Below are 115,343 nucleotides of genomic sequence, written 5' to 3'. Positions count from 1 at the left end.
GCGGCCTGTTGCAGATCGCTGCGCAGCAGGCCATGGACCAGTTGCAGTTCGCGCACCTGCTGCAGGCGCGCGCGCACCGCATCGCGCTGATCGATGCTTTGCCGCATCACCACCACCGCGGCGCCGGCCACCAGCGCAAAGACCGCCAGCGCCACCAGCAGTTCGATCAGGGTGAAGCCCTGCATGCGTTGCGTGCGGCTCATTGCACGCTCCGCAATGTGCTCAGGCTGGCAATCTGCTGCGGCTGTCCGGCGGCACGCACTCGCACCTCGATCCGCACCATGCCAGCGCCTGCCGGCAGCGCCTGGCGTTGCCAGTCCCAACGACGGCCACCCAGCAGGTCATGGCCTTGCGCAGGCGCCACTGCGGCGTTGGCCGGCGCCAGCATCGCCTCGATCGCCTGATTTTCCGCAACCAACGCCGCAAGCATGCGTTCTTCCAGCACCACTGCCGTGCGCGTGCTTTCGCCCGACAGATTCAGCAACCCGACCACCGCCATGCCGAAGATGGCCAATGCGACCATCAGCTCAAGCAGCGAAAATCCGGCGCAGGCGCGCTGGTTATCGACGCGGCGCATCGACCCGCACCACACCGGCGGCATCCACCATCACCTGCAGCTGGTGCTGCCCATCGTCCAGCGCGATGCGTTGCGGCGTGGCCGCACCGGTCGGGTCGAAGCGGACGCTCAACTGCGTACCGCCGCCCGGCAACTGCGCCTGCACGCCCGCAGGCCAGCGCGTGGCGGCGAACGGCGTCTGGTCCAGCGCAACCCAACGTTGCTGCGCCTGGCGACGAAACGTATAGCCGCCCGCGTCGACGCTGACTTCAACCATGCGCAGGCTCAGGATCGCCTCGTCGCGTGCATTGGCCAGCGCGCTGGCCAGCATGTCGGCCTGAGCGTGCAGATCCTGCCGCGTGTCCGGCACGGTCATCACTACCAGGGTGCTGGCAAGCGCGGTGATCACCAGTACCGCCAGCAGCTCGAGCAGTGTGAAGCCACGCATGCGTCCGCGATGGCTGCGTATCGCCGTCCGTTGCGCGCTGGGTGGTGCAGTCAGCACGGCGGCACCTCAGCGCCAGTTGCCGATGTCGGCATTGTCGGCATCGCCGCCTTCGGCGCCGTCGGCACCGAAGGAGTAGACGTCGAAGCCACCGGTTCGTCCCGGGCGTCGGTATTGATACGCGTGGCCCCATGGATCCTCAGGCAACCGGCGGATATAACCGCCCTGCCGATAGCGCTCGGGCCGGGTCAGGCCGCTGGGCGGGCTGAGCAAGGCCTGCAAGCCCTGCTCGGTGGTCGGATAGGTGAGGTTATCCAGTCGGTAGGTTTCCAGCGCCTGTTCCAGCACCGCAACATCCGCGCGCGCCTTTTCGACCATGGCGCGATCCTGGCTGGGCATCACGTTGATCATCACCACGGTGGCCAGCAGGCCGATGATGACGATCACCACCATCAACTCGACCAGGGTGAAACCGCGCACGCCACTGCGCGAGACAGGCGAGCCGGCACGTGCACGACACTGGGTGGACTGCATGGGGATCTCCGAAGAAAGCGGCCGCGCTCAGCCAAGCGCGAGGGTGTTGAACTGCAGGATGGGCAACAGGATCGACAGCACGATCACCGCCACCACCCCGCCGAGCAGCACGATGATGGCCGGCTCCAGCAGGCTCATCGCCGCGCTGGTGAACGATTCGAACTCACGCTCCAGGTAATCGGCGGCGCGCTCCAGCATCGGCGCCAGGCGCCCGCTGTTTTCGCCGCTGGAGGCCATGTACAGCAGCGTCGGCGGAAACACGCCGGCGCGCTTCATCGCCGCGGCCAGACTGCCGCCTTCGCGAATCGCGGTGACCATGCTGTCGGTGGCCAGCCGCAAGGCGCGGTTGTCGACCGTGCGTGCGGCGATCATCAGCCCCTCCATCAGCGGCAGGCCGCTGTTGACCATGATCGCCAAGGTGCGCGCCATGCGTGCGGCGTGGAGGTCGCGGATCAACCGGCCGAGCAAGGGCGCACGCAGGATGGCGCGATCCGCAGCCAGCCGCAGCGCCGGGCGCCGGAGCAGACGCAACGCTGCGATGACCGCAATCACCAGCGCAACCAGTAGCGGAACGCCGGCATGCAGCAGGAAGTTGGACACACCGATCACCGCGCGCGTCAGCCATGGCAAGGCGCGGCCCATCGAGTCGAACTGGTCCACTACCTTGGGTACGACGAAGGTCATCAACACGATCACCACCGCACCGGCCGTCAGCGCCAACGCGGCCGGGTAGACCAGGGCGGACTGCAGCTTGCTGCGCACCTGCGCCTGCCGCTCGAGCAGATCGGCCAGCCGCTCCAGCACCTGCGGCAAGGCACCGGCGCTTTCGCCCGCGGCGACCATGGCGCGATACAGCGGCGGAAATGCGTTGCCCTGGCGGGCCATCGCATCGGACAAGCGGAAGCCTTCGACCACCAGGCCATGGGTCTGGCTGGTGACGCGGCGCACGCCGCGTCGTTCCGATTGCGTACCGATGGTGCGCAAGGCTTCTTCCAGGGGCGCGGTTTCCACCAGCGTCGCAAGCTGGCGCGTGAACAACACCAGATCCTTGCCGCTGAAGCGTGCCGCACGCATGGTGGCGGCAGCGGCAGCGGCGTCGACCCGCACCGGCACCCACTGGCGCTGCTCCAGCTGCGCGCGCGCACTGTGCACGCTGTCGGCGCTGATCACGCCCTGGCGGCTGCGCCCATGCAGATCGAGCACGGTGTAATCAAACCGCGGCATGCGCATCGTCCTGCTGGCGGGTGACGCGCAAGGCTTCTTCCAGCGTGGTGAGCCCTTGCAGCACGGCAGCGCGTGCGGCGTCGCCCAACCGCGGCGCGCGTGCGAAAGCGACCGCTGCCAGCGCATCCTCGTCGGCGTTGTCGCCGATCAATCGGCGCATCGCATCGTCTACCGCGATGGCTTCGTAAACGCCCACGCGCCCGGCATAACCGCTGTGATGGCACACCGCGCAGCCGACCGCGGCGTACACCGTCGCACCGCCACCGTCATCGACCGCAAGCAGCTGCCGTGCGGCTGCATCCAATGGCCGTGGCGCGCGGCACTGCGGGCACAGCCGCCGCACCAGCCGCTGCGCCAGAATCAGGCGCAGGCTCGAGGCCAGCAGAAACGGTTCGATCCCCATATCGCGCAGGCGCGTGACCGCGCCCACCGCATCGTTGGTGTGCACGGTGGACAGCACCAGATGGCCGGTGAGACTGGCCTGCACCGCAATCTGCGCGGTCTCGGCATCGCGGATCTCACCGATCATCACCACGTCCGGGTCCTGGCGGAGGATGGCGCGCAGACCGGCGGCAAAGGTCATGCCCACCCGCGCGTTGACCTGGGTCTGACCGACGCCGTCGATGGCGTATTCCACCGGGTCTTCGACGGTAAGGATATTGCGCGAGCCATCGTTGAGCAGGCTCAGCGCGGCGTACAAGGTGGTGGTCTTGCCCGAGCCGGTGGGACCGGTCACCAGCACGATTCCATTGGGTACCTGCAATGCGCGCTGCACGGTGTGCATCACTGCCGCGGGCATGCCCAGCTGCGTCAACGACAAGGTGCCCTGCTCCTTGTCCAGGATACGCAGCACCACCCGCTCGCTGTTGCGCGTGGGCAGCGTGGACACGCGTACGTCCAGCGCCTTGGCGCCCATCACCAGCGACACACGGCCGTCCTGCGGCACGCGCTTTTCGGCGATATCCAGCCGTGCCATCACCTTGACCCGCGACACCAGCAGCGGCGCGATGCGCCCGGGCAAGGTGGCCGCTTCGCGCATCACCCCATCCACGCGCAGCCGCACGCGCAAGCGCGATTCGTAGGACTCCAGATGCACATCGGAGGCGCCCAGGCGCGCGGCTTCGGCGATGATGCCGTTGATCAGGCGGATGATCGGCGCGTCGTCCTGGCTGTCGAGCAGATCGGCAGTGGGGATATCGTCGATCAACGAATCCAGGCTGCCGTGCAGGTCCAGCGCCTCGACCTGCACGCCCTGCTCCATGCCGGCATCGGCGTAGATCTCCGACACGTGCCGGTCGAACACCGCCGGCACCAAGGTGCGCACCTGCAACGGCATGCCCAGCGCCCGCCGCAACTCGATCAGGGCCTGCACATCGCCGCCTTCGCGTAGGCCGATCTGCGCGGCGCTGTCGCTGCCGAGCAGCACCACGCCGTGGCGCTTGGCGAACGCATAGGAAATGCTGGCGCGCACGGTGTCCATGGCATCAGCGCTGCACGGGACGTGCGCCGGGTGCAGGCGTGGCTGCCGGTGCCGGCGATGGTCCAGCCGGCAACTGCGGCGGCTGCGCGCGCAGGTAATCGCGGACCAACGCATCGAGCGCGGCTTCCGGGTCGCCATCGGCCAACTGGCGATCGCGCAGATAGGTGTAGCGCGGTGCGGTCATGCGCTGCGCATCGGCCGCATCGCGGATGATGGTCGGGCGGATGAACACCATCAGGTTGGTCTTGTCGCGATTGCGCGACTTGTGCCGGAACAGCGCGCCCAGCCCGGGCACATCGCCGAGCAGCGGTACCTTTTCCACGGTCTGCCGGTCGTTCTGATCGAGCAGGCCGCCAAGCGCGACGATGGCGCCGTTTTCCACCACCACGCGGGTTTCGATCTGGCGCTTGTTGAACACCAGCTCCGAGGACTGCGCGCTGACCGGCCCGGCAATTGCCGAGACTTCCTGCTTGATCGCAAGCGTGATGCCGCCGGCGGTATTGATCTGCGGGCGCACCTCAAGCTCCACGCCCACGTCCTGACGCTGGATGGTGCGGAACGGGTTGTCGTTGGCCGCGCCCAGCACTTCGCCGGTGGTGATCGGCACTTCCTGGCCCACCAGGATGCGCGCCTGCTCGTTGTCCAGCGTCATGATCGATGGCGTGGACAGCAGATTGGAGCCGGTATCGCTCTTGACCGCATCGATGATCATGCCGAACACCGCATCGTTGCTTTGCCCCGCCAGGCCGATCAGGCCGCCACTCAGTCCCAGCAACGATTGCGCGGCCACATTGCGCGCCTGTTCCAGCACCGAATCGTCGTCGCCATTATTGCTGCGCGTGCCGGCGGCGGCCGCAGCCAGGGGCACGATGCCCGGCGCTGCACCGCTGTACTGCGTGGCGATCAACGGCACGGTGCCGTTGCGGCCAGCCAGCAGCAGCTGCACGCCCAGGCGCTTGGCCGCAGTGTCGGAAATCTCCACCACGATCGCTTCCACCAGTACCTGCTCGCGATGCACGTCCAGCTGGCGGATCACGTCCATCAAGGCACGCTGGGTTTCCGGGTCGGCATTGATGATCAGGGCGTTGGAGCCGGGGTAGCGCACGATCACCGGGCGCTTGCCGGTAGCCGGTGCGATCACCTGGGTCTGTGCGGTGCCAGCGGCTGCCGCCACATCCACGGCAGTGGAGCGCGTGTCCTGCCCGGCTTGCGCCTCATTGCCCGGCGTCTGCCCGACCAGCTGCTGCAATACCGGCAGCAACTGCTCGGCGCTGGCGTGTTGCAGCCGCACCACGCTGACATCGCCACGGCGCTCGGCGCGCCCGTCCAGATCCATCGCGGTGCGCACCACCCGCTGCACCAGCGCCGGGTCGCCGCGTACGATCAACGAATTGCTGCTGTCCACCGGCAACACCGACAGTACCGCACTGCGCTCGCCGGCCTGGCCAAACAGCGAGGTCAATGTGCGTGCCAGCTCCTGCGCGGAACTATTGCGCAAGGTCACCGTGTCGATGGCCGCGCGATCGGTATCGATCTGCGTCACCAGCCCGCGAATGCGGCGCAGGTTGTCGGCGTAGTCGGCTATCAACAGGCCATTGCCCTGCGGCATCGCCATGATCACGCCGCCGCGCCCGATCAGCGGTTTGAGGATCTCTGCCGCGCTACGCGCATCCACCCGCTGCAGCGTGAACACCTGCGTGGCAAACCCCAGATTGCCGCTGGCGGCACTACCCGGCTGTTGCGCGGCGGTATCGTCGGGAATGATGCGATAGGTCGACGGACCACTGGACACCGCAATCAAGCCGTTGGCGCGCAACACCGCCAGCAGCATGCCGAGCAGGTCGGCTTCGCTCATCGCCTGCGCGCGCGCCACGTTGACCGTGCCCTGCACGCGGGTGTCCACGATGAAGGTGATGCCAGTGGCGCGCGAGACATCCTGGATGAAGGCGCGCAGGTCCACGTCCTGGAGCCGCACTGCTGGCGCATCGGCGGCCTGCAGCGAGACGGCTGGTGTCACGGCGCACACGCACAGCAACGTGGCCGACAACAGCCATATGGGGCGAGCAGCAATCATTGCGGGCGCTTCAAGGTCGTGGTGTGGGTCTGGCCGTCGCGGCGATAGGTCAGCGTGGCCGCCTGGCCATCGCGCAGTTCGTCCTGCAACTCGCGCAGGTGTTCGGCATCGAGCGTGCGGCCGTTGATCTGGGTCAGTACATCGCCTGCCGCCAGGCCGGCCTGGCGCAACAGCGCGCCATCGCCACGCGGCATGATGGTGAAGCCGCTGCCGTCCGCGCTTGCACGCAGCCCGGCGCTGCTCAGCAGCTGTTGCGGGTCGACCGCGGTTGCGCCCGCTACTGCCGTCGCATTGCCCACGTTGGACATCACGCCCGATGCGCCACCTGCGGCTGTGTTCGCTGACGATGGCGTTGTCGCAGGCGCCTGCGGCGCCGCATCGAGCAATGTCAGTCGGCGCACGCCGCTACCGGTCCGCAGCAGCACGTGGTCGGCGGCGACCGCTTGCAACACGACGCCGGGCATCACCGTATCGCCGACGCGGTAGGCGCCCTGCCGGCCATCGCCGAGACTCAGGTAGGCCGCTGCCTGCGCAGCACCCGCACGCACACCGTGCAGCAGCACGCCATCGCTATTGCTGTCGGCAACGCTGCGATAGAACACGTCGCGGCGCAATGCAGACCACTCCGACGCCGTGCCCGCGACCGGCTGTGCGTGACCAACCGGACCGACCGGGGTGATCAGCAACCACAGCAGACGCAGCCCTTGCAGTGCCAGCAACCCGACCAGCGCACAGCCCAGTGCCGTGCGTGCGGCATGCGACGACATGACGGTAGTCAACGAGGGCAAGGCGCGGTTCAAAGCAGACATCCGGCTGAAGGATTGCGATCGGATGACAGAATGCGGCAGCAATGTGTCAGTTCGAAGAAATCGATGACACCAGACGACACACACCGACATGCGGCAAAACGCAAACGCCCGCCATGCCGAAGCACAGCGGGCGTTTGCGATCCGACACGCGCCCGATGGATCAGAAACGCGCTGTCACACTGATGTCATAGCTGATGCCGGGCTGGTAGGTGTATAGATCGACCCGGCTGCTGCCCACGCGCTGGAACTCCTGATACTTGGTCTTGAGCAGATTACGTGCGGCGAAGTTCACCGAGAGCGTATCGCCAGACCACACCAGGCCCTTCTTGATTACCAGATCCAGCGAGGTTCCAGGCTTGTCGATGTAATCTGGCTGACCCGGGCGACCACGCGCAGAAATACGCTCGCCGACGTAGTTGGCGATCAAGGTCGCCTGGCTGTGCGTGCTCTCGCTCTCCACACCGATCTGCAGGTTGGCGATATCGTCCGATTGTCCCTGCAACGCCGAGCCGTCGCGAATGAACAGGTTGGCCTGTACCGGTGCGCTGAAGCCGAACGGCTGCACGGTATCGCCGGCACTGGCGCTCACCTCGGACGTGGTGCGCGTGTAGTTGCCGGACACGAACAGGCGCTTGTCGCCCCACCAATCGGCCGCGACCGGCACGTCCAGATACTTCTTGGCTTCCAGCTCGATGCCGTACAACGTGGCCTTGGGCGCATTGATGAAGCTCTGCACGATGCCGCCACCGGGCGCGTCGTTGACGATGGCTTCGATCGGCTTGTCGATGTTCTTGTAGAACGCGCCGACGGTGACGTACTGGCCCGGCTCGAAGAACCATTCGTAGCGCGCATCCAGATTGACCAGCTCGCTGTCGATCAGGAACGGATTACCGAAGAACTGCCGGTCGATATCCGGGTCCAGATACTGCTGCGGTGCCATTTCGCGGAATTGCGGACGCGCGATCGTCTTGGACGCACCGAAGCGCAGCTGCTGGTTGTCGGCAAAGTTCCAGGTCACCGTGGCCGATGGCAGCGCGTAGCTGTTCTGCAACGGTGCCACGCTGTCCTGGCGTGCGCCGCTGAAGATGTCGTACGGATGCACCGCCTGGGTGGCGTCTTCATAACGCACGCCCACGGTGGCGCGCAGGGTCGGCACGATCTCGCCTTCTGCCTGCAGGTAGGCCGCCTTGACCTTCAAGGTCGCGTCGTAGGCTGCCGCACCGAAACTGCCGGTGGTCTCGCGCAGCCGCAGCAGATCGTTGCTGAGGTTGTAGTCGGAGATCAGGTAATCCACGCGCTGATACTGGTTCAGGAACGGCAACGGGCCATCCAGCGCCAGAAAGCGGAACTCGCGGCTCCACGCGGTGCGGTCGTTGTCCAGATACGCCAACCCGCCCTTGACGGTGAGGTCGTGCTCGATCGGCAGCCGCCAGGTCACGTCCACGCCGCCGCTGGCGACCTTGTCGTCGACCTTGCTGAAGCGTGTGTAGTTCTGCACGCGCGAGGCATCGTGCGCCCAGTAACCGTCGAGCAACTCGTAACGGATGCCGGTTTCGTACGGTACATCGCGGCTGGCATTGGCCACCGCCGCGCGCCACTCGATCCTGAGATCGTCGTATTCGCCGAACGTATGCGAGCCGAGCAGCTGATTGTTGATCAACTGACGCGCATACCACTCGGTGTTGTCGTCGCGCACATCGAATCCGGCCAGCTCGTCGCGGCCGGCGCGGCTGCGCGCCACCTTCAGGCTGTCGTGTACATACAAGGTGGTCCAGCCGATCTTGTGGCGGCCATATTCCCAACCCAGGCCGAGCATGCCGTTGGTGCGCACGTTGTTGCGCGTGGTCGCAAAGTCGTAGCTGGAATTGAATTCCACGCCATCGCCGACGAAGATGCCGTCCTGCTGCTTGCCGGTACGCGTGCGCCATTCGTTGTCGTAGCTGGCCACCGCCAGGATGCCCAGCTTGGCCTCGCCGATGTCCATGCTGTAGCCGGCGCTGCCGCCGACGTTGACGTCCGGGTCGATGCTGTCCTTTTCCTGCAGCACATACAGGTTGGCGTTGTTCATGCTGCGCCCAATGCGGCGGATGTCATCGCGCGAGAAATTGCCCAGGTCCACGCGGCGCCCGCTCGCGATGGCATCGCGCAATGCGCCCGGCTGCTTGCGCGCGCCGTCATCAAAGCCCCACTCGTCATCGCCGGAGCCGTAATAGGTCAGGCCCTTCTCGCCGGTAGTGACGCTATTGGCGCCGCCGCCCACGGTGAGCGACAGGAACGGCTTGTCCGGCACCGTCATCGATTGCAGATCGATCACGCCGCCACCGAATTCGCCGGGATAATCGGCCGAATAGGTTTTTTGCACGGTCACGCTTTGCAGCACGTCGCTGGGAAACAGATCCAGCGGCACCACACGCTGCATCGGCTCGGGGCTGGGCAGCGGCGAGCCGTTGAACAAGGCCGACGAGTAGCGCTCGCCAAGACCGCGTACGTAGACGTATTTGCCGCGCGACAGGCTCAGGCCGGTGACGCGCGTCAGCGCCACCGCGGCGCTGCTGTCGCCGGTGCGCTCCATGTCCTCGCGGGTGACGAACGAGGCCACTTCGGAGGTCTGCAGCATCGGTTCGGGAATGTATTCGCCGCGCACCACGACCTGGTCGAGTTGCTTGGGCGCAATGGCGGCCGCACTGGAACTGCTGCTGCCGCCGGCGGCATCACTGCCGGTCGACTGCGCCATGGCGGCGCCGGACAGCAGCAAGGTGGAAATGGAAAGAGACAGGCCCGTCCGCGAAAGACGGGCGACAGCGAAGGTTCGCATCGTGGGAGCCCTGACAACGGAAAGATGAAGCTGGACGCATCGCACGGCGGCGCGCTGGCCGCCGTGCGATGCCGTGCCTCAGCAGGGGCGATCGGCGGTCAGGCCGCAGCTCCAGCCCTGCCACCAGGTGTCGTTGGCATCACGCACGCCACCGATGTAATTCACCTGCTGGAAGAAACTGCTCACCCCGTTCAGGCCCTGGAACGCCGGCACTGCGGTTTCGTTGGCGCCGTTGACGAAGGTGTTCTGCAAGGTCGACACCCCGTTGGCGACATTGTTGGTACCGGCGGCGAACTGGCTGGCCGCACGCGGGTCGCTGCCGAACGCCGTCGGGCAGGCGAAGAACACCGAGTGGAAGGTGCCTGCGGTGTCGGTATCGGCCATGTTCAAGCACACCAGGCCATCGCCGGTGCCGCCGGCGGGACGGGTGAAGACCGAGTTGTAGAACGCGGCCTGGGTACCCTGATTGAGCATGATCGCCGCACCGGCGCGCGCATTGCCCACGTAGGTGAAGTTGGCCACCTTCGGGCGCGAATACGGCTGGCGACGCAGGCTGCTCCACTCGTTCATGCGGTCGCCGCCTCCGGCGCGCTGTACCACGATGCCGAACTGCAATGCGCCGCTCCAACCTGCATCGGTATCCAGCGAATCGTCGTCGGCGCCGGTGATCACGATATGGCTGCCGTTGACCGTGCCGCCGAACCACTCGATGCCGTCGTCGGAACTGTTGTGGATCTGCACGTAATCCAGACGCGTGCCGCTGCCCACGCCGGCCAGGGTGATGCCCTGCAGCTCGTTGTTGGGCGAGATTTCGAAGCCCGAATACATCACGCGCAAATAGCGCATCGAACCGCTGTTGTCGGTAGCGCTATTGCCGCCATAGAACGCGTTGGTGCCTTCGACCTGCGCCTGGCACTGCGGCGTACCGGACACGGTGGTGCCCGGGCAGTTGTTGATCGCCGCACGGCCCAGCACCACGATGCCACCCCACAGACCGATGGTGTTCGCGTTGACCTGGCCTTCCAGCGCCTGACGCGCGGTAAACACGATCGGCGCACTGGCGCTGCCTTCGGCGAAGATCTGCGAACCGCGATTGACCACGATGTAGTCGCTGCCCGACGAGCCGTACAGGGTCGTGCCCGGCTCGATGGTCAGCACGCCCTGCGCGCTGCCGGCCGCCGGCGCAGTGGCGTCGCCGCCGCGGTCGGTACCGACGTTGACGCGGCCGCTGATCGAATACGCGGTACCGGCGCGCGCGGGCACCACCAGGTTGCCGGTGATGGTCTCCGGCAACTGGCAGGCACGCAGCGTGTTGTTGGCGATGGTGCCGACGTTGGAAAAACCGCTCGGGCAATCCGCGGCCGGGCCGGTCGGCGTCGGTGTCGGAGCCGGCGTTGGTGCAGGCGTGGGCGCCGGGGTCGGTGCCGGTGCGGGCGGAAACGCGCCTTCGCCGGGCGAGGCGACACGGTCTGCACCGCCACCGCAAGCGGACAACGCCAGCGCGGTGCCAAAGGTCATGAGAAGTGTCTTGCTGCTATTGCGAACGGACATGCGGCTGATCTCCAGGTCAAAAGGTCCGGTATGAAGAGGAGTCGTCAAGAATTGGTAGCGTTCCGCTCACTGCAGTGGCGAGCACGTTCAAGATCCCCGTCACCTTTATAGGGGCCGTCTGTTGCATTTGTCTTACCACGACACATTTGACATATAGCTGCCACACGTTGGCATGCACTGTAGCGGGATGAAACTCACCGATATCCCCACCGCCCTGGCCGACTGGATCGTGGCGCAGGCCTTGGCCGGCCAGCCGCCCGAACAAGCACTGCAACCGCTGCTGGATCGTGGCTGGGACGAACAGGACGCCATCGATGCAGTCGAAGCGCTGGTGCGTGCGCACATCCAGCAGCATGCGCAGACACATGGATTGCCGCTGCCGGTTCGCGTGCCGGCGCTGCTGCACGACAGCGATGCCGCGCTGCTGGATCTGGGCGATCGTCAGGTGCGCGTGTTGATGCGCATGCGCTTGCCGCGCGTGATGGTGCTGGGTGGTTTTCTGTCCGATGCCGAATGCGATGCATTGATCGCACTGGCGCAGCCACGCCTTGCGCGCTCACGCACCGTGGACAACGCCAACGGCACGCAGGTGGTGCATGCCGCGCGCACCAGCGACAGCATGTGTCTGCAACTCGGGCAGGATGCGCTCTGTCAACGCATCGAAGCGCGTATCGCCCGCCTGCTCGACTGGCCGGTGGATCACGGCGAAGGCTTGCAGGTTCTGCGCTACAGCACCGGCGCCGAATATCAGCCGCACTACGATTACTTCGACCCCGACGCAGCGGGCACGCCAGTGTTGCTGCAGGCAGGCGGGCAACGCGTCGCCTCGATGGTGATGTACCTCAACACACCCGACCGCGGCGGGGCCACGCGCTTTCCCGATGTGCATCTGGAGATTGCCGCGATCAAGGGCAATGCGGTGTTTTTCAGCTACGACCGCCCGCATCCGATGACACGTAGCCTGCATGCCGGCGCCCCGGTGCTGGCCGGCGAAAAGTGGGTCGCGACCAAATGGCTGCGCGAACGCGCAGCGCGCATGCCCGGCTGACCGGGCAACGCGCTCAAGCAAAGCGCGTGCTCGACGCACCAACCGCCCAGACGGGCGTACAGGGCACGCTGCGCTACCGGCTTCAGCCAGCCGCCGGCGACGTACGTCACATATGTTATAATATTGCATTGGCTGACACATGGGGTGATCAGCTCCTTCGCATCGGTGTCGTTCGATCCATGAAGATCCAGATTCTCGTGGCGGCAGTGGCTGCCATCCTGTTTGCCGCCCAAGCGCGTGCGCAGTCGTCCGATTCGGCGCTGACGCTCGGCAAGGTCGATGTCCACCAACATGGCGAAGGCCAACTCACCGCGCATCAGGTGCTGACCTCGGTGGACGTGCTGGGCGCCGACCAGATCGAAGACAAGAACGTGTCCTATAGCTGGGAGCTGCTCGGGCAGATGCCCGGTATCCAGCTCACCGAAACCCGGCAGGGCGCCGAATCGGGCAAGGTCAGCTTTCGCGCCTTCAACGGCGAGGGTTACCTCAATGCGATCAAGACGCTGATCGACGGCATTCCCAGCAACGTCAACAGCGGCAACCAGCGCTTCATCGACATGCTGTTCCCGCTGGAAATCAGCTACATCGAGGTGGTGCGCGGCACCAATGATCCGCGCTACGGCTTGCACAACATCGGCGGCAACATCAATTTCGGCACGCGTCAGGGCGGCAATTACACCGACGCGCGCCTGACCTACGGCAGCTTCAACACCCGCGATGGGCAGCTGGCCGTGGGCCGCGAACGCGACGGGTTTGCGCAGAACTATTTCGTCGGCGTGCAGGCCTCCGATGGCTACCGTGAGCACGACACCTCCAGCAAATATGCGTTGGGCGGCAAATGGTTCTACGGCAGCCTCGACGACGGCATGCGCATCGGCCTGACCGCACGCGTCTATCACAACCAGGCCGACGAACCCGGCTTCATGACCGCAGCGGAAATGCAGGCAGACCGTCGCAGCTCGGACCTGCGCAACCGCAACGACGGCGACGACCGCGACATGCGCCAGGTTGGCGTCCATATGGACCTGAAGCTGGCGGAAGGACTGTTTTTAGGCACCAGGCTTTACTACAACCGCTATCTGGACGACCGCCAGGTGACCTTCAGCGACCTGCCCACCGGCAACGCGCCCCGCCAGCGCCGCATCTGGGACGAGACCCAGGTCGGCATGCTCAACACGCTGACCTGGCGCAGCAGCGACACGCTCACCCTGGAAGGCGGCGTCAACTACGAACATCAGGACAACGCCTACCGACGCGAGCGCTTCAGCTACGCCGAGCCCACCAATTTCAACGCCGCCCCGGCACGCATCCAGAACGACGACCGCCATACCTTCGACAACTGGGGCGCCTACGTGCAGGCGATCTATCAGCCGATCGAGGCGCTGAAGATCGTGCCGGCCTACCGCGTGGACCGCTTCGATGGCCACACCCAACTGCCCGGCGGCGTGCGCGCACCGCTGCAGCGCTACGGCACCATCGAGCAGCCGAAACTGAGCGTGGTCTACGCCTTCACCCCGACCACCAACGTCTATGCCAACTGGGGCCGCAGCTTCCAGGTGCTGACCGGCTCCACTGCGCCGGCTTACCTCACCGCCGGGCAGCCAGACGTGCGCCCGTCCACCAATACCGGCATGGAGCTGGGCATGAAATTCAGCCCGTTCCATGGGAGCCAGGCGCGCATCGCGGTGTGGCAACAGGACGCGGCCAACGAAGTCTCCAACATGCCCGCCACCGGCACCACCGTCACCCTGGGCAAGACACGCCGGCGTGGCGTGGATGCGCAGATCAATGCGCAGCTGGGCGACAGGTGGACGCTATGGGCATCGCACGCGTATCAGGAAGCGAAGATCGAACGCGACGACCGCGATGCCAGCGTGTCGCTGGTCGGCCGCGAAGTGGCCGCAACGCCGCGTTACATCAGCAACATCGGCGTCGAGTACCGCCCGACCGCTGCGCTGCGCCTGGGTATGCAGGGCCGCGCGCAAGGCGATTACTACCTGGAAGAGCGCAACGTGGCCGGCAAGTACGGCGGCTTCGCCACCCTGGATCTCACCGCCAGATACACCATCAACCCCGCCTGGAGCGTGGATCTGCAGGTCCGCAACGCCACCGGCCGCGAGTACGCCTACGTGTGGTACGACAGCTTCTTCTGGACGCAGGCACAGCCGATGTTTTCGCCAGCGGCAGGGCGCCAGCTCTATCTTGGCTTGAACATGAAGCTGTAACTCGCCCATCCACGGGCTGGGACTGACGCTACATCCGATGATGTACGCAGGGCTGCTACGCGATGCAGCGGCCCTGCGCCGGGTCTGGAACGTCAGACACCGCCGTCGGCTGCCACAACGACCCGGTGCTCGCTGCCGACGCCTCACTCGCCATCGCAAGCCATCGCCCGATAACGGCAATGCCTGCAGGCGTGCGTTCGTACGCGCCTGCGCGCACGCGACTCAACGCCGCGCAAACAGGCGCTGGTCGATCCGCAACATCACAAAACGCAACGGCGTCCACGCCAGGCACAGGCCGGCGACGATACCCAGCGTGTCGGCCAGCGCATCGTAGGGGTCGGCGCTTCGATTGGTCGTCAGTGCGCCTTGCGCGATCTCGATACCGATACCCAACGCCACCAGACCGATGGCCGCAACCGCTTGCGCGCGGCGCGTGGCAAACAACTGCACCGCGCCCCAGCACAACAGCGCGAAGGTCAAAAAGTGCTCGGCCTTGTCGCTGTTGTCCGGCAGCTCCGGAATCTCCGGCGGCGGCCCCAGGCAGACTGCAATCACCGCCACGATCGCAGCGATCCATAACCCCACCCACAACCGCGGCCGATGAAACGGGCGCAGCGTCTGCGTTACAGCCGCCATGTGAGATCGCCGGCCAGAAATGCGGGCGCGATGTCCACATCGCGCGCAAAGCCCATCACCTGAAAGCGCTCGCCCATCTCGCTGGGCAAGGTCAGCCGCTTGATCTGCTCGCGCAGGCGCATGCGCCCTACTTCATCGGTGCGCGTATCGGCCTGCGCCAGCAAGCCATCCAGGCCGTTGCCCAACAGGAAACTGGCCTGCGTGCAGTAACCGGCCAGTTCGAAGCCGGCACCGGTGCCCGCCTCCGCAAGCGCGGTGAAATCCACCGACGCCGTCAGGTCCTGCAGACCGGGCCAGCGATACAGGTCTTCATGCATGCGATGGCGATAGAACGCACGCAAGGTGCCGTCCTCGCGCTGCGCGCGATAGAACTCGCCGCGCGGATATCCGTAGTCGACAAACACCATCGCTCCGCGTTTCAGGCCGCCGGCCACCGCCTGGATCCAGTACGGCAGCTGCGGCAGCAGCTCAGAGCGGTAGCCATCGGCGAATGGCTGCTCCAGATAGCGCTCCAGATGCCGTACCGCCGCGCTCAACAACGCGTCGGCCGGCTGCTCGCCACGCGCAAACTGCTGCTGCGCATCGAGTACCACGGTTTCCTCGTAGACCTCGCCCTCACGTATCGCAAAGCGCGGCGTGGGCAGCGCATCGATCACCTCGTTGGCGAACAGCACGCCATCCCAATCGTCCGGGAACGGGCCATCCAGCCATTCGACCAGATCGAACACCGGCGGAATCAGGCTGCGCCCCAGGCGCTCGCGCTGGCGCTCGCGCAGGTCTGCGCTGGGTTCGAGAATCGCATAGCGCTCGGGCAACGCGTCCAGCTCCAGCAGCCGCTTCAGCGTGACTTCGGCAAATGCGCCGCTGCCGCCGCCCACTTCCAGCATTCGCGCCTGCGGCCCGAGCTGCTGCAGCACCGGCGCCAGCGCACCGGACACGGTGGCCGCAAACAACGGGCCCAGCTCGGGCGCGGTGACGAAGTCGCCGGCCTCGCCGAACTTGCTCGACCCGGCGCTGTAGTAACCAAGACCCGGCGCATACAACGCCAGCTCCATGAAGCGCGAGAACGGAATCGCACCGCCGGCGGCCTGGATTTCGGCGCGCACATGCGCAGCCAGTCGGTCGCTGTGGGCCAGCGCGTCCGAATCGGGAGTGGGGAGGTCGGCGTGCATGCGGGCACCGGTTGCGGGGACAATGCACAGGATAGCCGAGCCCTTTGCAACGCCGAGCGAGTACGCCATGACAGACAGTTCCAAGGTGGTGTTGATCACCGGCGCAGGCCGGCGCATCGGCGCACAGATCGCCGCCACGCTGCACGCCGCCGGCTACCGGGTTGCCCTGCACGCGCATCAGTCCGCCGACGCGCTAGGCGCGCGCGTGGCCGAGCTGTGCGCGCAACGCGCAGGCAGCGCGCAGGCCTTGCACGCGGATCTGCGCCTGCCGCACGCGCCTGCGCAACTGGTGGCCGAGTGCGTCGACGCATTCGGCCGCCTGGATGGCGTGGTCAACAATGCCTCGGCGTTCTATCCCACTGCACTTGGTCACGCCACGCCGGCGCAGTGGGACGAATTGTTCGCGGTCAATGCGCGGGCGCCGTTCTTCATCGCCCAGGCCGCTGCCACGCAATTGCGCCAGCACCGCGGCGCCATCGTCAATCTCACCGACCTGTATGCACAGCAGCCGATGCGCAACCATCCGCTGTACGGCGCCTCCAAGAGCGCGCTGGAGATGCTGACCCGCTCGCTGGCGCTGGAGTTGGCTCCGCAGGTACGCGTCAATGCCGTCGCGCCCGGCGCCATCCTGTGGCCGGAGCAAGGCAAGTCTGCCGACGCCAGGCAGGCGCTGCTCGCCCGCACGCCGTTGGCGCGCATCGGCACGCCGGAAGAGATCGCCGAGGCGGTGCGCTGGTTGCTGGACGACGCCAGCTTCATCACCGGGCAGATCCTGCATGTGGACGGCGGCCGTCAACTCAGTTGAGAGCGGCCAGCCCAATGACCGCGCTCACCCCAGGCGGACGCGGCAAGTGCCCGGTGCGGCACCTAGTGCCTACACTCCGGTGTTCAGTGCGCCGTCCACACGCAGCTGGCGGCTGCTCGCCAGGTTCTGGTCGCGCGAGTGCGCGCGTTGCGTGAGGGTGCATCGTCAGCGATTGCAGACGGATGCGCCTACACCGATCGGCGCGGCTGAGCTGTCAGTTCACCACGGTCGTGCAGCACGGCCAGCCGCGCCGTACACCTGTGCTAGTGCGCAGCACGCAGCGCGGGCGCATCCAGCTCCACCGTCGTAAACGCACTGCCGTATTGCGGATGCGCCTGCCACAGCGTGGCCAAGCTCCGTCCGCTCAGCGGGTCGACGAAGTCCGGCGCGATATCGGCCAGCGGCCTGAGCACGAAGGCATGCTTGAGCTCCGGGCGCGGGATACGCAGGTGGCCCGGCCCCTGGACGATGCAATCGCCGAAGAACACCACGTCCACATCCAGGGTCCGGTCGCTGAAACGCGGCCCGCTGCGATCGCGGCCATGCGCATCTTCCAGCGCATGCAACCAGTGGTCGAGCGCATCCAGGTCCAGGTCGGTCTGCAAGGCCACGGCGTTGTTGACGAAGTCCGGCCCATCGAAGCCCACTGCCGGCGTGCGGTATGCCGGGGAGACGTCGAGCTGGCCAAAGCGCGCGCGCAGGGCGGCGACGGCCAAGCGCAGGTAGTGAGTCGGCTGGACGTTGCTGCCGAGGCTGAGAAGCACGGTGGTCATGCGGTATTCGCGCATGCGGCCGGCGTCAGCGTCAACTGTTGGCGCGCGCCACAGGCCCAGCGGCACAGGCGCAGCGCGCGCGCGCGTGGATCAGGCCACTTCCAGCGCATGCGCTACCGCGCGAAACACACGGCGCATTTCCAGCGGTTTGCGCAGCACGTGCACGGGGATGTCGGGCGGGAAATGCGCACGCTGCAACGGCGCGCCGACATCTTCCAGCACGATCGCCGGCCCCTGGTAGCCCAGCTCCTGCATGCTCAACAACACGCTCACCGCCGACAACAGGATGATGTCGCTGTCGATGATCACCAGATCCGGCATCGCGTGCTGCTGCACCAGTTGCAGCGCAGCGGCGCCATCGGTGGCCAGTTGCGGCTGGTAGCCCTGGCTGGACAGGGCATTGCCCAGCAGCGACAGCCGCGTGGCCTCACCGTCCACCAGCAGGATGCGCTGCCCACGGCCCAGCGCCAGCGGCGGCTCGCTCTCGGCGATCACCGTCGCTGCCGCACGCATCGGCACGATCATGTCAAAGCGCGTGCCCTCGCCCAGTCGGCTGTCGACCTGGATGCTGCCACCGTAGCTTTCCACGATGCGCTTGCACGAGATCAGACCCAACCCGGTGCCATCGGCCTTGGTAGTGAAGAAGGGACTGAACAGGCGCGCGCGCGTTTCATCGGTCATGCCCACGCCGGTGTCGGCCACGCTCATGCGCACGCGCGTGGCGTCGAAGCGATCGGCCGACAGCACCAGGGTGCCGCCGCCCGGCATCGCCTGGATCGCGTTCAAGCCCAGGTTGAGCAGGCATTGCTGTAGTTCGGTGTAGTTGGCTTCGATGGTCAGATCCAAGGCGATCGTGTCCATCTGCAATCGCACGCCATCGGGCAGGCTGCTCCGCAGCAGCATCTGCACCGCCTGAAACAGGTTGGCGATGGACACCTGCTCGCGCGGCTTGTTGGAGCCACGCACGAACGACAGCATCGACTCGGCCATCTCGTGCCCGCGGCGGCCGCATTCGGCCACCACGTTGGCCAGCTGGCGCAGCTGCGGGTCGTCGGTGCGCCCGGCCAGCAGGTCGGGCACGATCAGCAACGGTTGCAGGATGTTGCGCAGGTCGTGGCTCAGTCCGGCCGCCAGCATTGCCAGGCTTTCCAGCCGTTGCGCACGCATCAGCTCGCTCTCCACGCGCTGGCGCTCGAGCTCTGCACGCGCCTCGCGGATGGCGCGCATCACCGCGCTCGGCAACCGCGTGGGGTTGTGCTTGATGATGTAGTCGTTGGCGCCGTCCTGCAGCGCCTTGACCGCCGTCTCCTCACCCATGGTGCCGGAGACGAAGATGAAGGGAGTGGCGCCATTCTGACGCACCAGGCGCAGCGCCTGATGGCCGGAAAACCCGGGCATGCTCAGGTCCGACAGCACGATGTCCGGCGCAAACGCCTCCAGCGCGCTGCGCAGCGACGGCTCGCTGTCCACGCGCTCGAACGCCGCGTCGATGCCGGCATCGAGCAACTGATCGGACAACAGCTCGGCATCTTCCGGCGAATCTTCCACCAGAAGGATCTTCAGCTGCTCCAGTTTGCCACCCTCATGCGGCATGGGTCAGTCCAGCTCCGGTGCCTGATTGATCACCGCCCAGAACGTGCCGAGCGTCTTGACCGCGGTAAAGAACTGATCGACATCCACCGGCTTGACCACATAGGCGTTGACGCCCAGGTCCCAGCTGCGTGCAAGGTCGCTTTCTTCGCGCGAGGACGACAGGATCACCACCGGAAGCCGCTTGAGCGCCTCGTCGCTGCGCACCTGCTTGAGCACTTCCAGCCCATCCAGGCGCGGCATCTTGATGTCCAGCAGCAGCACCGCCGGCAGGCCTTCTTCGCGGTTGGCATAGGCGCCGCGACGCAGCAGGTAATCCATGACTTCAACGCCGTCTTCGACGTGCACGATGGGGTTGGCAAGACGGGCGTCGCGCAGGGCGTCGACCGCCATCTCCGCATCGGCCGGGCTGTCTTCTGCCAGAAGAATGGTACGGATGGCGGTCATACAGTGAACTCTTGGTTGGGCGCTTCAAGCGCAGGGGGAAGCTCGAAATAAAACGTGGCGCCTTCGTCGACGACACCTTCGGCCCAGATACGGCCACCGTGACGCGTCAACACGCGCCGCACGCTGGCCAGACCGATGCCGGTGCCAGCGTATTCGCTGGCCTTGTGCAAGCGCTGGAACACGCCGAACAACTTGCCGCTGTACTCCATGTCGAAGCCCGCGCCGTTGTCGCGCACGCTGAACTGATGGCCGCCGTCGGCCATCGGCGTGTAGGTCACCTCGACCCTGGCCACCTCACGCTTGGCGCTGTACTTGACCGCATTGCCCAGCAGGTTCATCCATAGCTGGCGCATCATATTTTCGTCGGCCACCAATACCGGCAGCGGCGCGATCTGCCAGTCCACACGGTGGCCGGTATTTTCGCTCTGCACGTTGGAATCCAGGATCGCACGCGTCTCGGCCACCAGCGACTGCATGTCCACCGCCTGCAACCGCAGCGCGCTGCGGCCCAGGCGCGAATACACCAGCAGGTCGTCGATGAGCGAGGCCATGCGCCGCGCCGAGGAGCTGATCACTTCCATGTAGTGACGCGACTTTTCGTCGGCCGCGTCGCCCAGATGACGCGCCAGCTTGTCCGAAAAACCGGCCACATGCCGCAATGGCGCGCGCAGGTCGTGCGATACCGAATAGCTGAAGGCTTCCAGCTCGCGGTTGACCTCCGACACCTGCTCCACCTTGCCCTCCATCTGCCGGTTGAGCTCCTGGATGCGCAGTTGCGAGGCCTTCTGCAGACTGATGTCGCTGACCGTCATCAGCACCACGTCTTCGTCGACGGTATCCGGCAATGGCATGCGGCGGGCATTGATCAGCATGGTGCGCAGGACGCCATCGGCGCCGCGCTGCTCGTGCTCGAAGTCCCACAGTTCGCGCCCGCGCAGCAACACGTCGGCCAGGCGCTGGTGGATCTGCTGGTCGTGCCAGACCCCGTCGCCCACATCTTCCAGCGCCATCAATTCGTTGCCGCGCTCCTCCAGACCGTACAACTCGGCAAAGGCGGGGTTGTGCAGCAGGATGCGTTGATTGGCATCCAGCAGCACGATCGGCTCACGCACGGTTTGCAGCACCGAACTGGCACGGCCGTTGGCGCGCAGGTATTCCTGCTCGGCGGCAAGACGGCGGCGGATCTGCCGCTGCAGCAGCCAGATGACGGTTGCCAGCAAGAGCAGCTGCACTGCCAGCGTGGCCCAGCTCAGCATCGCGTAATGCAGGCGTTCGGTGTCTGCACGCCCGTTGCGCAATGCCAGCAACCGGCCCTCGGCACCCTGCAACTCGTCGATCAGCACACGGATGGGGTTGTTCACCGTCATGTCGTCGATCAGCGCACGGATCTGCGCCGGTTCGGTGGTGACCGCAATCCGCTCGGCCAGCAGCAGGCGGCGCTCGATGGTGCTCTGGATGCGCCCCATGCGCACCTGCTGCGGCGGGTTGTCCTTGGTCAGGGCGATCAACCGCTGCACCGCCGCTATCGACTCGCGCCGGCCACGCCGCATGCGTTCCAGCAAGGCCGGGCGCTCCACGCCGTGCGAGCGCATCAACGCGGCCGATTCGGTGTCGCGCATGGCCGCCTCCAGCCGTTGCGCGGTCTCCTGCACTTCCTGGCTATGCGAGACCCACACTGCGGCCTGATTGGCGTTGCGCGCCATCTGCTGCAGCAGCAACGACGGCACCACCACGATCAGGCACACGGCAACCGCCAACGAGGGCAGGCGCCAGCGATCCCATCTGTCTGCTTGGACCGTTGTCTGCATTGCTAGGTCTGTATCCGCTCGCTGCACGTGCCCGGGACGAGTCGGCATTGTCTCCGATCACGCCGCGGGCGAGATTAATGGTTCAGCCATGCCGCAACGGCCATGACATAGCTGAATGGGCATATCATAAGTGCAGCAAAGGTGAAAATGGCGCGAGAAGGCCGCCGTTTGTCGGCGGTGGAGGACCATGGACACCGCTGGCCCAGCGGTCCGCACCAATCGGCCCGCCTTGTTGCAACGAGGCGGGCCACGCCACAGCGCAGCCCCTGCCACGCCCGGTTCCGCCCGATCCTGCGTGCTGCAGGCGCAGGCGCTCGCCGGATGCGATCGCGCATCGATAGGTGGGTGAGAAACGCTCCCTCCGATACCGATGACCTGCTTGCGCACCACCCCGGCGGCCAGGTGCTCTTCGATGATCCGGCACGATCCGGGACCAATCCAACGCATCGCTGCAGCCGAGACCGCCGCGACATTCGTCACCGATAAACAGATAGACGCAGCAGGACAACCCGCGTCGGTCAGCAGGCGGCCGACAGACCAGGCGAACAGAGCTGGACAAGGCATCGCATCAGCGCCTGGCGACATCGCTCAGTAAGCCCGCTTCCAGAGCCGCTCGCATAGGCATGGCGAATCAAACGCGCAAAAAAAAGGCGCACTCGCTAGAGTGCGCCTCGTGCTCGGATCAGCCGCCTCGCCGCAGCTGGCCCGGCATTCGCAGCAGCTGCGCTTACTTCTTCGCAGCGACGACCTTCAGGCCGGTCGACTTGACGCTCTTGACGCCCTCGATGCCCTTGGCCACGGCCACGGCCTTGTCGTGCTCGGCCTGGGTTGCCACCGAGCCGGTCAACGTCACGATGCCGTTCTTGGTCTCGACCTTTACGTCGGTACCCGACACGTTGTCGGTGGCCAGCAGATCGGCCTTCACCTTGGTGGTGATCCAGGTATCGGTGACCGGCTTCTTGGATTCGTTCATGCCAGCGGCATGATCCTTGTGCGCGCCCATGTCCTGCGGGGCGGCGAATGCCTGCGAAGCACCCAGGGTCAGGCCGAGCGACAACGCCAGCGCCAACAGCTTACGTGCATGCATCATGTTCTTCATTCGAATCGCTCCTGTTGAATGTGGCTGCAGCTTGCGGTGGCGGTCGTCGAGCACACGTGACCGCTGCATGCAGGGGTTGTGAACCTCGCGCACACGGGTATGTGCAATACCATGCGGATTCCCTCGTTCGTTGCGATGAACCGTTTTCAATGGCTAAACCGTTCAATCTGGCTGTCGTCGGCTACGGCTATGTCGGTCACACCTTTCATGCGCCGCTGATTGCCAGCACGCCGGGGCTGCGCTTGCACAGCCTGGTCTCGTCCAAAGCGCAGCAGGCGCAGGCCGATTTCCCCGAGGTCGCCGTCGTTGCCGACCTAGACACTGCGCTGGCCGACCCCGCGCTCGATGCGGTGGTCCTTGCCACACCCAATCAGACGCATGCGCCCTTTGCATTGCAGGCGCTGGCTGCAGGCAAACACGTGCTGGTCGATAAACCCTTTGCGCTGGACGCCGCGCAGGCGCGCGCCATGGTCGACGCTGCGGCAGCGGCCGGCCGCGTGATCAGCGTGTTCCAGAACCGACGCTGGGACGCCGACTTTCTCACCGTGCGTCGCCTGATCGACGAAGGCCAACTCGGCGAGGTGGTGGAATTTCATTCGCACTTCGACCGCTATCGGCCGCAGGTGCGCGACCGCTGGCGCGAGAGCGATATCCCCGGCGCAGGCCTGTGGTACGACCTGGGCCCGCATCTGCTCGACCAGGCGTTGCAACTGTTCGGCACGCCGCAGGCAATCGGTGCGGATCTGCAACGCCAGCGCAGCCAGGCGCGCAGCGACGATTATTTCCACGTCACCCTGCACTACCCGCGGCTGCGCGTGATCCTGCATGCCGGCTCGCTGGTCGCCGACAACAGTCTGCGGTTTGCCGTGCATGGCACGCGCGGCAGTTATCTCAAGCACGGCCTGGACACGCAGGAAGACCAGTTGCGCGCCGGGCGTCGCCCGGGCACGGTCGGCTGGGGCGTGGACCCCTTGCCGGGCACGCTCACCCGGGTGGATGAAGAAGGCCGCGTACATACCCACCAACCCGACAACCTGGCCGGCGACTATCGGCAGTGCTATGCGGCCTTCCGCGATGCGTTGGCCGGCACCGGGCCGGCGCCGGTCGCCGGCGCAGACGCCGTGCAACTAATGCACTTGCTGGAACTGGCGCAGCGCAGCGCAGCGACCGGACAGGTGCAATGGCTGGATGGCAAGCGCGCGCCCTGACGACCCGCAGGCATCGACTGCGCGCGCAAAGCGCAGCCGGCGCCTGACAACACGCCGCCACCGAATCGACCGCACGCAATGTACAAGGCGCCGCATCTGTGGCAGCAATGCAGCCCGCTGGCGCAACGCACTGCTTCTACAGGCCCCACGCGCGCCACGCCACGAACGTAGAGCCGTCCTGAAACGACGGCTGCGCGAGCGCGCGACGCGCATTGCGGGCAGCGGTTGGTGACGCCTATGCGCGCGCCCGAGTCGACCGCCTTCAAACCGTTCTGCGACCGCGACGCCTCTCGGCAATCGCGGCCCTCCGAGCGATCCGCCTACGCGTCCTTGCTGCCGATCGTCGGCGCTGCCGCGGTGGTGGTCATCACTGCGTGGCCACCGAACTGGTTGCGCATTGCCGCCAGCAATTTGTCGGTGAACGAGTTCTTGTCGCGCGAACGCAAGCGCTCCATCAGCGACAAGGTGATGATCGGCGCAGACACTTCCAGGTCGATCGCCTCGGCCACTGTCCAGCGGCCTTCGCCAGAATCGGCCACGAAGGGCGCGATACCGTCCATGGCCGGGTTATGCCGCAGCGCATCGGCGGTCAGGTCCAGCAACCACGACCGCACCACGCTGCCGTCGCGCCAGATCTCCGAGACCTGGTGCAGGTCCAGCGCAAAATCGGTCTTGTGCTGCATCAGGGCGAACCCTTCTGCATAGGCCTGCATCATTCCGTACTCGATGCCGTTGTGGACCATCTTGGTGAAGTGGCCGGCACCGCTCGGGCCCACCCGTCCCCAGCCCTTGTCCGGCGCAGGCGCCAGCGTGGCCAGGATCGGATGCAGCGTGGTCACCGCGGCCTCTTCGCCGCCAACCATCAGGCTATAGCCTTCCTTCAAGCCCCAGACGCCACCGCTGGTGCCGCAGTCGACGAATGCGATACCGCTTTCCTGCAACTGCGCCGCGCGGCGTTGCGAATCCTTGTAATACGAATTGCCGCCATCGATGACGATGTCGCCGGCCTGCAGCAACGGCAGCAGTTGCGCCAGCGTGTCATCGACAATTTTGCCCGCCGGCACCATCAGCCACACCACGCGCGGACTCGGCAGCGCGGACACCAGCGCCGCCAGTGCATCGGCAGTGACGATGCCCTTGGCCTGCGCGCTGCTGCGCGCGCTCGCGCCCGGATCGTAGCCATGCACACGATGTCCGCCGTGCACCAGGCGCTCGGCCATGTTGGCGCCCATGCGGCCCAAACCCACCATACCCAGTTCCATAACCACTCCTCAATGCTCTGATCAGTGCAGGGTGCCACGCCTGGCGTACGCCGGCGTGGCGGAATTCTCAATGGATTGTTCCGTGACGGTGCTGGCGCCGCACTGCTGCAGCTGCCAGTCGATCCATCGCCAGTACAAGGTGCTGCGCAGATTGTGCAAGGTCAGGTCGATCGCATAGGGTGTGCGCGGGTTGCGATCGAGCAGGCGCGCGACGTGATACCCGATCGGCTTGGTGCCCTTGGGGTGCACATACACCAGAAAGCCTTGATAGAACGGGTCATCCAGCAACCTCTGCATTTCCTGCAAGCGCGCCTGCTGCTGCGGATCCAGCGTCGCCCGCAATGCCGCGTCGCGCTCGTACAGCAGTCGCTCGAACCGCCGCTTGCCCGGCCCGCGCAGCTGCCTGGAGAGCTCCCATATCTGCCGGTTGAGCGCGTCGTAGTGCGCAAAGCCACCGTGCAGGGCCAACGCCTGCGCTGCCGCATCGCTGACATCCACCACGACGAAGTTTTCGGCCTGGTTATGGATGTCGTCCAGAGACGCCTTGTCGAACACATGCGCAATGAAGCCGGGCGCACCGACGAACGCCTGGCGCCCGAGTTGCGAAGTCTTCACCGCCTTGCCGTCGGCAAAGAACTCGCCGGCATGCGCGCCGAGCAAAATGCTGTCGGTGTCGTGCAAGGTCAGGAACGTGCCGATGGACAGTTCGCCCGGCGTAAACACCTGATCGAACCCGGCATCGCCATACAGTTCGCGCTGCGTGGCGAGCTGGGCCACCTGCCGCCCCACACCACATTCCGAACGCACCTGTCCCCGATAGAACGCGTCCAGCGCCTGCGCATTGCTGCCGCGTGGCTGATAGCCGCGGCCGAAGCTCCTGAATCCACTCCAGCCCTGCGCAGCGGCACCACGCCAGCCGAAACCGATCCAGCCCAGTTGCAGCGCAGAAAACCGGTAATGCGGATTGTCTTGCAACCGGGTGACGGCGCGACGCGTGGCAGCACCAACTTCGAATCCGTAGGCGCATTGGCTGGCCGAATCGTCCAGCAGCGCGTTGAGCGCCACGCCACGCTGTTGCGCATCCCAACCCGCCGGCAGCGTGATCCGCAGATCGCCTGCTGCATGCGCCTGCGCAAGCGAGCCACGCGTGCAGGGCGCGCCGCGCTGGATCACTGGCGCGCCGATCGCCGCACTGTCGATGCTCCAACCCAATCGCCGCAACAGCGCTTCCACGCAATCGGGTGCGGCCGTGCTCACCGTTTGACTGGGCTCGGCAGCGGCCACTTGCAGCAGCTGCAGGCCGCACATCGCCACTGCACAGAACAGCCTCGCCACGCGACGCCACGCGGCGCACGGCGCGCACACGACGCGTGGCGATCGCCGCTGCCATCGGCCGCTAGGTACGCAGAAACTCATCGCTCGGGAAGATGGATCGGCAGCACGGCGCTGCTCCTGAGATACAAGAAAGCCCCGGCATGACCGGGGCTCGTGACAAACGTGGCGTCAGGCTCAGCGACGTTCGCAGACGCGCTCGACCTGGCGATTGCCGTTGGCCTGCTGACGGTTGCCCTGAATCGCGCGACCGGCAAGGGCACCACCTACAACACCCACGCCCGTGGCTACCTTCTTGCCGTTGCCGCCGCCAACCTGGTTGCCAAGCAAGCCGCCGATGGCCGCGCCAGCGAGCGTGCCGCCGAGGCGATTGGGGTCGGTGGAATTCTTTTGCACTTCGACGTTCTTGCAGCGCACGCGTGTGCCATCGTTGAACCTGCGGCCTTCATCTGCCGTCGTGTAACGGTGCTGCGAATAGTTCTGCGCCTGCGCGAAGGTGCTCGTCGCCATCAGAGCGATCAGGGACATACCCATCAGGGAATTGCGCATTTTCATCGTACGTCTCTATCGTCCTCGCCCATTCGGCGAGCCATGGCTGCACTGTCGCCATTCGGTCGAGAACACAACGTGAAGCGCAGCGCCTCTATTCAGGCTTTGGAGCGCTGCGTGAATCGTGCGTCACGGCTGCGTGGCGGGTTCGCTCTGCGGCACGCTGGCCGGTGCCGGCGGTGGGTCCTGCGCTTCGACCGGCAATGGCGCGACGGGCGGTTGCGCAACCGTGGTCGGGACCGGTGCCGGAGTGGCTGATGACGCAGCCGCGCTGGTAGCAGGTGCCGGCGCCGCAGCGGGTGCGGCCGGCGGGTGCGGAGCCGCCGGTGCCGATGCGGGCATCGCGCTCGCAGCGGCAGGCGCCGCTTCGGTCACCTTGGGCAGGTACGAGTTCAGACGTTCGAAGAAACGCTTGTAGAAGGCCGCGTCCTGCACCGTGGTGCTGGACACGCGCACCAGCGAGTCGCCGCTGCTGCCCACCGGCAACGACAACGAACCGAGTACGCCGACACCGACGCTGGCCGATGTCGAGCTCTTCTTCAACGCGTATCTGTCCTGCAGCGCGCTGACGAAGATCTGCGCCTTGCCGCCATCCTGCGTCGCGCAGGAAATCCGTAGATTGAGCTGCTCGCTCTGGTCGGCTTCCTTCAGCTGGAAGTTCTTGCTGCCTTCCACTGCCGCAGCGTCGGCACGCGTCACCGCATAACCCTGGCTCAACAGCACGCGTCGTGCCGCTTCGCAGGCTTGCGGCGACGTGGCCGCCACACTGCGCGAATAGGTGTCGTCGGAGTTGAACGACTCACGCATCAGCATGCTGTCGCCCTTGCTGCCACCACAGCCGGCCAGGGTTGCCAACGCGCCAAGCAGCGCACCGCGCGCGATCAGGGAAGTACACGACATGGGAAGACTCCGGCATCCAAAACCGGCCAAAGCATAGCCGCAACCGATGTGCGCGCGGCGTCGCGTTGCCGGCTCAGGGCACCGGCGGTTCATCCGTTGGCAGTTGCAGGTCGACCTGCAGGCGGCTGCCATCGGCACCGATCCGCTCGGCGCGCAGGTAGTGATGGGCACGCACCGCTGCCAGCGTCACTGGCGCGCGGCAGGGCTCGCCCCACAAGCTCAAGCTGAAGCCCTGCGCCTGCAACCAGCTGGTCAGGCGGTCCCACAGCTGCTGCTCGGCGCACACCATCACATCCAGATCCGCCGGGCCTTGCGGCACCGCCGCAGGCGATTGCTGCCACCGCGCGTAGCTGCCGTGCACCACCACCGGCACGCCGAGCGCCTGCACGGCCTGCAGCAGTTGCTCTGCCTGCTGCACATCCAACCGGGCGCGGGCGTGTTGAAAGATCAGCGCATATTCGTGGCTGCGATTGCTGTCGGTGCCTGCAGGCTCCAATTCAGCGGCAGGATGCGGGTAACACAGCACCCGCTCGTCGTGCAGCGTGAACAGGCTGCCCAGTATCTGGCCCAGATCCCAGGCCTGGGGGATCACGCGCCCGCCCACACGGACATTTTCGACCATGACCACGCCGAACGCGCCCGGACGCAAGTGCCGCCGCAGCGCGTGAAACACCGCGCGCATGCCGGCCAGATAGCCCGCATAGTCTGCGCTGGCATACAGCTGCCCAGCCTCCGCCGCACCATGCCACTGGCAACCGAAATACGGCACGTTGGTCAGACACAGATCGATCGGTGCGGCGGGCGCGGCCTGCACCAGGCTGCCGACCACGATCGGCGCATCCACGGCGTGCCGCTGCAGCCGCGTGCGCGCCAGCCGTGCACGCGCCTGGTCGATCTCCATGCCGTGCGCCGCGCGGCCTTCGAAGGCCGCTGCCAGCAAGGTACTGCCGAATCCGCAGAACGGGTCGAACACCTGCTCGCCCGGCTGGCTGAAATGGCGCACGAACGGCCGCATCTGATTCACCCAGCCACAGTCGCGCCCGTTGAGCGGGTCGCTGGCGCGCAGGTCGTCGGGCAACGCCCAGGCCGCATCGTCGGGCGCCGGCGTCCACCAGCTGCGTTGATCGAGCTCATCCATGGGCAGCGTCCCACAGCACATCGGCATCCGGGTCCCACCCCGCGCACAGCCGGCCATTGGCGAAGAACACCAGCTTGTACAGATCGCCGGTGGCGTGACGGGCGTGCATCGCGGCGTAGTCGGCGCTTTCGAACACCACCTGCATGCCATCCTCGCTACGCATCCGCACATTCCAGAAGTAATAGCCTTCCGTCATGCCATCCAGCTGCCAACGCGACCACCATGGCTGTTGCATGCACGTGGCCAGCAGGTGTTCCACGCCGATGCGGTGCCGCTCGATGTAACGCAGGGTGCCGTTGCTGCGATACGCATCGTCCAGCCGCGACAACTCGCGGAAGATCACCTGACCGGCACCACAGCTGCGCGCCCACTCGATATACCGCGCGATCTCCTCTGCGCTGCATACCCCGCCCCGTTGCACGATGCAGACCAGGCGCAGCGGCAGACGCGCGGCGATGCGACGGGCAGTCCGCACGAACGTGGTGTCATCGCCAATCGGCTCGCCCGCCCGGAAGCGCATGATCGCGTCGTTTTGCGCCTGCAACGGATGGTGACGCGACAATTCGAGCCACGACACCCGGAAATCCACCAGCGCATCGAGCAGACGCTCACCGTGCGTACGCGCCAGGCCCGCACCATTGCTGTACAGCACGCGCTGCTCGACGCACGGACCATCGGGAGTGGTGGACAAGGTGTGCAGCAAGGTCTGCAGCCACTGCGCATCGTCGGTCATTTCCAGACCCGACAGCGAATACGACAATGGCATCGCATGCAGCAGTTGCAGTGCGGCGCGCAACTGCGCGAAATAGTCCGGGCCCGGGCGCAGCATCGCCCCCGCCAGACCGCCCGCGTGCTGGCGCAAATTCTCCGAACAAAACCCGCAGCGCGCCGAACAGGGCCGCACCGAGGCATACGGCGTCAAGGTGACCGGCAATGCAACCCGATAGCGGCGTGGGCCGATCTGCAACGCATGCCAGCGACTGCTGTCGGCCTGCAGCGGCACGCGCCGCTGCAGGTTGGGTACCGTCGCGCGCAACTGCGCCAACAGCGGTGATGCAGGCAGCAAAGGCACAACATCGGTGAGCGCGGGCATGGCCATGCCTGCGTGCCAGCGGTCAGCGCCGGGCGGCGTCGGCACGCGCGCGTACCTGCTGCAACGTCCACTCCTGCTGCATCGCGCCGTTCTCCCACACGGTCACCAATGCATCTTCGCTGTCGGGGCTGGTGGCCGCCTCGTCGAGCAACGCACTGCGGTAACTGCCATCGCGGCGATCGCGCAGCAGGGTCAGCCGACCGCGCTTGCTCTGCTTGCCCTGGTCGGTGATCGGATCCTTGTAGACGTCGACCCACTGCCCGTCCACACGCACCGCCGAGCACTTCAGCGCGAACTTCTGCGTATCGCGGTCCACTTTCTGCAGCAATGCACCACCCATGCCGAAGGCGACGTTGTCGGCGGCATAACCGGCTGCGGTGATGCGCTCCAGAATGGCGCGCAACGATTGCGGATTGATGCCATCTCCCTGGATCACGCGCACGTGGTTGAGCACCTTGTAGCCCTTGCCGTTGAGCTGATGCCCGAAGGCCTCGTCCAGCAACAGCAGACACTGTTCGACCACATCCACCGGGTCGCCGGAGTCGGGGCGGATCACCACCGTCGCGCCGGAGGCGATGATCTCATCGCGCAAGGTGGTGCCCCAGTGCTCGCGAATGGCCCGGTAGATGTCGTAGCTGTCGGACACCACCGCCACGACGGAACCGGGCCGTGCGAATTGCGTGAGCATGTTGCGGTACGCATCCACCTCGCGCTCGCGCCCCCAGCTGGTGATGGTGCTGTGCTCGGCAGCGGGAATCGAAAACCCGGCCACCGGCGTGTGGTAGTGCGCGCGCGCCAGCAACAACGCCGACAAGGTATCGGTGCCGAGGAAATTCACCAGATGCGCCGCGCCGCCGAGCGCCGCCGAGCCAAGACTGGACACGCCACGCGCACCGAAGTCGTGCAGCTTGAAGGGCAGCTGGCCTTCCGGATCGTCGCTGGTGCGCTCCAGGTAATCGCGCACGATCTGCTTCACCTGCCAGCTCACCGTGGCCACCGTCACCGGATACCACACGCGCAGCAACAAGGTTTCCAGATACGACGGCACCCAGAACGCCTTGGCGTCGGTGGATTCGATGGTCATCAACACGTTGTGCGTGGGCACCACCGCGCCTTCGGGCACCGCACGGATACGGATCGGCAACTGCCCGCCAAGGCGGTCGACGATGTCGCGCCAGCCGGCTTCGTTGAACGGCTCGCCGTGCATGGCCAGCAAGGCCTTGGCATCGTCGATGTCGGCGTGCGTCACCGGCCGGTTGATGGCTTCTTTCAGGATCGACTGCAGGCCGAAGAACACGGTCTGGTCGTAGACGCCGCCGCGCGATTCGACATAGAAGAACGAGGCATCGGTGCCGGGCGGATATTGCAGCCAGTGGCTGGCCTTGTAGCTATCGGTGTTGAGCAGCAGGTTATCGAGGTAATGCATGACGGAAGCTCCTTCGCGTCGGAGAAACCAGCGGTCTGTCCGCCGGTGGGAAGTCGTGATTCAAGCAGGACGTGTCGACCTGGCCGCTGCCGGTCGGCAGCGGTACGCAGGCGCTGACGTCGCGCTCAGCCACGACCCAGGAAGAATTCAAGAATATGCAGGTGGTCTTCGTACAGGCGCGGGCCCATCGCCATGACTTCGGCAATTGGAATCCAGCGCGCCTTGTCGGCATCGTCGCCACCGCGCACTGCGGGCAACTCACCGGCCGGAAATTCAAAATGGAATGCATGGGTAATGGTGCGCCCGCGCAGGCTGCGCTCGGGATGGTCGAACACCTGGCGCCCACGCAACGAACCCTTGAGCACCGGCACCGGCACCTTGAGCCGTGTTTCCTCGCGCAGCTCGCGCAGGCAGCTGTCCAGCAGCCCTTCTTCCTGGGCAACGAACCCGCCCGGCAGTGCCCATAGCCCCTTGCCCGGCTCGGCGCGCCGGCGCACCAGCAGCACGTGCCCGGAATGCACCACCACCGCATCGGTGGTCACGAAGGTCGGCGCGTACGGCGCGTCCTTCCAGGCGGCGCGGTACTGCTCGATAAAGCGGTATTCGGCCACCAGTTGCGCGTAGCTCGGCGAATTGCGGCGGAACGCTTCCAGCATCTCGTACACCGGCGCCGGCACATTGCCGCGCAGCATCAGCAACCCGCCATGGAATCCGATGTCGCCGGCTTCGAACAGATAGCGGCGCAACTCGGTGGCCGACAAGGTGGCGGTATGTTGCACATCTTCCAGCGGCCACTGCGGAAACTCACGCAGGTAATAACTGCTGGCGTCCTTGTCCATGCCGATCAGGCCGATTCGCGCATCGAGTGTACCGCCATCGGCGTGCACCGCTTCGGCAACCTGGCGCTGCACTTCGGCAATCCACAGGCTTTCGTTGTAGAGATGATCGCGCAACGGACGCAGGATCAAACGCTCGCGCTCGCCCGGCAACGCGGACTCGATCATCACTGCGCGTTCGGCGACAGTCCAGGGGTTACGAATGGTGCGTGGCGTGTCGGCCGAGCCGATCAGCACAATCAGCTTGCTCGCTTTGCCCAGCGCGTGGCGGGCGACGGCAGCGTGGCCGTTATGAAAGGGCTCGAAGCGCCCGATGAAGACAAGATAGTCGTACTGTGTTGCCATGAGAATCCCTCACGGTTGAGTGGTCAGCCAGCGGTCTATCCGCTGTCTTGATGTAAATGCTACGCCGATGCGCGACGGCGTCAAGCCTGTTTTTTTAATCGCGCGTGGACGCAATGGTCATGCACGCGCACTAGACTTGGCGGCTGGTCACCCCGGATTTGTCAGATGCCACGCCAGTTCTTTCGCGCTGCCTCTCGCCCATTGCTTGCTGTCGTTGCCATGCTGTGCATGTCGCTGCCGGTATGGGCAGGATCTGCGCCGTTGCGGGTGATGTCGTTCAATGTGCGGGTGCCGGTGGACACCGACGGCGACAAGCGCTGGTCGGTACGACGCGCGGCAATGGTCGAGCTGATCAAGCACACCCATCCCGACGTTTTCGGCACCCAGGAACTGGTGCAGGACCAGGCGCACTATCTTGCATCGCAGTTGCCGGCTTACCGCTGGTTCGGCAAGGGACGCCGCGCCGATGGCAGCGACGAGCATATGGGCGTGTTCTACGACAGCCGCGCGTTGTCGGTGGTGGAATCGGGCGATTTCTGGCTGTCCGACACCCCCGACGTGCCCGGCAGCAGCAGCTGGAACACCGACCTGCCGCGCATGGTCACCTGGGCCCTGTTCGAGCGACGCAGCGACAAGCGCCGCTTTTACCTGTTGAACACCCATCTGCCGCACCGTGACCAGGACGAGGCAGCGCGCGAACGAGGTGCGCGCGTGATCCTGTCGCGTATCGCCAGCTTGCCGGCAGACATTCCGGTGGTGCTGACCGGGGATTTCAACAGCGATCCGGATCAGGGCACCTACCGCACGCTCACCGCCACGCTCAAGGACGCACGCGCCAACGTGGCGACGCCGCAAGGCCCCGAAAAGACCTTTCAGGACTTCAGCACCCGCCCGACCCGTCGCATCGACTGGATCCTGTTCCGCGGCCTGACACCTGTGCGCTTCACCACGCTGGACACGCGCCCTGACGGTGTCCTGCCCTCGGACCATTACCCGGTGCTGGCCGAATTCGACTGGCCGCGTTGATCGTGCCGGCAACGTGACACTGTCACGATGCCGGCCCGTCTGACGGCACGCAGGTCAATCGCGTTGCAGCCAGTCGACCAGCGCTTGCAGCATGGTCGACGGCGCAGATTCGTGACGCAGCACGATCGACAGTTGCCGAGGCGCCCAGGCTTCATCCAGGGGCACCGTGACCAGCTGATCGCACACAGATGAGCGTTGCACTGCGGCGTGCGGAAGAATCGCCACGCCCATGCCGTGTGCGAGCATGCGGCACAACGCGTCGATGCCATGCACCTTTGCACGCGTGCGCAACTGCACGTCGGCGCGGTTCATTTGCACGCGCAGGTGCCGTTGCAAGGCGCTGTCGCCGGCCAGGCCCAGCGTGTCCACTCCCGCGAGCTCGCGCAAGCGCAGCGTCGAGGCGCCAGCCAGTGGATGCGTGGCAGCCATCACCAGCACCAAGCGATCCTCGCGGAACGGCAGCACCTGCAGGCCACTGACATCGGCATGGCCCGCGACAACCGCGATATCGGCGCGTTCCTCTCGCACCGCATCGGCGGCGGCGTCGCTGCCCTGCTCGGTCAACGCCAGATCCAGCTGCGGATGGGCGATGAGAAACTCCGCCAGCCGCTCGGGCAGCCATGCCGACAGCGCTGCGGTATTGGCCGCCAGCCGCAGCGTCACCTGCCCGCCGCCACCGTAACCGCCCAGCTCCAGTTGCAACGCCTCGGCCTGCCGCTGCAGCTGCCGTGCGTGCCGCAGCAACACACCACCGGCCGGGGTCAGGCTGACACCGCGGCGCCCGCGTTCCAGCAGGACGGCGCCCGCTTGCAGCTCCAGTGCACGAATCCGCGCGCTGGCAGCCGCCAACGACAACGCCGCGCGTTGCGCACCGGCCGTGATGCTGCCCGCCTCGACCACCGCGATGAACAACCGTAGATCGACAAATTCCAGATGCATGACCGCTCCACTCGCACACGTGTATCCATCGAAGTGCACTGGCCGCCGACGAAACAGGCCGGACGGGCCATGGATCTTTCCACGCTCCGTATCGCCGTGTCTCACCCTTCGGCTCCGCCGAAGCCTGCATCAAACAATCCCGCATTGTCTGTCGCGCAACAAGCCCGGATCCTTGCCTGCATGGAGACATTGCACACCCACTGGCATCTGATCGCAGGTGTTTTCCTGCTGGCCGGCTGGGTCAAGGGCGTGGCCGGAATGGGCTTGCCGACCGTTGCAATGGGACTGCTCGGCCTGTGGCTGACACCTGCCGAGGCAGCGGCCTTGCTGGCACTGCCTTCGCTGGTGACGAATGTGCAGCAAGCCTGGGGGCCAGACACGCTGGCCCTGTTGCGACGTCTGTGGCCATTGCTGGCAACCGTGACACTCGGCACCTGGCTCAGTGTAGGGGTGATGACAGGCGCCGACCCCGCCCTGGTCCGCGCCGGCTTGGGCGCGCTGCTGGCGCTGTACGCCCTGCTTGGGCTGGCCCGCCGACAGTGGACGATGCAGGCGCGTCACGAACCCTGGGTCGGGCCATTGGCCGGACTGGTCACCGGTCTGTTGAGTGGCGCCACCGGCGTGTTCGTGCTGCCATCACTGCCTTACCTCAGCGCATTGCACCTCCCGCGCGAGGTGTTGATCCGGTCGCTGGGCTGGTGTTTCGGCATTGCGACATTGGCGCTGGCCATCGCCCTGGCCTGGCACGGTGCGCTACCCGGCGCGGCGATCGCTCCGTCGCTGTGGGCGCTGCTGCCCACCGCCATCGGCATGTCGCTGGGTGCCTGGGTGCGCAATCGCATTTCTGCAGATATGTTTCGGCGCTTTTTTTTCACCACGTTGCTGGTGCTCGGCCTGCAAGGTATGTGGCAGGCGCTGGCGTAAAGCCACATCGGACGTAATGAGGCATTGCAACGCGCGCGGGCGCGGCAGCCGCTCAGCGGTCAAACCCGCTCGCGCCGCCGCACCGGACATCTAAAGGGTCGGCCAACAAAAACGCCACCGCAGTGCGGTGGCGTTTCCTACTTCAACCCGAGGTTGTCGCCAGCTGCTCGGCAAACAATCAGTCGGCCCAACGTCCCGGCGCTGTCGACTGCGGCAACACCTGCGCCGACAGCGGCTGATCCTGCGCAAGCAGGCCTAGCGCATCGGCCAGAATCGCGGCCGATTCATGCAGCAGCGGATCGGGGCGCTTTTCTGCGGCCTTCTCGCGTGCGGTGTCCTTGACAATGTCGCGCTCATTGCCGGTCAGGCCGTCGTCGCTGTCATCAGCGAGCGGATCCAGCGGCAGGCCCAGCTGCTTGCGCACCTGCTGGCGATCCTTGCGCTGCTGATCCTGCTTCTGACGCTCGGCAACGCGCTCTGCTTCGTTCAAGGAGATGTACTTCTTGGCCTTTTCGTCGCGGAACTGCTTGACGTCCTCTTCCCACCACTGGAACTCCTTGTCGGCCGCGATGCGCGCGGTGTGCAGCGTCTGCAACTTGGGCAGCAGCGGCGCGAAGTTGCCGTACTGGGTGTGCGGTGCGGCAGCGATGCGCGTCCACGGCAGCGCATTGTCGTAGGTGCTTTCGCCGAACTCGGTGGCATCCACACTGGCCGGGAACGCGATATCCGGTACCACGCCCTTGTGCTGGGTGCTGGAACCGCTGACGCGGAAGAACTGCGCAATCGTCAGCTTGACCTGACCATAGCGCTGGCCTTCGGCGGCGGGCCAACGGTCCAGGTCGACGATGTTCTGCACCGTGCCCTTGCCGAAGCTGGTCTCACCGATCACCAGGCCGCGACCGTAATCCTGGATCGCACCGGCAAAGATTTCCGACGCCGAGGCCGAGCCACGGTTGATCAGGACGCCGAGCGGGCCATCCCAGGCCACCTTCGGATTGCTGTCGCCATTGACGGTCACGCGGCCGCCGGATTCGCGCACCTGCACCACCGGACCCTGCTCGATGAACAGGCCGGTGAGCTCGATCGCTTCGTCCAGCGAACCGCCGCCGTTGTTGCGCAGGTCCAGCACCACGCCATCGACCTTGTCGGTCTTGAAGCCGGCCAGCAGCTTGGCGACGTCGCGCGTTGCCGATGCGTAATCGGTCGCGTTACGGCGACGGCCTTCGAAGTCCTGGTAGAAGCCCGGCAGCTTGATGATGCCGATGCGGCGTTCCGGTTCGCTGCCCTTGGCCGGCAGGGTGATCGTCTCGCCCTTGGCAGCCTGTTCGGCCAGACGCACCTTCTGCCGGGTCAGCGTCACCGTGCGGTGCTTGCCGTCGATGCCGGACTCGGCCGGGATGTACTCCAGGCGCACCTGGGTATCCTTGCTGCCGCGAATCTTCGCCACCACATCGTCGATGCGCCAGCCGATCACATCCTCGATCGCGCCGTTCTTGGCCTGGCCCACCCCGACGATGCGATCGCCCGGCTTGAGCGTGCCATCCACCGCGGCCGGACCACCCGGGATCACCTCGCGGATCACCACCATGTCGTCCTGCTTCTGCAGTTGCGCGCCGATGCCTTCCAGCGACAACGACATCTGCTGGTTGAACGTCTCGGCGGTGCGCGGGGTGAAGTAATCGGTATGCGGGTCGACGGCGTTGGTGTAGGCGTTGACGAAGAACTGGAACACGTCCTCGCCCTTGAGCTGCTTCACCGAATCGGCGAGCGCGGCGTAACGCTTGTCCAGCGTCTTGCGGATGTCTTCAGGCTTCTTGCCGGCCAGCTTCAGGCGCAGCCAGTCGTTCATCACCGACTGCCGCCACAGGACGTCCAGCTGCTTGTCGTCCGAGGCCCACGGCACGTCCTTGCGGTCGTACTCGAACTTGTCGCCACCGGTGAAATCGAAGTCCTGCTTGAGCAGGTCGCGCGCGTATTTGACGCGCTGATCGACGCGCTTCTTGTAGATCGCAAACACCTGGAACGCCGGCTCCAGATTGCCGCCGCGCAGCGCATCGCCTACGCCGGACTGCAGCGGCGCAAAGCCGTCGATGTCGGCCTGGGTGAAGAATTGCTTGCCGCCATCCAGCGTTTCCAGGTAGCGCTTGAACACGTCCTTGGACATCGCCTCGTCCAGCGTCCGCGGACGGTAGGCATAGCGGCTGTCGGACAGCAGGCCATAGACCAGTTTGGTCGCCGTCGCCTGTTCGGGCGTGGCGGCAGCCGGCAGCGCAGTGTCGGCGCGTGCGAGCAAGGCCATCGGAGTGGTCAACACCAGCGCCAGCAGGCCGGCCTTCATGGACGCAGAAACGTTGTAGGTCATCGAATGGCTCTCGGCACAAGGCCGACGAAAGAAAGGCGGTGAACGGATCAGACAGCATGACAGTGCCCAAAGTTGCTGGCGTTGTCATCTGCTGGCTGAATCAGCCTAGCGCCGGGTCTGTATCGGATTGTGAACGCGACCGTACCTTGCGCCGGCGCCCGGACCGTGGGATACGACACGGCCCCGTGCGCTGCACGGGCCGGCGATGAAACGATGGCTTAGGTGCCATCCAGCTGACGCCGTCACAATCGCGCGTCATGGGGACCTTGCATCCACGCGCGCGGCTTCGAACGCCTGGTGCCGCTGCCGCAGGACGCATCGAGCGCCCCGCGTTGCTCAGGCAGCGACGCCTGCGCCGGCAGCCTGGCGATCGGCGTGATACGACGAGCGCACCATCGGGCCAGACGCCACGTGGCTGAAACCCAATGCGTTGCCGTAGTCTTCCAGCGCCTTGTATTCCTCAGGCGTCCAGTAGCGCATCACCGGGTGGTGGTGCGGCGTCGGCTGCAGATACTGGCCGATCGTGATCATGTCCACATCGTGCGCACGCAGATCGCGCAAGGTGGCCTGCACCTGCTCCATGGTTTCGCCCAGCCCGAGCATGATGCCGGACTTGGTGGCGATGGAAGGATGCTGCGCCTTGAAGCGTTGCAGCAGGGTCAGCGACCACTGGTAATCCGCACCGGGGCGCACGTTCGGATACAGATCCGGTACGGTTTCGATGTTGTGGTTGAACACGTCCGGCGGACTCAGCGCCAAGATCTCCAGCGCGCGGTCCATGCGGCCCTTGCCGCGGAAATCCGGGGTCAGGATCTCGATGCGGGTGTTGGGCGAGCTGGCACGGATGGCTGCGATGCAGTCCACGAAGTGCTGGGCGCCGCCGTCGCGCAAGTCGTCGCGGTCGACGCTGGTGACCACCACGTACTTCAGGCCCATGTCGGCCACCGTGGTCGCCAGACTGGCCGGCTCGTTGGCATCCGGCGGCTTGGGCCGGCCGTGCGCCACATCGCAGAACGAGCAGCGTCGTGTGCACACCTCGCCCAGGATCATGAAGGTCGCGGTGCCGTGGCTGAAGCACTCGTGGATGTTCGGGCAACTGGCTTCTTCGCACACCGTGACCAAGCGGTTTTCGCGCAGCTTGGCCTTGAGGTTCTGCACTGCGTTGCCGGACGGAATCCGCACGCGGATCCAGGACGGCTTGCGCAGCACCGGCGCGTCGACGAACTGCACCGGCGAGCGGTTGATCTTGTCGCCACCGATCTGCTTGACGCCGGTCTGCAGCGGCGCAGGCGCGGCGCTGTCGCCGGAAACGACCTGCAGGGGGATGGAGCGGGCGATAGGCTGGGTCATGACGATACGGGCGCTCAGGCCGGAAGCGAAAGGTCGGGCATTGCGGAGGCGGGGTGCAGGGTCAGGCCGAATTGGCGCGCCAGCTGATCGAGCAGCACGGCCTTGACGGCCTCCATCCCGGAGGGGCCGCCCAAGTCTAGCACCGAGGTCACCTGCAGGCCTTGATAGCCGCAGGGGTTGATGCGGTGGAAGGGTTCCAGGTCCATCGCCACGTTGAACGACAATCCGTGGAAGGTGCAGCCCCGGCGCACGCGAATGCCGAGTGCGGCGATCTTGGCGCCGCCGACGTACACACCCGGCGCACCTTCGCGGCGTTCGGCCACGATGTTCCACTCGTCCAGCGTATCGATCAGCGCCTGCTCGATCTTGCAGACGTAATCGCGCACGCCGATCTTGAGCCGACGCAGATCCAGCAGCGGATAGACCACCAGCTGGCCGGGGCCGTGATAGGTCACCTGACCGCCACGGTCCACCTGCAGCACCGGAATATCTCCCGGCGCCAGCACGTGCTCCGGCTTGCCGGCTTGGCCCAGCGTGAACACCGGCGCATGCTCGACCACCCACACCTCATCGGCAGTTTGCTCATCGCGTGCATCGGTGAAACGCTGCATTGCACGCCATACCGGAGCGTAATCCTGCTGACCGAGGTCGCGCAGCTGCGCAGGCGCAGTCGCAACCACGGCGGGCTCGGCCGCTACAGCGTCCACTTCACTTCCGGATGGTCGCGCAAAGCCTGATGCGCCGCGTCGAACTGCTCCCGGCTCTCGGCGCGGAAGCCGATCTTGACCGAGACATACTTGCCGTTGGAAGAATGCTTCCAGCTGACGCTTTCCTCCAGCAGCTCCACACCGGTGGCAGCGAGCAGGCGCGGCAATTCGGTTTCCAGGCCGCGCTCGGCCGCACCCATGGCGCTGAGCTCGAAGGTACCGGGAAACTGGAAGCCGTGATCGGGGTTGTCGGTGCTGATATCCATCGCCCCATTATCGGGCCGGTGGAGGGCAAACCCAAGTCTTGTCCTCGGACCCTAGCCGTAGGGGTCAACACGGTTCCCAGAGCCCGCGCGGCGTTCTTGATTACGGCACTCAGCCAAACACTCCTACGTGGAAACGGAAGTCCTGCACAGACCGGCCTCGACTGACAATGCGGTCACGCAAAGGCGCATGTTCACGCGGCGCAGCCGCGGGCGCAGGCACCTTTGCACCATCCCGCCCCTCCTTGTCCACCAGGCCTTCCATGCTCCGACCGCGCGCGTTGTCTGCTGCCTTGCTGCTCTCTCTCACCGGGCTGTCGATGCCGGCCATCGCGGCGGATCAGTGCGATTCCAGCCGGCTGGGTCGCACGCCGCCGGCGGTCAATTTCCGGGTCGACAACGACTTGTTCGGCGGTGAAGACCAGGACCAGGGGTATTCCAACGGTGCGGTATTGACCCTGGTCTCGCCCAACCTAGTCGACTACACCGACGACCCGTGCCTGCCGCGCACCGCACGCTGGGTCAACAGCTATCTGGAGCGGCTGCACCCGGGCGAGTTCGACCAGCAGAACATGGTGTTCTCGATCGGCCAGGCGATCTTTACGCCCACCGATTACACCCGTCGCGACGTGATCCCGGACGACCGTCCGTATGCGGGCATCCTGCTGGCGAGCTTTGGCTACAACGCGCGTAACGACGCGCACCTGCGGACCACGCAGTTGCAGGTGGGCGTGGTTGGCCCGTGGGCATTCGCGCAGGAAGCGCAGGATGCGATCCACGACGCGCTGGGCGACGAGAAATTCCAGGGCTGGGACAACCAGCTGCACAACGAGCCGCTGATCAACCTGGTGCACGAACGCATGCGCCGCTGGCCGGCCGATGCCAGCGGCAATGCCGATGGATTCGGCTGGGACTTCATCTCGCACTGGGGCGGCGCAGTGGGCAACATGGCGACGCACCTGAACGCCGGTGGCGAAGCGCGTTTTGGCTGGAAACTGCCGGACGATTTCGGCAGCACCCCCACCCGCCCGGCGGGCGAAAACACCGCCCCGAGCCGGCTGGGACGTGCCAGCGGCTGGTCGGGCCACTTGTTCGTGACCACCGACGCACGCTGGGTGATCCGCGACATCACCCTGGATGGCAACACCTTCCGCAACAGCCACAGCGTGGACAAACGCCCGTTTGTGGGCGATGTCGGCTACGGCCTGGCGGTGATGTACGGCCGCTGGAAGTTTGCGCTGGCCCGCTACCACCGCACCCGCGAATTCGAAACCCAACGCGAAACCCCGGTCTACGGCAGCTTCACGATCAGTCGGATGCTTTGAGGGCTGAGAATCGGGAATCGGGAATCGCAAATCGGTAAAGCAAGAGCGACACGCCCGCTTCTACGATTCACTATTCCCCATTCCCGATTCCAAAAAGCCGGCTTTCGCCGGCTTTTTCTTTGGATCACTCCGATTCCCACCACATCCAGAACGAATCCCAGAGGCGCTTGAAGAAGCCGCCCTCCTCCACTGCATTGATGGCGACCAGCGGGGCCTGGGCGATGATCTTGCCGTCCAGGCTGACCTTGACGGTGCCGACCTGCTGACCCTTCTTGATGGGCGCCTCCAGGGTCTTGGCCACTTCCATGCTGGGCTTGAGATCGTTGTAGCGGCCGCGCTGCAGGCTGACCTGCAGCGGCTGGGCCACGCCCAGTTGCACTTCGTCCTGCGCACCCTTCCAGACCTTCTGCTTGGTCACGACCTTGCCGGGCGCGTACAGGCTATGGGTTTCGAAGAAGCGGAACCCCCAGTTGAGCAGGGCCAGGCTGTCGGTGGCGCGTTGCTCTTCGGAGCTATCGCCCATGACCACCGCGATCAGGCGCTGGTCGCCGCGCTTGGCCGAGCTCAGCAGGCAGTAGCCGGCTTCGGAGGTATGGCCGGTCTTGATGCCGTCCACCGCCGGGTCGCGCCACAGCAGCCGGTTACGGTTGCTCTGCTTGATCGAGCCGACCTGGAATTCCTTGATCTTGTTGTAGGCGTAGGTTTCCGGGTAATCGCGCACCATCGCGCGGCCCAGCATGGCCAGATCGTAGGCGGTGGAGTGATGGCCTTCGGCGCTCAACCCGTGCGCGTTGACGAAGTACGAATTCTTCATGCCGATCTTGGCGGCGTAGCTGTTCATCAACGAGGCGAAGGCTTCTTCGCTCCCGGCCACGTGCTCGGCCAGCGCGATCGCGGCGTCGTTGCCGGACTGGATCGCCATGCCCTTTTCCATGTCTTCCAGACGCGCGGTCTGGTTGACCGGGAAGCCGCTGTAGCTGCCGTCGGTGCCGGCGCCGCCCTCGCGCCAGGCGCGCTCGCTCATCATGACCTGGTCGTCGCGCTTGACCTTGCCGTTCTTGATTTCTGCGGCCACCACGTAGGACGTCATCACCTTGGTGATGCTGGCCGGAGCCAACTGCTGATGGATGTTCTCGCCGGCGAGCACCTGCCCCGTGGCGTAGTCCATCAGGATCCAGGATTTGGACACGGCCGGCGCGGGTGCGGGCGGAACCGGCAGTGCAGCCGGCGCGGCAGCCACGGCGGGAGTCGGCTGCGGCGCGGGTGTCTGGGCGCAGACCAGGCCGAAGGCGAACGTGGCCAAGGCAGCGGCGGCGAAGCGGAATTTCATTGAAGAACGACTCCTGACGGGCCCGAAGGCTGGGTAATACGAAATTGTAAGGTGCGATGGAGATTCAGGCGACGCACGCCGGGTCCCACGCGCCTGCGCAGTTCAGTGTTGCAGTCAGCTGATCGCGCGCCGGACGCCCCAAGCCACTGGCTGCGCATGCACGTCGACGCGGTCGGCGCCAGCCCAGCGCCCCGGGTCGCTGACCGCGATGGCCGCTCCTGACGGCATGCCGGTCTGCGCTCAGTTGGCGACGATCTGCGGGCGCCCGAAGCCCAGCCCGGCGATGCGCTGGGCGATCTCCGAGGCATTGGCGTGGTCGCGTGCGTTGACGCGCAAGCGCCACAGGGTGCGGCCACCGCTGACGATGTCGCTGACACTGGCACCGGCGATACCGGCCGAGGCAAGCTGCGACAGCGCGCGGTTGGCGTTTTCGCGGCTGGCGAAGCTGGCGACCTGCAACAGGATGTCGCCAAGGGCGGCTTCCGCTGCACTCGGCGCCTTGGCCGGCGCTGGATCGGTCTTGACCGGGCGCGCAGGCGCGCCATTGTCCACTGGCCTGACCACTGCAACCGCCACCGGCGCGGCGGCGACAGGCGCAGGCGTGGCCGATGCCGGACGCGGCGCAACCGCTGCCGGCTTGCCGGTCGCAACGCGCACGCCCTGCGCCTTCATCCAGGCATCGAAATTGTCCGGATTGCCGGGTTGTCGCGACTCGGCAACGTTGTAGCGCCAGCGCTCGCCGGCGGGTTTGCCCGGCGCAGTGGCGAGGGATGTCGCAACGGGGACGGCAGCCGCGCTTGCAACCGCCGCGCGCGGAGCAGCCGTGCCGGTGGGCAGACGCTGCACCAGACCGTCGATCTGGCTGCTGCCCGATGCCGGCCGCGCGGTGGCAACAGCCGTCGTGACCGGCACCCGTCCGCGATTGCGCTTGGCCAACAGGTTGCCGTTATCGGCTTCGGTCAGCCCGCGCACTTCGACATTGCCGGTGCCCTTGCCGGTGATGCCCAGCTTGACCGCGGCGGCGTAGCTCAGATCGATCACGCGACCATCGTGAAACGGGCCGCGGTCGTTGACGCGCACCACCACCGAATCGCCGGTATCGGTATTGGTCACCAGCGCGAAGCTGGGCAGCGGCAGCGTCTTGTGCGCGGCGGTGAAGGCATACATGTCGTACACCTCCTTGTTGGAGGTCAGCCGGCCGTGGAACTTGCTGCCGTAATACGAGGCGGTCCCGCGTTCGACATAGTCGCCCGGGTTGTCCATCACCACGTAGCGCTTGCCCAGCACTTCATAGGGCGAGCGATTGCCGACCGCCGAGCGCGGCTCGTCGGTGACCAGCGGTTCGGGGATACAGGCCACGTTCGGTACGTGGTCGGGCGTGGTGTCCTTGACGCCGGGTTTGTACAGGCCGCCGGCGGTGTAGTCGCCGCGTGTGGACGGGTCTTCCTTGGCGGCGGCATACGGCGAGGTCGACGGGCATCCGGTGGCGACATACGCCGGCCCCTTGCCTTCGACCTTGACGCCCTTGACGGCGCCGCTGCCCTTGGCGCCGACGCTTTTCTTCGGTGCGCTGCTACAGGCCGCCAGGCCGAGCATCAGCGCCATCGGAATCAGCCACTTGGGGCCTGTCATGCTGTTCATGCCGGGGGTAACTCCTTGCCGGCGATGGCCTCGGACAGCTGGAACACGGCCATCGCATACATCTTGGAAATGTTGTACCGGGTGATCGCGTAGAAATTCTGGAAGCCCAGCCAGTACTGCTTGCCGTTGGCGTCGTCCAGGCTGATCGGGGTGGCGGTGCTGCCCGCCACCACCGGCGCACCAGGGTGATACCCGCGCGCGGACAGATCGGCCAGCGTGTATACCGGCGACCAGTCGGTGGGATTGAATTCCTCGTGACCGGCAGCCAGCGTGGCCGGCACGGCGACCTGACCGCCACGCACCCAGCCGCCCTTCTTGACGAAGTAGTTGGCGATCGAGGCAAACACGTCGTTGTAATCGGTAAACAGATTGCGCTTGCCATCCGCATCGCCATCGACACCGAACTGGCGGTAGCTGGACGGCATGAACTGGCCCATGCCCATCGCGCCGGCATAGCTGCCGATCAGGCTGGTGACATCGAGCTGCTCCTCCTTGCCGAGCGCGAACAGCTGGCCGAGTTCGTCGCGGAAGAACAGCTCGCGACGCACTTCGCGCTCGAGCTTGGCCGGGTCGCCGCTGCGCGGGTAGCGGAACGCCAACGTATACAGCGCGTCCAGCACGCGATATTTGCCGGCGTTGCTGCCGTAACTGGTCTCTACCCCGATGATGGCCACGATCACCTGCGCCGGCACACCGGTAGCGGCTTCGACCTTGCTCAGCTCGGCGCGGTGCTGGGCCAGGAAGTTACGCCCGCCATCGATCCGCGCCTGGGTGATGAACATCGGGCGGTATTCGTTCCACGGCTTGACCCGCTCGGCCGGCCGCGACATCGCGGTGACGATGGCGTCCTTGAACTGCGCCTGCGCCAGCACCGCGTCGATCTGTGCGGCGTCGATGCCGTACCTGGCGGCGGTGTCGCGCACGAAGTTGGCGCGTGCGATCTCGAAGGGCACCGGGGTCAGATCGACCGGCGGCAGCGCGGGGGCTTCGGCGGCGGCGCTTGCAGGCGCGACCGGAGCCACTGGCGGCTTGGCCGGCGGTGCGCTGGCAGCCGGCGGCGGGGACGGAGGGCTGGGCTGGGTCGCGCAGGCGACAAGGCCGAGGGTGAGCAGGCAGGTCAGGGTGCGTCGAATCATCGGCCGAGGGTAACAGACATCAGATGAACTTCTGGCAATAAGGTCATGAAACGAAAGAGCTTTAGCCGAAGTCAAGGCGTGCCGCAGCATCGCTTGACGCGCACAGCTCACTCGCTCGTGCGGGCGCGGCACAAAAAACCCCGGGCGCGCACGGATGGGACCGCTGCAAAGGAGCAGGACGTGTGGAGACGGCTTGGCGGCATACGGACAAGTGCGCAGCGGGCGTGTCTGGCAAACGTGGCGACGGCGGCAATTGCCGCCATCGCGGGATCGCGGGATCGCAGCCTGCGATTTTCAATCGCTCTGCGGTTGCGACAAAAACCAGTTCGTGATCCGCGCCCAGATGGCCGAGCTCGCCGAAGGCCGCGCCGCGTTGGCATTGAGCGACGCCGAGCTGCGCCGCGTCACCGACGTGTTGCCGGTGTTGATCGCCTTCATCGACAAGCATCTGGTGTATCGGTTCGCCAATCTGCAGGCGTGGTACTGATCGTCGATGTCTCAGCATGGCCCAGCAGCCCGCCCCGTCGGTTCAACCGATCGGCGAAGGCGCAAAACGCGCCGGCACCGATCGGCGCCGCAGCATGCCGGGGAAAAGGCAGAAGATCGGGCGCGGCCCGGAGGCCGGCCGCGCCCGATGGATCACAACGCCGGGAAACGCGGTGCCGTCGAGCAGGTCGGGATGGCACCACTCACCTGTACCGGGCCGGTGGTGACACCGGTACCGGTCGGCGTCAGGTCACTGTTGACCAGCCCGATCTGTGCGTCGCTGGCAGCGACGGCCTTGTTGCCTGTCGCAAGATTGGCCAGCACCAGGTCCAACGGTGTCTGCGCATCAAAGCCTTTCAGGATCCAACCCTTGCCCTTGAGCCCGACATCGGCGGTGGTGCGCAAGCCGTTGACGACGATCTCCTTGAAGCTGGGCTTGGTCCCGCCGCTACCGGACGCATAGAACGGGTTGATCACCAGCGGGCTGGTCACGCCGAACAGGCAGGTATTGCGGTAGGTGATCAGGCTGACCGGGCCGCCCTTGACGATACTGGTCTTGATGCGCAGCCCGTTGTTGTCGGTACTGCGGTTGCCGGCATCGTCGGTGGCGGTGATGACGTTGTTGTCGACCAACACATTGTTGACCCCGAACATCACTTCGCTGCCGATCGAGATGCCGTGGGTGCCGTAGCAGCGGTTGTCGCGCACGGTGATGTTGCCGGACTTGGAGGCGATGGTCTTGATCGCCACGCAGTCGTCTCCGCCCATCACATCGTTGTCGACCAGACTGGCGTTGGTCACGCTGTCCAGGTCCAGGCCATCGGTGTTGGGGCTGGTGGCCGGCGATTTCACCCGTACGCCCCAGATGGTCAGGCCATCGACAATATGCGCGAAGAAATGGAAGTACGCCGCATTGATCAAGTTGATGTCGTACAGCGTAAACGCCGTGGAGTTCTGCACCTTGATCAGGTCCGGGCTGTTCTGTACCTGACCGGCCGCCTTGGCGTTTTCGCCGAACTGCCACCAGCTGGTGCTCTTGCCCAGCATGGTCAGATCGCCGCGGCCATCGATGGTGCCCTGACGCCCGCCGGTGCGGATGCCCATCACGCCCGACTTGGCGCCCTTGACGCTGATCAGCGGCGCGCAGCCGCCGCTCTTGGAACCTGCCACGCCGCAGCCGCTGCCATAGTCGGCCGGATTGCGTGAGCCGTACAAGGTGACGCCCTGGTCGACCACCAGCGTTACGCCGCTGGGAATGGTCAGCGGGCCGGTCAGAAATGCGTTGCCGCTGCCGCCGGTCAGCAGCACGCTGCCGTTCTTGCAGGCATTGAGCGCGGCCTGGATGGTCCTGGTATCCGGCGGCGAGTGCTCGGTCGCATCATCGAATTGACGCCCGGTCGGCGTCAGCCCAGCCTTCAGGGACGGCGAACACGTGGCTGGAATGGTGGGTTGCGCGACAGTGCGGGTATCGCCGGTGGCGAAGGTGACGGCACTGGCCTGCGCGGACAGCAGCAGACAGACACCGCCGACGGCGGCGGTTAGCAATTTCATGGAAAAGGCACCCGAAAGAGAAATGGCGCGCACCTGCACAGGCAACGCGACGCGGCCGCCATCACTGCAGCGGCGTGGCGGACTCTACGGAGCACGCCCCGCGCGTGCAGAGCGCGAGCGAACCAAACGCCGCGCGCGCGAAGTCAGCCTGCATCGCGGTGTCGTCATTGCAATGCAGCGCGCAAAACGCGGGGTGATCGATGCTTGGCCGGCGCACTGACACAGGCGTGACGCATCGATCAGGGTTGCACTGCCACGCATGCCGCTGGCGCGTCAGCTGCGCCGGTGCAACGCAGCGATGCGACTGCGCGAGGCCTCAATATCCATGCACCGGTCGGTGCGTCTTCACTGCCATCACCAGGCCCAATCCGGCCAGCAACGACACCGCCGAGGTGCCGCCGTAACTCATCAACGGCATCGGCACGCCAACCACCGGCAGCAGGCCGGAGATCATGCCGCCGTTGACCAACACGTACACGAAGAAGGCCAGGCCGGTGGCGCCGGCAACCAGGCGCGAATAGGTGTCACGCGCCTGCGAGGCGATCCACAGGCAACGGCCGATGACGATGAGATATAGCGTCAGCACGGTGGCCACGCCGATCCAGCCGAATTCTTCGCTGAGCACCGAGAACGCAAAATCGGTGGTCTGTTCGGGAATGAAGTTCAGATGCGATTGCGAGCCCAGCCCCCAACCCTTGCCATCCAAGCCGCCAGAGCCAATGGCGATCTTGGACTGGATGATGTTCCAGCCGGCGCCAAGCGCGTCGTTCTCGGGGTTGAGGAACATCATGATGCGATCCTTCTGGTAAGGCCGCAGCAACCAGAACCAGGCCACCGGCGCCGCCGCCGACACGCCGCCCAGGCCCACCGCCACCCACCACCATGGCAGGCCGGCCAGCAGCAGCACGAAGACGCCGCTTGCCGCAATCAACACGCCGGTGCCGAAGTCCGGCTGCAGCATGATCAGCGCGGTGGGCACGCCGATGATCATGCAGGTGACCAACACGGTGGAAATGCGCGGCGGCAGCGGCATGCGGTGCAGATACCAGGCCGCCATCATCGGCAGGCTGATCTTGAGCAGCTCGGCCGGCTGCAGATAGAACACTTTCAGATCCAGCCACTGGCGGCCGTATTTGCCGGTGCCCAGTGCGAACACCGCCAGCAACGGCAGCATCGATAGGCCATACACCCAAGGCGTCCAGGCGCGCAGGCGCAGCACCGACATGCGCGAAATGCCCCACATCGCGGCGATGCCGATGACGAAGCGAACGCCTTGCGCCATCACCAGGTGATCGCCGTTGGCCGCGCCGCCGGCGCTCTTGAGCACCGACAGGCCGATCACCATCAGCGCGCCCAGCGCCAGGCACAGCACCCAGTCCAGGCTGCGCGTGAAGCGCGCGGCCATGTCCACCAACCAGCGCAGGATGTCACTCAATGATCGGTCTCCTGCACCGCATCGGGCACGTCCGGCACCACCGGCTGCGCGGGCGTGGTGGGATCCAGCGCCACCGCAGTCTGGCCGATCACCACCGGCAATTCTTCCAGCGTGGCGGCTGCCGCATCGCCGGCCGCACGTGCATCGGTGACGCCGGCCTCGAACTGGTTGACGCCCACCGCGGTCATGCCGAGCTCGCTGTCCAACGGCAGGATGCCCGCGGGCATCTTGCCCAGCAGCCAGGCGTCGAAGATCTTGCGGGCGATCGGCGCGGCCGAGCTGGTGCCGAAACCGCCGCCCTCCACCGCCACCGCCACCGCGATGACCGGATTGTCGGCCGGCGCGAAGCCGACGAACAGGCCTCGGTGACGCAGGTGCAGCGGCAGGCTGCGCGGGTCCACCGCGGCCACGCCCTTGCGGCTGACCACCTGCGCGGTGCCGGTCTTGCCGGCCATCTGGTACGGCGCGCCCGGCGTGATCGCATAGCCGGTGCCGCCGGGGCGCATGGTGTCCATCATGCCCTCGCGCACCACCTGCAGATGCGCCGCGCTCGGGCTGATCGGCTTGCCCGGCGGCTGGATCATCGGCTGCCAGGGGTGGTCGAAGCCGGTGCGCTGCTCCAGCACCAGATGCGGGCGCAGCAGCAGCCCGCCGGCGATCGCCGAGACCCCGCGTACCAGCTGCAACGGGGTCACCTTCCAGTCGCCCTGGCCGATAGCGATGTTGACGGTGTCGCCGGGATACCAGCGCTCCTTGCGGGTCTTGTACTTGTAGGCCGGCGACGGCAGGATGCCGCCGATTTCGCCCAGCAGGTCCACCCCGGTGGGCGCGCCGAACCCGTAGCCGCCCATGTACTGGTCGAAGCGCTCGATGCCCATATCCACCGCCAGGCGGTAGTAGTAGGTATTGACCGACTGGGCGATCGACTTGCGCAGGTCGGTCCAGCCGTGACCGCCGCGGTGCGAGTCGCCCCAGCCGCGGCTGACGCCGGGCAGGTAGAACATGCCGGTGGAGAGCACACGGTCTTCCGGCCGGCGCAGGCCGCTATCGAGCCCAGCCAGCGCGATCAGCGGCTTGAGCGTGGAGCCCGGCGCCACGCCACCCAGTACCAGCCGGTTGAACTGCGGCCGCGACGGGTTGTCGTTGAGCATCTTGAAGTCGGTATGCGAGATGCCGTTGACGAACAGGTTGGGGTCGTAGCTGGGCAGGCTGACCATGCCCAGGATCTCGCCGGTGCGCGGGTCCATCGCGATCGCCGCACCTTCGTGCTCGCCGAACGCGGCCACCATCGCGCGCTGCAGGTCGGCATCCACCGACAGCCGCAGGTCCGCACCCGACTGCGGCGCGACCCGGCCGACGGTGCGGATCGCCCGCCCCTGCACATTGGTTTCGACCTGCTCGTAGCCCACCTGCCCGCGCAGGTCCTGTTCGTAATAGCGCTCCAGACCGGACTTGCCCATATGGGTGAGCGCGGCATTGCCCTCGCCCAGCACCGCCAGGTCTTTTTCATCGATACGGCCGACGTAACCGATGATGTGTGCGAACAACGGTCCGTAGGGGTAGCGCCGGGTCAGATACGGCTCCAGCTCCACCCCGGGAAAGCGCCAGCGCTCCACCGCAAAGCGCGCCATCTCTTCGTCGCTCATGCGTAGCTTGAGCGTGACCGGCAGGAAGCTGCGGCGTGCACGACGCTCGCGATTGAAACGCTCCAGGTCCTCCGGCGCGATCGGGATCACCTTGCCCAGCGCGGCCAGCATGGCGTCCATGTCGGCAACCTTGTCCGGGGTCACGTCCAGGCGGAACGCCGGCACGTTCTCGGCCAGCAACCGGCCGGTGCGGTCGTAGATCATGCCGCGCCCGGGCACCACCGGCTTGGGCTTGATGCGATTGGCTTCCGAGCGGGTGGCGTAGACCTCGTGGTCGAGCACCTGCAGCTTGAAATACCAGCCGCCCAGGCCGACCAGGCAGATCACCACCATCACGAACCCCAGCACCGCGCGCCGGCGGAACTGCTCGGCCTCGGCATGCGGGTTCTTGGGCTGACGCCGACCGTGCATGGGCTACTTCTTGCTCCGCTTGCCCAGGCGCAGCGCATCCAGCAACACGAACAGCGGCGGCCACAGCGCCATGCCCAGCAACGGCGCCCACCAGTAGCTCCACGGCAGGGTCGGCTCGCCGATCGCCAGATGCACCGCCGAAGACACGATGCGGTCGTTGAGCAGCAGCCCGCCGATCGCCAGCGCCTGCTGCGAGACCGGGAAGAAGCGCATCCGCGCGCGGAAGCGCTGCAGGATGAAGGTCATGATCACCAGCCGCAGCGCCTGCTCGCCCAGCAGCCCGCCGTACAGCAGATCGGCCAGCACACCGGCCACGAAAGCCACGCCCAGGCCCACCCGATCCGGTTCCTCGATCACCCAGTAGGCCAGCACCAGCGCCACCCAGTACGGACGCAGCGGCTGCACCACCGCCGGCAACGGCAGCAGCCCCAGCACCAGCGCGATGAACAGGCTCACCGGCAGGATCCAGGTGTTGCGCATGCGGGTCATTGGTCCGTCTCCTGCGGAGCCGGACGGGAATCGGGAGTCGGGAGTCGGGAATCGGCAGGAGCGGTGCTCCGCGGCGGTGAGGCGTTGCGGTTGCCTGTTCCCGATTGTCCATTTACCGACGCCCGCGAGCCCTGCGTTGACGCCGGGCGGGAATCGGAAATCGGGAGTCGGGAATCGTTAGAGGCAGCGCCACGCGTCGATGCGGTGGTTGGCGCCCGACCCGCTGGCGCGCTGCTGCCGTTCCTGGTTCCCGAGTCGCCAGTCCCCACCCCTGCTGGCTGCGCGCCGGAGGCGCCGGACGCGGCAGGTGCCGGCGTCCGTTGTGAGCCGGGCGCGGTCTCGATGTCCGCTGCCGTACGGGCTGGATCGACCACTGCGTTGGAGCCGTCGGCCGCCGGAGTGCGTGGTGTCGCGGTCACCGGCGCATTTACCGGCGCAGCGGCGTTGCCGTTGCTGTTGCCACTCCCCATTCCCGATTCCCCATTCCCGGCCCCAGGCACCACCCGCAACGGCTTGCCCGCGCGCAGCAGCAGCACATCGCGGCCGCGATCGAGCTTGGCGGCCGGGGTCAGTTCGCCGACCAGGAAGGCGTGGGTGTCGTCCGGATGCAGTTCGGACACCTTGCCGACCGGGAAGCCGGCCGGGAAGCGGCCGCCGAGGCCGGAGGTCACGATTTCATCGCCCACCTGCACGCCGGCACTGAGCGGGATGTCGCGCAGTTCCAGGCGGTCGCCGCGGCCATAGACGATCAGGCGCACGCCGTTGCGCGCAACGCTGACCGGCACCGCGTGGTCGGGGTCGGTCAGCAGCAGCACGGTCGAATGCAGCGGGGTCACTTCGATCACCTGGCCCATCAGCCCGCCGGCATCGATCACCGCCTGGCCCATCAGCACGCCATCGCGGCTGCCGGCATCCAGCAGCAGACGCTGCCGGGTCGGGTCCAGGTCGATATCCAGGATCGGCGCCAGCTGCACGTCCAGGCCACGGCGCTCGGCGACGTTGAGCAGCTCGCGCAGCTGCGCATTGTCCAGCGCGGCGGTCTGCAGCCGGGTCAGCCGCGCATTGGCCACCAGCAGCTGGTTGCGCAGGTCGCGGGTTTCCTCCACCAGTTGCGCATGAGTGGCGGCGTTGTCGCGTACTTGCGAGCCGATCCGCCCCGGCAACCCGGCCACCGCCCAGATCGGCTGGATCAGCAGATTGGCCTGCATCCGCAGCTGGCTCAGCCAGCTGCCGCGGCTATCGAGCGCGATCAGCACGATCGCCAGCACCAGATAGACCAGCAGCCGCAGCGTGGAGGTGACTTCGCCCGGACGGGAGGCGACGGGAGGACCGGCGTAGGAGGGCACTTTCAGGGCCGGGAATGGGGAATCGGGAATGGGGAATCGGGGAGCAGTCGGCTGTCCCCGAGACGGTTGAGGCGAAAACTCACATGGGCGGGACCGCGTCGCAACCGCTCAGGACCGCAGGCGGGGAATGCTTTCACGATTCCCCACTCCCGATTCCCGATTCCGAACGCCTCACTCCGGCGCGAAGAACTCGTTGCCATGCATGTCCACCAGCTCCAGCGCGCGGCCGCCGCCGCGGGCCACGCAGGTGAGCGGGTCGTCGGCCACCTGCACGTGCAGGCCGGTTTCTTCGGAGATCAGGCGGTCCAGGTCGCGCAGCAGCGCGCCGCCGCCGGTGAGCACGATGCCGCGCTCGGCGACGTCGGCGCACAGTTCCGGCGGGGTCTGCTCCAGCGCCAGCTTGACCGCCGACACGATGCCCGACAGCGGCTCGTGCAGCGCTTCGAGCACTTCGTTGGAGTTGATCTTGATCATCTTCGGCACGCCCTCGGCGAGGTTACGGCCGGAGATTTCCATCTCCTGCACCTCGTCCTGCGGGTAGGCGCAACCGATCTGCAGCTTGATGCGCTCGGCGGTGGCCTCGCCGATCAGCATGCCGTGGTTGCGGCGTACGTAGTTGGTGATCGACTCGTCGAAACGGTCGCCACCCACGCGCACCGACTGCGAGTAGACGATGCCGTTGAGCGAGATCACCGCCACTTCGGTGGTACCGCCGCCGATGTCGATGACCATCGAGCCGCGCGCCTCGGTCACCGGCATGCCGGCGCCGATCGCTGCGGCCATGGGTTCTTCGATCAGGTACACATCGCGCGCACCGGCCTCTTCCGCAGATTCCTTGATCGCGCGGCGCTCCACCTGGGTGGAGCCGGCCGGCACGCACACCAGCACGCGCGGGCTGGGGCGCAGGAAGCGCGACTTGTGCACCTTTTTGATGAAGTGCTTCAGCATTGCTTCGGTGTAGGTGAAGTCGGCGATCACGCCATCCTTCATCGGGCGGATGGTGGTGATGTGCCCCGGGGTGCGGCCGAGCATCTGCTTGGCCTCGGCGCCAACGGCGGCCACCGAGCGCGTACCGCCGATGGCGCGGTCCTGACGCACCGCCACCACCGATGGCTCGTTCAGCACGATGCCCTGTCCGCGCACGTAGATCAGCGTATTGGCCGTGCCCAGATCGATGGACAGGTCGTTGGAGAACATGCCGCGCAGTTTCTTGAACATCGAGGGAGTTGTTCCTGGGTAAGTCGCGTGCCCGCCGCCAGACTGGCGAAATTTTGGGCAGAAAACGAAGTCCGCTAGCCTAGCAATCCCCCCCGGTGCGGGCAAGGAAAAATCGGTGATTCCGGCCCGGTTTTCATGTGGCGGTCACGCCGGGCATGGCACGTGGTTGTGGCCCTGATCGATCACAGCCGTTACCCTTTGCGCCGCGGCGTTGGCGCCGTCCCGCCGCCATGCCGGCAACTGGCGGGTATTTCCTTACGCAAAGGCCTGACTCGATGTCCGCACTGATCTGTGGTTCCCTCGCCTACGACACCATCATGGTGTTTCCGGACCAGTTCAAGAACCACATCCTGCCGGACAAGGTGCACATCCTGAATGTGTCGTTCCTGGTCCCGCGCATGCGTCGCGAATTCGGCGGCTGCGCCGGCAACATCGCCTACAACCTGCACCTGCTCGGCGGCGCGCCGATTCCGATGGGCACCGTGGGCCAGGATTTCGGCCCGTACCGCGAACACTTCGAAACCCTGGGCATCGACCTGTCGCGGGTGAAGATCATCGACGACCTGTTCACCCCGCAGGCGTTCATCACCACCGACCACGACAACAACCAGATCACCGCCTTCCATCCGGGCGCGATGATGCGCAGCTACGAAAACCACGTGCGCGACGTGCCTGGCGTGACCCTGGGCCTGGTCGGCCCGGACGGGCGCGAAGGCATGATCCAGAACGCGGAAGAGTTCGCTGCCGGTGGCATTCCTTTCATTTTCGACCCCGGTCAGGCGATGCCGTTGTTCAACGGACCGGAGCTGCGGGAGTTCATCGAGCAGGCCGACTACGTGGTGGTCAACGACTACGAGTCCAACCTGCTGCAAGAACGCACCGGCTGGAACGAGAAGGACATCGTCTCGCGCGTGCAGGCCTATATCACCACGCAGGGCCCGAAGGGCGCGCTGGTGCATACGCCGGAAAAGACCTACGACATTCCGCCGGCGCACGAGCGCCGCGTGGTCGACCCCACCGGCTGCGGCGATGCGTTCCGCGCCGGCCTGATCTACGGCATCCAGCACAACTACGACTGGCTGACCATCGGCCGCATGGGCAACCTGATGGGCGCGCTGAAGGTGGAACACCCCGGCACCCAGAACCAGCGCTTCGACTTCGCCGAATTCAACGACCAGTTCAAGCAGCAGTTCGGTTACGCGTTGTAAGGGCGACGCGGAGCGTGCCGAGCGAACAGTCGGGCAGCCGCTTGCCGGGCCGCCTGTGTCAGGTATAGGCTCGCGGCATTCGCGTCAGTGGAGGATGCCGTGGGAAATGCGCTTGTTCCGTCCAGCGGACGCCTGACCTCGGCCAAGAACGCCGTCCGCCTGTGCCTGGCGCTGTGCATCGCCACCTTGTGCGGATGCGGCAACTCCGGGCAGGCGGCGCAGGCGGCTTCCCCGTCTGCGACAGCTTCCGTCGACGCCAGCCGTGCCACCGCTCCGCCCGCCGCTGCTGCCACCACGCCTGCGAGCACCGTGGTGGCGGCGCTGCCTGCTCCCGGCCACTACGCCACCGAGCACGGCTGGGGCCAGCTCACGATAGAACCCGATACGCAAGGCACCTCCGGCTTCTCGCTGGAAACGCTCAATGCCGATGCCAGCTGCAGCTTCAGCGGCAAGCTGCGTGGCACCCAAGCGGCGGTGTACGACGGGGACCAGCCAGGAACCTGCACCCTGGAGATCGCCAAGACCGGCGCCGGTGCCGCGATCCGTGCCGCGACCGGCAGCGAGCACGCCTGCCGGGAGTATTGCGGCGGCAACGGCAGCTTCGAGGGCGATTACCTGCCGCTGGCGGCAGCCTGCGAGCCGACCGCCGTGCAGCGCACGCGCACGGCGTTCCAGTCGCTCTACGACCGCAAGGACTACGCGAAAGCAGAGGCGACGCTGGCGCCGCTCTACCGCAGCTGCCTGGCGACCTCCAGCTTCAGCGACGAAGGCGCGATCCGCAACGACTATGCGATCACCCAGCACAGGCTCGGCGACGATGCGGGATGCCTGCAGACACTGGCCCCCTATCGCGGCGACGCCAACCGCAGCGACGAGGCCATCGCCGACGGCATGAGTCCGGCCATCGTCGACGATTACCTGGGAGTGATCCGCGCCGCGCGTACCAACCTCAAACTCTGCGGGCACGGCGCGGCGGGCTAGCGCGGATCGCCGCCCCAAGGGTTTGATAACGTTAAGGAGAACGGACATGGCAGACCCGAGCAACAGCACGATCGCGGCTAAGCCGCAGTTGAGTGACACCGAACTGAAGACGCTGGCGTATTTCGCCATCGGCGTGTCGTCCGAAGGCAGCATCGGCCCCAAGAACGTGGCTTACCACCTGTCCTTCGCCGGCACCACCGCGAACGGCAAGATGACGCCGGTGGGGAACAGCGGCTTCACTATCGGCACGCTGCAGACCGACTTCGGCGCGCATCCGGAGGTGGCCACAGACTTGGTGTCCGCCTACCAAACCTGGGCCGCCAAGCAGACGCCGAGCCTGGCGCTATCGGAGAGCGAGAAGACCCAAACCACCGCCGACCTGCAGCGCGACGGCAAGGCCATCAAGGCGGACAACAATCGCGCGCTGGACGAGACGGTGCGCGGCAACCTCAACAAGTTCCTGGCCTCCGATGCCGGCGTGAGCTTTGTACACGACCACGACCGGACGCAGGTCGAGCGCCTCTTGCGTCCGGGCAACGGCAACAAGGACCCGGGCGGCGCGCTGCACCAGCTGCAACAGACCGACCTCTACAAAAATGCCAGCCTCGACGACCAGGCAAAGTTCGCCACCGTGGTCATGAAGCTGGAAAATCAGGCAGGCAAGGGCCAATACCCGAAAATCATCAACGGGATCAAGGACGGCAGCCTGGCCAGCGTCGACGACGTGGTGAGCAAGGTCGATGCGATGCTGCCGAACAAGATCAAGGACGGCAAGGAAGTTCCCGACTACATCGAGACCGGGGTGCATCATGCGCTCGCCGGCACCGAGGTATTCAACAAGCTGCGTGCGGCACAGCCGGGCAACCCGCTGCACGACGCGTTCAACGCGGTCGCCGCCGATCCGCTGCGCAGCCCGATCGACCTGAAGAACGACATCGCCCATCCCGACGCACGCCACCAGTACGACGCGGTCAAGACCCTGTTCCTGCAAAACGGGCAGGCGCCGAAGCTGATCGGCGCGCTCGATCAGGACGCGTCCTTCGGCTACAACCTCAAGAACAATGGCGGCAAGGTGTCCGCGCAGTCGTCCAGCCTGTTCGGTGCGGATAACGATCTGGTGGTCTTCGACGGCAACGGTCACGGCACGGCCTTCGTCGGCGGCAAGTGGAGCGCGGTGGAGCACGGCGACGTCAAGCGCGTCGGCAATGCCGACCAGAGCGTGGACCTGCAGGTGAGCAAGCACGGCAAGACCGAAACGCTGCTGCATGTGCCGACCCCGGCGCAGATGCGCGAGCGGCGTAACGCGCAGGACACCCCGTCCTCGACGGAACCGGCGCCAGAGCGTGCGGCGCCGGCGAATCCGAACGATCCGGACCACCAGAACCACACCCTGCTCAACCAGATCCGCGACGGCGTCGGCAAGATCGACAAAGATCTCGGCAAGCCGTACGACGAGACCAGCGAGCGATTGAGCCGGGCCGCTCTGGCCGCATGCCGGGACAACCGCGGGACCTCTGCGCACAACGACTTCCCGCTTGCGTCCAACGCGCTGGACCGCGCGGACCACGTGACGCTGGGCAAAAATGGCCACCTGTTCGTCGTGCAGGGCGACCCGGGCGATCCAGCGCACAAGCGCGCCGCGGTGAACGTGGAACAGGCGCTCAACACCCCGGTTGAGCAATCGGACCAGAAGCTGCAGGCGGCGAACCTGGCAATCGGCAAGGAGCTGCAACAAGGCAGACAAGCCGAGCTGGAACGCGGCATGGACGCGCCCGCCCGCGGCGGCCCTGCGATGGCCTAGAAACGGCAGGAGCCGGGCCGGGATCGCACCGATCGGCAGCCGCGCGGGCAAGGCCGCCTGACGGCCTGCGCGGCGACCTTGCCCCCACGGTTGCGCTCCTGGCGCGCACCACCGATCCCCAAGGCCGGCTTTGCTGAACTTCGGTTCGAGCCCAGGCCTAGTTTGTGCGTCACTGCCGCCCTGATCCCGGGTAGGAACCCCAGAATGCGCTGAAGGTGGAACACCCCGGCACCCGCAACCAGCGCTTCGACTTCGCCGAATTCAACCAACAGTTCAAGCAGCAGGTCGGTTACGCGCTCTGAGCGGTGCTGAGCGGCACCGGTGCGACAGCTCAGCTGCGCACCGCACGCTCGTCTGCGCTCCCTGTGCCGTGCCCGGCCCGGGTCGGTAACGCGAGCCGTCCACCGCACGCTGCCTCTCCCGCCGGGAGAAGGTGCCCGCAGGGGCGGATGAGGGTTCGCGCGCCCTGTGATGCGGCCGGCCGGCACACACGCGTCGAAAGGCACCTTCGCACCAGCCCACACGCCGCCCCGGCCCGCCCTTGCGCCATTGGCGCGCAAATCAGGCGCCTCGGGCGCCACCGTCGCCTGCTCACACCGCCAGGAAGGGCATGTCAGCCGTCCTGGAAACGACGCGCGCCAGCGGCCGCCGACGCGCCGCAAACGCCCTGGCCGCCAGCCTGAAGAGCTTGTCCGGCACGCCGCGCGTTGCAGTTTGCTGCAATGCGGTTTGAGCATACGTCCGGTTTGTGCCTTTACTGACGCTTCGCGCCCACTGAGGAACGCTGGCCCATGTCCGAGCCAAGCGTTGTCGCCGCTTCCTCCATCACCCTGCCGGAGATCGAACCGGATGTGCTCCGGCAGATCAGACGGCTGCGCGACATTGCGCCATTGGCGGCGCCGCTGTCGCGGTCGTGGCGGCGCTGTCTGGACGACTACGCGCTGCTGCCCGAGGCGACGCCAGAGCCGTTGGTGCACGACGCCCTGCATGTGCGCGAGCGCCAGCAGCGCCTGGGCGAGGTGTTGCGTATCGCCAAGGTGGAAATGGAAAACCTGTACGAGCAGATCGCGGGCAGCGGGTACGCGGTGATCTTTGGCGATGCCGAGGCCACCGTGCTGCACAGCGTGCACGACTCCACCCTGCTGCGCGAGTTTCGCCAGGCAGGGCTGCTGTGCGGGGCCAGCTGGGCCGAATGCCATCAGGGAACCAATGGCCTGGGCACCTGCGCGGCCGAGCGCACCGCCGTCAGCGTGCATCGCGGCGAGCACTACCTGACCCGACACCTGCCGCTGTCGTGCAGCGGCGCGCCGATCCTGGACCCGCACGGCGGGCTGCTGGCGGTGCTGGATGCGTCCAGCCCAAACGCGCAGGACAGCAAGCAGATCCAGCGTCACACCGTGGCGCTGGTGAGCATGTCGGCCGCGCAGATTTCGCGCTCGCATTTCCTCAATCAATTCGGCCACGCCTTCATCCTGCGCTTTCATAGCCGCCCGGAATTCGCCGGGTTGTTGCATGAAGCGCTGATCGCCATCGGGGCCGACGGCTGCGTGCTGGCGGTCAACGAGGCGGTACTGGAGCAGTTGAGCAAGATCGACCGCAGCCAGTTGGTGGGCCGCGACATCTCGCAGGTGATGCAGCTTGATTTCGACACCATCGAACACCGTGCCGGCAGCGACGCAGGCACCTTGTGGTCGATCCGCTGCGCCTGCCACGGGCGGCGCTTCTATGCGCTGGTGCGCCCGCCACGTGCGCGCCCGGCGCTACCGGCGGTAGGCGGGCCGGCGCAGGCCGCACCGGACTCGGACCTGCAACCCGGCGAGCACGTTGGCTCGGACCCGCGCATGCGCCACAACCTCGCCAATGCGCTGAAATTGGCCGCGCATCGCGTCTCGATCCTGCTGCGTGGCGACACCGGCACCGGCAAGGAGGAGTTCGCCAAGGCGGTGCACCGTGGTTCGCCCTGGGCCAGCGGCGCATTTGTCGCGATCAATTGCGCCGCCATTCCGGAAGCGTTGATCGAAAGCGAGTTGTTCGGCTACGCGCGCGGTGCATTCACCGATGCCGCGCGCGAAGGGCGGCATGGCAAATTGCTGCAGGCCAGCGGCGGCACGCTGTTTCTGGACGAAATCGGCGATATGCCGCTGCCCTTGCAGAGCCGCCTGCTGCGTGTGCTGGAAGAACAATGCGTCACTCCGCTGGGTAGCGAACGTGCAGTGCCGCTGGAGCTGCACGTCATCAGCGCAAGCCATCGCGACCTGGCGCAACGCGTGGCCGCAGGCGAGTTCCGCGAGGACTTGTACTACCGGCTAAACGGCGTGGTATTGCATCTGCCTCCGCTGCGCGAGCGTAGCGACAAAGCCGAGTTGATCCGCACCTTGCTGCGCGAAGAAAACGCAGAGCACAGCGTGCGCATCAGCGAAGAGGCGATGCACAAACTGCTCAGCTACGCCTGGCCGGGCAACCTGCGCCAGCTCCGCAATGTGCTGCGCACGGCGGCAGTGTTGTGCAGCGACGGCGTGATACGCCTGCCGAACCTGCCGCAGGAAATCGTCGATGCCGGCAGCGCGCCGTGCCTGGTCGATGCGCGCGCAGTCGCCGCCGACGACATGCCGGGCCGGGTGGCCCTGGATCAGGCCGAACGCCTGGTGTTGCAGCAACAACTCGAGCGCCATCGCTGGAATGTCAGCCGCACCGCCGACGCACTCGGCATCAGCCGCAACACGCTGTATCGCAAGCTGCGCAAGCATGGGTTGGATACGGGCTGATCGGGAGCGGTGATTCGGGATTGGAAATTGGGGATTCGTAAAAGCCAAGGCAGCGTCTCTCAGCGCGGGTAATTGGAGCGCTCAAAAAACTCCTTCTTCGCCATCAGCCGGGCAACGCTGTTGCTCGGTGCGGCATGCACTCCGTACATGCCGCGATTGCGGAGCGGATGATCTGTGGCTTTGCTGCAGGGCCCCTTGCCCGCTCACCATCGCGGGACACGCTGCAAGTACGTCCCTGTAAGCTCTTACGCGGCATCCACGCCGCGTAAGGTCCCGCGACGATAGGCAGGCAAGGACCTGTCGAGATGGTCGGTGTGCAGGATTTTCAGTAAAGCTGCCAGCAATCTGTCTGGTGCGGTGTCCTCGCCGGTTGCGGGACCGTTGGCGACATGGATGCCGCCACACGGTCCCCAGGGACGGGTTTACGGCGTGTCCCGCGAGCGGTGAGGGCACCGCGCCCTTGGCGCTGCAAGTTGCTGCAGGGCCCTTGCCCGCCCACCATCGCGGGACACGCTGCAAGTACGTCCCTGTAAGCTCTTACGCGGCATCCATGCCGCGTAAGGTCCCGCGACGGTGAGCGGGCAAGGACCTGTCGAGATGGTCGGTGTGCAGGATTTTCAGTAAAGCAGCCAGCAATCTGTCTGGTGCGGCGTCCTCACCGATTGCAGGACCGTGTGGCGGCATGGATGCCGCCACCGAGTCCCCGGAGATGGTTCGCGGCGTGTCCCGGCGAGCGGTGGGGGCATCGCGCCCTCGACCAGCGCGGCTTGGGACCATCCAGATCACGCCAAGCGCGGTTTTGGGCTCACCCGTTGCGACTCACCAATCCCCAATCTCAGCCCAACTCATAACGCCCAACGCAACCCGATCAGATACTGCCGCGGTACGCCCGGCGCGAGAAAACGGGCCGGGCCGGTTTCCACTGGTGCATCTTGCGGGCGCGCCAGTTCGCCATCGGGAAACACGTCTTCGGCCACAGCCGCATAGGTCGCGTAGCGGCGGTTGAAGACATTGTCGACGCGTGCAAACAGCGATAGCCGGCCACTGACTTGCCAACGCGCCTGCAGGTCGACCAGCGCATAGCCGGCGGTGCCGATGTCGATACGCTCGGGTGCCGGCTCGCCGTCCTCGGCATTGTCGACCTGCCCATCCTCGTTGCCGCTGGCCACGCGTCCGGACACCGCACGCACGCCGGCGCCCAGGGTCAGCGCATCGCGCTGCCATTCCACGCCGAGTTTGAGGTTATGCCGGGGCAGCGCGGCGATCCGCAAGCCGGGCCGCAACGTGATCACGCGTTCGCCGGACAGCAGTTCGCCGCTGCTGCGGTAGGTCGCGTCCAGATAGCTGTACCCGGCAGACCATTGCCAATCGCCGCTGCGCAGGTGCAGCGCAGCGTCCACGCCCTGATAGCGGGTGCGGCCGACGTTATCGAAATAGCCCAGCTGCGTATCCGGCGCACGCAAGAACAGGATGTCGTCGCGATTGTCGGCGCGGTACACCGACACCGTCGCGTTGCTGTCGGCCCATGGCGACCAGCGCGCGCCCAGCTCGACGGTCCGCGAGACGATCTGCTCCAGGCGCGGGTCGGCCTGCAGGCCGGTCGGCAGCCGGCACGGCTGGGTGGGGTCGGCGCAACCCAGCTCGATGGCGGTCGGCGCGCGGGTGTTCTGCGCCACCGAGCCATACACGGTGAGGCCGGACTCCAGCCGATGGGTGAGCCCCAGCGACGGGTTGGCCTTGGCATAGACGAAGCGCTCGCGTGGGCGGTCGCCGTCCTCGGCGGTGGACAGGATGTTGTCCACCACCACCCGGTTCCAGCGCACCGCGGCGGTGAGGTGGGTGGCGGCGTCCAGTTCCCAGGTGTCTGCGACAAACGCACCCAGCGTCTTGGTGCTGCCGCGCACGCCAGAGAAGAACGCGCGCTCGGCGTCGGCGTCTGCCAGTACCGACCTGTCTGGCTGCACCCAGCCATCGCGGGCGAATTGCCGGTAACGCACATGGCCGCGGTCGAAGGTGACGCCGGCACTGAGCGCATGCGCCGCCCATTGCTTGCTCAGGTTGATCGCAAGCCCCTGCGCTTGTTGACGCATCTGGGTGGTATTGAGGGCGCCGGTATGCAGCGCATCGGCATCGGCGCGCGCCACCTCGCAATCGGCGTCCAGCGCACTGCCGTCGGCGGCGTAGCCGGAGGCGCATTCTTCGACGAATTCTTCGTAGTCTTCGCCGATGTCGCCGTTGACGGTGTCGCGCCGGCCAGCCCGCGAGTACGCCAGCGCATGCAGCGCGGTGTCCGCATCGAACCGGTGGTCCAGCTGCGCCGTCAGCAGCGTATTGCGATTGCGGGTGAGATCGGGCGAGGTGTACACCGCACGGCGGTCGGCACGGTACAAGCCTGGCTCGGGTCCTTCGTCGGTGTAGCTGGTATCGGGCAGCAACCCATTGCCGATCAGGCGGCTACGCCCGTGCAGCAGCGACAGGCTCCAGTCGGTGTCATCGCCTTGCCGGCCGAGCTTGCCGAACACCGTGCCCAGGCGCCCTTCGGACGCATCGCGCCAGCCGTTTTCGTCGAAGCCGGTGACTGCGATAAAGCCGTGCCAGCCATCGCCACCGGCAACGCCATAACTGGCGTCCAGCCGCTTGCGCGCGCCGCTGCCGATGCTGAGTTCGCCCTGCAATCCGGGCGCAGTGAGTCCGGATGCGGTGGACAGCACCACCGCACCGCCGAGGGTGTTCGGCCCGAACAACGGATTGGAACCGGGCATCAGGGTGACCGCGGTGATGGCCGATTCGGGCAGCATGTCCCAGCTGACGATATCGGCGAACGGTTCGTTGACGCGTACGCCATCCAGATAGACCGACACGCCTTGCGAGGCGCCCGGCAAAGCCGATGCGCGAAAACCATGGAAGGTGAGGTCGTTCTGGAAGGCGCTGCCCTGCACATCGTTGCCATCCACACCGACAAAGCGGCGTTGCAGCAGATCGCCGAGGTTGTTGCTGCGCCCGCGCGACAACTCCGCAGTGGTCGCCGATTGCACCATGTACGGCAGTTGCGCCGCATCGATGGTGGTGCCGGGGATAGGCGTGGCAGTGACTTCGATACGATCCAGCCAGGTGACTTGCGGCGCGTCGTCGGCCCTTGCGGTGCCGATCGTGCCGGCGCACAGCAGCGCTGCACACGCGCAGGCAAGCCGATGCCGTTGCAATGGGTGGCGGCCATGGCCTGCGGCGCGAAACGGCGGTGTGCTGCGATACCTCGGCAGGTGATGTGTCAACCTCATGTCGTCTCCTTCAATACCGCACGATCGATTTGATGCCGCGCGCTGCGCGCAGATCCGCCAGCGCCTGATTGATGTCGTCCAATGCCAGGGTGCGGGTGATCAGCGGCGCCAGCTGGATGTCGCCCTGCAGATAACGCTCTACGTAACCGGGCAACTCGCTGCGCCCCTTCACGCCGCCGAACGCGCTGCCACGCCACACCCGGCCGGTGACCAGCTGGAATGGGCGGGTGCTGATTTCCTGCGCATCGTCGGCCACGCCGAGAATGACGCTCTCGCCCCAGCCCTTGTGGCAGCACTCCAGCGCCGCGCGCATCGCGCCGACATCGCCAACGCATTCGAAGCTGTGGTCGGCACCGCCATCGGTGAGGTCCACGATCACCTGCTGGATCGGCGCGCCGTAGTCGCGCGGATCCAGGCAATCGGTGGCGCCCAGCGCGCGTGCCAGTGCGAATTTGCCCGGGTCGATATCCACCGCGATGATGCGCCCGGCCTGCGCCAACACCGCGCCCTGGATGACCGATAAGCCGATCCCGCCCAACCCGAACACCGCCACGCAATCGCCGGGCCGCACATGCGTGCTGTTGAGCACTGCGCCTACACCGGTGGTGACCGTGCAACCGAGCAGGCAGGCCTGGTCGAGTGGCGCGTCCGGATGGATGCGCGCCACCGCTATCTCCGGCAACACGGTGTATTCGGAAAACGTGCTGGTGCCCATGTGGTGCAGGATCGGGCGCCCGTTCAACGAAAACCGGCTGCTGCCATCGGGCATCAGGCCGCGCTCCTGACTGCTGCGAATCGCCTGGCACAGATTGGTGCGGCCGGAGCGACAGAACTTGCAGACGCCGCATTCGGGCATGTACAGCGGGATGACGTGATCGCCGGCACGCACGCTGGTCACGCCAATGCCCACGTCTTCGACAATCCCCGCGCCCTCCTGCCCCAGGATTGCCGGAAAGCTGCTCGCATGCCCGTGCGCCAGCGCATGCGCATCGCCGTGGCAGATGCCGGTGGCAACCAGCCGCACCAGCACTTCGCCGGGGCGCGGCGGCTGCAGGTCCACCTCTTCGATGCTCAGCGGTTGATTCGGCCCCCAGGCCACCGCAGCGCGTGTCTTCATCCCGCCTCCCCGGCGCGTCTGGGCATGGCCGCCGCTCAGCGCGCGATGACCACGCCCCACGGCAGTTCGCCGACAGGGATCTGTTTGAGTTCGCGCAAGCTGCCGGTATCGATCACGCTCACCGTGTTGGAGCGTCCATTGGCCACATACAACTTGTCGCCGGCCGGCGTGAGCGCCGGATTCCAGGGCCGTAATCCGACCGCGATCTCGGCCAGGCTGCGCGCGCTGCCGGTATCGATCACGCTGACCGTGCCGGCACCGCCGTTGGATGCGTACAACCGCGTGCCGTCGGCCGAGAGCGTCACGCCGGCAGTGCGCACGCCGGCCGGCAGACTGGCACGGCGCGTGCGGGTCTGCAGATCGATCACATCCACCACGTTGGCGGTTTCCTGCGCGATATAGACGCTGCGGCCGTCCGGTGCGAACGCCATGCCGCGGGGATGCCCGCTGGTGGCGACCACACCGCGCGACTGATGCGTGGCCAGCTCGATCATGTCCATGTCGTTGGAGCCTTCGTTGCTGGTGAGCAGCCATTGCCCATCGGGGGTATACGCGCAATGCTCCGGCGCCTGCCCACGCGTGGCGATGACCTGCTGCACGCGGAACTGCGCCGCGTCGATCAGCATCACCTGATTCTGCCCTTCCACGCACACCGCAAACTGCTTGCCATCCGGCGACAGCGCGATGCCTTCGGCGTTTTCGCCGATGTCCACTTGCCGCAATACCGCGTCCTTGGCGGTGTCGAGTTCGATCAAACGGTGGTGCTCGGCATCGATCAGATACAGGTGCCCCTGCGGGCCGGGCAACACCTGTTGCAGGCGCTTGCCGAGCTGGCCTTGTGCGGTGAGGGTGCGCACCACCGTATCGGTACCGGTGTCGATCACCGACACCGTGCCGCTGCGCTGGTTGGGCACGTAGGCCAACACCGCTGACGGCGCCGGTGCCGCACTGCTGGATGCAGCCGCAGACGCGGACGCTGTGGCTGCCGGGGCAGCAGCATCGCGCTGGCAACCGGCGATCAGCAGCAACGCGCCCGATGCAATCACCGCACAGGCGCGCTGCCAGCGACCGGGTGCCGAGCGCAGTGCGCCTTGCTTCATTGCGCCTTGCCCGCGGTCTTGTTGATCGAATGGATGAAAGCCAGCAGTTTTTCGGTGTCGCCCGGCTTGAGCACCGGCGCGAACGGCGGCATCTGCCCCACGACTTTTTCGTGCCCGATACGGGTCTTGCCGTGCGTGATCATGGCCGCGGTGCCTTCGCTGATCAGCGTGCGCAGGGTGTCGTCATCGCTGCCGTAGACCCAGATGTCGTTGGTCAGCGGCGGGCACATGCCACCGCCCCCGGTGCCGCCGTGGCAGGCGTTGCAGCCGGCAGAGAAATAGATCTTCTTGCCTTCGGCAATCAGTTCAGGCGTGACCTTGACCTCCGGCCCCTTCGCAATCGGCGTCACCGTGGCCGGCGGTGCGGCTGGCGTGGCCGGGTCGGGCGCGGGCCCTGCGGCCGGATTGGGCATTGCCGCGGGTGCAGCTGCGGGCGGAGGTGGCGCGGTGGCATCGGCCGCCGGTGCGGGCGCGCTGGCGGCCGGTGGTGGCGCCGCGTCGGATGCCGGTGCCGGCGGGGCCTCTTTTCCGCACGCAGCCAGCAGTGTGCTGAGCAACAACGCACAGACCGGCATGCGCATGGAACGATCGATACAACCCACAGTGGACTTGCGCATGAACGAACCTTTCTGATCGGAGGGAACGCCGCGCACCCCGTGCACGCGGCGGATGAAACAGTCAGCGTCTGGAGGGGCGCCTGGCCTCGCTGAGGAGCGCAGCCAACGCGGCATCGCCACGGTCCTGTGCCAATGTCGCAGCAGTCTTGCCATCGCGGTTGCGCGCCGCCGGGTCGGCACCGGCCGCCAGCAGACGCTTGGCGACGTCCTCGCGTCCGGCCGCTGCGGCCAGCATCAGGGCGGTGACGCCGGCTTGGTTTGCATGCCCCACATCGGCACCGCGCGCGAGCAGCGCATTGAGGATGGCGGGGTCGTCGCGCGCCACCGCAAACATCACCGGCGTGAATCCCTTGGCATTGGCGCGCCTGACGTTCGCCCCCGCGGCCAGCAAAGCCTGCACCACGCTGGCGTCGGCATACGAGACCGCCAGATCCAGTGCGCTCCAGCCATCGCCGGACACCGTATCGACCAGCGCGCGCTTGCCCACTAGCCGAGTCACGCTATCGGCATCATTGGCCCACGCGGCTTTCATCAGCGCAGTCCAGCCACTGGCATCGCGCGCCTCCAGGCGCGCACCGGCATCCAGCAACAGCCCGACCAGATCCGGCTCCTGATTGCGGATGGCCTGATGCAATGGCGGCTCACAGAGCAGGTTGGGCGTGTTGGCATCGGCGCCATGCCGCAGCAACCACGCCGCACGCACTGCATCGCCGGCATCCAGCGCATGCGCCAGCTCCTGGTTGGGGTCTGCACCATCGGCAATGCGCAACTGCAACTGCGCCAGCTCCTGCGACGAGGCGGCAGGACTCGGCGCGGTCGATGCGGAAGCCGGTGTGACGTAAGGCCCATGCGATGGCAGGTCGCCAGCCACGATGCAGTCGCTGCAGCGCACCAGCGGCACGTGATAGCTGCGCAGGATCTCGGCGATCTTGGCGGCGTTGTCCTGCAGCGCGGTGTTCAATGCATCGCGCAGTGCGGCGTTCTTGCGCGATACCGCCCATGCCATCGAATATTCCAGCACCGCATCGTCGATGGTGTTCAACGGCACCACGCCCAGGCTGCTGCGTGCGGCGTAGTGACCGGCGACCGGGCCCCAGGATTCGGCCGCATCCAGTTCGTTGGCTGCCACACGCTCCACCAGCTTGCCCGGATGTTCTTCCGGCGCGGTGGCCGAGTCGTAAAACAGGTATTGCACCTCACCACTGATGCCGTGCTCGTAGAGCGCCTGGCGGGCGGGCGAGCTTTGGAACACGCCCAGCCGCAGTTTTTTCAGCGCCGGATCGTCCAGCGATGCGGGCACCAGATTCAAACCCTTGCGCGTGACCAGCACGTAGGTCGAGCGGTACAGCGGGCGCGTGGTCAGGCCTTGCTCGAAATCGCTGTTGAGATCCATCAGCAGATCGCAGCGGCCGGCAGTGATGGTGCTGCGCGCCAGCCCGCGCTGGTAATAGGTGCGCCATTCGTATTCCAGGCGCCGGCCCATGGCATCGGCGACGACTTGCGCAATCTTGTTCTGGAAGCCTTCGCCGGCCTTGTTGGACAACGGCATGTTGCCCGGGTCGGCGCAGACGCGCAGCACCGTGGGATCGGGCGCCGCTGGCGGCGTGTTGGCCGGCATTTGCGCAGAGGCTGGCGCTGTCGTGGATGCAGGCGCCGCTGTGGGCGCCGCCCCGGAATCAGAAGCGCGAGCCGCCGGTGAAGACGGCTCGCGTGTGCAACCTGCGGCGACGAGTCCGAGGCTGCAAACCACCAGCACCTTGCGCAGGTGCCAGGTCATGCCGCGCACGCCGGCAGGGCTCTGCCGACGTGCGCGTCCAACGCCTTGCGTGGATCTCATCGTGCCGTCTTCGCTGCTGCGTTGGCGGTGCCGCCGCCGGCGGCCGCAGTGGCGGTGGCACTGGCGGTCACGGTCTTGCCGGCGCCATCGAGACGGAAGGTATGCACCATGCCGCCGAGCGGGATCTTGTCGAAGCCGGCGCCGAACGCCAGCCCGGCGGCCCCCAGCGCGCCGTACGGATCGGACGGATCCAGACCTGCGGCGACCGGCAGACCGATCCAGCCGCCGATACCCGAGAACACCGCCACGTACTGGTGGCCGTTGGCCTTGTAGGCGATCGGGTTGCCGATGATGCCGGACGGCAGCTTCATCTCCCACAGCTTCTTGCCGGTGTCCTTGTCCACCGCACGGAACCAGCCATCGAGCGTGCCGTAGAACACCAGCCCGCCGTCGGTGACCAGGGTGCCGCTCCACACCGGGAACTTCTCCTTGATCTCCCACTTGGACTTGCCTTCCACCACATCGAAGGCCTTGACGATGCCCAGCGCACCGGGCTCGTTGGGCTTCATCATCACGTTGGCGAACACGTAGGGCAGGCCCATCATGGTGTTGCCGCGTTCCTGCGGTTCCAGCTCCATGTGCCAGTTGTTGGTGCCGCAGAAGAACACTGCGGAGTTGGCCGGATCCACCGAGCACGGCTGCTGGTCCTTGCCACCCATCGCCGAGGGGAACGCCTGTACCTTCTTGCCGCGCTCCAGCGGCGAATGCGCGGCCACCTTCACCGGCCGGCCGGTCTTCATGTCGATGCGTTCGGCCCAGTTGGCCGGCACGAACTTGTGCGCGCGCAGCAAGGTGCCATCGCGGCGATCGAGCACGTAGGCAAAGCCGTTGCGGTCGAACTGCACCACCGACGGAACCTGCTTGCCGTCGATGGTCAGGTCGACCAGGATCGGCTCGTTGATGCCGTCGTAATCCCACTGGTCGAACGGAGTCTTTTGATACCCCCACACCGCTTCGCCGGTATCGATCTTGCGCGCGAACAGCGTCATCGACCACTTGTTGTCGTGCTCGCCGTTGTTGCATTCCTCATGCGAGGTCTTGCCGCAGCGATACGACGGGCTCCACAGGCCGGGATTGCCGGTGCCGTAATAGACCAGCTTCAACTTCGGGTCGTAGCTGTACCAGCCCCAGGCCGCGCCGCCACCTCGCTTCCATTCGTCATTGGGGAAGGTCTTGACGCCCAGGTCGCCGAGCTGGCCATGCTGCGGATTAGCCTTGTTGAAGTCCGGGCCCAGGCAGATCGCCTTGTCGGTACCGGCCGCATCGCAGGACCACGCCTGCTTGCCATCGGACAGGTTGTAGGCGGCCACGCGCCCGAGCACGCCGAACTCGTTGCCGCTGATGCCGGCCACCACTTTACCGTCGGCGATGATCGGCGCCATGGTGATGGTTTCGCCCTTGTCCGGGTGCGCGAGTTTCTGCTTCCACACTTCCTTGCCGGTCTTGGCATCGAGCGCGATCACATCGCCGCTCAGGCTGCCGAACACCAGCTTGCCATCGGCATACGACGCACCGCGGTTGACGGTATCGCAGCAGGCCACCGCCACCGAGCGTTCGTCCTGTTGCGGGGTGTATTTCCACAACACCTTGCCGCCGTCGTCCTGCGCCGCCAGATCGATCGCGAACACGTTGTTCGGATACGCGCTGACCATGTACATGATGCTGCCGATCACCAGCGGCTGGCCTTCGTGGCCGCGCGTGGCATCGGTTTTCATCTCCCACGACATCTTCAGGTTCTTGACGTTGTCGCGGTTGATTTCGGCCAGCGGGCTATGGCGAGTGAGCGCGAAATCGCGACCGACGCCACCCCAGTTGTCCGCGTTGCTGGCGTTGGCGGTAAATTCGCTATCGGTATCGACCACGGCGGCGGCGGGCGGCGCGGCGGCGGGTGTGGCTGCAGGTGCGGGCGCTGCGGTTTCGGCCGGCGTGTCTTTCTTGCAGCCGGCCAGTGCGGCGCTCAGCGCAAGCATCAGCAACGCGCCGCTGCGGATGCTGCGACAGGAAGATTGGTGCATATGCGTCTACCCCTCTCGGTGAACAATCCAATCGAACGAACAGCCACGGGCGTTTGAGGCACGCAACGGCGGCGCAAACGGGTGGGTACCGCGAGAGGACAGAGCACAGCGCGTGCCAGCGCGCTGTTGCGTCGCAGCACCTTGCGGTGTCAGGGCTTTGTATGGACGCAGTGAATGCCACGCGAGCGGTGTAACGGATTTGGCACACTTTGCGCCGGGCGTGCTGTAGCAGCAATGGAACAGGTTGGGCGCAAACGCTTCGGTAGAGGAGGCGGAAACGCTGATCGACCGGACGACGGAGATGTTCCCGGGCCTGTGGCTTTGTGGAAGGCCGCAAGGAGAGGGACGCGACGCTGCCGCGCCTGGTCTGCCGTTGGAGGAATGCGCCGGGGCGGACGGAAGGGTGCTCCAACGCCGATACCTTCGCGGTCGTGCGCTGTTGAAGCCCGATACCGGGGATCTGATGGACTGCGCTTGATCCGTACCCTCACCCCTCTCCTGCGGGAAGCGGGGCTGTAGCGCGACGCCACGCGCCTGTTCCTTCACCTTTTGGGCGAAGTTGCCCCGAAGGGGTGGATGCGGGGAGGGGCGCAGCCACCGTGCAGTTGAAGCGGCTCCGGGGATCCGCTCGGTACCCTCACCTCACCCCCTCACCCGCGGGGAAAGGGGCAGTTGATGCACCGACGCGTGTGAGCTGGCGGCGCGTCATCGCTCTACCGGCGGCGAGACGCCACTGATGCAAGGTCAGCCGTCTGCGCGGGACTGCCATCGCTGCAACAGTTCGCTGCAATCGAGCAGGCGCCAATCGGCCAGGCCGGGCCAGGGATCGCCGGGAGTATTGACCAGCACGGTCGCCGCGCCGGCCGCGCGGCCGCAGGCCAGGTCGTTGTGGTGGTCGCCGATCATGAGCAATGCAGCGGCACTCACCGCCCAACGCTGCTGGAAATACTGCAGTCCGTCGGGCGCAGGCTTGGGCGCGGCCTCGTCGCGGCCGACGATGTCGTCCCAGGCGAAGGCATCGTCCAGGCCGATCGCCTCCAGCGTCACCTTCGCCAGGCTGCGTGCGTTGCGGGTCAGCAAACCGAGGCGACAGCCGTCCGCGTGCAGCGCGCGCACCGCTTCTTGCGCGCCCGGCGCAGGCCGCGCCGCTTCAGCCAGTGCGCGCTCGTGCTCCAGCAACCAGGCGTGCTTGGCCTGCGCCTGATCGGGGGGCAATGCAGACAGGTGATGCAGGATGTCGTCTTCGGGCGGGATCTCCAGCTCGCGCCGGATCAACGCGAAATCGTGCACAGGCAGCGTGAGCGTGCCATCCATGTCGAACACCCAATGCCGGTAGGCAGACAGCGGCAGCCGGGCAGCGCTTGCGCCGTCCATGGATTATTTCCAGCCCGGCATCTGGGTGGTATCCAGGCCGCCCACGTCGAACTCTGCGGTGCGCGTGCCGCCGGCCTTCACCGGGAACTCGATGCTGATGCGCTTTGCGTTGCGCACCAGCTTCCACAGCGCCTTGTCGTCGTCGATGAACATCGCGATCGCTTCATCGGTATCGGGGCGGTGCGCGGCCATCGCGCGCGGTGCGCCACCATCGGCCGAGACCTGCACCTTGCAGCCGCCATAGCAGTTGAAATCGCCGGCCTTGAGCACGAGATAGCTGTGGCGCTTCCACTGCGGGTGATCGCGAAATACCAGGCTCACCGGCTTGGGACCGCTGCCGTCGACATCCACGCGGCTCTTGGCATCGATCATCGCCGAGCGCTGCGTGCCGCCCTTGGCCGGAACTTGCGAGTATTGCCACAACGCCTGCATGCGGCGCAGCTCGCGCGCCTGCTCGCCCTTGGCCTTGATGTCGGCATACCCGGGTTCGATGCGCGTGGCGGCGGCGGTGCCGGCGTAGCCTTCCAGCAGTGCGGCACCATGCGCGCGCGCCATGTCCCAGTTCTGCGCTTTCACCGCCCCGTCGTATTGCTTGGCGAGTGCATCGGCCTGGCCTTCCTTGACCTGTGCCTGTGCGGCTTCCTGCGCCTGACGTTGCGCCTCGCGATCGGTACAGCCGCTCACTACAGCGACGCACAAGGCCGCGCTCAGCAGATACTTCATCGTCGACTCCAGGGCAAATTCAGCGGCAACGATACCAGCACGCCCCATGGCACGATCAGCTAGCCGCGCATCGTAGGAGCGCACCCGAGCGCGACGGGCTGCACTGGGAATGCCCCATCGCGCCCGGGTGCGCTCCTACGGCGGTAGTTGCAGGGCACGGTGCGGCGATGGAAGCGGCGGGCGGGGATGCACCACGGCGCGACTGCACCGTCGGTTCCGGAAGACATGGACGGCAGCGGCAACGATACCGGCCTACCGCACCACCCGCGATCAGCTACCCCGCGTCGTAGGAGCGCACCTGGGCGCGATCGGGCCTCACCGGGAAAGCCCCGTCGCGCCCGGGTGCGCTCCTACGGCGGCGTGTTGCCGCGACGGGAGGGCGGCGCAACGCCCTCCCTGCCATTACGGCTGCGTCGGCTGCGGTGCCGCCTTGGCCTTGGCGATCATCTCGGCCACCGAGGCGGTGGTGATCGGGTGATAGCTGGGCTTGGCTTTTTCGAAGGCCTGTTCGGCGAATGCAATGCCGTCCGGGGTTTTCAACAGTTCGGCGTAGATCGGCAATACCAGCTTGCGACGGCCCACGCGTTCGATGAACTCGCCGGCGGCAGGACGTGCCTCCATATAGCCGCTGCGGATCGCCAACGGATACCAGCGCATGGCGATCTCGCCGTTCGGGGTGCCGGTGAAGTGATAGGCCTCATCCAGCTGCTTGAGCTGCTCGGGCTTCAAGGTGGCGCCCATGCCGCTGAGGAAATGCACCCACTCCTGCGTGCCCCACTCGCTGGTGACCTGCTTGCTCGGCAGGGTGCCGCTACCGCTCCAGGCGATGCGTGCCGTGTCCACGATCGAGAAGCTGCGCGAGCGCGCCTTGGCAGCGAAGGCCGGGATGCCCGGCTGCTTCAACCAGGCATCCACTTCGGCCGCGCTCACGGTGTTGGGATGCTTGGCCAGCAGGTTCTTCTGCAGATAGTCGACGAACTGGTCGGTGGTGGCGCTCTGGAACGCATGATCGTCGAACCAGCCGCGCAGGAACGGGTCGAACACCTCACGGCCGAAGCGCTGCTCCAGGAACTGCAGGAACCACGCGCCCTTGACGTAGGCCACCTGGCTCAAGGCTTCGTCCGGGTCGCGCTGCGCCAGCGGCGGCAGCGCCAGCGCCTGGTCGGCCGGCGCCATGTCCTTTACTTCGGCCAGCAGATCGCCCTGGTCGATCTCGCGCTCCATCTCGGCCATTTCCACGCCGTACAAGGCTTCGGTGATGCGGCCCTGCACGTAGGTGGTGAAGCCTTCGTTGAGCCAGATGTCCTTCCAGCTGGCGTTGGTCACCAGGTTGCCGGACCAGCTATGCGCCAGTTCGTGGGCGACCAACGACACCAGCGACTTGTCGCCGACGATCACGGTGGGCGTGGCGAAGGTCAGGCGCGGGTTTTCCATGCCGCCGAACGGGAACGACGGCGGCAGCACCAGCATGTCGTAACGGCCCCAGCGATACGGGCCATACAGTTTTTCGGCCGCACCGATCATCTTTTCGGTGTCTTCGAATTCCTTGGCGGCCTTGTCGGCCATCGCCGGCTCGGCCCACACGCCCGAGCGCGCGGAAATCGGCTTGAACACCACATCGCCGGCGGCGATCGCCAGCAGATAGGAGGGAATCGGCTCGGGCATCTTGAAGCTGTAATCGCCGTCGCGCGCGGCCTTGGGGTCGTTGTCGGCGCTCATCAGCACCATCACGTCCGGGCGCGAGGTCACATGCGCGCTGTAAGTGAAGCGCACGCTCGGGGTGTCCTGCAACGGCACCCAGCTGCGTGCGTGGATCGCCTGCGACTGGCTGAACATGAAAGGCAGCTGCTTGCCTTCGGTCATCGACGGCTCCAGCCACTGCAGGCCGGAGGCGGTTGGTGCGGTGTGATAGGTGATCACGACCTTGGACGGCTGGTTCGGCGTCTCGATGGTGAGCTTGCTGCCGAAGGTCTTGTCGGCCGGCGCCAGCGCGAACTGCAGTGGCGCCAGGCCGCCCTTGCCGTCGTCGGCCTGCACCTGGGCGATGCTGAGCTCGCGCGTATCCAGCACCAGTTGCTTGGCCGCCTTGTCCTTCCACTCCAGCGTATAGGTGGCGGTACCGCCGATCTGCTTGCTGTCGAAGTCCAGCTTCAGGTCCAGCGCCAGATCCTTGATCACCACCAGCTGCGGCTGGGCGTAGGAGCTTTCGTCGTGGTTGCGGGCGTCTGCTTTCACGGGAGCCTTGGCGGTGGCGGCCGGCGCAGCGGTAGTGGCAGCCGGCGATGGGGATTCGTTGGAACAGCCGGCCAGCGCAATGGACACGGCCAGGGACAGCGACAGGTACGGGAAGCGCATCGATGGCACCGCAGCGAGGGAATTGGGCATTTTAACGCCCCGGGCCGTCGCCTGCCCGTACGGCGCCAGGCGAGCGCCTGGCGGCCGGTCAGACCATGCCCATGTCGCTGCGTGCATCGGAGCGAACCGTCTGCAGCAGCCGCAGCCTGGAGTGATGCATGCCGCCCGCGCGCCGCGCGCACCGGCCTGTGGCCCGGCCGCCAGGTGATCTCCGGATCGCGCCTAGACCACCGGATGACTGCGCGGCGTGTCGTGCCCGTCGCGCACCAGGCGCCGGCCGCCGGAGAACTTGGCGCGATACATCGCAGCATCCGCACGGCGATACAGCTCGGTGGCATCCAGGCCACGCTCGCACACCGCGCTGCCGGCGCTCACATGCAACGGCGCCTCCTCGCCATCTTCGCGTTCGAGCATCGACAGCCATTGATTGAGCTTGAGCGTGGCGTCGTCTTCGCTGGCATGTACGCCGATCAGGAATTCATCGCCGCCCCAGCGCCCGATCCAGTCTTGCGCGCCCAGCCAGCCGTAGGCCGACTCCACCAGCCGCACCAGCACGCGGTCGCCCGCCAGGTGGCCGAAGCGGTCGTTGATCGGCTTGAGGTTGTCCATGTCCAACACGAACAACACGAACGGCCAGCCTTCGCGTTGAGAGGCGGCAACCGAATCGCGCATCGCCTGTTCGCAGCCGCGCCGGTTCAGCGCTTCGGTCAACGGATCGAACAAGGCGTGCTTCTTGAGATCGCGCATGCCGGCATCGATCCCGCGCAGGCTGCGGTTGATGCCGCGCAACAGGCGCCCCAATTCGTCGTCGCCATGCTCGGGCAGGCTGGGCAGGCGTTGGTCGGCGTAATACGTATCCAGCGCGTCGGCGGCGATACGCAACGGCGCCAGCAGGCGATACAGCGCCGAGAGCGTCAATGCCGTCCCCGCCAGCGTGGCCAGCAGGGCGACGATGATCACCGACCACAACAGGCGCCCTTCCAGCTCGCTCTGCGATGCCAGCCACGCGATCAACAACAGCAGCGGCAGGTGGATCCCGACGAAGGTCACCGCCAGCAACTTGGCGCTGAAGGAACGGGGAAACACGCGCGAGAGCCCGGCGTATAAGCGCATCCAACTCTCCGGCAAAAGAGCGCCTAGTGTCGCCGACCAATGGTGGAGCCAACGCGACGAAAGTCTCAGAAATTCGTTGGCGCATCGGACCGCGCGCGACGCAAGGCCGCCTCAAGCGAACACAAGCGGCGACCGCACTACCAGGCGCAGCGCGCGATGCGCGCGCCGCGTCGGCACTCGACCGTGCGGCGGATTCAGATCTTGTAGCCGGAGTGGATTGCCACGATGCCGCCGGTCAGATTCTTGTAATGGCAGCGCGCAAATCCGGCCTCGCCCATCATGCCCTTGAGCGACTCCTGCGGCGGGTGCTTGCGGATGCTTTCGGCCAGGTACTGGTAACTGTCGGCATCGCGCGCGAACAACTGGCCCAGCTTGGGCAGGATCTTGAACGAGTGGAAATCGTAGATCGGCTTGAACCACTCGGCGGTGACTTCGGAGAACTCCAGCACGCGTGCCTGGCCGCCCACCTTCAACACGCGATACATCTCGCGCAGTGCGGCGTCCTTGTCGGTGACGTTGCGCAGGCCGAAGGAGATGGTCACCAGATCGAAGCTCTGATCCGGAAACGGCAGCGCCTCGGCATTGCATTGCACGTAGTCGAAGCCGGCCACCAGGCCGCGATTGGTCAGCCGGTCGCGGCCCACCGACAACATGCCTGCGTTGATGTCGCCCAGCACCACGGCACCCTCGTCGCCCACGCGCTCCTTGAGCAGCACGGCGATGTCGCCGGTGCCGCCGGCCAGATCCAGCACGCGGTCGCCCGGCTTCACCTGCGCGGTCGCCACGAAGTAGCGTTTCCATGCGCGATGGACGCCCAGGCTCATCAGATCGTTCATCAGGTCGTAGTTGCGCGCGACCGAGGTGAACACTTCGCCGACCAGCTTCTGCTTGTCCTTGGCAGCGACATCGCGAAAGCCGAAATGGGTGGTACCGGAGGTATAGGGGGATTCGCTCATGCCCGGATTATCGCACTGCTGACGCCACCATGACCGCAACCGGACCACAATCGCGAACTCTTCTGCAACCGGCCCTGCGAGCCTTGCGTGCCCGACAAGTACGCCCCACGCGACTGGCAGCCCCACGAAAAGCCCACCCTGCCGGGGTCGGCATCCACGCCGCTGCACCCGACCCGGCGCCGCATTCAGTACGGCCTGGTCGGCCTGGTGGTGGCGCTGACCGGCGGGCTGAGCAACGCACTGGTCACCGCCAACCTGCCATATCTGCAGGGCAGCCTGGGCGCCTATGCCACCGAAATGGCCTGGCTGCCGGCGGCCTACGTGATGACCAATATGTCGGCCAATCTGTTGCTGGTGAAGTTTCGCCAGCAGTTCGGGCTGCGCCGCTTCACCGAGATCTTCCTGGCCTTGTATGCGGCCATCGCGCTGGCGCACCTGTTCGTGCACAGCCTGAGTTCGGCGATCACCGTGCGCGCGGCGCATGGGTTGGTCGGCGCGGCGCTCAGCTCGCTGGGGCTGTACTACGTGATCCAGGCATTTCCCGGCAAGTACCGGCTCAAGGCGGTAGTGCTGGGCCTGGGTGTGACCCAGTTGGCGTTGCCGCTGGCGCGGGTGTTCTCCACCGACCTGCTGGAATTCGGGCAGTGGCAGGGTCTGTACCTGTTCGAGTTCGGGCTGGCGATCTTCGCGCTGGCCTGCGTACTGGCACTCAAGCTGCCACCCAGCGACCGCTACCGGGTGTTCGAGCCGCTGGATTTCGTCACGTTCCCCCTGTTTGCGGCCGGCGCGGCCGGGTTGGCCGCGGTGCTGTCGCTGGGGCGACTGCTGTGGTGGACCAGCACGCCGTGGCTGGGCGTGGTGCTGGCGACCTCCATCGTGCTGCTGTGCATGGCCGCCTGGATCGAACACAACCGCCGCAATCCGATGATCAATACCCGCTGGCTGGCCAGCGGCGACATGCTGCGGCTGGGCCTGGCGATCCTGCTGATCCGGCTGGTGCTGTCCGAGCAGAGCACTGGCGCGATCGGCTTCTTCCAGACCCTGGGCCTGGCCAACGATCAGCTGCAGACCCTGTTCGCGCTGATGCTGCTGGGCGCGGTGGTCGGGGTTGCCGCAAGCGCATGGCTGATCAACCCTGCGCGCGTGGCCGAGCACCTGATCATTGCGGTGGCGGCGATCTGTGTCGGCTGTTTCATGGATGCCGATGCCACCAGCCTCACCCGCCCGGAGCAGATGTACGTCAGCCAGTTCCTGCTGGCCTTCGGCAGCACCTTCTTCATCGGCCCGGCGATGGTGGCCGGGCTGGGCCGGGTGATCGCCCAGCCCGGCAATCTGATCAGCTTCATCGTGCTGTTCGGCATGGCGCAGAACATGGGCGGGCTGCTCGGCAGCGCCCTGCTCGGTAGCGTGCAGATCCTCCGCGAGAAATACCATTCCAGCCAGTTGGTCGAGCATCTGGTGTTGACCGACCCGCAGGTGGCCGCGCGCGTGCAGGCGTATGCGAGCCTGTATGGCCGCAGCATCGGCGACCCGACGCTGCGCCAGGCGCAGGGCGTGCGTGCGCTCGGCAACGTGGCAACGCGCGAGGCCAATGTACTGGCCTATAACGATGTGTTTCTGCTGATCGGCTGTATCGCCATCGCCACGGGGGTGTGGATCCTGTCCGTGCTGGTGTGGCGACGCTATCTGCGGCCTCCCGTGTCACCCTCCCCTTCCGCTTCCACTGCGCGTCCATGAATACAACTGCCGACCCCACTGCCGACTCCGATCGCGCCCGTCGCCGCCGTCGCCGCATCGCCGGCGCGATTGGGTTTGGCGGGCTTGCCCTGATCGGGGTGGCGCTGGTGCTGTACGCATGGCGGCTGCCACCGTTCGTCAGCGCGATCGAGCGCACCGAAAATGCCATGGTGCATGGCCAGATCACCGTCATTGCGCCGCAGGTCAGCGGCTATGTCACGCAGGTCACCGTGCAGGATTTTGCGCATGTCAAACGTGGCCAGCTGCTGGCCACCATCGACAACCGCATTTACGCCCAGCAGCTCGAACAGGCCAAGGCGCAAGTGCAGACCGCGCAAGCCAATCTCGCCAACTGGGAGCAGCAACGCCATAGCGCGGAAGCGACCATCGCCGAGCAACGCGCAGCGCTGAGCAGCAATCGGGCCCTGAGCGATCGCACCCGCTCGGCCTATGCGCGTGCGCAACAGCTGGCCGACCAGAAACTGGTGTCCGAACAGGACCGCGACACCGCCTTTGCCGCGCGCGCCCAGGCCACTGCGGGCGTAGCGCAGGCGCGTGCGGCGGTGCAGGCCGCGGAAGAAAACGCACGTAGCGTCACCGTCAATCGCGCAGCGCTCGAAGCGGCAGTGGCCAATGCGCAAGCGGCCGTGCAACTGGCGCAGATCAACCTGGACAACACGCGCATCCTGGCCCCGCGCGATGGCCAGCTCGGCCAGCTCGGCGTACGTCAGGGCGCCTACGTCACCAACGGCACGCAGTTGATGTCGCTGGTGCCGGACACGCTGTGGATCGTGGCCAATTTCAAGGAGACCCAGATGGCGAAGATCCGTATCGGCCAACGCGCCAGCTTTACCGTCGATGCCCTGGACAACGCACGCCTGCAAGGCCGCGTGCAGGAAATCTCTCCGGCCGCCGGCTCCGAATTCAGCGTGCTGCCGGCCGACAACGCCACCGGCAACTTCGTCAAGATCGCCCAGCGTATTCCGCTGCGCATCAGCGTCGACCCCGACCAGCCGCTGGCGCCGCGCCTGCGCCCGGGCATGTCGGTGGTGGTCGCAGTCGATACAGACAGCAAGGCCGATTGAACGCTGCCGATGCCATGCACGCAGGGGCGGCCAGCGAAACGCATCGGCAACCTCACAACGGGCGCGGCCTGTGCTCGGGTGGCGTGGGCCACTCATTCGCTGCGGTGACGAGTGCGTCGTCCACATCTAGCGGACCACTGCAGGCCACGTTTTAGGCGCTCCCGGCGCCCCGTCCGGCGGACGCGGACAACATCGGCAATGGCACTGTCCGCCTCAGCACCGACGCTCTCATCGTCCTGCGCGCTCGTGCCGCACGTGGCGCACCTGCCGGCCCGCCGCCCGCAAGCGATGCCGTTATCATGCGCCGATGCCTTCCACATCCACGCCTCCCCTGCACTGGCAGCAGCTGCGCTTTACCCAGCTGAGCACACTGCAGTTGTACGCGCTGCTGCGCCTGCGCACGGACGTGTTCGTGGTGGAGCAGCAATGCGCCTACCCGGAACTGGATGGCAAGGATACCGATCCCGGCGTGCTGCATGTCCTGGGTACCACCCACACAAGCGCGCTGGCGGCCTACCTGCGCGTGCTGCCGCCGGGACTGAGTTACGCCGAACCCAGCATCGGCCGCGTGGTCGTTGCGGCCGCGTCTCGCGGCACCGGCTTGGCGCACGCCTTGTTGCGCGAGGGCATCGGCCTGGTGCATACGCACTGGCCGGGCAGCGCGATCCAGCTCGGTGCACAGGCGCATCTGCAATCGTTCTACGCGGCGCATGGATTTGCGCCGTCGTCCGCGCCGTATCTGGAAGACGGCATCCCACATCTCGACATGCTGCGACCTGCCGGCGCGGCCACGATGGAGTCCACATGATCACCACCCCCGACTACCGCGCATTGCTCGACACCGCCATTGCCGAAGCCCGCCAGGGCCTGGCCGAAGGCGGCATCCCGATCGGTGCTGCGCTGTATCACAACGACGGGCGCCTGCTCGGCTGCGGCCACAACCGCCGCGTGCAGGAGAACGACCCGTCCGTGCATGGCGAAACCGATGCCTTCCGCAAGGCTGGCCGTCAGCGCCGTTACAAGGACACCATCATGGTCACCACGCTGGCGCCGTGCTGGTACTGCAGCGGACTGGTGCGCCAGTTCAACATCGGCACCGTGGTGGTGGGCGAGTCGGTCACTTTCCAGGGCGGCATCGCCTGGCTGCGCGAACACGGCGTCAACGTCATCGACCTGCAAAGCCAAGACTGCATCGACCTGCTGGGCGGCTATATCGCGGCCAATCCGGACGTGTGGAACGAGGATATCGGCGAGGACTGAGCGGTTTGCTGGGTGCAACGGGTTTGATGTGCGGTGCAGATGACGGCTGACGTACTGCCTCCATCCACTCTTCGGGCGCCTTCCTCGGCACGTGAGGAAAGAAAGACTGCAACGAGAAGGCCGGCCGTGTGGCGTGATGCTGTTCGCTGGGAGCTGCTGACAGACGACTTCAGGCAGATGTATGCAGAGCCGATGAGTTGGGCCTTCGTTGCGGGGACTGATCTGCAGCTTGGCTGCAGGGCCCTTACCCGCCCACCATCGCGGGACACGCCGTAAATCCGTCCATGGAGGCTCTTACGCGGCATCCATGCCGCGTAAGGTCTCGCGACGGTGCGCGGGCAAGGACCATCGGAGATGGTCGGTGTGCATGTGCAAGCAACGCACTACGCAAGTCGGGCAACAAGCAGCTTTTATGCGAGCGCCGACCAACGTTAGGTGCGGTGTCCTCGCCGCTTGCGGGACCGTGTGGCGGCATGGATGCCGCCACCGAGCCTCCAGGGACGGATTCACGGCGTGTCCCGCAAGCGGTGAGGGCGCCGCGCCCTCGACCGACTCGGCTTTTGACTACATCTGACAGGATGCGGCTAACAAAGCCACCTCTTGCATCGTTCTGTTAGGCGTTCCTGCCGTGCTTGCAACGCATTTGATGCCGATGCCATCCATGCATTGCATCCGGCAGGTGCGCGCAGGTGCGCTGCGCTCAGAGGATGTAGCGGCTCAGGTCCGGATCCTGCACCAGCTCGCCGAGCTGCGCATCGACATAGGCCGCATCCACGGTGACGCTCTGACCGTCGCGATCCGGCGCCTCGTAGCTCAGCACATCGAGCAGACGCTCCAACACCGTGTGCAGACGCCGCGCACCGATGTTTTCCTGCCGCTCGTTGACCTGCGCAGCGATCTCGGCCAGGCGGTCGACAGCGTCCGCGCCGAAGGTCAGCGTGACACCTTCGGTCTGCAGCAAGGCTTCGTACTGCTTGATCAACGCGGCCTTGGGCTCGGTGAGGATGCGCACGAAATCGGCCTTGGTCAGCGCGGTCAGTTCCACCCGGATCGGAAAGCGCCCCTGCAACTCCGGAATCAGATCGCTGGGCTTTGCCAGATGGAAGGCGCCGGAGGCAATGAACAGGATATGGTCGGTCTTGACCGTGCCGTACTTGGTCGACACGTTGGAGCCTTCCACCAGCGGCAGCAGATCGCGCTGCACACCTTCGCGACTCACATCGCCGCCGTTGGAACCGGCTTCGCCGCGCTTGGCGACCTTGTCGATTTCATCGATGAACACGATGCCGTGCTGCTCGCAGGCTTCGATCGCCGCTGCACGCACGTCGTCTTCGTTGACCAGCTTGCCGGCTTCTTCTTCGATCAACAGCGGGCGCGCTGCCTTGATGGTGAGCTTGCGCTTCTGCGACTTGCCGCTGCCCAGGTTGGAAAACATCTGGCGCAGCTGCTGGCCCATTTCTTCCATGCCCGGCGGGGTCATGATGTCCATGCTGGCGTTGATCGCGACGTCCAGTTCGATTTCGCGCTCGTCCAGCTCGCCATTGCGCAGCATGCGGCGGAACTTGATGCGGGTATCGTTGTCCTGCGACGACGGCTCGTTGCGCGCGGCTTCCGGATCGAAGCCAATACCGGCTGCGCGGCGCGGCAGCAGCGCATCCAGGATGCGATCTTCGGCACGTTCTTCGGCCTGGTTGCGCACACGCACCTTGGCCTGCTCGCGGTACAACTTGACCGAGGTATCGGCCAGATCGCGGATGATCTGCTCCACGTCCTTGCCGACGTAACCCACTTCGGTAAAGCGCGTGGCTTCCACCTTGACGAACGGCGCATTGGCCAAGGTTGCCAGACGTCGCGCGATCTCGGTCTTGCCGACGCCGGTCGGGCCGATCATCAGGATGTTCTTGGGCATCACCTCGTTGCGCAGCTCTTCGGGCAGCTGCATGCGCCGCCAACGATTACGCAGCGCGATGGCCACCGCGCGCTTGGCGTCGTGCTGGCCAACGATATGACGGTCGAGCTCCTGCACGATTTCGCGCGGAGTCATGGTTGAAGTATCGGAATTTGGCATTGGGGAATCGAGAATGGGGAAAGGGGAATCGCAAGCGCGAAATCAATAGCCTATGTCGTCGGGGTGGAACCGAAACCGCTGTTGCGATTCCCGAATCCCCACTCCCGAATCACAGCTCCTCGACCACCACGTTGCGATTGGTGTAGATGCAGATATCGCCAGCGATATTGATCGCTTCGGTGGCGATGGTCTTGGCATCGAGCTCGGTGTGCGCCAGCAGCGCGCGGGCGGCCGACAAGGCGTACGAACCGCCGGAACCGATGGCGATGATGCCGTCTTCCGGTTCGATCACATCGCCGGTGCCGCTGATGATCAACGAGGTTTCTTTATCGGCGACCGCAAGCAACGCTTCGAGCTTGCCCAGGCGGCGCTCGGTGCGCCAATCCTTGGCCAACTCCACGGCGGCACGGGTCAATTGCCCATGCTTGTCGAGTTTGGCTTCGAACAGTTCGAACAGCGTAAACGCATCGGCGGCGGCACCGGCAAACCCGGCCAGGACCTGACCCTCGCGACCGAGCCGGCGCACCTTGCGCGCGTTGCCCTTCATGACGGTGTGGCCGAGCGTGACCTGGCCATCGCCCGCGACGGCGACGTGCCCACCACGCCGAACCGAAATGATGGTGGTGGCGTGAACGATGTTGGGATTCTGGCTGGGGTCCATGGGTCCTCCGGGGGTTTCCAATGAGGTGGGGACGCCCCTGCCGGGTTCAAGCGCGCTGCGCCGATGCGCCGCAGACCGCAGCGCCGACGCATGGGCGCGCGCCAGGCGCCGCTACGGCAGCGCGCGCGATGCCTCATCCCGCACCACTCAGGCCACCGTGCTTGCGCGTTGCATCGCGCCTGGGATGATTCACCCCACACGTTCCGCACGGCACGCGTAACAGCCCTGGCGTGCGTGGTGCAGGTGCACGTAGGCGATCTGCCGGTCATCCAGGCAATGCCGCAGCCACGCGGCAACCTGTTCCCCTGCGCACACCTCGGCGGCCACCAGATGATCGCGATGATCGTAGCTACGTAGCGATATCAGCCGTGAGCGGATCGCCGGTGGCACCGCATCGGGCTGCAACTGCGCCGGTGTCGCCGCACTGCGGACGAAGATCGGCCCGCTGGCGCGGTAGGGCGAGTCGGCGGGTTGATGCAGGTAGGGCAGCAACAGCAGCGGTTCACCCGCGCGCGCATCCTGCAGGCTGACGCGACAAGGAAATCCATGGTCGGCATCGGCGATCACGCGCACGGCCTGATGGCTTGCCAGCGCAGCATCGTCGAGTCCATGCAGGTGGGCGAACAGGGCCGGATCGAGTCCGGTCAGACGGAAGGTGGCCATGCTGATCTTCCAGGGATTGGAAGCCCAGGATGGCGCGCGCATGCCGGGCCCGCTCGCCGTGTTCGGACATGACACCCCTGCAAGTGCGTTCGCCCAGTCCCGCGCACTGACACTGCAGCAACCTGCCGAGCGCACCGATGCAATCGCGTGCCTGCCCGGTCCGCGACGATCAGCCGCTCAGTCGGCAGACTTCTTGCGCTTGGCACGCGGATGCGCGGCGTCGTAGACCTTGGCCAGGTGCTGGAAATCCAGGTGCGTGTAGATCTGCGTGGTGGCGATATCGGAATGACCGAGCAGCTCCTGCACACCGCGCAGATCGCCCGACGACTCCAGGATATGGCTGGCAAAACTGTGCCGCAGCATATGCGGGTGCACGTCCTTGAACATGCCCTGGCGCACGGCCAATTGCTTGATGCGGATCTGCACCGCACGCTGCGAAATCGCACCGCCGGCGCGCCCGGGGAAGACATGCGTTTCGGCACGTCCGCCGCTGTCGCGCTGCCATTGGCGCAAGGCCGCAATCGCATGCGAACCCACCGGCACCAGGCGCTGCTTGCCGCCCTTGCCCAGCACCATCACCAGGCCGCTGGCCAGATCCAGATCGCGCCAGCGCAATGCGCACAGCTCGCTCAAGCGCAACCCCGACGAATAGAACAGTTCCAGCAATGCGCGATCGCGCAAGCCCAGCGGCGCATCGGTCGGCACCTCGACCAGGCGCACGGCCTCATCGGCATCGAGCACCTGCGGCAACTTGCGCGGCGCCTTGGGCGCCCGCAACGCCGCCGCGGGGCTGGCCGCGATACGGCCGTGCTTGAGCAACCAGGCGTAATAGCTGCGGCATGCAGACAGGCGCCGCTGCAGGCTCTTGGCGGACAGGCCGCGCCGGTGTTCTGCCGCAACAAACTGACGCAGCTGCGCGCTGTCCAGCTGTGCGACGTCCAACCCGACCGCGGCACCCGTAGCATCCTTGTGCTCGGCTGCCCAGCTCAGCAACGCGGCAAGATCGCGCCGATACGCATCCAGCGTGTGCGCCGACACCTGACGTTCGACCTGCAGATACGCCAGAAATCCTTCGACCGAGGACATCTCAGCTACCCTGCCGCCGCCGCAGCGACGCTGGGGTGCACAGCAGGCCGCGCATTGCATGGCCTGCCACTGCCATCACGCCGTGAAACGCTGCAGCGCCACGCCCAGCGACTCGCCCATCATGCGCAGGAACAAGGTGCCCATGCCGGGATAGAACCGGTTGGCATCGCTGCTGCCGACCGCAATCAGGCCGACACCCGGCAACGGCAGCAACGCGGTGGATTGCACCGCATCCGCCTGTTCGGCATACAGCAGCGCGTGTTTTTCAGCCTGCAGCCGGCCGCAGATCGGCTCGCCATCGCTCAGGCAATCGCGAAACGGGGCCAGGCGCGCATCGTCGGCGGCGATCACCTGCAACCAATCCGCGTTCAGGCCGGCGACCGGCGCGAGCACGACCAGCCGCACCAGCTCACCGTTGAAATCTTCTGCCAACGACGCAGCCATCGCCTTGAGCGTATCGGCGGCCGTGGTCTGGCGCATCAGTGCCAGCGTGAGTTGGTGGGTGCGCACCGCCAGCCGCTCATTGACCTGCGCATTGCTGCCCAGCTCGTGCAGGCGCCGCGACAGCTCGCGGTTCTTGTCGCGCAACACTTCCAGCTGATAGGTCGCCAGCGACGCGGTAGGGCCATCGTCGCGCGGCACCAGCAGGCTCACCGCCAGATCGGGGAATTGCTTGAGAAAGGTGGGATGGCGACGCAACCACGTTGCGACCTCGTGCGCACTGAACTTGTCCGTGTTGTCGCTCATCAGTTCCATTCTCCATCGAAGACGAACACCGCCGGGCCGGACATCACCACCTCCTGCGCATCGTCGGGCCAGCGAATCTGCAGCTCGCCGCCGGGCAACGACACGCGCACGTCGCGCTCGACGCGGCCGCGCTGCATCAGCACCACCGCAGCCGCGCACGCACCGCTACCGCAGGCCAGCGTTTCGCCGACGCCGCGCTCGAACACGCGCAGACGCACATGCGTGGGATCCACCACCTGCGCGAACCCGACATTGACCGAATTGGGGAATGCGGCGTTTTGCTGCAGCAAGCTGCCCACACGCTCCACCGGGGCGGCATCGACACGGCCAACCTCCAGCACGGCATGCGGGTTGCCCATCGACACTGCACCAAAGCGTACCGTCTCGCCGTGCACGGGCAGCGCGTATTCGTCGCGCGCATGCGCAAATCCGGCCAGCGGAATCTGCGTGGGCTCGAACTGCGGCACGCCCATGGCCACCGCATACGTTCCCGCATCCACCTGCTCCACCGCATGTGCGGTGACCGGGCTGTCGATGAGGAAGCGCTCGCCCTGCGCGGTTCCATCGCGCACCAGCCAGGCCGCGACGCAGCGCGCGCCGTTGCCGCATTGACGCGCGGCCGAGCCGTCGGAATTCCAGATGCCGTAGGCTGCCACTGCGCCTTCGCTGCGCGGGGCCTGGATGGTCAGGATCTGATCGCAGCCGACCCCGAAGTGTCGATCTGCCAGGCGCGCTGCCAACGCAGCATCCGGCGGGGGCGTGCCGTCGCGCAGGTCCAGCACCACGAAATCGTTGCCGGCGCCATGCATTTTTGTGAAACGCAGACGCTCGCTGCGACCGTCAGCGCTCATTGCCGCTGCTAGCGGGCTGGTCGGTGGTGGATGCGGGCTTGCTGTCGGTCTCCACCGGCGCGGGCGCAGGTGTGGACTCATCCAGCGGTTGCGGCGCATCCGGCGGCTGCGGCACGGGCTGGGCTTCCACCGGCACCGGCTTCTGCGGCATCACCAGCGGGCCCTTGTTGCCGCAAGCGGCAAGCAGGACAAAGGTCGCACCAACCAGTGCGAGACGAACGGAAGGTCGGGACATGATGCTCATGGACCGGAGTATAGCCAGAACACCCTGACTGCCGTGCGCTCAGTGCGGCGTTTGCAGCGCGCGCGGCGGCGGCTCCGGACGCAGCCACAACCAGATCGCCACCACCGCCATGCTGCCGATCGACAGGCATTTCACCCAGAACACCGGCACGCACCACAGCATGATGCCGGCGCACAGGGTCATCGTCAGCGTCGCCATCCACTTGGCCTTGCGACTGACCGCCCGATAGGTCTGCCACTCCACGATTGCTGGCCCGAAACGCGGATGCGACAGCAGCCACGCATGCAGCCGCTCGGACCCACGCGACGCCGCCCAGGCCGAAATCAGGATGAACACCGTGGTCGGCAATCCCGGCACAAAGATCCCGACAATGCCGGTCGCCAGGCTGGCATACGCCAGCAACCACCAGGCCCAGCGAAAAAATCGGTTCGGTCGCGTCATGTGCAAATGATACGACCAGACCGGGGTGAGGTGGCCTGGCCTGCGCGTTGTCGGCGCAGCCACTGCAGCTGCCGGTGGAGGCCCTGGCAATGCAGCGTCACCGTTCGCCGCGCGCCTGGCAAGGCAGGGTGCGGCGCCCAGACGCGCTGCACTCGGACAAGCACGCCTCTGCGGCCAAGCGTGGCGGCGGTGCTCGACTCACTTTCAAGCGACCGGGGAGAAGAGCAACAACAACGAGCCCAAGCGGGGGCAACGGCAGAAGGCAGAAACACACCAAGGAGGCCGGAAACCAGCCGCCACACCCCAACGCGATGCAACAACCACCGAAACCTCAGCCATCGGCCTTGGCGAATCCCCAATCCCGACTCCCCAATCCCTGCTCCCCAGCTACTTGACGCCCAACTGATCCAGCACGAACGCATACGACTCCGCCAACTCGCGGTAACGGCGGAAGCGGCCGGATTTGCCGCCGTGACCGGCTTCCATATTGGTGCGGAACACAATCGGAGCCTTGCCGGTGTTGTCGTCGCGCAACCTGGCCACCCACTTGGCCGGCTCCCAGTACTGCACCTGCGAATCCCACAGACCGGTGCCGACGAACATCGCCGGGTACGCCTGCTTGCGCACATTGTCGTAGGGCGAATACGACAGCATGTAGTCGTAGTAGTCCTTGGTTTCCGGGTTGCCCCACTCGTCGTATTCGTTGGTGGTCAACGGGATGCTGGCATCCAGCATGGTGGTGACCACATCGACGAATGGCACCTGCGCCACCAGCACGCGATAGTCCTGCGGCGCCATGTTGGCCACCGCACCCATCAACAGGCCACCTGCGCTGCCGCCGGATGCCGCCACACGGTCCTTGGCGGCGTAGCCCTGCGCGACCAGCCCGCGGGTGACGTCGACGAAATCGTTGAAGGTGTTCTTCTTGTGCAGCAGCTTGCCATCGTCGTACCACTTACGGCCCATTTCCTGGCCGCCGCGGATGTGCGCGATGGCGTACACCACACCACGGTCCAGCAGGCTGATCGCCGGCAGATTGAAGGACGGGTCCATCGACATGCCGTAGCTGCCGTACGCGTACTGGAACAACGCGGCCGTGCCGTCCTTCTCGAAGCCTTTCTTGTACACCAGCGACACCGGCACCTTGACGCCGTCGCGGGCCGTGACCCAGACGCGTTCGGTCTCATACTTGCCCGCGTCATAGCCGATCACCGGTTGCTGCTTGAGCACCTTGCGCTCGCCGGTGGCGGTGTTGAGGTCGTAGGTGGTGGCCGGAGTGGTCAGCGATGTATAGCTGCAGCGCAGCCACACGGTGTCCGGCTCGGGGTTGACCGACAAGCCCATCGAATACGCCGGCTCATCCGCCTTGACGTACTCATGACTGCCATCACGCTTGAGCAGTCGCACGCGCTCCAGGCCACCGGAGCGTTCTTCGATGGCAGTGAATCCATCGAACAGCTCGAAATTTTCGATGTAGACCTTGTCATCGTGGGCGACCCAGTCGGTCCACTGCTTGCGCGTGGTGGCATCGGTGGGCGCAGTCACCAGCTTGAAGTTCTCGGCGCCATCGGCGTTGGTGCGGATCACCCAACGCCCGTCGAAATGTTCGGCGTGGTACTCCACATCGCGCTCGCGCTTGGCCAGCACCTTGAAGGTGTCCGGCTTGGCGGCCAGCGCATAACGCGTCTCGGACGACACCGTGCTTTCCACGCCGATGGTGATGTACTTGTCGTCGCGGGTACGCCCCACACCCATGTAAAAACTGTCGTCCTTCTCTTCGTACACCAGCACGTCGTCCTTGGACGCAGTACCCAGGACGTGTTTCTTGACGCGCACGGTGAGCAGCGTTTCCGGGTCGTTTTCGACGTAGAACACGGTCTTGTTGTCGTCCGCCCACACCACGTTCGGGGAGACGCCTTCCACGGTGTCCGGATAGATCTCGCCGGTGTCCAGATTCTTGAAGCGAATCGTGTATTGGCGACGGCCGACGGCGTCGTCGGCCCAGGCAAGCAGGCGGTTGTCCTGACTGACCTCGGCCTCGCCCACGCTGAAATAGCCCTTGCCCTGGGCCATCTGGTTGACGTCCAGCAGGACTTCTTCCGGCGCCTCCATGCTGCCCTTGCGACGCGCCTGGATCGGGTAATCCTTGCCGGCTTCGAAGCGGGTGTAATACCAATAGCCGCGTTCGCGATACGGCACGCTGGCATCGTCCTGCTTGATGCGCCCGACGATCTCGTTGTAGAGCGTGTCTTCCAACGGCTTGAGCGGCGCCATCACCTGGTCGGTGTAGGCATTCTCGGCGTTGAGATAGGCCAGCATCGCCTTGTCTTCGCGCTTGTCGTCGCGCAGCCAGTAGTAATCGTCATTACGGGTGGCGCCAAACGGCGTCTTGACCACGTGCGGGTGCTTGGCGACGTCCGGCGGCGACGGGAGAGCGGCGAAAGAGGAGGCGGATGTGGTCATCAGGCTGGCGATCAACAAGGTCAGGACAGGCTTCATCAGATTGGGGTCCGTTGGATGAACGCAATGCCATCCCAGCGACCGAGTGTGGAAGAGCCCGTCGCCGGGCGTCATGTGTCCTAGGTCATGCTGGTCTATGATCCTCGCAATGGATCCCTTGCTTTCGCCCGCGTCGGGCTACAGCCGCCGCAGCCAGGACATCGCGCCGTTCCATGTGATGTCGCTGCTGGCCCGCGCCAATGCGCTCGAACAGGCCGGTCACGACGTGATCCACCTGGAAATCGGCGAACCCGACTTCACCACTGCCGCGCCGATCGTGGCTGCCGGGCAGGCCGCACTGGCCGCCGGCCATACCCGCTACACCGCTGCACGCGGCCTGCCCGCGTTGCGCGAGGCGATTGCCGGCTTTTATGCGCAACGTTATGGCCGCAGCGTCGACCCGGAGCGGATCCTGGTCACGCCAGGCGGCTCGGGCGCGCTGCTGTTGGCCAGCAGCCTGCTGGTGGACCCGGGCAAGCACTGGCTGCTTGCCGACCCTGGGTATCCGTGCAACCGCCACTTCCTGCGCCTGATCGAAGGTGCCGCACAACTGGTTCCGGTCGGGCCGGACACCGACTACCAACTGACCCCGGCGCTGGTGGACGCGTGCTGGAACGCCGACAGCGTCGGCGCCCTGGTGGCATCGCCGGCCAACCCCACCGGCAGCGTGCTGTCGCGCGCGCAGCTGGCCGCGTTGTCGCAGGCGCTGCGTGCGCGCGGCGGGCACCTGGTGGTGGACGAGATCTACCATGGCCTGACCTATGGCCTGGACGCGCATAGCGTGCTGGAAGTCGACGACAGCGCCTTCGTCTTGAACAGTTTTTCCAAATACTTCGGCATGACCGGCTGGCGCCTGGGCTGGCTGATCGCCCCGCCCGGCGCGGTGCCCGAGCTGGAAAAACTCGCGCAAAACCTCTACATCAGCGCCTCGACCATTGCGCAGCACGCAGCGCTTGCGTGTTTCACGCCGGAAAGCATCGCCATCTTCGAAGCGCGCCGCGCGCAGTTCCGGCAACGCCGCGACTATCTGCTGCCCGCGCTACGCCAGCTTGGCTTCAACATCGCCATCGAACCCCAAGGCGCGTTCTATCTCTACGCCGACATCAGCGCGTTTTCCGACGATGCGCAGGCGTTCTGCGCGCATTTCCTGGAAACCGAGCACGTCGCCTTTACTCCCGGCATCGACTTCGGCTTCCATCGCGCCAACCAGCACGTGCGCATCGCCTACACCCAGAGCCTGCCGCGTCTGGAACAGGCGGTGGAGCGCATTGCGCGTGGGTTACGCAGTCTGTAGACGCGCCTTGCATGACACCACAGCACCTGCCATCCATAAGGCGTGTTGAGCACGCCCTCGCGGTCAATCGCCTTCTGTCGTGACACCACGCCGGGAGCCGCTGTCACTGGCGCAGACCTTGCGAGTTCAACTTTTCATGGCGATAGAATTGATCGATCGCCGGCACCGTCAGCAATGCGATCTTCGGCACGCTGCTGCGCTTGAATATCCTAGCGAGGTCTTTGCGTTTTCTGCGTTCGACGACCGCGATGTGGCGCAGCATCTCCCACCTGACCCGCTCCCTGGCGCCATCGAGGCCGCCGCAACGGCGCTGCTCGAACCAGGTTCGGCGCAGATAGCGCACCAGGCTGGTGGTCACCGGGATGTCCAATAGAACAACGCCCGTTGCACGCGCCAGACGCTGCGACAGGCAGCCCAGGTAATTGCCATCCATCACCCACTGCTCTGCGGCAATGGCCGCATCGTGAAGCGCGAAAAAGTCCTGTCTGGGACGAGGTAGCCAGGCAGTGTTCGGGAAATGATGCAGCTGATCCAGATGTACGCATGCGCATCCGCGCTTGCGCGCGATCGCCTGGGCCAAGGTCGATTTACCGCTGTTGGACGGCCCGAGAATGCACAGCCGCGGTCCCAGATCCTCGAGTTTCATTCCACCCCTCCAAGGGATATCGCGCCTGGTCATCGCAGTGGCGACAACCAGGCCCGAACGCGCCACACAGTGTTACCTCGGCACGCAGCTGACCAGATCGGAGAATTGCCGTGCAATCGCTTGCCGCTGGCCCGGCGCCGCTCGGTACCACAGCGCTAATCAATACGTGCGCATCGATACATCCGAAGCCTGTCGCGCCTGGAACAGGCAGTGGGCGTATTGAGCGTGGGTTACGCAGTTTGTGGCCACAGATCGAGCGTGTGAAGTACTCGCAGTTCTACCGTGCACTCGCCATTGTTGCACTTGCTGTTGCTCGTGGCTTCCTCGCCTTGAAGCGGGCCGAACACCGCAGCCACCTGTGGCCGGAGGCGCGCTGTTTGAGCACAGCGAGTTGGGGCGCCGTGCCACGGATGGCGAGGAGCGCAGGGAACCGGTGCAGTTTCATCGCACCGGTTCGCGTCAGGCGCATGGTGCTGGTTACTTTTGCCGAAACAAACCCAACCCGTGCCGCAAGGCGTGGAAGCCTGGCACTTTCTAGATGCCTCGACCCACGCGATTGTTCATCGAACGGGCTTCAACCCAGCGAGCAACCGTACCCTCATCCGCCCTTCGGGCACCTTCTCCCGAGGGGAGAAGGGCTTGTATGCGAGGCGCACGTCACCGATTGTCATGCCGCATCAGTCGGCCAGGCGCTCCCACAGGAAGCTATACGCCAATGCCGACATATGCGCTGCCTGCGCGTTGTTGGCCGCACCGCCGTGACCGCCCTCGATGTTCTCGTAGTAGGTCACGTCCTTGCCGGCCTCGATCATCTTGGCCGCCATCTTGCGCGCGTGGCCCGGATGCACGCGGTCGTCGCGGGTGGAGGTCAGGAAGATCACCGGCGGATAGGTCTTCTTCGGATCGAACAGGTGATACGGCGAGAAGGTCTGGATGAAGCTCCAGTCGTCGGTGTCCGGGTCGCCGTATTCGGCCATCCACGAGGCGCCGGCCAGCAGATGGCTGTAGCGCTTCATGTCCAGCAGCGGCACCTGCACCACCACCGCGCCGAACAGCTCCGGATACTGGGTCAGCATGTTGCCGGTCATCAGGCCGCCATTGCTGCCGCCCTGCACGCCCAGATGCCTGGTCGAGGTGATCTTGCGCGCGACCAGATCCTTGGCCACCGCGGCCATGTCTTCGTAGGCCTTGTGGCGGTTCTGCTTGAGCGCAGCCTGGTGCCAGCGCGGGCCGTACTCGCCGCCGCCGCGGATGTTGGCCACCACGTAGACGCCGCCCTTGTCCAGCCAGGCACGGCCCAATCCGCCGGAATAATTCGGCGTCATCGAAATCTCGAAACCGCCGTAGCCGTACAGCAGCGTCGGCGCGCTGCCATCGAGCTTGAGGTTCTTGGGGCGCACCAGGAAATACGGCACGCGGGTGCCGTCCTTGCTGGTGACAAAGTGCTGCTCGATGCTGTCCTTGCCGGCATCGAAGAACGCCGGCATGGTCTTGAGCGGCTGCGGCGCACTGCCGACGTCCACCCACGACAAGGTGGTGGGTGTGAGGTAATCGGTGACGGTCAGCCACAGCGCGTCGCTGTCGTCGCTGTCCACGGCGCTGACATCGATCGTGCCGAAAGCCGGCGCACCGACAAACGCGCTCTTCTTCCACCCGTCCTGCGATGGGGTGATGACGCTGAGCCGATTCTTGACGTCTTCCAGCACGTTCAACACCAGGTGCGACTTGGTCCATGCCACGCCCGCCAGCGAGGTGGTGTCGGTCGGTGCGAACAGCACATCGAAGCTGCGCTTGCCGGCCATGAAGTCGTCAAAGCGCGTGGCCAGCAGCGAGCCCGCCGTGTAGGTCTTGCCGCCCACCGTCCATGGCTCGCGCAGCTCCAGCGTCAGCCATTGCCGCTTGACCGACTTGCTGGCCGAGTTGGGCACATCCACCTTGACCAGCTTGCCGTCGGCGCCCTTGAGATACAGCTCGTCGTTGTAGAAGGCCAGCGTGCGGCTGACAAAATCGCGCTCGAAGCCCGGGGTGTCATCGTGCATCGCCGCGATGTACATGTCCGTGGGCTTGCCCTCGTACACCACGGTGGCGGCGCCGAGCGGGGTACCGCGCTTCCACTGCTTGGCGATGCGCGGGTAGCCGGAACTGGTCATGCTGCCGGCACCGAAATCGGTGAAGACGTAGACCGTGTCCTTGTCGATCCAGCCCAGCCCGCCCTTGGATTCGGGACGGAAGAAGCCGTCCTTGACCCACTGCTTGCTGCCGAGATCGAACTCGCGGGTGACGTCGGCATCGGCGCCGCCGCGCGACAGCGCGATCAGGCAGCGCTGGTAGTCCGGGCGCAGGCAGTCGGCGCCGTGCCAGACCCAGTTCTCGCCCTCGGCCTTGTTGAGCGCATCCAGGTCCAGCACCGTCTCCCACTTCGGCGAGGCCTTGCGGTATTCGTCCAGCGTGGTGCGCCGCCACAGGCCGCGCTCGTGCTGCTTGTCCTTCCAGAAGTTGTAGTAGTACTCGCCGATCTTCTGCACGCCGGGAATCTTCGCGTCCGAATCCAGCACTTCGCGGATGCTGGTTTCCATCTGCCTGAAGGCCGGCGTGGTGGCCAGGCGCGCCTCGGTCTTGGCGTTCTGGGCCTTGACCCAGTCCAGCGGCTTGGCGCCAGTGACATCTTCCAGCCAGGCGTAGGGATCGTTGGACACGGCGGTTTCCTCTGCAGAGACGGCGCCAGCGGTGATCAGGCCGGCAACCAGGCAGATCGAGGCGAACTTGGGCATGTATTTTTCCGGAAAAACCAATGCCGGAAAACCTAACACAGCCCCTTGCCCGGCCTCCCCTGCCGAAGGTCAGGCCGCCCGCGCCGGTGTCGTGGCCCGCGCGGCAACGCGCCGACGCTGTGCCTGCGGGCCACGCCGCCGCGGCAAGACCCGCCGAGCGCCCGGCCGGGTCAGCGTGGGCAGCGCGAAGCGATGCAGGCTCCACCAGGCCAGCATCGGCATGCCCACCAGCCACAGGGGCAGCCAGCCGATCCACTCGCTGTAACCGCGCGCCGCCGGCCACACCAGCACCAGCGCCAGGCCGGCCAGGGCAACCTGCCGTACCGGGCGCAGCACCCGCGGATCGGGACGTTCGGAACGAGGAGAAGGACGATGCGACATAGCGGCACTCCGTGGCAGAAGGGATGAACACAGGCCGGCAGGATTGCCTGTGCCCATCTCACCGATTGCGACCCGACAGGCGAGATGTCGAGCCGGGCGGGTGCGGCGCCACGGGCTGTGCCTTGAGGTGGCTGGCGATCGGGATCGGGCAGCGAGGACGGAGGATCGAGGGATTGATCCCGATGCCGCAGTCGCCGACGCCAGACCCGACCGTTGACGCGAACTTGCCCCCTGCATGCGGTAGTGTGCTGCTCCTACTGCCCCTTTGTGATGTTGCGATGCGCCTGACCGTTACGATCGCCCTCGCTTTCCTGCTCGTCCTCGGCCTGCCCGTGGCATCCGCCAAGGACACATCCACCACCGAGCCGGCGATCGATCTGTCCAAGATCATGGGCACCTGGTACGTGATTGCGCGCATGCCCAACCCGGTCGAGCGCGGGCACGTCACCAGCCGCGACGAGTACACCCTGGTCGAAGACGGCAAGGTGGCGGTGCGCTATCTGTACCGCGAAGGCTTCGGCGAGCCGGAAAAAGAGGTCAACGCGCGCGCGTCGGTGGACGCCGAGAGCGGCAACCGCGATTGGCGGGTGTGGTTCTACAAGGTCATTCCGGCCAAGCAGCGCATCCTGGAAATCGCACCGGACGGTTCATGGATGCTGATTTCCTATCCCGGCCGCGACCTGGCCTGGATCTTCGCGCGCAAGCCGGACATGAGCCGCGACCAGTACCGCAAACTGGTCGACAAGATGCGCGACGACTATTCCATCTACACCGACAAGCTCAAGCGCGTGCCGCAGTTGCGTGAGCAGGTGGACCGTCTGGGATTTGAAGTACCCAACAAGCGCTGAGTATTGCGCTGCCGATATGCTCCGGCGTTTTCCGGTCATGGATGCGATCGGCTGATCATTGCGATCAGCCGTGTTGCCAGGTCCAGCTGCCAGCGCCGGAATGCCTGCGAGAACTTCTGCGAAGCCGCCAGGCGCGTCCCGCCATTGCCTGGCGATCGGTTCCGTAGCGCGTACGCCGGTCCCGGGTGCGCCTTCAAGAATTGCCTGACGACTTGATCGCTACGTCTGGCTAGCTGCCTCTGGCTCTACTGGACTGCTGCGTGCATGCCACTGCTTCTGATCGCCACCACAGGATCCGGGCGCGACCGATGACGCACGTGGCCAGCCTAGTGTTTGTGCAGCGCGTGGATTGACCAAGCACCTGGCGTGCAAGCCTGGTCGCGGAAGTGCCGTGCAACGCCAGCAGTGCACGCCGCCGTCAGCGGTTCGCCCGCGACCAGATGGCTGGTCAACTTGCATGTCGCTGATTGAGCGGAACCCATGCGCGCAAGACAAACGCATGCATGCGGTCGATCTGGCTCAGTCGTAGTTGCTCAGCGCCAGCGACAACAGCGCCTTGGCCTGCTCGCGCAGCGAAACCGGTTCGACGATCTCCGCATCCGAGCCGTAGTGCAGCACGTCCATCAGCAGCTCGCGCGAGTTGCTGTACGGCAATTTGAGCTCGTAGCGACCGTCCGGCAAAAAGCGGCCCTGCTGCTTGGAATGCCAGTGCTCGTCGGCCACCCAGCGCGCGGCCTTGGCGCTGAACACGATGGTCGCCCAGCCCTTGGGGGCGCCGGAAAAGATGCCGTAGCTGGCGGCCAGCTGCTCGTCCAGCTCGCTGTCGGGCACATCGCGCGGGGCGGCATCGAGCAGGCGCGCATGATTGATACGGTCCACCGCAAAACTGCGCACGCCATCGCGGCCATGGTCCCAGGCATCCAGGTACCAGTTGTCGCGGTAATGGGTGATGCGCTGCGGGGACACGGTGCGCTTGGTCGATTCGTCGGTCGAGCGTGCGCGGTAATCGAAGCTCAGTTGCTTGCGCTCCAGCACCCCGGAGGCCACCGTGCGAAAGCTCGCTTCGTCCAGCTTGCGGCCGCGATGCGGAATCACCCGCACACGGTCCACTGGCCACTGCGATACGCCGGCCTGTGCCGCCAATAGCCCTTCGATGCGCTGCTGCAACGGTGCCAGCATCGAGGACAATACGCCCCCGCCGGTGCGCGCGAGCAATTGCTGGGATGCCAGCAGTGCATGCAGTTCTTCCGAACTCAGCCACAGGCCGGGCAGCTCGAAGCGATCGCTTTCGCCGGACAGATAGCGAAAGCCCGATTCGCCATCGCCTTCCACCGGCGCCATCAGCGCATCGCGCAGAAACGCCAGGTCGCGATACACGGTGGCGCGGGAGCAGCTCAGCTCATCCTGCAGCCGCGCCACGGTGACCGGATAGCGCGCCGACTTGAGCAGGCGATGCAGGGAGTTGATACGTTCATAGCGGTCCATGCGCCGATTATGTCCGGTTCTTCGCGCGGCGGGGTGAGCGTCGCTATGCACTCTGGTGCAGAACACGCCAGTCCCGGCCGCTCGGATTGCGCCGGTCGCGACGACGCCGTGCGCGGGTCTGCGCGCCGCCCGCAACCGCACACGACAACGCGCCATCTGCCGCCAGCGCCAGAACCGCCAATGAAGCGCGGCGTTCACCGGGTCATGACGTGCCGCACAGTCCGTTATCATGAAATCGCTTTCACCCTCCCGCCCTGCCCTCAAGCGAGCCGCTTATGTCCCGCCGTGCCCAGTTGTCTGCCTTGCTGCCCCTGCTGTTGATCACGCCTACCGTGTGGGCCCAGTCGATCGCGGTCGCGCCGACACCGGTTGACCCTGCCGCTGCGCTGGTGCCCTCGCCCTGGAGCGGCAGCAGCGGCGAGCTGGGCTATGCCGCTGCCCACGGCAACAGCACCACCGACAGCCTCAACGGCCGCGTGCGCCTGCGCTACACCGACGGCGACTGGATCCACAGCCTGGATGCCACCGCGCTGCGTTCGAGCTCGGAGTACACCAATACCAACGACGACGGCAGCACCGAACGCGAACGCCAGACCACCGCCGAGCGTTACACCGGCAGCGTGGGCAGTGCCTTGCAGTTGGGCGAGCACCGCCAGCTCACCGCCACCGGACGCTACGAACACGACGACTTCGCCACCTACGATCGGCTGGCCACCTTCGGTATCGGTTACGGCACGCGCCTGATCGATGCCGAGCGCTTCTATCTGGACGCGCAGATCGGCCCGGGTATCCGCCGCGCGCACAACAGCGACGAAGACCGCAACGAGACCGGCCTGATCGGGCGCGGCCTGTTCGACCTGAAGTACACCGTCACCGACAACACTGACCTGATCAACACGCTGCTGGTGGAATCGGGCGAATACAACACCTACGCGCAGAACGATTTCGGCGTGCAGGTCAGCATGAACTCGCACTTCGCGCTCAAGGCCGCCTGGCAGATGCGCCACAACAGCGAGGTCAGCGACGGCGACAAGAAGACCGACACGCTGACCACGGTGAACCTGGTTTACACGTTCAAGTAAGCGATCCCGTTCGGCAGGAGCGGCCTTGGCCGCGACAGCTGTATCGGGAGTGCCCGTCGCGGCCGGGTCCGCTCCTACGACAGGACGACCTGGTGGTAGGCGGGCGACGCGAAGGGCGATCCGTCGACCATGGTCGACCTGGTCCACACGTTCGAGTACACGACCACGCTCGGTAGGAGCGGACCTGGCCGCGAGAGCTCTACCGGGAATGCCTGTCGCGGCCGGGTCCGCTCCTACGACAGGGACCTGGTGATAGACGGGGCGACGCGAAGGGCGATACGTCGACCATGGTCGACCTGGTCCACACGTCCGAATACACGACCGCGCTCGGTAGGAGCGGACCTGGCCGCGACAGCTCTACCGGGAACGCCCGTCGCGGCCGGGTCCGCTCCTACGACAGGAGGACCTGGTAGTAGGGGGGCGATGCGAAGGGCGATACGTCGACCATGTTCAACCTGGTCCACACGTTCGAATACACGACCACGCTCGGTAGGAGCGGCCTTGGCCGCGAAAGCTCTACCGGGAACGCCTGTCGCGGCCGGGTCCGCTCCTACGACAGCCGGGCGTGAGCGTGGCGGCCGAAGGGGCGGGCGACGGCGGTGCGCTACAGCTCGGCCAGCAGCTGGGCGGCGCCCTTGTCGAACAGGCCTTGGGCCACGCGGCGGCCCAGCGCTTCGGTGTCTTCGGAGCTGCCGTGGGCATCGGCGTGGATCAGGCGGCCATCGCTGGCGCTGCCGACCATGCCCTGCAGGTACAGGCCCTCGTCCTTCCAGGTGGCGAAGGCGGCCACCGGGACATGGCAGCTGCCGTGCAGCGCGCGATTCATCGCCCGCTCGGCTTCCACGCAGACGCGGGTGGCGGGGTCATCCAGCACCGCCAGCAGCGCATGGATGCGCGCATCGTCGCCACGACATTCCACTGCCACCGCGCCCTGCGCCGGTGCCGGCAACCAGTCCGGCGCGTCCAGCCGCGCACTGATGCGCGCGTCCAGCCCCAGCCGTTGCAGGCCGGCGCAGGCCAGCACGATGGCGTCGTAGCCGCCGTTGTCGAGCTTGGCCAGGCGGGTGTTGACGTTGCCGCGCAGGTCGATCAGTTCCAGGTCCGGGCGTGCGGCGCGCAGCTGCGCCTGCCGCCGTAACGACGAGGTGCCCACCCGCGCGCCCAGCGGCAATGCCTGCAGGCTGGCATAGAGATTGGACACCAGCGCGTCGGCTGGGTCGCCGCGGCCCAGGATCGCCGGCAGCACGAACGGATCGTCCAGTTCCATCGGCACATCCTTGAGCGAATGCACCGCGCAGTCGGCCTCGCCGCGCAGCATGGCCAGCTCCAATTCCTTCAGAAACAGGCCCTTGCCGCCGATCGCCGCCAGCGAGCGGTCCAGCACTTCGTCGCCGCGGGTGCTCATCGGCACCAGCACCACCTCCAGGCCGGGGTGGTGCTGGCGCAACGCGGCGGCGACATGTTCGCTCTGCCAAAGGGCGAGCGGGCTCTTGCGGGTGGCGATGCGGAGCGTGGTCATCCGGCCATTATCGCGGACCGGACCGGTAACTCATACATGACGCAGTTGATCGCGCAGGCTGGCCACGCAACGCCGGCTCACTTCCAGGGTCTGCGGCACGTTGCGCAGCACCGCGTGCACCTGGCCGTCGCCGCTGCGGCGCAGCTCCATCAGTTCGTCGCGGGCCACCAGGCAATTGCGATGGATGCGCACCAGGCGGTCGGCGAATTCGTCTTCCAGCGATTTGAGCGACTCTTCGATCAGGTCCTCGCCACGGGCGTGATGGACGATGACGTACTTCTCTTCGGCCTGCAGGTAGCGGATGTCGCCGATGGCGATCAGCCGCAGGCTGCCACGCAGACGCGCGCACAGGTGGGTGCGCAACGGCCGCGGCGCGACGCCGGGCACCCGCCCGGCCAGAAACGTGGCGACCTTTTCCAGGGCCGCGGACAGGCGTTCCGGGCGCACCGGTTTCATCAGGTAATCCAGCGCGGCGGCGTCGAACGCCGACAAGGCATGCTGGTCGTAGGCGGTGCAGAACACCACCGCTGGCGGTGGCTGGCGCTGGCGCAGCAGCCGCGCGGTTTCCAGGCCGTCGACACCGGGCATGGCGATGTCCAGCAACACCAGGTCCGGGTGCAGCTGTTCGCACTGCTGCAGGACCTGCTGGCCGTTTTCGGCCTCGCCGATCACCTCGACCTGCGGATGCTCGCCCAGCAGCATGCGCAGGCGCTCGCGCGCCAGTGGCTCGTCATCGGCGATCAGCACCCGCACTTGCGTGGCCGTCATGGACATCCCCCTTCGCTGCAGCGACTCCCCCGTCACGGCAGCGGCAATGTGATCTCGCAGGCATAGTAGCCCTCAGCCCAGCTGGCCGCCATCCGTGCCCCGGCACCGAACTGAAACGCCAGCCGGTGCGAGATGCTGGCCTGCGCATGTCCGGCGCCGGCGAGCAGCGGCAACTGGGTTCCCGGTTGCGGGGCGGGGTTGACGATGCGGATCTGCAACTGGCTGCCGCGCTGGCGCAGCGACAGATACAGCGTGCCGCCCTCGGGCATGCGCGAGACTCCGTGCAGCACCGCGTTTTCGACCAGCGGTTGCAGCACCAGGCGCGGCATCGGCAGCTCCCACGGCAATGGTTCCTGGCGGTGCCAGCGCACCTGCAGACGCTCGCCCAGGCGCAAGGACTCGATGGCCAGATAGCGCTCGGCCAGCTCGCATTCGGCGCGCAGCGTGGACACGCCTTCGCCGGCGCCCAGCGCGGCGCGAAACAGATCCGACAGATCCAGCACCGCCTGCTCGGCCACCACCGGGTCGCGCCGCAGCAGGCTGGCGATCAGGTTCATGCTGTTGAACAGGAAGTGCGGGCGGATGCGTGCCTGCAACGCGTCGGCTTCGGCGCGCGCATTGGCCTGCACCTGCGCTTCCCAGCGGTCGCTGACGTAGAAATAGCGCAGCGCCAGCGCGGTGATCAGCACCACGGTGGCGGCACTGCCCAGGGTGAAGCGCCAGAAGCCGACCAACGGGCCAAGCGGGGCCTGGCCCAGCACGGCGTATAGCCCGTGCACGATGCCGGCGCCCAGCATCGCCACCAGCGCGGCAATCAGCAGCGCGGCCAGCCCACCCAGTCTGGGCGGCAGCCGCGACAGCGAAGGCCGCAGTACGCACAGCAACACGGTGACCGCCAGCGCCAGCCATAGCGCCAGGCCGCTGGCCGAGACGAAGCGCGACAAGGTGATGCTGCGCGCGGCGCCGGCATCGGGCACCAGGGTCACCACCAGCACCACCAGCTCGGCCAGCCCCAGCATGGCACCCAAGCGTGGCAGCCGGCACAGGTCCGGCATCCAGGTGATCTGTGGGGCGCCGGTGGCCACGGGCTCAGGCGGCGGTGAAGCGTGCCTGCATCCAGTCGCGCAGGGCGTCGATTTCTTCCAGGCAGACCTGATGGCCCATCGGATAGGTCTGCCATTCCAGAGCGAAGCCGAGCGTGCGCAGCGCCTGCATGCTGGCCTGGCCGGCGGCGAATGGCACCACCGGGTCGGCGCTGCCGTGCGCCATGAACAACGGTTGGGCAATGGCAGCGGGCTGCAACTGGCTGGCAGCGGCCGTGGGATCGGGCAGATAGGTCGACAGGGCGATCAGCCCGGCCAGCGGGATGCGGCGCTGCAGACCCACGGCCAACGTCACCGCACCGCCTTGCGAAAACCCGGCCAGCAGGATGCGCTCGGGCGGCGTGCCGCGGGCCTGCTCATGGGCGATCAAGGCTTCGACCTGGGCCACCGACTCGGCAATGCCGGCCTTGTCGGCACGGCTGGCGAAGTCCATGCCGACGATGTCGTACCAGCCGCGCATGCGCACACCGTTGTTGATGGTGATCGGGCGGATCGGCGCATGCGGGAACACGAAGCGCAGCGCCGGCCAGTGCGGTCGCACCAGCTCCGGCACCATCGGAGCGAAGTCGCTGCCATCGGCGCCCAGGCCGTGCAGCCACAGCACGGTCCACTGCGGGTTGGGTCCGGTCTCGCGTTCGATCACTTCCAGCATCATCCAGCTCCGCTTGGGGGCCGGGCATTATGCCTTGCGCGCCGGTCACTGCCCGGTCACGCGGGTCCGCACGCACCGCTCACCCGGATCGCGTGCGGCGAGTTGCCGTGGAGCAGTGGCCGTGGGCCGCCTGCCGGTCGCGCCCTCCTCGGTGCAGATGCGGCCGGGGCGTCGCCCGGGGCGGCGACAGCGCATGGTTGGCGAACAGCACACCGGGTCCAACCGGGCCAGCCAATGCCGCCGATCAGATCAGCGACGGTTCCAGCGCGGCAGCGCGGCGCAGCTCGGATGCACGCACCAGCACCCTGGGCGGATCGAGTTCTTCGGGGATGCAGAAGATGCCCGCACGGCGCAGCGCAAGACCGCTGCGACGCAGCGAGGTCAGCGCCACCACCGGGATCGACAGCGCCATGCCCACGATCACCGGCGCCATCCAGGCGGCCAGCGACGGCGAAACGGTGTACGCCACCGCGCCCATGAACAGGCCGAATACGGTCAGCCCGCCATAGCTGCGCAACAGCGCCGGCCACGACAGCTTGCCGTCGTCGCGCACCTGCGCGTCCCAGCCCGAATCCTTGCCGGCCAGCACTTCGAACACGCCACGCGACTGCAGGTACATCACCACCGGCGCCATCAGCGCGGCCAGCACGGTTTCCAGCAGGATGCTCAGCAGCGCGCGAATGGCACCGCCGCAGGCGCGCAGTTCGCGCGGGTTGAGCAGCAGTGCGATATAGCCCAGCAGCTTGGGCGCCAGCAGCACGAACATGGTGCAGACGAAGATCCAGATCGCATTGCCCTGGCTACTGCCGTGCCAGTAGCGCGCAGGCGAGAACGGTAGGTCGCCGGCCAGGTCGATGCCGCCGCCGGCCAACGGGATGCCGATGCCGATCAGCATCAGCAAGCCCCACATCGGCGCAGTGAAGTAATGGCCGATGCCGATCAGCATGTGCATGCGGCTGATCCAGTGCAGGCCTTTGGCGCTCACCACCTTGGCGTGCTGCAGGTTGCCCTGGCACCAGCGGCGGTCGCGGATCAGCAGGTCGGTCAGTGTGGGCGGGCCCTCTTCGTAGCTGCCCTGCAGGTACGGCACCATGTGCATGGCCCAGCCGCCGCGCCGCATCAGCGCCGCTTCGACGAAGTCATGGCTGAGCACGTGGCCGCCGAACGGCTTGCGCCCGCGCAGCGACGGCAGGCCGGCGTGGTCGGCGAAGGCCTGGGTGCGGATGATGGCGTTATGCCCCCAGTAATTGCTCTCGGCGCCATGCCACCAGGCCACGCCGAAGGCGATGATCGGCCCGTACACACGGCCGCCGAACTGCTGCATGCGGGCGAACAGCGTCTGGCCGTTGACCACCGCCGGCAGGGTCTGGATCAGGCCCACGTCCGGGTTGTTTTCCATGCCGGCGACCAGCCGCACGATGGTGTCGCCGGTCATCACGCTGTCGGCGTCCAGGATCAGCATCTGCGGATAGCTGCCGCCGAAGCGGCGCACCCAGTCGGCCACGTTGCCGGCCTTGCGTGCGGCATTGTCGGCGCGGCGGCGGTAGAAGATGCGCCCGTGCCCGTCGACGCGGTCGCACAACTCGTTGTAGACCAGTTCTTCGGCAGCGCCGATGTGATCGCGGGTGGTGTCGCTGAGCACGAAGAAGTCGAAGTGCTCCAGCTGGCCGGTTTCGGCCACCGATTCGTAGATCGCCTGCAGGCCGGCCAGCAGGCGGCGCGGGTCTTCGTTGTAGGTAGGCATCAGCAGTGCGGTGCGCGAGCGCAGCGTGGGCAGCGGCTGTTCCGGGTCGATGCCGAGCTTGCGTCCGGCGCGCGCCACCACGGTGATGAAACCGGCCACCGCGCTGGCAAAAGACATCGCGATCCACGCGAACAGCAGCACGAACAGGCCGAGCAGGCAGCCTTCCAGCACGCTGAGGCCATCGGGCCACAGCACGCTGAGCATTACCCACACCGCCACGGCGGTGGTGGCGAAGGTGCCGCCGATAAGATAGAAGCGCCGCAGGCCGATGCCGACCGGCGCGGTGCGTTGATGGGGCACCTGCAGCCTGCCTTCGCGCAGGTTCTGTTCGGGCATCGCCAGCGGCGCTTCCGGTGGCAGCGTGGGCTGGCCGGCGTCGAGGGCGGAGGTGGGGGGCAATGCGGTTGGTGCGGGGGAAAGGGTCACGATGCCGTCCATCAAGGCTGCCCGTCGCATGCGTGCGACAGTGCGGGCTGCAGCGGGAGATCCATCCCCGCCACGCGTAGCGATCGTGCGAAGCGCACCGCACCGGCAAGATGCCCGGCGGCGTGCGACCAGGTCGCGGTATTGGCAGCTATGAAACCACTCCGATGCACAAACTCTCCTGGCGGCGACGCAACGTCGCGGCTCATCCTAAAGAATCGACCGTTAAAGGAAACGAAGGCCATCGTGCAGTCTTCGCCCCACCCGACGAGGACCGCGCGGCAGACTACGCGGTAACGACCGAACGCAACCCCAACAGATTGCAGCCTGGCACGCGTGCTGTCACGGGCGTCAAACCACGCTGTCGGGTCAGACAGGTGCAATTGATGTGCCAGGACCTGCAATCGGTTGCAGCGACAGCCTGCTGGCGGGCGATCGTGGCGGTCGGTGGGTCCCACCAGACAGTCTGCGGACTGTTCTATTCAAAGCCATGCCCACCGACCATCTCGACTGGTCCTTGCCAGCTCACGTCGCGGGACCTTACGCGGCATGGATGCCGCGTAAGAGCTTACAAGGACGTACTTGCAGCGTGTCCTGCGATGGTGGGCGGGCAAGGGCCCTGCAGCAAACTCGCAGCGTCGAGGGCGCGGTGCCCTCACCGCTTGCGGGACACGCCGTAAACCCGTCCATGGGGGCTCGATGGCGGCATCCATGCCGCCAACGGTCCCGCAATCGGCGAGGACACCGCACCAGACAGTTGGCTGGCAGCTTTACTGAAAACCCTGCACACCGAAGCAACGCTGCCCTGATGAAAGCGCGGTCGTCTTGTCAGCCGGTCCTACTTGCGTGCCGCCTCGCTGGCATCGCGGGTGGCGCGGAATTCCGAATCGCCGCTCCAGTTCGGCCACTGACGCGAACCGGCCAACTGCTGGCCCAACGTGTACAGCACCCCCAGATCGCGCGCGGCGCCGGCGAAGGTCCAATCCGGCTTCCATTCGTCGCCTTGCTGGTGATAGCGCTTGGCGGTGTAGTCGTCCGATGCCGCCTTGCCTGCGGCAATGCCGCCCACTTCCCAATCCTGCCCGGCCGCATAGGACAGCGCCGGCACCCCGCGCTTGGCGAAGGAGAAATGGTCGGAGCGGAAGAAATACCCGGCCTGCGGCTTGGGGTCGGGCGTGTAGCGCAGCTTGGACTGTGCGGCCACCGTCTTGAGCTGATCGAGCAACTCGAGCTTGGCGGTGCCGTAGATGCCGAAATCGCGCGACGGCACGAACGGGCTCATGCCGTCCATGTTGATCACCGCAACGGTGGTATCCAGCGGGTACAACGGCTTGGAGGCGTAGAACTCCGAGCCCAGCAAGCCCTTCTCTTCGGCAGTGACGGCCAGGAACACCACCGAGCGCTCCGGCTTGGGCCCGCTGGCAAAACCGCGTGCCAGCTCCAGCAACGCCGCAGTGCCGCTGGCGTTATCCAGCGCGCCATTGAAGATGGTGTCGCCGCGTGCGTCCGGCTTGCCCACGCCGATATGGTCCCAGTGCGCGCTGTAGATCAGCGTCTCATCCGGATGCGTGCTGCCTTGCAGCCGTGCGACCACGTTGTGCGAGGTGATCACGTCGGATTTGACCTGATAGCTGGCGCTCAGGCCCTGGCCCTTGAGCTCGACCGGCTTGAAGCCGCGGGTCTGCGCCTGCTTCTTCAGCGCGTCGAAATCCAGCCCGGCGCGCTTGAACAGCTCGGTGGCCAGATCGCGCTGGATCCAGCCTTCCACGGTGGGGTGCGCGGCACGCGGGTTGTCGCGCACCACGTCGAACATGGTGTTGGTATTGGAGCTGGCCACGGTGTCCCAGCCATACGAGGCGGGCGCGGTTTCGTGCACCACCAGCACGCCGAGCGCGCCCTGACGTGCGCCCTCTTCGTACTTGTAGGTCCAGCGGCCGTAATAGGTCATGCCGGCGCCGTCGAAGGCGCCCTTGCCGGTTTCGAAGTCCGGGTCGTTGATCAGCACCACCGCGATCTTGCCCTTCAGGTCCACGCCCTTGAAGTCGTCCCAGTCTCGCTCCGGCGCCTTGACGCCATAGCCGACGAAGACCAACGGCGCGTTGGCGATGTCGACCTTGGACGCGCCGTCGAGCGCGGCACGGATGGCGATCTGCTTGCCTTGCGTCAGCGCCTGCGGCTTGCCGGCATCGGTCAGCGCAAGCGTCGGCGCACCGACGATATCGGCGCGACGCAACGGCACCGCCTGGGTCCACAGCCGCTTGCCATCTTTGAGGTCGCCGCCGGGCTGCAGGCCCGCGTCGGCAAATTGCTTGCTCAGATAGGCGATGGTTTTTTCTTCGCCGGCGGTGGCCGGGCCACGCCCTTCATAGGCATCGGACGCCAGCTCCTTGACGTCGCGCGAGATGCGCGCGCCATCGAACGTCGGCGCCTGCGCCATCACTGCGGTCGAGACCGCCATTGCCAAGAGTCCCATGGCACATCGCTTCATTGCATACCCCAACTATCAGACAGCCCTGGAGTGTAGCCACCCGCGGGTGCAAGCGGCGGCATGTCGCGGGATGGTCGCCTGCGATGGCCGCGTGTCGCGCGGGAGCAGCCGCGCACCTGCACGCGTCCAACCGGTGCGGCACGGCGATGCGCGCGCCTGGAGAGGCCAGCAAAGCCTGGCGCGCAGTCGTCAGGTGGGGGGCGGACAGTGCGCTCGGAACCGGAGTGTGCGGGGGGGCATCTGCCGCACCGGGCACCGGCTACGTCCGCCTGGCTGCGCAGTCGTTTTGCCAAGCGCTCTTAGAACAGGTCCACGCTGCCGGTCTGTTGCGTGGTCTGCAGCAACTGCCCGCTGGTGATCAGCTCGGAGTACACCACCGCGCGATTGCGGCCATGCTGCTTGGCCCAGTACAGCGCCTTGTCCGCTTCGTCCAGCAGCTGGCTGATCAGCCGCCCGTGGGTCAGCTGCACGATGCCGGTGCTGAGCGTGACCTGCCCGACCTGCGGGAACACATGCTCGGCAACGGCCAGGCGGAAGCGCTCGAACAGGCTGACCGCCACATCGCGATCCACCCCACGCAGCACGATCACGAATTCTTCGCCGCCGAAGCGGAACAGCAGATCGTCCTGACGGAACGCGCGCTGCATCAACTGCGCCACCAGCAGCAGTACTTCGTCGCCGTACAGATGACCGAAGGTGTCGTTGACCCGCTTGAAGTGATCGATATCCACGATGCCCAGCCAGATGCTGTCGTTGGCCGGAGCGTCCGGTCCAGCTGCGAACAGCCCCAGCACCACGTCGTCGAAGGTCTTGCGGTTGCGCAGGCCGGTCAACGCGTCGCGCTGGGCATCGTCGAGCAGGCTGCGGTAGTTCTGGAAGAAGCGTGCGAAGCCCTGCAACATTGCCTGTTCGGCAACACCGGGCGTGCGCGCACCGCCCACCCTCAGGCAGGTCCGGATGCCACGCGCTTCCATCATCGGGTACAGCAGCAGCGCATTGCCATCCTGCTGCAGCTGCACCACCTCGCCAGGGCCATGCACGTCGGCCAGCCGGGCACGCATCTGCGCATCCTTCAGCTCGGCCACCGTCAGCGAAAGGCGGCCGTCGTCGTGCAGGCGGGTTTCGGCCATGGTGCGGCCGTCCGGGGCGATGCGCAGCAGCGACAATTCCTCGACGGAGCAGACCTCGCGCATGGTGCGCAACAGGCTCAGATCGAGCAGATCGGCGTCGCGGATGGCGGTCATGTCCACCATCCGTTCCAGCAACGGCGTAGCGCTCATTGGCGGCGCAGCCGGTGCGCAAACGCGGGCCCGCCCTGCCGGACGCGGCGGGCTGGCAGACAACTGGAGTGGCAACGCGCAGGCTTCACGACAACGACCGGCAGTCAGGATGCCGGTTCATCGGCGTTGCCCGCGCAAACTTGAGACCGCTCGCCGACCATGCTCAGCCCGCATCCAGCCCTCGATGCGCAGCGGACAAAAATGCCCGGCGCTGCGATGGGCGCGCGTCGCCCCGCGGGGCTCAGGGCAGCGCGGATTCCAGCGCGTCTTCGCCCAGGGCATGCCGCTGCATCAGCCGGCGGCTACCGGCATTGAGGCCCTCGACCTGCACATCCAGATCGTGATGCCGCAAGCGCTGCACCACCTTGTCCAGCGCCGCCACGGCGGTGATGTCCCAGAAATGCGCACGGCTGACGTCGATCACCACGGCGCGGCCAGGCACCTGCCGTGCGTCGAAGGCATCGATGAACACATCGGCCGAGGCGAAGAACACCTGCCCGCGCACACTGTAGGTGCGCACGCCATCTGCGCCATCGCTGTGGGCGATCTGCAGCAGCCCGGCCACCTTGAAGGTGAAGAACACCCCGCTCAGCACCACGCCCACCGCCACGCCGGCGGCCAGGTTGTGGGTCACCAGGGTCACTGCCACCGTGGCCAGCATCACCACGCTGGAGGTGCGCGGATGGGTGATGACGGTGCGCAGCGAGCGCCAGTCGAAGGTCTCGGCCGACACCATCACCATGATCGCCACCAATGCCACCACCGGCACCTGCGACACCCACGGCTTGAGCAGCACCATCAGGATCAGCAGGAACACCCCGGCGAACAAGGTCGACAGCCGGCCGCGGCCGCCGTACTTCACGTTGCCCACGGTCTGGCCGATCATGCCGCAGCCGGCGATGCCGCCGAACAGGCTGGCCGCCGCGTTGGCGAGCCCGAGCCCGGTGCATTCGCGGTTCTTGTCGCTGGGGGTGTCGGTGAGTTCGTCAACCACCCGCGCAGTCATCAGCGATTCGAGCAGGCCCACCATGGCGATGGCCAATGCCGGCAAGGCGATGATGCGCAGCGTTTCCAGCGTCATCGGCACCGCCGGCCATTGCAGGAACGGCAATGCAGTGGGGAGCCTGCCAAGATCGGCCACGGTCTTGAGCGGCAGGTGCAGGGCGCTGCCGGCGATGGTCAACAGCAGGATGCACAACAGCGGCGAGGGAATCGCCGACAGGCCCGGCACGCGCAATCGCGGCAGGCCGTAGATGATCGCCAGGCCCACACCGAGCATGGCCCACGTGGTGAGGTTGGCGCCCAGCAGGTGCGGCAGCTGCGCGGCGAAGATCAGCACCGCCAGTGCATTGACGAAGCCGGTGCGCACCGAGCTGCTGACAAAGCGCATCAACACGCCCAAGCGCAGCAACCCGAACAGGATCTGCACCGCGCCGGCGAGCAGCCCGGCTGCCAGCAGATACGGCAAGCCGTGCGCCGCCACCAGCGGTGCGGCCACCAGCGCCACCGAGCCGGCTGCAGCAGAAATCATCGCCGGGCGCCCGCCACAGAACGCAATCACGATGCCGATGACGAAGGACGCGAACAGGCCGACCTGCGGGTCCACGCCTGCCACGAAGGCGAAGGCGATCACTTCGGGAATCAGGGCAAATGTTGCGACCGCACCGGCCATCAGTTCGCGCGCAGGTGAAGCGCGCCATTGCGCCAGTTCGGCACGCAGGAAAGACATCGGGGACACTCCGGGGACAAAAGGGACAGCCTGCGGACAGTGCGCAGCGGCGATAGTGTGCGGGAAAGCGACCGCGCCCGCAGCCCACCTGTGATCTGTGCGCCAATGCGCTTTTTTGTGGCTGCGATCACGCCGCGCGGCGCGGGCGCAGACCAAGATGCCCCCCTCACCGCGCTCGGGTGTCGAGCCCGGTTATCTAGGGAGATCACCATGTCCATCTTCAGGACCGCAAGTACGCTCGCACTGGCCACTGCGCTGGCCTTGGCCGCCGCGCCGGCTTTCAGCTATTCCATCAGCAACAACCGGGTTGTCGACGACAGTGGCAAGGTGGTGCAGCTCAAGGGCGTCAACGTGTTTGGCTTCGAGACCGGCAACCATGTCATGCATGGCCTGTGGGCGCGCAACTGGAAGGAGATGATCAACCAGATGCAGGGCCTGGGCTTCAATGCCGTGCGGCTGCCGTTCTGCCCGGCCACGCTGCGTAGCGACACCATGCCCAGCAGCATCGACTACAGCCGCAATGCCGACCTGCAGGGCCTGACCTCGCTGCAGATCCTCGACAAGGTGATCAACGAATTCAACGCGCGTGGCATGTACGTGCTGCTGGACCACCACACCCCCGATTGCGCCGGCATCTCCGAGCTCTGGTACACCGGCTCCTACACCGAAGCCCAGTGGCTGGCCGACCTGCGCTTTGTGGCCAACCGCTACAAGAACGTGCCGTATGTGCTCGGCCTGGACCTGAAGAACGAGCCGCACGGCGCCGCCACCTGGGGCACCGGCAACGCCGCTACCGACTGGAACAAGGCCGCCGAACGCGGGTCGGCCGCGGTGCTGGCCGTGGCGCCGAAGTGGATCATCGCGGTGGAAGGCATCACCGACAACCCGGTGTGTTCGACCAACGGCGGCATCTACTGGGGCGGCAACCTGCAGCCGCTGGCCTGCACCCCGCTGAACATCCCGGCCAACCGCCTGCTGCTGGCGCCGCACGTGTACGGCCCGGACGTGTATGTGCAGTCCTACTTCAACGACAGCAACTTCCCCAACAATATGCCGGCCATCTGGGACCGTCACTTCGGCCAGTTCGCCGGCAAGTACGCGTTGCTGCTGGGCGAGTTCGGCGGCAAGTACGGCGAAGGCGATGCGCGCGACAAGGTGTGGCAGGACGCGCTGGTGAAGTACCTGCGCAGCAAGGGCATCAACGAAGGCTTCTACTGGTCGTGGAACCCCAACAGCGGCGACACCGGCGGCATCCTGCGCGACGACTGGACCACCGTGCGCCAGGACAAGATGACGCTGTTGCGCACCCTGTGGGGCACGCTGAGCAGCACCACGCCGACGCCGACGCCGACTCCAACTCCTACGCCGACTCCCACTCCGACCCCGACCCCGACCCCGACCCCGACCCCGACCCCGGGCACCGGCACCTTCAGCACCAAGGTCATCGTGGACAGCAGCTGGAACGGCGGTTCGTGCAACCGCGTGCAGGTCACCAACACCGGGACCGGCAGCGGCACCTGGTCGGTGACGGTACCGGTCACCGGTACGGTCAACAACGCGTGGAATGTGGTGTGGTCGCAGAGCGGTAGCACGCTCAAGGCCAGTGGCGTGGACTTCAACCGCACGCTGGCCGCCGGTGCCACGGCCGAATTCGGCTTCTGCGCCGCAAGCTGATGTGGAAGGCGGGAACGCGCCTTGCGTGCCCGCCTTTGTATCGCGCGACCGGCCGCTCTTTGATCGATGTGGCGCCTGCGCTCTGTGCAAGACAACGGGCCATCGCAGGAGCGCACCTGGGCGCGACGAAGCCTTCCAGGCAACGTCGCATCGCGCCCGGGTGCGCTCCTACGTTGCATCGGTGTTGCCTTGTCATAAGCAGACGCTGCCGCAATCAATGTTCAACCCGCATGTGAATCAGCCGTTATCCATCTCATAGCGTCCTTCGCGGCGCGTTCCGGATATCGTTGCCATGCCCGTTGTCTCCCTGTTGCGTCGCCATGTTGCCAATCTCCCGCTGACCCGCAAATTCGTGCTGTTGTGCACGCTGTTGACGGTGGGCGTGATCCTGCTCGCGGTCGCCGCGGCGCGCCTGCAGTACCTGGACCTGATCGAGGCGCGCAAGCTCAGCGTCAAGACCGAGGTCGAGATGGGCCTCACGGTGATGCAGCACTACGCCGACAAGGTCAAAGCCGGCGAACTGACCGCCGACCAGGCAAAGGAAGCCGCGCGCACCACGCTCGCGGACATGCGCACCAACGATGGCGTGGATTACTTCTTCATCGTCGACCCGCAGATGCGCATCCTGATGCATCCCAAGCGCCCGGTCGGCACCGACATGACCGACTACAAGAGCGATGCCGGGCAGTACGTGTATCGCGACATCAAGACCGCGATCGACAGCGGCGATGGCTTCAGCTATTACGACGCGCCCAAGCCGGGCAAGAAGGAACAGCTTCCGAAGATCAGCTACGCCAAGACGTTTCCGGCCTGGAACTGGGTGCTGGTGATGGGCGTGTACGCCGAGGACATCCAGGTGCAGGCGTGGGGCTTTACCCGCACCCTGACCCTGATCGGCGGCGCGCTGGTCGCACTGGTGATCGGCCTGTGCTGGTTGATCGCCTCGGCGATGGCCGCACCGTTGCGTGCCGCCTCACGCACCGCCGAGGCGATTGCCTCGGGCCGGTTCGACAACGACATCCGGGTGGAATCGCGCGATGAAACCGGGCAACTGATGCACAGCATGCAGCAGATGCAGAACCAGCTGCAGCGCTTCAACGGCGAGATGCAGACCATGATCCGGCTGCAGCAGGGCGAGAACATCGCGCACCGCATTCCGGAGGATTTCCCCGGCGATTACGGCAGCCTGGCGCATGGCGTGAACACGGTGGTGTTCGAACATCTGGATGCCATCAACGAGGCGATGGACCTGATGGGCGACTACGGCCGTGGCGATCTGCGCCGCGACATGCGCCGCCTGCCCGGCCAGCGCGCGGCGCTGCATCAAGCGCTGGACACGGTGAAGGGCAACCTGTCGGCAATCAACAGCGACATCGCGCGCCTGGCCGATGCCGCCGCGCGTGGCGATTTCTCCGCACGCGGCGAGCAGGCGCGCTACCAGTTTGCGTTCGCCGAAATGGTGCAGGCCTTGAACCGCCTGATGCAGCAGGCCGATGCGGGCTTGGACGATGTGGGCCGCATCATGGCCGCCATTGCAGATGGCGATCTGTCGCAACGGGTGGAATCGCATTACGAAGGCGCCTTCGGACGTCTGGCCGATGCTGCCAATCGCACTGCGATCCAGCTCACCAGCATCGTGCAGGGCATCCAGCAGTCGGCCGAGATGATCAATACCGCCGCCGGCGAGATCGCCAGCGGCAACGCCGACCTGTCCACGCGCACCGAACACCAGGCCGCAAATCTTGAGGAAACCGCCGCATCGATGGAGGAGCTGACCTCCACCGTGCGCCAGAACGCAGACAACGCACGCCAGGCCAATCAACTGGTCAAGGGCACCGGCGATGTCGCCGAAAGCGGTGGCCGTGTGGTGCAGGAAGTGGTCACCACCATGCAGGCGATCACGCAATCGTCGGCGCGCATTTCCGACATCATCGGCGTCATCGACGGCATCGCCTTCCAGACCAACATCCTGGCCTTGAATGCCGCAGTGGAAGCCGCGCGCGCCGGCGAACAGGGCCGTGGCTTTGCAGTGGTCGCAACCGAGGTCCGTGCATTGGCGCAGCGTTCGGCCGGTGCGGCCAAGGAAATCAAACAGCTGATTTCCGACTC

Annotated in this window: 91 protein-coding genes, 1 other RNA gene and 1 pseudogene (2 of these 93 only partly in view); 21 read left to right on the top strand and 72 right to left on the bottom strand. The window is 66.2% G+C overall.

Going from position 1 to position 115,343, the window contains the following annotated elements:
- The 10 genes from gspJ to FHY19_RS18260 form a co-directional block, all read right to left on the bottom strand.
- On the bottom strand, positions 1-203 hold the beginning of the coding sequence (gspJ, locus tag FHY19_RS18305) for a type II secretion system minor pseudopilin GspJ (RefSeq protein ID WP_259167635.1). The gene continues 400 nt to the left of window position 1, outside the view; only the first 203 of its 603 coding nucleotides appear in the window; its start codon is at positions 201-203; its stop codon lies off the left edge, out of view.
- Positions 200-577 (bottom strand): type II secretion system minor pseudopilin GspI, encoded by a 378-nt coding sequence (gene gspI, locus FHY19_RS18300; RefSeq protein ID WP_259167632.1) that lies wholly within the window; start codon positions 575-577, stop codon positions 200-202. The genes gspJ and gspI overlap by 4 nt, the downstream gene beginning before the upstream one ends.
- Entirely contained in the window at positions 561-1,004 is a 444-nt protein-coding gene (locus FHY19_RS18295; RefSeq protein ID WP_259167630.1) for a GspH/FimT family pseudopilin, read from the bottom strand. Before FHY19_RS18295 ends, gspI begins: the two co-directional genes overlap by 17 nt.
- 66 nt (positions 1,005-1,070) lie before the next feature.
- Positions 1,071-1,535 (bottom strand): type II secretion system major pseudopilin GspG, encoded by a 465-nt coding sequence (gene gspG / locus FHY19_RS18290; protein ID WP_259167628.1) that lies wholly within the window; start codon positions 1,533-1,535, stop codon positions 1,071-1,073.
- A 27-nt stretch (positions 1,536-1,562) separates the two neighbouring features.
- Positions 1,563-2,759: a type II secretion system inner membrane protein GspF gene (gspF, locus tag FHY19_RS18285; RefSeq protein ID WP_259167627.1), complete on the bottom strand. Its 1,197-nt coding sequence runs from the start codon at positions 2,757-2,759 to the stop codon at positions 1,563-1,565.
- The gene (gene gspE / locus FHY19_RS18280; protein ID WP_259167625.1) at positions 2,746-4,239 is read right to left on the bottom strand and encodes a type II secretion system ATPase GspE; all 1,494 of its coding nucleotides are present in this window, start codon (positions 4,237-4,239) and stop codon (positions 2,746-2,748) included. The genes gspF and gspE overlap by 14 nt, the downstream gene beginning before the upstream one ends.
- Positions 4,240-4,243: 4 nt before the next feature.
- Positions 4,244-6,313 carry a type II secretion system secretin GspD gene (gene gspD / locus FHY19_RS18275; protein ID WP_259167624.1) on the bottom strand — a complete coding sequence of 690 codons (2,070 nt, stop codon included), beginning with the start codon at positions 6,311-6,313 and terminating at the stop codon, positions 4,244-4,246.
- A complete protein-coding gene (locus tag FHY19_RS18270) occupies positions 6,310-7,122 on the bottom strand; it encodes a type II secretion system protein N (RefSeq protein WP_259167622.1) in 813 nt (270 codons plus the stop codon). Before FHY19_RS18270 ends, gspD begins: the two co-directional genes overlap by 4 nt.
- Before the next feature lie 160 nt (positions 7,123-7,282).
- Entirely contained in the window at positions 7,283-9,937 is a 2,655-nt protein-coding gene (locus tag FHY19_RS18265) for a TonB-dependent receptor (protein WP_259167619.1), read from the bottom strand.
- Positions 9,938-10,015: 78 nt separating this feature from the next.
- Entirely contained in the window at positions 10,016-11,488 is a 1,473-nt protein-coding gene (locus FHY19_RS18260) for a hypothetical protein (RefSeq protein WP_259167617.1), read from the bottom strand.
- Between the two features lie 187 nt (positions 11,489-11,675).
- Between FHY19_RS18260 and FHY19_RS18255 the strand changes: the two genes are divergently transcribed.
- Both FHY19_RS18255 and FHY19_RS18250 read left to right on the top strand, forming a co-directional pair.
- Positions 11,676-12,536, top strand: coding sequence for a 2OG-Fe(II) oxygenase (locus FHY19_RS18255; RefSeq protein ID WP_259167614.1), 861 nt, complete (start codon positions 11,676-11,678; stop codon positions 12,534-12,536).
- Between the two features lie 179 nt (positions 12,537-12,715).
- The gene (locus tag FHY19_RS18250; protein ID WP_259167613.1) at positions 12,716-14,761 is read left to right on the top strand and encodes a TonB-dependent receptor; all 2,046 of its coding nucleotides are present in this window, start codon (positions 12,716-12,718) and stop codon (positions 14,759-14,761) included.
- 222 nt (positions 14,762-14,983) lie between these two features.
- On the opposite strand, the gene FHY19_RS18245 is transcribed toward FHY19_RS18250, so the two are convergent.
- Complete coding sequence (locus tag FHY19_RS18245) at positions 14,984-15,397, bottom strand: VanZ family protein (RefSeq protein ID WP_259167611.1); 414 nt, start codon at positions 15,395-15,397, stop codon at positions 14,984-14,986.
- A complete protein-coding gene (locus FHY19_RS18240) occupies positions 15,385-16,638 on the bottom strand; it encodes an SAM-dependent methyltransferase (RefSeq protein ID WP_259155241.1) in 1,254 nt (417 codons plus the stop codon). The genes FHY19_RS18245 and FHY19_RS18240 overlap by 13 nt, the downstream gene beginning before the upstream one ends.
- On the opposite strand from FHY19_RS18240, the gene FHY19_RS18235 reads away from it, so the two are divergent.
- Complete coding sequence (locus FHY19_RS18235) at positions 16,637-17,374, top strand: pteridine reductase (RefSeq protein WP_259167607.1); 738 nt, start codon at positions 16,637-16,639, stop codon at positions 17,372-17,374. The two genes, FHY19_RS18240 and FHY19_RS18235, sit on opposite strands and share 2 nt — an antisense overlap.
- Before the next feature lie 263 nt (positions 17,375-17,637).
- Here the strand turns inward: FHY19_RS18235 and folK are convergent, their stop codons facing one another.
- From folK to FHY19_RS18210, 5 genes are all read right to left on the bottom strand, one after another.
- Positions 17,638-18,147 (bottom strand): 2-amino-4-hydroxy-6-hydroxymethyldihydropteridine diphosphokinase, encoded by a 510-nt coding sequence (gene folK / locus FHY19_RS18230; protein ID WP_259167604.1) that lies wholly within the window; start codon positions 18,145-18,147, stop codon positions 17,638-17,640.
- Between the two features lie 90 nt (positions 18,148-18,237).
- A complete protein-coding gene (locus tag FHY19_RS18225) occupies positions 18,238-19,740 on the bottom strand; it encodes a hybrid sensor histidine kinase/response regulator (protein WP_259155244.1) in 1,503 nt (500 codons plus the stop codon).
- A gap of 3 nt (positions 19,741-19,743) precedes the next feature.
- A complete protein-coding gene (locus FHY19_RS18220; RefSeq protein WP_046964586.1) occupies positions 19,744-20,184 on the bottom strand; it encodes a response regulator in 441 nt (146 codons plus the stop codon).
- Entirely contained in the window at positions 20,181-21,992 is a 1,812-nt protein-coding gene (locus FHY19_RS18215) for an ATP-binding protein (protein WP_259167602.1), read from the bottom strand. The genes FHY19_RS18220 and FHY19_RS18215 overlap by 4 nt, the downstream gene beginning before the upstream one ends.
- 727 nt (positions 21,993-22,719) lie before the next feature.
- On the bottom strand, positions 22,720-23,091 hold the full coding sequence (locus tag FHY19_RS18210; protein ID WP_259155965.1) for a BON domain-containing protein: 372 nt from the start codon (positions 23,089-23,091) through the stop codon (positions 22,720-22,722).
- A 149-nt stretch (positions 23,092-23,240) separates the two neighbouring features.
- On the opposite strand from FHY19_RS18210, the gene FHY19_RS18205 reads away from it, so the two are divergent.
- Entirely contained in the window at positions 23,241-24,299 is a 1,059-nt protein-coding gene (locus FHY19_RS18205) for an oxidoreductase (protein ID WP_259167599.1), read from the top strand.
- Between the two features lie 320 nt (positions 24,300-24,619).
- Here FHY19_RS18205 and gnd read toward each other — a convergent pair whose 3' ends face one another.
- The 8 genes from gnd to FHY19_RS18165 all read right to left on the bottom strand — a co-directional run bounded on the left by gnd (position 24,620) and on the right by FHY19_RS18165 (position 33,180).
- Complete coding sequence (gene gnd, locus FHY19_RS18200; protein WP_259167597.1) at positions 24,620-25,561, bottom strand: phosphogluconate dehydrogenase (NAD(+)-dependent, decarboxylating); 942 nt, start codon at positions 25,559-25,561, stop codon at positions 24,620-24,622.
- A gap of 21 nt (positions 25,562-25,582) precedes the next feature.
- Positions 25,583-26,869 (bottom strand): hypothetical protein, encoded by a 1,287-nt coding sequence (locus FHY19_RS18195; protein ID WP_259167725.1) that lies wholly within the window; start codon positions 26,867-26,869, stop codon positions 25,583-25,585.
- Between the two features lie 201 nt (positions 26,870-27,070).
- Positions 27,071-27,448 (bottom strand): glycine zipper 2TM domain-containing protein, encoded by a 378-nt coding sequence (locus tag FHY19_RS18190; RefSeq protein ID WP_259155251.1) that lies wholly within the window; start codon positions 27,446-27,448, stop codon positions 27,071-27,073.
- 123 nt (positions 27,449-27,571) lie between these two features.
- Entirely contained in the window at positions 27,572-28,342 is a 771-nt protein-coding gene (locus FHY19_RS18185) for a DUF2242 domain-containing protein (protein WP_259167595.1), read from the bottom strand.
- Positions 28,343-28,415: 73 nt separating this feature from the next.
- Positions 28,416-29,480, bottom strand: a complete 1,065-nt coding sequence (locus FHY19_RS18180) for a DNA methyltransferase (protein WP_259167592.1) — start codon at positions 29,478-29,480, stop codon at positions 28,416-28,418.
- A complete protein-coding gene (locus tag FHY19_RS18175) occupies positions 29,473-30,573 on the bottom strand; it encodes a hypothetical protein (protein ID WP_259167590.1) in 1,101 nt (366 codons plus the stop codon). The genes FHY19_RS18180 and FHY19_RS18175 overlap by 8 nt, the downstream gene beginning before the upstream one ends.
- A 22-nt stretch (positions 30,574-30,595) precedes the next feature.
- Positions 30,596-31,999, bottom strand: a complete 1,404-nt coding sequence (locus tag FHY19_RS18170) for a nicotinate phosphoribosyltransferase (protein ID WP_259167589.1) — start codon at positions 31,997-31,999, stop codon at positions 30,596-30,598.
- A gap of 125 nt (positions 32,000-32,124) precedes the next feature.
- Entirely contained in the window at positions 32,125-33,180 is a 1,056-nt protein-coding gene (locus FHY19_RS18165) for a bifunctional nicotinamide-nucleotide adenylyltransferase/Nudix hydroxylase (protein WP_259155256.1), read from the bottom strand.
- A 165-nt stretch (positions 33,181-33,345) separates the two neighbouring features.
- On the opposite strand from FHY19_RS18165, the gene FHY19_RS18160 reads away from it, so the two are divergent.
- The gene (locus FHY19_RS18160) at positions 33,346-34,206 is read left to right on the top strand and encodes an endonuclease/exonuclease/phosphatase family protein (RefSeq protein ID WP_259167587.1); all 861 of its coding nucleotides are present in this window, start codon (positions 33,346-33,348) and stop codon (positions 34,204-34,206) included.
- Positions 34,207-34,260: 54 nt separating this feature from the next.
- On the opposite strand, the gene FHY19_RS18155 is transcribed toward FHY19_RS18160, so the two are convergent.
- Positions 34,261-35,145 carry a LysR substrate-binding domain-containing protein gene (locus FHY19_RS18155; protein ID WP_259167586.1) on the bottom strand — a complete coding sequence of 295 codons (885 nt, stop codon included), beginning with the start codon at positions 35,143-35,145 and terminating at the stop codon, positions 34,261-34,263.
- A 180-nt stretch (positions 35,146-35,325) separates the two neighbouring features.
- Here FHY19_RS18155 and FHY19_RS18150 point away from each other — a divergent pair, with 180 nt between their 5' ends.
- On the top strand, positions 35,326-36,069 hold the full coding sequence (locus tag FHY19_RS18150; protein ID WP_259167584.1) for a sulfite exporter TauE/SafE family protein: 744 nt from the start codon (positions 35,326-35,328) through the stop codon (positions 36,067-36,069).
- 178 nt (positions 36,070-36,247) lie between these two features.
- On the opposite strand, the gene FHY19_RS18145 is transcribed toward FHY19_RS18150, so the two are convergent.
- The 4 genes from FHY19_RS18145 to FHY19_RS18130 all read right to left on the bottom strand — a co-directional run bounded on the left by FHY19_RS18145 (position 36,248) and on the right by FHY19_RS18130 (position 40,754).
- Positions 36,248-38,407, bottom strand: a complete 2,160-nt coding sequence (locus FHY19_RS18145; protein WP_259167723.1) for a carboxy terminal-processing peptidase — start codon at positions 38,405-38,407, stop codon at positions 36,248-36,250.
- Between the two features lie 360 nt (positions 38,408-38,767).
- Positions 38,768-39,781 (bottom strand): lipoyl synthase, encoded by a 1,014-nt coding sequence (gene lipA / locus FHY19_RS18140; protein WP_259155260.1) that lies wholly within the window; start codon positions 39,779-39,781, stop codon positions 38,768-38,770.
- A gap of 14 nt (positions 39,782-39,795) precedes the next feature.
- Positions 39,796-40,488, bottom strand: coding sequence for a lipoyl(octanoyl) transferase LipB (gene lipB / locus FHY19_RS18135; RefSeq protein WP_259167582.1), 693 nt, complete (start codon positions 40,486-40,488; stop codon positions 39,796-39,798).
- The gene (locus FHY19_RS18130; RefSeq protein WP_259167580.1) at positions 40,476-40,754 is read right to left on the bottom strand and encodes a YbeD family protein; all 279 of its coding nucleotides are present in this window, start codon (positions 40,752-40,754) and stop codon (positions 40,476-40,478) included. Before FHY19_RS18130 ends, lipB begins: the two co-directional genes overlap by 13 nt.
- Before the next feature lie 260 nt (positions 40,755-41,014).
- On the opposite strand from FHY19_RS18130, the gene FHY19_RS18125 reads away from it, so the two are divergent.
- Positions 41,015-42,076: a lipid A deacylase LpxR family protein gene (locus FHY19_RS18125; protein WP_259167579.1), complete on the top strand. Its 1,062-nt coding sequence runs from the start codon at positions 41,015-41,017 to the stop codon at positions 42,074-42,076.
- 124 nt (positions 42,077-42,200) lie between these two features.
- Here the strand turns inward: FHY19_RS18125 and FHY19_RS18120 are convergent, their stop codons facing one another.
- The 3 genes from FHY19_RS18120 to mltB form a co-directional block, all read right to left on the bottom strand.
- Positions 42,201-43,406, bottom strand: coding sequence for a D-alanyl-D-alanine carboxypeptidase family protein (locus FHY19_RS18120; protein ID WP_046965072.1), 1,206 nt, complete (start codon positions 43,404-43,406; stop codon positions 42,201-42,203).
- Between the two features lie 240 nt (positions 43,407-43,646).
- Complete coding sequence (locus FHY19_RS18115; RefSeq protein ID WP_259167577.1) at positions 43,647-45,047, bottom strand: septal ring lytic transglycosylase RlpA family protein; 1,401 nt, start codon at positions 45,045-45,047, stop codon at positions 43,647-43,649.
- Positions 45,044-46,183 (bottom strand): lytic murein transglycosylase B, encoded by a 1,140-nt coding sequence (gene mltB / locus FHY19_RS18110; protein WP_259167576.1) that lies wholly within the window; start codon positions 46,181-46,183, stop codon positions 45,044-45,046. Before mltB ends, FHY19_RS18115 begins: the two co-directional genes overlap by 4 nt.
- A gap of 328 nt (positions 46,184-46,511) precedes the next feature.
- Between mltB and FHY19_RS18105 the strand changes: the two genes are divergently transcribed.
- Positions 46,512-46,670, top strand: a complete 159-nt coding sequence (locus FHY19_RS18105) for a hypothetical protein (protein ID WP_259167737.1) — start codon at positions 46,512-46,514, stop codon at positions 46,668-46,670.
- A gap of 152 nt (positions 46,671-46,822) precedes the next feature.
- Here FHY19_RS18105 and FHY19_RS18100 read toward each other — a convergent pair whose 3' ends face one another.
- The 6 genes from FHY19_RS18100 to FHY19_RS18075 all read right to left on the bottom strand — a co-directional run bounded on the left by FHY19_RS18100 (position 46,823) and on the right by FHY19_RS18075 (position 54,765).
- Complete coding sequence (locus tag FHY19_RS18100) at positions 46,823-48,220, bottom strand: glycosyl hydrolase family 28 protein (RefSeq protein WP_259167573.1); 1,398 nt, start codon at positions 48,218-48,220, stop codon at positions 46,823-46,825.
- Between the two features lie 316 nt (positions 48,221-48,536).
- Positions 48,537-49,655 (bottom strand): rod shape-determining protein RodA, encoded by a 1,119-nt coding sequence (gene rodA / locus FHY19_RS18095; protein WP_259155268.1) that lies wholly within the window; start codon positions 49,653-49,655, stop codon positions 48,537-48,539.
- Positions 49,652-51,712 (bottom strand): penicillin-binding protein 2, encoded by a 2,061-nt coding sequence (gene mrdA / locus FHY19_RS18090; protein ID WP_259167571.1) that lies wholly within the window; start codon positions 51,710-51,712, stop codon positions 49,652-49,654. Before mrdA ends, rodA begins: the two co-directional genes overlap by 4 nt.
- A gap of 3 nt (positions 51,713-51,715) precedes the next feature.
- On the bottom strand, positions 51,716-52,201 hold the full coding sequence (mreD, locus tag FHY19_RS18085) for a rod shape-determining protein MreD (RefSeq protein WP_259155271.1): 486 nt from the start codon (positions 52,199-52,201) through the stop codon (positions 51,716-51,718).
- Entirely contained in the window at positions 52,198-53,547 is a 1,350-nt protein-coding gene (mreC, locus tag FHY19_RS18080) for a rod shape-determining protein MreC (RefSeq protein ID WP_259167569.1), read from the bottom strand. The genes mreD and mreC overlap by 4 nt, the downstream gene beginning before the upstream one ends.
- Before the next feature lie 171 nt (positions 53,548-53,718).
- Positions 53,719-54,765, bottom strand: a complete 1,047-nt coding sequence (locus tag FHY19_RS18075) for a rod shape-determining protein (RefSeq protein ID WP_003482734.1) — start codon at positions 54,763-54,765, stop codon at positions 53,719-53,721.
- Positions 54,766-55,040: 275 nt separating this feature from the next.
- Here FHY19_RS18075 and FHY19_RS18070 point away from each other — a divergent pair, with 275 nt between their 5' ends.
- The 4 genes from FHY19_RS18070 (at position 55,041) to FHY19_RS18055 (ending at position 61,520) form a co-directional block, all read left to right on the top strand.
- Positions 55,041-55,973, top strand: a complete 933-nt coding sequence (locus FHY19_RS18070; protein ID WP_005990298.1) for a carbohydrate kinase family protein — start codon at positions 55,041-55,043, stop codon at positions 55,971-55,973.
- Between the two features lie 453 nt (positions 55,974-56,426).
- Positions 56,427-56,954, top strand: a complete 528-nt coding sequence (locus tag FHY19_RS18065; protein ID WP_259167722.1) for a hypothetical protein — start codon at positions 56,427-56,429, stop codon at positions 56,952-56,954.
- Between the two features lie 46 nt (positions 56,955-57,000).
- Positions 57,001-58,755 carry an XVIPCD domain-containing protein gene (locus FHY19_RS18060; protein WP_259167567.1) on the top strand — a complete coding sequence of 585 codons (1,755 nt, stop codon included), beginning with the start codon at positions 57,001-57,003 and terminating at the stop codon, positions 58,753-58,755.
- A gap of 791 nt (positions 58,756-59,546) precedes the next feature.
- Positions 59,547-61,520 carry a sigma-54-dependent Fis family transcriptional regulator gene (locus FHY19_RS18055; RefSeq protein ID WP_259167565.1) on the top strand — a complete coding sequence of 658 codons (1,974 nt, stop codon included), beginning with the start codon at positions 59,547-59,549 and terminating at the stop codon, positions 61,518-61,520.
- Positions 61,521-62,365: 845 nt separating this feature from the next.
- Here FHY19_RS18055 and FHY19_RS18050 read toward each other — a convergent pair.
- From FHY19_RS18050 to ubiE, 11 genes are all read right to left on the bottom strand, one after another.
- Positions 62,366-64,798 carry a TonB-dependent receptor gene (locus FHY19_RS18050; protein ID WP_259167563.1) on the bottom strand — a complete coding sequence of 811 codons (2,433 nt, stop codon included), beginning with the start codon at positions 64,796-64,798 and terminating at the stop codon, positions 62,366-62,368.
- Positions 64,799-64,808: 10 nt separating this feature from the next.
- Entirely contained in the window at positions 64,809-65,915 is a 1,107-nt protein-coding gene (locus FHY19_RS18045) for an S-(hydroxymethyl)glutathione dehydrogenase/class III alcohol dehydrogenase (protein WP_259155278.1), read from the bottom strand.
- Between the two features lie 35 nt (positions 65,916-65,950).
- On the bottom strand, positions 65,951-67,015 hold the full coding sequence (locus FHY19_RS18040) for a beta-propeller fold lactonase family protein (RefSeq protein WP_259155281.1): 1,065 nt from the start codon (positions 67,013-67,015) through the stop codon (positions 65,951-65,953).
- A complete protein-coding gene (locus FHY19_RS18035; RefSeq protein WP_259167561.1) occupies positions 67,012-67,668 on the bottom strand; it encodes a cytochrome c in 657 nt (218 codons plus the stop codon). The genes FHY19_RS18040 and FHY19_RS18035 overlap by 4 nt, the downstream gene beginning before the upstream one ends.
- A 25-nt stretch (positions 67,669-67,693) precedes the next feature.
- The gene (locus tag FHY19_RS18030) at positions 67,694-69,469 is read right to left on the bottom strand and encodes a quinoprotein dehydrogenase-associated putative ABC transporter substrate-binding protein (RefSeq protein WP_259167560.1); all 1,776 of its coding nucleotides are present in this window, start codon (positions 69,467-69,469) and stop codon (positions 67,694-67,696) included.
- Entirely contained in the window at positions 69,466-71,484 is a 2,019-nt protein-coding gene (locus tag FHY19_RS18025; RefSeq protein WP_326521153.1) for a methanol/ethanol family PQQ-dependent dehydrogenase, read from the bottom strand. Before FHY19_RS18025 ends, FHY19_RS18030 begins: the two co-directional genes overlap by 4 nt.
- 744 nt (positions 71,485-72,228) lie before the next feature.
- Complete coding sequence (locus FHY19_RS18020) at positions 72,229-72,858, bottom strand: HAD family hydrolase (protein ID WP_259155284.1); 630 nt, start codon at positions 72,856-72,858, stop codon at positions 72,229-72,231.
- A 3-nt stretch (positions 72,859-72,861) separates the two neighbouring features.
- Positions 72,862-73,581: a hypothetical protein gene (locus FHY19_RS18015; protein ID WP_259167558.1), complete on the bottom strand. Its 720-nt coding sequence runs from the start codon at positions 73,579-73,581 to the stop codon at positions 72,862-72,864.
- A 402-nt stretch (positions 73,582-73,983) separates the two neighbouring features.
- Positions 73,984-75,936, bottom strand: coding sequence for a M1 family metallopeptidase (locus FHY19_RS18010; RefSeq protein WP_259167721.1), 1,953 nt, complete (start codon positions 75,934-75,936; stop codon positions 73,984-73,986).
- Between the two features lie 222 nt (positions 75,937-76,158).
- Complete coding sequence (locus tag FHY19_RS18005; RefSeq protein ID WP_259167557.1) at positions 76,159-77,049, bottom strand: GGDEF domain-containing protein; 891 nt, start codon at positions 77,047-77,049, stop codon at positions 76,159-76,161.
- 194 nt (positions 77,050-77,243) lie between these two features.
- A complete protein-coding gene (gene ubiE / locus FHY19_RS18000; RefSeq protein ID WP_029218915.1) occupies positions 77,244-78,005 on the bottom strand; it encodes a bifunctional demethylmenaquinone methyltransferase/2-methoxy-6-polyprenyl-1,4-benzoquinol methylase UbiE in 762 nt (253 codons plus the stop codon).
- A gap of 87 nt (positions 78,006-78,092) precedes the next feature.
- Here ubiE and FHY19_RS17995 point away from each other — a divergent pair, with 87 nt between their 5' ends.
- From FHY19_RS17995 to FHY19_RS17980, 4 genes are all read left to right on the top strand, one after another.
- Positions 78,093-79,742: an MFS transporter gene (locus FHY19_RS17995; RefSeq protein WP_259155287.1), complete on the top strand. Its 1,650-nt coding sequence runs from the start codon at positions 78,093-78,095 to the stop codon at positions 79,740-79,742.
- Entirely contained in the window at positions 79,739-80,827 is a 1,089-nt protein-coding gene (locus FHY19_RS17990; RefSeq protein WP_259155288.1) for an HlyD family secretion protein, read from the top strand. The genes FHY19_RS17995 and FHY19_RS17990 overlap by 4 nt, the downstream gene beginning before the upstream one ends.
- Positions 80,828-81,134: 307 nt before the next feature.
- Positions 81,135-81,635: a GNAT family N-acetyltransferase gene (locus FHY19_RS17985; RefSeq protein WP_259167556.1), complete on the top strand. Its 501-nt coding sequence runs from the start codon at positions 81,135-81,137 to the stop codon at positions 81,633-81,635.
- Complete coding sequence (locus tag FHY19_RS17980) at positions 81,632-82,087, top strand: nucleoside deaminase (protein WP_259155290.1); 456 nt, start codon at positions 81,632-81,634, stop codon at positions 82,085-82,087. The genes FHY19_RS17985 and FHY19_RS17980 overlap by 4 nt, the downstream gene beginning before the upstream one ends.
- Positions 82,088-82,787: 700 nt before the next feature.
- Here FHY19_RS17980 and hslU read toward each other — a convergent pair.
- The 9 genes from hslU to FHY19_RS17935 all read right to left on the bottom strand — a co-directional run bounded on the left by hslU (position 82,788) and on the right by FHY19_RS17935 (position 91,347).
- Positions 82,788-84,155: an ATP-dependent protease ATPase subunit HslU gene (gene hslU, locus FHY19_RS17975; RefSeq protein ID WP_259155292.1), complete on the bottom strand. Its 1,368-nt coding sequence runs from the start codon at positions 84,153-84,155 to the stop codon at positions 82,788-82,790.
- Between the two features lie 109 nt (positions 84,156-84,264).
- Positions 84,265-84,816 carry an ATP-dependent protease subunit HslV gene (gene hslV / locus FHY19_RS17970; RefSeq protein WP_005997221.1) on the bottom strand — a complete coding sequence of 184 codons (552 nt, stop codon included), beginning with the start codon at positions 84,814-84,816 and terminating at the stop codon, positions 84,265-84,267.
- Positions 84,817-85,005: 189 nt separating this feature from the next.
- Positions 85,006-85,479 carry a DUF1203 domain-containing protein gene (locus tag FHY19_RS17965; RefSeq protein ID WP_259167555.1) on the bottom strand — a complete coding sequence of 158 codons (474 nt, stop codon included), beginning with the start codon at positions 85,477-85,479 and terminating at the stop codon, positions 85,006-85,008.
- Positions 85,480-85,656: 177 nt separating this feature from the next.
- Complete coding sequence (gene xerC / locus FHY19_RS17960) at positions 85,657-86,565, bottom strand: tyrosine recombinase XerC (protein WP_259167554.1); 909 nt, start codon at positions 86,563-86,565, stop codon at positions 85,657-85,659.
- A 75-nt stretch (positions 86,566-86,640) separates the two neighbouring features.
- Complete coding sequence (locus FHY19_RS17955) at positions 86,641-87,312, bottom strand: DUF484 family protein (protein ID WP_259167553.1); 672 nt, start codon at positions 87,310-87,312, stop codon at positions 86,641-86,643.
- On the bottom strand, positions 87,312-88,163 hold the full coding sequence (dapF, locus tag FHY19_RS17950; protein WP_259155299.1) for a diaminopimelate epimerase: 852 nt from the start codon (positions 88,161-88,163) through the stop codon (positions 87,312-87,314). The genes FHY19_RS17955 and dapF overlap by 1 nt, the downstream gene beginning before the upstream one ends.
- Positions 88,153-88,407 carry a lipoprotein gene (locus FHY19_RS17945; RefSeq protein WP_046963396.1) on the bottom strand — a complete coding sequence of 85 codons (255 nt, stop codon included), beginning with the start codon at positions 88,405-88,407 and terminating at the stop codon, positions 88,153-88,155. Before FHY19_RS17945 ends, dapF begins: the two co-directional genes overlap by 11 nt.
- A 39-nt stretch (positions 88,408-88,446) precedes the next feature.
- Positions 88,447-88,848 carry a YbaN family protein gene (locus FHY19_RS17940; protein WP_259167552.1) on the bottom strand — a complete coding sequence of 134 codons (402 nt, stop codon included), beginning with the start codon at positions 88,846-88,848 and terminating at the stop codon, positions 88,447-88,449.
- Positions 88,849-89,235: 387 nt separating this feature from the next.
- Positions 89,236-91,347: a S9 family peptidase gene (locus FHY19_RS17935; RefSeq protein WP_259167550.1), complete on the bottom strand. Its 2,112-nt coding sequence runs from the start codon at positions 91,345-91,347 to the stop codon at positions 89,236-89,238.
- A gap of 109 nt (positions 91,348-91,456) precedes the next feature.
- Here FHY19_RS17935 and FHY19_RS17930 point away from each other — a divergent pair, with 109 nt between their 5' ends.
- Entirely contained in the window at positions 91,457-92,641 is a 1,185-nt protein-coding gene (locus FHY19_RS17930; protein WP_259167549.1) for a pyridoxal phosphate-dependent aminotransferase, read from the top strand.
- A 304-nt stretch (positions 92,642-92,945) separates the two neighbouring features.
- On the opposite strand, the pseudogene FHY19_RS17925 reads toward FHY19_RS17930, so the two are convergent.
- From FHY19_RS17925 to FHY19_RS17915, 3 genes and pseudogenes are all read right to left on the bottom strand, one after another.
- A pseudogene (locus tag FHY19_RS17925) lies at positions 92,946-93,221 on the bottom strand (AAA family ATPase); the annotation flags it as partial.
- Positions 93,222-93,964: 743 nt separating this feature from the next.
- Positions 93,965-96,058: a prolyl oligopeptidase family serine peptidase gene (locus tag FHY19_RS17920; protein WP_259167545.1), complete on the bottom strand. Its 2,094-nt coding sequence runs from the start codon at positions 96,056-96,058 to the stop codon at positions 93,965-93,967.
- A gap of 69 nt (positions 96,059-96,127) precedes the next feature.
- Positions 96,128-96,439 (bottom strand): hypothetical protein, encoded by a 312-nt coding sequence (locus FHY19_RS17915; RefSeq protein WP_259167543.1) that lies wholly within the window; start codon positions 96,437-96,439, stop codon positions 96,128-96,130.
- 278 nt (positions 96,440-96,717) lie between these two features.
- Between FHY19_RS17915 and FHY19_RS17910 the strand changes: the two genes are divergently transcribed.
- The gene (locus tag FHY19_RS17910) at positions 96,718-97,287 is read left to right on the top strand and encodes a lipocalin family protein (RefSeq protein ID WP_259155312.1); all 570 of its coding nucleotides are present in this window, start codon (positions 96,718-96,720) and stop codon (positions 97,285-97,287) included.
- A gap of 519 nt (positions 97,288-97,806) precedes the next feature.
- Here FHY19_RS17910 and FHY19_RS17905 read toward each other — a convergent pair.
- Positions 97,807-98,772, bottom strand: a complete 966-nt coding sequence (locus FHY19_RS17905) for a YafY family protein (protein WP_005997239.1) — start codon at positions 98,770-98,772, stop codon at positions 97,807-97,809.
- 275 nt (positions 98,773-99,047) lie between these two features.
- Between FHY19_RS17905 and FHY19_RS17900 the strand changes: the two genes are divergently transcribed.
- On the top strand, positions 99,048-99,854 hold the full coding sequence (locus tag FHY19_RS17900) for a DUF481 domain-containing protein (protein WP_259155330.1): 807 nt from the start codon (positions 99,048-99,050) through the stop codon (positions 99,852-99,854).
- Between the two features lie 604 nt (positions 99,855-100,458).
- Here FHY19_RS17900 and hemC read toward each other — a convergent pair.
- From hemC to FHY19_RS17855, 9 genes are all read right to left on the bottom strand, one after another.
- A complete protein-coding gene (gene hemC / locus FHY19_RS17895; protein ID WP_259167541.1) occupies positions 100,459-101,373 on the bottom strand; it encodes a hydroxymethylbilane synthase in 915 nt (304 codons plus the stop codon).
- Between the two features lie 30 nt (positions 101,374-101,403).
- Positions 101,404-102,141: a LytTR family DNA-binding domain-containing protein gene (locus FHY19_RS17890; protein WP_259155343.1), complete on the bottom strand. Its 738-nt coding sequence runs from the start codon at positions 102,139-102,141 to the stop codon at positions 101,404-101,406.
- A gap of 32 nt (positions 102,142-102,173) precedes the next feature.
- Positions 102,174-103,226 (bottom strand): histidine kinase, encoded by a 1,053-nt coding sequence (locus FHY19_RS17885; protein WP_259155350.1) that lies wholly within the window; start codon positions 103,224-103,226, stop codon positions 102,174-102,176.
- Positions 103,227-103,230: 4 nt separating this feature from the next.
- Complete coding sequence (locus FHY19_RS17880) at positions 103,231-103,899, bottom strand: alpha/beta hydrolase (RefSeq protein ID WP_259167540.1); 669 nt, start codon at positions 103,897-103,899, stop codon at positions 103,231-103,233.
- Positions 103,900-104,140: 241 nt separating this feature from the next.
- A complete protein-coding gene (gene mdoH / locus FHY19_RS17875) occupies positions 104,141-106,078 on the bottom strand; it encodes a glucans biosynthesis glucosyltransferase MdoH (protein ID WP_259167720.1) in 1,938 nt (645 codons plus the stop codon).
- 823 nt (positions 106,079-106,901) lie between these two features.
- Positions 106,902-108,551 carry a M28 family metallopeptidase gene (locus tag FHY19_RS17870; RefSeq protein WP_259167539.1) on the bottom strand — a complete coding sequence of 550 codons (1,650 nt, stop codon included), beginning with the start codon at positions 108,549-108,551 and terminating at the stop codon, positions 106,902-106,904.
- A gap of 163 nt (positions 108,552-108,714) precedes the next feature.
- Positions 108,715-108,791: non-coding RNA, sX9 sRNA (locus FHY19_RS17865), on the bottom strand.
- A gap of 59 nt (positions 108,792-108,850) precedes the next feature.
- On the bottom strand, positions 108,851-109,831 hold the full coding sequence (locus tag FHY19_RS17860; protein ID WP_259167538.1) for a GGDEF domain-containing protein: 981 nt from the start codon (positions 109,829-109,831) through the stop codon (positions 108,851-108,853).
- Between the two features lie 241 nt (positions 109,832-110,072).
- Positions 110,073-111,560 (bottom strand): SulP family inorganic anion transporter, encoded by a 1,488-nt coding sequence (locus FHY19_RS17855; protein WP_259155370.1) that lies wholly within the window; start codon positions 111,558-111,560, stop codon positions 110,073-110,075.
- A 210-nt stretch (positions 111,561-111,770) separates the two neighbouring features.
- Between FHY19_RS17855 and FHY19_RS17850 the strand changes: the two genes are divergently transcribed.
- A complete protein-coding gene (locus FHY19_RS17850) occupies positions 111,771-113,234 on the top strand; it encodes a cellulase family glycosylhydrolase (RefSeq protein ID WP_259167537.1) in 1,464 nt (487 codons plus the stop codon).
- A gap of 310 nt (positions 113,235-113,544) precedes the next feature.
- Positions 113,545-115,343: the 5' portion of a methyl-accepting chemotaxis protein gene (locus tag FHY19_RS17845; protein ID WP_259167719.1), read on the top strand. 334 nt of this gene lie beyond the right edge of the window; only the first 1,799 of its 2,133 coding nucleotides appear in the window; the start codon lies at positions 113,545-113,547; its stop codon lies beyond the right edge, outside the window.

Source organism: Xanthomonas sp. 4461 (assembly GCF_024806475.1).
GTDB classification, from domain to species: domain Bacteria; phylum Pseudomonadota; class Gammaproteobacteria; order Xanthomonadales; family Xanthomonadaceae; genus Xanthomonas; species Xanthomonas arboricola_F.
This window is presented reverse-complemented; position numbering and strand designations above follow the sequence as displayed.

Excerpts from the sequence above, each read along its gene's own strand:
- gspI (WP_259167632.1), bottom strand. The coding sequence starts at position 577 with ATGCGCCGCGTCGATAACCAGCGCGCCTGCGCCGGATTTTCGCTGCTT.
- FHY19_RS18295 (WP_259167630.1), bottom strand. The coding sequence starts at position 1,004 with ATGCGTGGCTTCACACTGCTCGAGCTGCTGGCGGTACTGGTGATCACC.
- gspG (WP_259167628.1), bottom strand. The coding sequence starts at position 1,535 with ATGCAGTCCACCCAGTGTCGTGCACGTGCCGGCTCGCCTGTCTCGCGC.
- gspF (WP_259167627.1), bottom strand. The coding sequence starts at position 2,759 with ATGCCGCGGTTTGATTACACCGTGCTCGATCTGCATGGGCGCAGCCGC.
- gspE (WP_259167625.1), bottom strand. The coding sequence starts at position 4,239 with ATGGACACCGTGCGCGCCAGCATTTCCTATGCGTTCGCCAAGCGCCAC.
- gspD (WP_259167624.1), bottom strand. The coding sequence starts at position 6,313 with ATGATTGCTGCTCGCCCCATATGGCTGTTGTCGGCCACGTTGCTGTGC.
- FHY19_RS18270 (WP_259167622.1), bottom strand. The coding sequence starts at position 7,122 with ATGTCTGCTTTGAACCGCGCCTTGCCCTCGTTGACTACCGTCATGTCG.
- FHY19_RS18265 (WP_259167619.1), bottom strand. The coding sequence starts at position 9,937 with ATGCGAACCTTCGCTGTCGCCCGTCTTTCGCGGACGGGCCTGTCTCTT.
- FHY19_RS18260 (WP_259167617.1), bottom strand. The coding sequence starts at position 11,488 with ATGTCCGTTCGCAATAGCAGCAAGACACTTCTCATGACCTTTGGCACC.
- FHY19_RS18255 (WP_259167614.1), top strand. The coding sequence starts at position 11,676 with ATGAAACTCACCGATATCCCCACCGCCCTGGCCGACTGGATCGTGGCG.
- FHY19_RS18250 (WP_259167613.1), top strand. The coding sequence starts at position 12,716 with ATGAAGATCCAGATTCTCGTGGCGGCAGTGGCTGCCATCCTGTTTGCC.
- FHY19_RS18245 (WP_259167611.1), bottom strand. The coding sequence starts at position 15,397 with ATGGCGGCTGTAACGCAGACGCTGCGCCCGTTTCATCGGCCGCGGTTG.
- FHY19_RS18235 (WP_259167607.1), top strand. The coding sequence starts at position 16,637 with ATGACAGACAGTTCCAAGGTGGTGTTGATCACCGGCGCAGGCCGGCGC.
- FHY19_RS18240 (WP_259155241.1), bottom strand. The coding sequence starts at position 16,638 with ATGGCGTACTCGCTCGGCGTTGCAAAGGGCTCGGCTATCCTGTGCATT.
- folK (WP_259167604.1), bottom strand. The coding sequence starts at position 18,147 with ATGACCACCGTGCTTCTCAGCCTCGGCAGCAACGTCCAGCCGACTCAC.
- FHY19_RS18225 (WP_259155244.1), bottom strand. The coding sequence starts at position 19,740 with ATGCCGCATGAGGGTGGCAAACTGGAGCAGCTGAAGATCCTTCTGGTG.
- FHY19_RS18220 (WP_046964586.1), bottom strand. The coding sequence starts at position 20,184 with ATGACCGCCATCCGTACCATTCTTCTGGCAGAAGACAGCCCGGCCGAT.
- FHY19_RS18215 (WP_259167602.1), bottom strand. The coding sequence starts at position 21,992 with ATGCAGACAACGGTCCAAGCAGACAGATGGGATCGCTGGCGCCTGCCC.
- FHY19_RS18210 (WP_259155965.1), bottom strand. The coding sequence starts at position 23,091 with ATGAAGAACATGATGCATGCACGTAAGCTGTTGGCGCTGGCGTTGTCG.
- FHY19_RS18205 (WP_259167599.1), top strand. The coding sequence starts at position 23,241 with ATGGCTAAACCGTTCAATCTGGCTGTCGTCGGCTACGGCTATGTCGGT.
- gnd (WP_259167597.1), bottom strand. The coding sequence starts at position 25,561 with ATGGAACTGGGTATGGTGGGTTTGGGCCGCATGGGCGCCAACATGGCC.
- FHY19_RS18195 (WP_259167725.1), bottom strand. The coding sequence starts at position 26,869 with ATGTGCGGCCTGCAGCTGCTGCAAGTGGCCGCTGCCGAGCCCAGTCAA.
- FHY19_RS18190 (WP_259155251.1), bottom strand. The coding sequence starts at position 27,448 with ATGAAAATGCGCAATTCCCTGATGGGTATGTCCCTGATCGCTCTGATG.
- FHY19_RS18185 (WP_259167595.1), bottom strand. The coding sequence starts at position 28,342 with ATGTCGTGTACTTCCCTGATCGCGCGCGGTGCGCTGCTTGGCGCGTTG.
- FHY19_RS18180 (WP_259167592.1), bottom strand. The coding sequence starts at position 29,480 with ATGGATGAGCTCGATCAACGCAGCTGGTGGACGCCGGCGCCCGACGAT.
- FHY19_RS18175 (WP_259167590.1), bottom strand. The coding sequence starts at position 30,573 with ATGCCCGCGCTCACCGATGTTGTGCCTTTGCTGCCTGCATCACCGCTG.
- FHY19_RS18170 (WP_259167589.1), bottom strand. The coding sequence starts at position 31,999 with ATGCATTACCTCGATAACCTGCTGCTCAACACCGATAGCTACAAGGCC.
- FHY19_RS18165 (WP_259155256.1), bottom strand. The coding sequence starts at position 33,180 with ATGGCAACACAGTACGACTATCTTGTCTTCATCGGGCGCTTCGAGCCC.
- FHY19_RS18160 (WP_259167587.1), top strand. The coding sequence starts at position 33,346 with ATGCCACGCCAGTTCTTTCGCGCTGCCTCTCGCCCATTGCTTGCTGTC.
- FHY19_RS18155 (WP_259167586.1), bottom strand. The coding sequence starts at position 35,145 with ATGCATCTGGAATTTGTCGATCTACGGTTGTTCATCGCGGTGGTCGAG.
- FHY19_RS18150 (WP_259167584.1), top strand. The coding sequence starts at position 35,326 with ATGGAGACATTGCACACCCACTGGCATCTGATCGCAGGTGTTTTCCTG.
- FHY19_RS18145 (WP_259167723.1), bottom strand. The coding sequence starts at position 38,407 with ATGAAGGCCGGCCTGCTGGCGCTGGTGTTGACCACTCCGATGGCCTTG.
- lipA (WP_259155260.1), bottom strand. The coding sequence starts at position 39,781 with ATGACCCAGCCTATCGCCCGCTCCATCCCCCTGCAGGTCGTTTCCGGC.
- FHY19_RS18130 (WP_259167580.1), bottom strand. The coding sequence starts at position 40,754 with ATGGATATCAGCACCGACAACCCCGATCACGGCTTCCAGTTTCCCGGT.
- FHY19_RS18125 (WP_259167579.1), top strand. The coding sequence starts at position 41,015 with ATGCTCCGACCGCGCGCGTTGTCTGCTGCCTTGCTGCTCTCTCTCACC.
- FHY19_RS18120 (WP_046965072.1), bottom strand. The coding sequence starts at position 43,406 with ATGAAATTCCGCTTCGCCGCCGCTGCCTTGGCCACGTTCGCCTTCGGC.
- FHY19_RS18115 (WP_259167577.1), bottom strand. The coding sequence starts at position 45,047 with ATGAACAGCATGACAGGCCCCAAGTGGCTGATTCCGATGGCGCTGATG.
- mltB (WP_259167576.1), bottom strand. The coding sequence starts at position 46,183 with ATGATTCGACGCACCCTGACCTGCCTGCTCACCCTCGGCCTTGTCGCC.
- FHY19_RS18100 (WP_259167573.1), bottom strand. The coding sequence starts at position 48,220 with ATGAAATTGCTAACCGCCGCCGTCGGCGGTGTCTGTCTGCTGCTGTCC.
- mrdA (WP_259167571.1), bottom strand. The coding sequence starts at position 51,712 with ATGCACGGTCGGCGTCAGCCCAAGAACCCGCATGCCGAGGCCGAGCAG.
- mreD (WP_259155271.1), bottom strand. The coding sequence starts at position 52,201 with ATGACCCGCATGCGCAACACCTGGATCCTGCCGGTGAGCCTGTTCATC.
- FHY19_RS18075 (WP_003482734.1), bottom strand. The coding sequence starts at position 54,765 with ATGTTCAAGAAACTGCGCGGCATGTTCTCCAACGACCTGTCCATCGAT.
- FHY19_RS18070 (WP_005990298.1), top strand. The coding sequence starts at position 55,041 with ATGTCCGCACTGATCTGTGGTTCCCTCGCCTACGACACCATCATGGTG.
- FHY19_RS18060 (WP_259167567.1), top strand. The coding sequence starts at position 57,001 with ATGGCAGACCCGAGCAACAGCACGATCGCGGCTAAGCCGCAGTTGAGT.
- FHY19_RS18055 (WP_259167565.1), top strand. The coding sequence starts at position 59,547 with ATGTCCGAGCCAAGCGTTGTCGCCGCTTCCTCCATCACCCTGCCGGAG.
- FHY19_RS18050 (WP_259167563.1), bottom strand. The coding sequence starts at position 64,798 with ATGAGGTTGACACATCACCTGCCGAGGTATCGCAGCACACCGCCGTTT.
- FHY19_RS18045 (WP_259155278.1), bottom strand. The coding sequence starts at position 65,915 with ATGAAGACACGCGCTGCGGTGGCCTGGGGGCCGAATCAACCGCTGAGC.
- FHY19_RS18040 (WP_259155281.1), bottom strand. The coding sequence starts at position 67,015 with ATGAAGCAAGGCGCACTGCGCTCGGCACCCGGTCGCTGGCAGCGCGCC.
- FHY19_RS18030 (WP_259167560.1), bottom strand. The coding sequence starts at position 69,469 with ATGAGATCCACGCAAGGCGTTGGACGCGCACGTCGGCAGAGCCCTGCC.
- FHY19_RS18025 (WP_326521153.1), bottom strand. The coding sequence starts at position 71,484 with ATGCACCAATCTTCCTGTCGCAGCATCCGCAGCGGCGCGTTGCTGATG.
- FHY19_RS18020 (WP_259155284.1), bottom strand. The coding sequence starts at position 72,858 with ATGGACGGCGCAAGCGCTGCCCGGCTGCCGCTGTCTGCCTACCGGCAT.
- FHY19_RS18015 (WP_259167558.1), bottom strand. The coding sequence starts at position 73,581 with ATGAAGTATCTGCTGAGCGCGGCCTTGTGCGTCGCTGTAGTGAGCGGC.
- FHY19_RS18010 (WP_259167721.1), bottom strand. The coding sequence starts at position 75,936 with ATGCGCTTCCCGTACCTGTCGCTGTCCCTGGCCGTGTCCATTGCGCTG.
- FHY19_RS18005 (WP_259167557.1), bottom strand. The coding sequence starts at position 77,049 with ATGCGCTTATACGCCGGGCTCTCGCGCGTGTTTCCCCGTTCCTTCAGC.
- ubiE (WP_029218915.1), bottom strand. The coding sequence starts at position 78,005 with ATGAGCGAATCCCCCTATACCTCCGGTACCACCCATTTCGGCTTTCGC.
- FHY19_RS17990 (WP_259155288.1), top strand. The coding sequence starts at position 79,739 with ATGAATACAACTGCCGACCCCACTGCCGACTCCGATCGCGCCCGTCGC.
- FHY19_RS17985 (WP_259167556.1), top strand. The coding sequence starts at position 81,135 with ATGCCTTCCACATCCACGCCTCCCCTGCACTGGCAGCAGCTGCGCTTT.
- FHY19_RS17980 (WP_259155290.1), top strand. The coding sequence starts at position 81,632 with ATGATCACCACCCCCGACTACCGCGCATTGCTCGACACCGCCATTGCC.
- hslU (WP_259155292.1), bottom strand. The coding sequence starts at position 84,155 with ATGCCAAATTCCGATACTTCAACCATGACTCCGCGCGAAATCGTGCAG.
- hslV (WP_005997221.1), bottom strand. The coding sequence starts at position 84,816 with ATGGACCCCAGCCAGAATCCCAACATCGTTCACGCCACCACCATCATT.
- FHY19_RS17965 (WP_259167555.1), bottom strand. The coding sequence starts at position 85,479 with ATGGCCACCTTCCGTCTGACCGGACTCGATCCGGCCCTGTTCGCCCAC.
- xerC (WP_259167554.1), bottom strand. The coding sequence starts at position 86,565 with ATGTCCTCGGTCGAAGGATTTCTGGCGTATCTGCAGGTCGAACGTCAG.
- FHY19_RS17955 (WP_259167553.1), bottom strand. The coding sequence starts at position 87,312 with ATGAGCGACAACACGGACAAGTTCAGTGCGCACGAGGTCGCAACGTGG.
- dapF (WP_259155299.1), bottom strand. The coding sequence starts at position 88,163 with ATGAGCGCTGACGGTCGCAGCGAGCGTCTGCGTTTCACAAAAATGCAT.
- FHY19_RS17945 (WP_046963396.1), bottom strand. The coding sequence starts at position 88,407 with ATGAGCATCATGTCCCGACCTTCCGTTCGTCTCGCACTGGTTGGTGCG.
- FHY19_RS17940 (WP_259167552.1), bottom strand. The coding sequence starts at position 88,848 with ATGACGCGACCGAACCGATTTTTTCGCTGGGCCTGGTGGTTGCTGGCG.
- FHY19_RS17935 (WP_259167550.1), bottom strand. The coding sequence starts at position 91,347 with ATGAAGCCTGTCCTGACCTTGTTGATCGCCAGCCTGATGACCACATCC.
- FHY19_RS17930 (WP_259167549.1), top strand. The coding sequence starts at position 91,457 with ATGGATCCCTTGCTTTCGCCCGCGTCGGGCTACAGCCGCCGCAGCCAG.
- FHY19_RS17920 (WP_259167545.1), bottom strand. The coding sequence starts at position 96,058 with ATGCCCAAGTTCGCCTCGATCTGCCTGGTTGCCGGCCTGATCACCGCT.
- FHY19_RS17915 (WP_259167543.1), bottom strand. The coding sequence starts at position 96,439 with ATGTCGCATCGTCCTTCTCCTCGTTCCGAACGTCCCGATCCGCGGGTG.
- FHY19_RS17910 (WP_259155312.1), top strand. The coding sequence starts at position 96,718 with ATGCGCCTGACCGTTACGATCGCCCTCGCTTTCCTGCTCGTCCTCGGC.
- FHY19_RS17905 (WP_005997239.1), bottom strand. The coding sequence starts at position 98,772 with ATGGACCGCTATGAACGTATCAACTCCCTGCATCGCCTGCTCAAGTCG.
- FHY19_RS17900 (WP_259155330.1), top strand. The coding sequence starts at position 99,048 with ATGTCCCGCCGTGCCCAGTTGTCTGCCTTGCTGCCCCTGCTGTTGATC.
- hemC (WP_259167541.1), bottom strand. The coding sequence starts at position 101,373 with ATGACCACGCTCCGCATCGCCACCCGCAAGAGCCCGCTCGCCCTTTGG.
- FHY19_RS17890 (WP_259155343.1), bottom strand. The coding sequence starts at position 102,141 with ATGACGGCCACGCAAGTGCGGGTGCTGATCGCCGATGACGAGCCACTG.
- FHY19_RS17880 (WP_259167540.1), bottom strand. The coding sequence starts at position 103,899 with ATGATGCTGGAAGTGATCGAACGCGAGACCGGACCCAACCCGCAGTGG.
- mdoH (WP_259167720.1), bottom strand. The coding sequence starts at position 106,078 with ATGGACGGCATCGTGACCCTTTCCCCCGCACCAACCGCATTGCCCCCC.
- FHY19_RS17870 (WP_259167539.1), bottom strand. The coding sequence starts at position 108,551 with ATGAAGCGATGTGCCATGGGACTCTTGGCAATGGCGGTCTCGACCGCA.
- FHY19_RS17860 (WP_259167538.1), bottom strand. The coding sequence starts at position 109,831 with ATGAGCGCTACGCCGTTGCTGGAACGGATGGTGGACATGACCGCCATC.
- FHY19_RS17855 (WP_259155370.1), bottom strand. The coding sequence starts at position 111,560 with ATGTCTTTCCTGCGTGCCGAACTGGCGCAATGGCGCGCTTCACCTGCG.
- FHY19_RS17850 (WP_259167537.1), top strand. The coding sequence starts at position 111,771 with ATGTCCATCTTCAGGACCGCAAGTACGCTCGCACTGGCCACTGCGCTG.